Annotated in this window: 96 protein-coding genes and 2 tRNA genes (1 of these 98 running past the window's edge); 67 read left to right on the plus strand and 31 right to left on the minus strand. The window is 63.8% G+C overall.

Features of this window, described 5'->3' with window-relative positions; translation table 11 throughout:
• From ACI48I_RS00005 to rpoC, 10 genes are all read left to right on the plus strand, one after another.
• Positions 1-118, plus strand: a 118-nt coding sequence (locus ACI48I_RS00005; RefSeq protein WP_446033001.1) for an EF-Tu C-terminal domain-related protein, incomplete at its 5' end; no start/stop codon positions are given.
• 110 nt (positions 119-228) lie between these two features.
• A tRNA-Trp gene (locus tag ACI48I_RS00010) sits at positions 229-304 on the plus strand.
• A gap of 36 nt (positions 305-340) precedes the next feature.
• Positions 341-730, plus strand: coding sequence for a preprotein translocase subunit SecE (secE, locus tag ACI48I_RS00015; RefSeq protein ID WP_193688060.1), 390 nt, complete (start codon positions 341-343; stop codon positions 728-730).
• Complete coding sequence (gene nusG, locus ACI48I_RS00020) at positions 730-1,356, plus strand: transcription termination/antitermination protein NusG (RefSeq protein WP_498572976.1); 627 nt, start codon at positions 730-732, stop codon at positions 1,354-1,356. The genes secE and nusG overlap by 1 nt, the downstream gene beginning before the upstream one ends.
• A gap of 110 nt (positions 1,357-1,466) precedes the next feature.
• Positions 1,467-1,898 (plus strand): 50S ribosomal protein L11, encoded by a 432-nt coding sequence (rplK, locus tag ACI48I_RS00025; protein ID WP_193688062.1) that lies wholly within the window; start codon positions 1,467-1,469, stop codon positions 1,896-1,898.
• Positions 1,898-2,593, plus strand: coding sequence for a 50S ribosomal protein L1 (rplA, locus tag ACI48I_RS00030; RefSeq protein ID WP_193688063.1), 696 nt, complete (start codon positions 1,898-1,900; stop codon positions 2,591-2,593). The genes rplK and rplA overlap by 1 nt, the downstream gene beginning before the upstream one ends.
• A 274-nt stretch (positions 2,594-2,867) precedes the next feature.
• Complete coding sequence (gene rplJ, locus ACI48I_RS00035) at positions 2,868-3,398, plus strand: 50S ribosomal protein L10 (protein ID WP_193688064.1); 531 nt, start codon at positions 2,868-2,870, stop codon at positions 3,396-3,398.
• A 63-nt stretch (positions 3,399-3,461) separates the two neighbouring features.
• The gene (gene rplL / locus ACI48I_RS00040) at positions 3,462-3,836 is read left to right on the plus strand and encodes a 50S ribosomal protein L7/L12 (RefSeq protein ID WP_193688065.1); all 375 of its coding nucleotides are present in this window, start codon (positions 3,462-3,464) and stop codon (positions 3,834-3,836) included.
• Between the two features lie 274 nt (positions 3,837-4,110).
• Positions 4,111-8,220 (plus strand): DNA-directed RNA polymerase subunit beta, encoded by a 4,110-nt coding sequence (rpoB, locus tag ACI48I_RS00045; RefSeq protein WP_498572977.1) that lies wholly within the window; start codon positions 4,111-4,113, stop codon positions 8,218-8,220.
• Between the two features lie 100 nt (positions 8,221-8,320).
• The gene (rpoC, locus tag ACI48I_RS00050; RefSeq protein WP_193688067.1) at positions 8,321-12,571 is read left to right on the plus strand and encodes a DNA-directed RNA polymerase subunit beta'; all 4,251 of its coding nucleotides are present in this window, start codon (positions 8,321-8,323) and stop codon (positions 12,569-12,571) included.
• A gap of 128 nt (positions 12,572-12,699) precedes the next feature.
• Here the strand turns inward: rpoC and ACI48I_RS00055 are convergent, their stop codons facing one another.
• Together ACI48I_RS00055 and ACI48I_RS00060 are read right to left on the minus strand one after the other, a co-directional pair.
• Complete coding sequence (locus ACI48I_RS00055; protein ID WP_498572978.1) at positions 12,700-14,658, minus strand: AAA family ATPase; 1,959 nt, start codon at positions 14,656-14,658, stop codon at positions 12,700-12,702.
• A 467-nt stretch (positions 14,659-15,125) separates the two neighbouring features.
• Positions 15,126-16,325 carry an ABC-three component system protein gene (locus ACI48I_RS00060; protein WP_498572979.1) on the minus strand — a complete coding sequence of 400 codons (1,200 nt, stop codon included), beginning with the start codon at positions 16,323-16,325 and terminating at the stop codon, positions 15,126-15,128.
• Between the two features lie 309 nt (positions 16,326-16,634).
• On the opposite strand from ACI48I_RS00060, the gene ACI48I_RS00065 reads away from it, so the two are divergent.
• The 4 genes from ACI48I_RS00065 to sodC all read left to right on the plus strand — a co-directional run bounded on the left by ACI48I_RS00065 (position 16,635) and on the right by sodC (position 19,110).
• On the plus strand, positions 16,635-17,138 hold the full coding sequence (locus ACI48I_RS00065) for an arsinothricin resistance N-acetyltransferase ArsN1 family B (protein ID WP_498572980.1): 504 nt from the start codon (positions 16,635-16,637) through the stop codon (positions 17,136-17,138).
• 19 nt (positions 17,139-17,157) lie between these two features.
• Positions 17,158-17,724: a cysteine hydrolase family protein gene (locus ACI48I_RS00070; RefSeq protein ID WP_498572981.1), complete on the plus strand. Its 567-nt coding sequence runs from the start codon at positions 17,158-17,160 to the stop codon at positions 17,722-17,724.
• Positions 17,725-17,790: 66 nt separating this feature from the next.
• Positions 17,791-18,483, plus strand: a complete 693-nt coding sequence (locus ACI48I_RS00075; protein ID WP_498572982.1) for an alpha/beta hydrolase — start codon at positions 17,791-17,793, stop codon at positions 18,481-18,483.
• 99 nt (positions 18,484-18,582) lie between these two features.
• Positions 18,583-19,110 (plus strand): superoxide dismutase [Cu-Zn] SodC, encoded by a 528-nt coding sequence (gene sodC / locus ACI48I_RS00080; RefSeq protein ID WP_498572983.1) that lies wholly within the window; start codon positions 18,583-18,585, stop codon positions 19,108-19,110.
• Positions 19,111-19,186: 76 nt separating this feature from the next.
• Here sodC and ACI48I_RS00085 read toward each other — a convergent pair whose 3' ends face one another.
• The 3 genes from ACI48I_RS00085 to ACI48I_RS00095 all read right to left on the minus strand — a co-directional run bounded on the left by ACI48I_RS00085 (position 19,187) and on the right by ACI48I_RS00095 (position 23,982).
• The gene (locus tag ACI48I_RS00085) at positions 19,187-20,824 is read right to left on the minus strand and encodes a M28 family peptidase (RefSeq protein WP_498572984.1); all 1,638 of its coding nucleotides are present in this window, start codon (positions 20,822-20,824) and stop codon (positions 19,187-19,189) included.
• 80 nt (positions 20,825-20,904) lie between these two features.
• A complete protein-coding gene (locus tag ACI48I_RS00090; protein ID WP_498572985.1) occupies positions 20,905-23,211 on the minus strand; it encodes a M28 family peptidase in 2,307 nt (768 codons plus the stop codon).
• A 105-nt stretch (positions 23,212-23,316) separates the two neighbouring features.
• A complete protein-coding gene (locus ACI48I_RS00095) occupies positions 23,317-23,982 on the minus strand; it encodes an energy transducer TonB (protein ID WP_498572986.1) in 666 nt (221 codons plus the stop codon).
• A gap of 307 nt (positions 23,983-24,289) precedes the next feature.
• On the opposite strand from ACI48I_RS00095, the gene ACI48I_RS00100 reads away from it, so the two are divergent.
• The 6 genes from ACI48I_RS00100 to ACI48I_RS00125 all read left to right on the plus strand — a co-directional run bounded on the left by ACI48I_RS00100 (position 24,290) and on the right by ACI48I_RS00125 (position 31,636).
• A complete protein-coding gene (locus ACI48I_RS00100) occupies positions 24,290-24,937 on the plus strand; it encodes a response regulator (protein WP_227496650.1) in 648 nt (215 codons plus the stop codon).
• Between the two features lie 16 nt (positions 24,938-24,953).
• Complete coding sequence (locus tag ACI48I_RS00105) at positions 24,954-25,829, plus strand: hypothetical protein (RefSeq protein WP_498572987.1); 876 nt, start codon at positions 24,954-24,956, stop codon at positions 25,827-25,829.
• Positions 25,826-27,316, plus strand: a complete 1,491-nt coding sequence (locus ACI48I_RS00110) for a sensor histidine kinase (protein WP_498572988.1) — start codon at positions 25,826-25,828, stop codon at positions 27,314-27,316. The genes ACI48I_RS00105 and ACI48I_RS00110 overlap by 4 nt, the downstream gene beginning before the upstream one ends.
• A 50-nt stretch (positions 27,317-27,366) precedes the next feature.
• Entirely contained in the window at positions 27,367-29,055 is a 1,689-nt protein-coding gene (locus ACI48I_RS00115; RefSeq protein WP_498572989.1) for a M14 family zinc carboxypeptidase, read from the plus strand.
• Between the two features lie 18 nt (positions 29,056-29,073).
• A complete protein-coding gene (locus ACI48I_RS00120; protein WP_193688077.1) occupies positions 29,074-30,750 on the plus strand; it encodes a PQQ-dependent sugar dehydrogenase in 1,677 nt (558 codons plus the stop codon).
• Positions 30,751-30,847: 97 nt separating this feature from the next.
• A complete protein-coding gene (locus tag ACI48I_RS00125; protein ID WP_498572990.1) occupies positions 30,848-31,636 on the plus strand; it encodes a prohibitin family protein in 789 nt (262 codons plus the stop codon).
• Between the two features lie 52 nt (positions 31,637-31,688).
• Here ACI48I_RS00125 and ACI48I_RS00130 read toward each other — a convergent pair whose 3' ends face one another.
• The 4 genes from ACI48I_RS00130 to ACI48I_RS00145 all read right to left on the minus strand — a co-directional run bounded on the left by ACI48I_RS00130 (position 31,689) and on the right by ACI48I_RS00145 (position 35,862).
• Positions 31,689-32,165, minus strand: a complete 477-nt coding sequence (locus ACI48I_RS00130) for a fasciclin domain-containing protein (RefSeq protein ID WP_227496736.1) — start codon at positions 32,163-32,165, stop codon at positions 31,689-31,691.
• A 190-nt stretch (positions 32,166-32,355) separates the two neighbouring features.
• Positions 32,356-34,164, minus strand: a complete 1,809-nt coding sequence (locus ACI48I_RS00135) for a DUF885 domain-containing protein (protein WP_193688080.1) — start codon at positions 34,162-34,164, stop codon at positions 32,356-32,358.
• A 9-nt stretch (positions 34,165-34,173) separates the two neighbouring features.
• A complete protein-coding gene (locus ACI48I_RS00140) occupies positions 34,174-35,307 on the minus strand; it encodes a branched-chain amino acid ABC transporter substrate-binding protein (protein WP_193688081.1) in 1,134 nt (377 codons plus the stop codon).
• 69 nt (positions 35,308-35,376) lie between these two features.
• On the minus strand, positions 35,377-35,862 hold the full coding sequence (locus tag ACI48I_RS00145; protein ID WP_192055808.1) for an Lrp/AsnC family transcriptional regulator: 486 nt from the start codon (positions 35,860-35,862) through the stop codon (positions 35,377-35,379).
• A gap of 147 nt (positions 35,863-36,009) precedes the next feature.
• On the opposite strand from ACI48I_RS00145, the gene ACI48I_RS00150 reads away from it, so the two are divergent.
• From ACI48I_RS00150 to ACI48I_RS00165, 4 genes are all read left to right on the plus strand, one after another.
• Positions 36,010-37,584, plus strand: coding sequence for an aminotransferase class V-fold PLP-dependent enzyme (locus ACI48I_RS00150; protein WP_498572991.1), 1,575 nt, complete (start codon positions 36,010-36,012; stop codon positions 37,582-37,584).
• A gap of 170 nt (positions 37,585-37,754) precedes the next feature.
• Complete coding sequence (locus ACI48I_RS00155; protein WP_498572992.1) at positions 37,755-46,430, plus strand: glycoside hydrolase family 94 protein; 8,676 nt, start codon at positions 37,755-37,757, stop codon at positions 46,428-46,430.
• Entirely contained in the window at positions 46,427-47,284 is an 858-nt protein-coding gene (locus ACI48I_RS00160; protein ID WP_193688083.1) for an outer envelope protein, read from the plus strand. The genes ACI48I_RS00155 and ACI48I_RS00160 overlap by 4 nt, the downstream gene beginning before the upstream one ends.
• Before the next feature lie 159 nt (positions 47,285-47,443).
• Positions 47,444-49,120 carry a CehA/McbA family metallohydrolase gene (locus ACI48I_RS00165; RefSeq protein WP_498572993.1) on the plus strand — a complete coding sequence of 559 codons (1,677 nt, stop codon included), beginning with the start codon at positions 47,444-47,446 and terminating at the stop codon, positions 49,118-49,120.
• An 11-nt stretch (positions 49,121-49,131) separates the two neighbouring features.
• Here the strand turns inward: ACI48I_RS00165 and bfr are convergent, their stop codons facing one another.
• Both bfr and ACI48I_RS00175 read right to left on the minus strand, forming a co-directional pair.
• Positions 49,132-49,602, minus strand: a complete 471-nt coding sequence (bfr, locus tag ACI48I_RS00170) for a bacterioferritin (protein ID WP_193688085.1) — start codon at positions 49,600-49,602, stop codon at positions 49,132-49,134.
• Between the two features lie 90 nt (positions 49,603-49,692).
• Positions 49,693-49,905, minus strand: a complete 213-nt coding sequence (locus tag ACI48I_RS00175; protein WP_193688086.1) for a (2Fe-2S)-binding protein — start codon at positions 49,903-49,905, stop codon at positions 49,693-49,695.
• 199 nt (positions 49,906-50,104) lie between these two features.
• Here ACI48I_RS00175 and ACI48I_RS00180 point away from each other — a divergent pair, with 199 nt between their 5' ends.
• Genes ACI48I_RS00180 through ACI48I_RS00190 form a run of 3 tightly spaced genes read left to right on the plus strand, consistent with a single transcriptional unit; the run spans position 50,105 to position 52,505 of the window.
• The gene (locus tag ACI48I_RS00180) at positions 50,105-50,362 is read left to right on the plus strand and encodes a FeoA family protein (protein WP_136221979.1); all 258 of its coding nucleotides are present in this window, start codon (positions 50,105-50,107) and stop codon (positions 50,360-50,362) included.
• Positions 50,363-50,365: 3 nt separating this feature from the next.
• Positions 50,366-52,243 (plus strand): ferrous iron transporter B, encoded by a 1,878-nt coding sequence (gene feoB / locus ACI48I_RS00185; protein ID WP_498572994.1) that lies wholly within the window; start codon positions 50,366-50,368, stop codon positions 52,241-52,243.
• Position 52,244: 1 nt separating this feature from the next.
• Positions 52,245-52,505 (plus strand): DUF6587 family protein, encoded by a 261-nt coding sequence (locus ACI48I_RS00190; RefSeq protein ID WP_498572995.1) that lies wholly within the window; start codon positions 52,245-52,247, stop codon positions 52,503-52,505.
• A gap of 252 nt (positions 52,506-52,757) precedes the next feature.
• On the opposite strand, the gene ACI48I_RS00195 is transcribed toward ACI48I_RS00190, so the two are convergent.
• Complete coding sequence (locus ACI48I_RS00195) at positions 52,758-53,570, minus strand: DUF72 domain-containing protein (RefSeq protein ID WP_498573337.1); 813 nt, start codon at positions 53,568-53,570, stop codon at positions 52,758-52,760.
• A gap of 124 nt (positions 53,571-53,694) precedes the next feature.
• On the opposite strand from ACI48I_RS00195, the gene ACI48I_RS00200 reads away from it, so the two are divergent.
• From ACI48I_RS00200 to ACI48I_RS00210, 3 genes are read left to right on the plus strand one after another with little or no spacing between them, the layout of a single operon-like run.
• The gene (locus ACI48I_RS00200; RefSeq protein ID WP_498572996.1) at positions 53,695-54,366 is read left to right on the plus strand and encodes a glutathione S-transferase family protein; all 672 of its coding nucleotides are present in this window, start codon (positions 53,695-53,697) and stop codon (positions 54,364-54,366) included.
• A gap of 5 nt (positions 54,367-54,371) precedes the next feature.
• Entirely contained in the window at positions 54,372-55,148 is a 777-nt protein-coding gene (locus ACI48I_RS00205) for a 5'-3' exonuclease (protein WP_193688090.1), read from the plus strand.
• Between the two features lie 16 nt (positions 55,149-55,164).
• Complete coding sequence (locus ACI48I_RS00210) at positions 55,165-55,563, plus strand: ANTAR domain-containing response regulator (RefSeq protein WP_498572997.1); 399 nt, start codon at positions 55,165-55,167, stop codon at positions 55,561-55,563.
• On the opposite strand, the gene ACI48I_RS00215 is transcribed toward ACI48I_RS00210, so the two are convergent.
• Positions 55,560-56,285: a GAF domain-containing protein gene (locus ACI48I_RS00215; RefSeq protein WP_498572998.1), complete on the minus strand. Its 726-nt coding sequence runs from the start codon at positions 56,283-56,285 to the stop codon at positions 55,560-55,562. The genes ACI48I_RS00210 and ACI48I_RS00215 overlap by 4 nt on opposite strands.
• 203 nt (positions 56,286-56,488) lie before the next feature.
• On the opposite strand from ACI48I_RS00215, the gene ACI48I_RS00220 reads away from it, so the two are divergent.
• The gene (locus ACI48I_RS00220) at positions 56,489-58,303 is read left to right on the plus strand and encodes a putative bifunctional diguanylate cyclase/phosphodiesterase (protein ID WP_498572999.1); all 1,815 of its coding nucleotides are present in this window, start codon (positions 56,489-56,491) and stop codon (positions 58,301-58,303) included.
• A gap of 67 nt (positions 58,304-58,370) precedes the next feature.
• On the opposite strand, the gene mnmA is transcribed toward ACI48I_RS00220, so the two are convergent.
• Both mnmA and ACI48I_RS00230 read right to left on the minus strand, forming a co-directional pair.
• The gene (gene mnmA, locus ACI48I_RS00225) at positions 58,371-59,483 is read right to left on the minus strand and encodes a tRNA 2-thiouridine(34) synthase MnmA (protein ID WP_498573000.1); all 1,113 of its coding nucleotides are present in this window, start codon (positions 59,481-59,483) and stop codon (positions 58,371-58,373) included.
• A 15-nt stretch (positions 59,484-59,498) separates the two neighbouring features.
• Positions 59,499-59,996, minus strand: coding sequence for an NUDIX hydrolase (locus ACI48I_RS00230; RefSeq protein ID WP_498573001.1), 498 nt, complete (start codon positions 59,994-59,996; stop codon positions 59,499-59,501).
• A 247-nt stretch (positions 59,997-60,243) separates the two neighbouring features.
• Here ACI48I_RS00230 and ACI48I_RS00235 point away from each other — a divergent pair, with 247 nt between their 5' ends.
• Genes ACI48I_RS00235 through ACI48I_RS00245 form a run of 3 tightly spaced genes read left to right on the plus strand, consistent with a single transcriptional unit; the run spans position 60,244 to position 63,189 of the window.
• Positions 60,244-61,368: a Re/Si-specific NAD(P)(+) transhydrogenase subunit alpha gene (locus ACI48I_RS00235; RefSeq protein ID WP_498573002.1), complete on the plus strand. Its 1,125-nt coding sequence runs from the start codon at positions 60,244-60,246 to the stop codon at positions 61,366-61,368.
• A 10-nt stretch (positions 61,369-61,378) separates the two neighbouring features.
• Positions 61,379-61,720 carry an NAD(P) transhydrogenase subunit alpha part 2 gene (locus ACI48I_RS00240; RefSeq protein WP_193688097.1) on the plus strand — a complete coding sequence of 114 codons (342 nt, stop codon included), beginning with the start codon at positions 61,379-61,381 and terminating at the stop codon, positions 61,718-61,720.
• Positions 61,717-63,189: an NAD(P)(+) transhydrogenase (Re/Si-specific) subunit beta gene (locus ACI48I_RS00245; protein ID WP_193688098.1), complete on the plus strand. Its 1,473-nt coding sequence runs from the start codon at positions 61,717-61,719 to the stop codon at positions 63,187-63,189. Before ACI48I_RS00240 ends, ACI48I_RS00245 begins: the two co-directional genes overlap by 4 nt.
• Positions 63,190-63,338: 149 nt before the next feature.
• On the opposite strand, the gene ACI48I_RS00250 is transcribed toward ACI48I_RS00245, so the two are convergent.
• From ACI48I_RS00250 to ACI48I_RS00265, 4 genes are read right to left on the minus strand one after another with little or no spacing between them, the layout of a single operon-like run.
• Complete coding sequence (locus ACI48I_RS00250; protein ID WP_498573003.1) at positions 63,339-64,532, minus strand: FAD-dependent monooxygenase; 1,194 nt, start codon at positions 64,530-64,532, stop codon at positions 63,339-63,341.
• Complete coding sequence (gene pepP / locus ACI48I_RS00255) at positions 64,532-65,863, minus strand: Xaa-Pro aminopeptidase (protein ID WP_498573004.1); 1,332 nt, start codon at positions 65,861-65,863, stop codon at positions 64,532-64,534. The genes ACI48I_RS00250 and pepP overlap by 1 nt, the downstream gene beginning before the upstream one ends.
• Entirely contained in the window at positions 65,860-66,579 is a 720-nt protein-coding gene (gene murU / locus ACI48I_RS00260; protein ID WP_193688102.1) for an N-acetylmuramate alpha-1-phosphate uridylyltransferase MurU, read from the minus strand. The genes pepP and murU overlap by 4 nt, the downstream gene beginning before the upstream one ends.
• Positions 66,580-66,608: 29 nt before the next feature.
• Positions 66,609-67,667: an aminoglycoside phosphotransferase family protein gene (locus tag ACI48I_RS00265; protein ID WP_498573005.1), complete on the minus strand. Its 1,059-nt coding sequence runs from the start codon at positions 67,665-67,667 to the stop codon at positions 66,609-66,611.
• A gap of 95 nt (positions 67,668-67,762) precedes the next feature.
• On the opposite strand from ACI48I_RS00265, the gene ACI48I_RS00270 reads away from it, so the two are divergent.
• From ACI48I_RS00270 to ACI48I_RS00290, 5 genes are all read left to right on the plus strand, one after another.
• Positions 67,763-69,988, plus strand: coding sequence for an LPS-assembly protein LptD (locus ACI48I_RS00270; RefSeq protein WP_498573006.1), 2,226 nt, complete (start codon positions 67,763-67,765; stop codon positions 69,986-69,988).
• A 104-nt stretch (positions 69,989-70,092) separates the two neighbouring features.
• Positions 70,093-71,484, plus strand: a complete 1,392-nt coding sequence (locus ACI48I_RS00275; RefSeq protein ID WP_193688105.1) for a peptidylprolyl isomerase — start codon at positions 70,093-70,095, stop codon at positions 71,482-71,484.
• A gap of 4 nt (positions 71,485-71,488) precedes the next feature.
• The gene (pdxA, locus tag ACI48I_RS00280) at positions 71,489-72,547 is read left to right on the plus strand and encodes a 4-hydroxythreonine-4-phosphate dehydrogenase PdxA (RefSeq protein ID WP_498573007.1); all 1,059 of its coding nucleotides are present in this window, start codon (positions 71,489-71,491) and stop codon (positions 72,545-72,547) included.
• Positions 72,548-72,564: 17 nt separating this feature from the next.
• Positions 72,565-73,341 (plus strand): 16S rRNA (adenine(1518)-N(6)/adenine(1519)-N(6))-dimethyltransferase RsmA, encoded by a 777-nt coding sequence (gene rsmA / locus ACI48I_RS00285; RefSeq protein ID WP_193688106.1) that lies wholly within the window; start codon positions 72,565-72,567, stop codon positions 73,339-73,341.
• A gap of 282 nt (positions 73,342-73,623) precedes the next feature.
• The gene (locus ACI48I_RS00290) at positions 73,624-73,815 is read left to right on the plus strand and encodes a hypothetical protein (RefSeq protein ID WP_193688107.1); all 192 of its coding nucleotides are present in this window, start codon (positions 73,624-73,626) and stop codon (positions 73,813-73,815) included.
• A gap of 177 nt (positions 73,816-73,992) precedes the next feature.
• Here the strand turns inward: ACI48I_RS00290 and ACI48I_RS00295 are convergent, their stop codons facing one another.
• Positions 73,993-74,628, minus strand: a complete 636-nt coding sequence (locus tag ACI48I_RS00295) for a hypothetical protein (RefSeq protein WP_193688108.1) — start codon at positions 74,626-74,628, stop codon at positions 73,993-73,995.
• A 21-nt stretch (positions 74,629-74,649) separates the two neighbouring features.
• Complete coding sequence (locus ACI48I_RS00300; protein WP_498573008.1) at positions 74,650-75,252, minus strand: hypothetical protein; 603 nt, start codon at positions 75,250-75,252, stop codon at positions 74,650-74,652.
• Between the two features lie 218 nt (positions 75,253-75,470).
• Here ACI48I_RS00300 and ACI48I_RS00305 point away from each other — a divergent pair, with 218 nt between their 5' ends.
• Together ACI48I_RS00305 and hrcA are read left to right on the plus strand one after the other, a co-directional pair.
• Positions 75,471-76,187 (plus strand): HAD family hydrolase, encoded by a 717-nt coding sequence (locus ACI48I_RS00305; RefSeq protein WP_193688110.1) that lies wholly within the window; start codon positions 75,471-75,473, stop codon positions 76,185-76,187.
• 84 nt (positions 76,188-76,271) lie between these two features.
• On the plus strand, positions 76,272-77,294 hold the full coding sequence (hrcA, locus tag ACI48I_RS00310; RefSeq protein WP_193688111.1) for a heat-inducible transcriptional repressor HrcA: 1,023 nt from the start codon (positions 76,272-76,274) through the stop codon (positions 77,292-77,294).
• 45 nt (positions 77,295-77,339) lie between these two features.
• On the opposite strand, the gene fur is transcribed toward hrcA, so the two are convergent.
• Positions 77,340-77,774, minus strand: a complete 435-nt coding sequence (gene fur, locus ACI48I_RS00315; RefSeq protein WP_193688112.1) for a ferric iron uptake transcriptional regulator — start codon at positions 77,772-77,774, stop codon at positions 77,340-77,342.
• Positions 77,775-77,851: 77 nt separating this feature from the next.
• Here fur and ACI48I_RS00320 point away from each other — a divergent pair, with 77 nt between their 5' ends.
• The 18 genes from ACI48I_RS00320 (at position 77,852) to ACI48I_RS00405 (ending at position 100,120) form a co-directional block, all read left to right on the plus strand.
• Positions 77,852-78,499, plus strand: coding sequence for an outer membrane protein assembly factor BamE (locus ACI48I_RS00320; RefSeq protein WP_193688113.1), 648 nt, complete (start codon positions 77,852-77,854; stop codon positions 78,497-78,499).
• A gap of 7 nt (positions 78,500-78,506) precedes the next feature.
• Positions 78,507-79,316, plus strand: coding sequence for a 4-hydroxy-tetrahydrodipicolinate reductase (gene dapB, locus ACI48I_RS00325; RefSeq protein WP_193688114.1), 810 nt, complete (start codon positions 78,507-78,509; stop codon positions 79,314-79,316).
• A 3-nt stretch (positions 79,317-79,319) separates the two neighbouring features.
• Entirely contained in the window at positions 79,320-79,646 is a 327-nt protein-coding gene (locus tag ACI48I_RS00330; RefSeq protein ID WP_498573009.1) for a barstar family protein, read from the plus strand.
• A gap of 14 nt (positions 79,647-79,660) precedes the next feature.
• Positions 79,661-80,278 carry a YdcF family protein gene (locus ACI48I_RS00335; protein WP_498573010.1) on the plus strand — a complete coding sequence of 206 codons (618 nt, stop codon included), beginning with the start codon at positions 79,661-79,663 and terminating at the stop codon, positions 80,276-80,278.
• The gene (locus tag ACI48I_RS00340) at positions 80,275-80,958 is read left to right on the plus strand and encodes a transglycosylase domain-containing protein (protein WP_498573011.1); all 684 of its coding nucleotides are present in this window, start codon (positions 80,275-80,277) and stop codon (positions 80,956-80,958) included. The genes ACI48I_RS00335 and ACI48I_RS00340 overlap by 4 nt, the downstream gene beginning before the upstream one ends.
• Before the next feature lie 136 nt (positions 80,959-81,094).
• Positions 81,095-81,865 carry a hypothetical protein gene (locus ACI48I_RS00345; protein ID WP_498573012.1) on the plus strand — a complete coding sequence of 257 codons (771 nt, stop codon included), beginning with the start codon at positions 81,095-81,097 and terminating at the stop codon, positions 81,863-81,865.
• 295 nt (positions 81,866-82,160) lie between these two features.
• The gene (gene leuS / locus ACI48I_RS00350; protein WP_193688118.1) at positions 82,161-84,806 is read left to right on the plus strand and encodes a leucine--tRNA ligase; all 2,646 of its coding nucleotides are present in this window, start codon (positions 82,161-82,163) and stop codon (positions 84,804-84,806) included.
• A gap of 3 nt (positions 84,807-84,809) precedes the next feature.
• Positions 84,810-85,325, plus strand: a complete 516-nt coding sequence (locus tag ACI48I_RS00355; RefSeq protein WP_498573013.1) for an LPS-assembly lipoprotein LptE — start codon at positions 84,810-84,812, stop codon at positions 85,323-85,325.
• A 7-nt stretch (positions 85,326-85,332) separates the two neighbouring features.
• Positions 85,333-86,346, plus strand: a complete 1,014-nt coding sequence (gene holA / locus ACI48I_RS00360; protein ID WP_193688120.1) for a DNA polymerase III subunit delta — start codon at positions 85,333-85,335, stop codon at positions 86,344-86,346.
• Between the two features lie 112 nt (positions 86,347-86,458).
• Positions 86,459-87,724: a glutamate-5-semialdehyde dehydrogenase gene (locus tag ACI48I_RS00365; protein ID WP_498573014.1), complete on the plus strand. Its 1,266-nt coding sequence runs from the start codon at positions 86,459-86,461 to the stop codon at positions 87,722-87,724.
• Positions 87,725-87,749: 25 nt separating this feature from the next.
• Complete coding sequence (locus ACI48I_RS00370) at positions 87,750-88,163, plus strand: CopD family protein (RefSeq protein WP_193688122.1); 414 nt, start codon at positions 87,750-87,752, stop codon at positions 88,161-88,163.
• Positions 88,164-88,360: 197 nt separating this feature from the next.
• Positions 88,361-89,575 (plus strand): THUMP domain-containing class I SAM-dependent RNA methyltransferase, encoded by a 1,215-nt coding sequence (locus tag ACI48I_RS00375; protein ID WP_498573015.1) that lies wholly within the window; start codon positions 88,361-88,363, stop codon positions 89,573-89,575.
• Positions 89,576-89,578: 3 nt separating this feature from the next.
• Positions 89,579-90,859: a multidrug effflux MFS transporter gene (locus tag ACI48I_RS00380; protein ID WP_498573016.1), complete on the plus strand. Its 1,281-nt coding sequence runs from the start codon at positions 89,579-89,581 to the stop codon at positions 90,857-90,859.
• A 251-nt stretch (positions 90,860-91,110) separates the two neighbouring features.
• Positions 91,111-93,264 carry an HDOD domain-containing protein gene (locus ACI48I_RS00385; RefSeq protein ID WP_498573017.1) on the plus strand — a complete coding sequence of 718 codons (2,154 nt, stop codon included), beginning with the start codon at positions 91,111-91,113 and terminating at the stop codon, positions 93,262-93,264.
• Positions 93,265-93,271: 7 nt separating this feature from the next.
• Entirely contained in the window at positions 93,272-95,506 is a 2,235-nt protein-coding gene (locus ACI48I_RS00390; RefSeq protein ID WP_193688891.1) for an EAL domain-containing response regulator, read from the plus strand.
• A gap of 9 nt (positions 95,507-95,515) precedes the next feature.
• Positions 95,516-97,111 carry a tetratricopeptide repeat protein gene (locus ACI48I_RS00395; RefSeq protein ID WP_498573018.1) on the plus strand — a complete coding sequence of 532 codons (1,596 nt, stop codon included), beginning with the start codon at positions 95,516-95,518 and terminating at the stop codon, positions 97,109-97,111.
• Between the two features lie 274 nt (positions 97,112-97,385).
• Positions 97,386-98,618, plus strand: a complete 1,233-nt coding sequence (locus ACI48I_RS00400; RefSeq protein ID WP_498573019.1) for a putative DNA modification/repair radical SAM protein — start codon at positions 97,386-97,388, stop codon at positions 98,616-98,618.
• Complete coding sequence (locus ACI48I_RS00405) at positions 98,615-100,120, plus strand: UdgX family uracil-DNA binding protein (RefSeq protein ID WP_498573020.1); 1,506 nt, start codon at positions 98,615-98,617, stop codon at positions 100,118-100,120. Before ACI48I_RS00400 ends, ACI48I_RS00405 begins: the two co-directional genes overlap by 4 nt.
• Positions 100,121-100,126: 6 nt before the next feature.
• Here the strand turns inward: ACI48I_RS00405 and ACI48I_RS00410 are convergent, their stop codons facing one another.
• From ACI48I_RS00410 to ACI48I_RS00420, 3 genes are all read right to left on the minus strand, one after another.
• Entirely contained in the window at positions 100,127-101,311 is a 1,185-nt protein-coding gene (locus tag ACI48I_RS00410; RefSeq protein ID WP_498573021.1) for a flagella assembly protein FlgT middle domain-containing protein, read from the minus strand.
• Positions 101,301-101,840, minus strand: coding sequence for an LPP20 family lipoprotein (locus ACI48I_RS00415; protein WP_498573022.1), 540 nt, complete (start codon positions 101,838-101,840; stop codon positions 101,301-101,303). The genes ACI48I_RS00410 and ACI48I_RS00415 overlap by 11 nt, the downstream gene beginning before the upstream one ends.
• Positions 101,841-102,007: 167 nt before the next feature.
• Positions 102,008-102,370, minus strand: a complete 363-nt coding sequence (locus ACI48I_RS00420; RefSeq protein WP_193688129.1) for a VOC family protein — start codon at positions 102,368-102,370, stop codon at positions 102,008-102,010.
• 75 nt (positions 102,371-102,445) lie between these two features.
• Between ACI48I_RS00420 and ACI48I_RS00425 the strand changes: the two genes are divergently transcribed.
• The 4 genes from ACI48I_RS00425 to ltrA all read left to right on the plus strand — a co-directional run bounded on the left by ACI48I_RS00425 (position 102,446) and on the right by ltrA (position 106,548).
• The gene (locus ACI48I_RS00425; protein WP_498573023.1) at positions 102,446-102,760 is read left to right on the plus strand and encodes a hypothetical protein; all 315 of its coding nucleotides are present in this window, start codon (positions 102,446-102,448) and stop codon (positions 102,758-102,760) included.
• A 108-nt stretch (positions 102,761-102,868) separates the two neighbouring features.
• Complete coding sequence (locus ACI48I_RS00430; protein WP_498573024.1) at positions 102,869-103,921, plus strand: TraB/GumN family protein; 1,053 nt, start codon at positions 102,869-102,871, stop codon at positions 103,919-103,921.
• 868 nt (positions 103,922-104,789) lie between these two features.
• Positions 104,790-104,863: transfer RNA gene (locus ACI48I_RS00435), tRNA-Gly, on the plus strand.
• A gap of 17 nt (positions 104,864-104,880) precedes the next feature.
• Positions 104,881-106,548 carry a group II intron reverse transcriptase/maturase gene (ltrA, locus tag ACI48I_RS00440; RefSeq protein WP_498573025.1) on the plus strand — a complete coding sequence of 556 codons (1,668 nt, stop codon included), beginning with the start codon at positions 104,881-104,883 and terminating at the stop codon, positions 106,546-106,548.
• A gap of 621 nt (positions 106,549-107,169) precedes the next feature.
• Here ltrA and ACI48I_RS00445 read toward each other — a convergent pair.
• The 3 genes from ACI48I_RS00445 to ACI48I_RS00455 form a co-directional block, all read right to left on the minus strand.
• Positions 107,170-108,261, minus strand: a complete 1,092-nt coding sequence (locus tag ACI48I_RS00445; RefSeq protein ID WP_498573026.1) for an acyltransferase family protein — start codon at positions 108,259-108,261, stop codon at positions 107,170-107,172.
• Between the two features lie 239 nt (positions 108,262-108,500).
• Positions 108,501-108,791, minus strand: coding sequence for a hypothetical protein (locus ACI48I_RS00450; protein ID WP_498573027.1), 291 nt, complete (start codon positions 108,789-108,791; stop codon positions 108,501-108,503).
• The gene (locus ACI48I_RS00455; RefSeq protein ID WP_498573028.1) at positions 108,791-109,513 is read right to left on the minus strand and encodes a S24 family peptidase; all 723 of its coding nucleotides are present in this window, start codon (positions 109,511-109,513) and stop codon (positions 108,791-108,793) included. The genes ACI48I_RS00450 and ACI48I_RS00455 overlap by 1 nt, the downstream gene beginning before the upstream one ends.
• A 115-nt stretch (positions 109,514-109,628) precedes the next feature.
• Between ACI48I_RS00455 and ACI48I_RS00460 the strand changes: the two genes are divergently transcribed.
• From ACI48I_RS00460 to ACI48I_RS00470, 3 genes are read left to right on the plus strand one after another with little or no spacing between them, the layout of a single operon-like run.
• The gene (locus tag ACI48I_RS00460; protein ID WP_498573029.1) at positions 109,629-109,859 is read left to right on the plus strand and encodes a hypothetical protein; all 231 of its coding nucleotides are present in this window, start codon (positions 109,629-109,631) and stop codon (positions 109,857-109,859) included.
• 2 nt (positions 109,860-109,861) lie between these two features.
• Positions 109,862-110,806, plus strand: a complete 945-nt coding sequence (locus ACI48I_RS00465) for an aldo/keto reductase (RefSeq protein WP_498573030.1) — start codon at positions 109,862-109,864, stop codon at positions 110,804-110,806.
• Positions 110,803-111,471 carry a DUF6064 family protein gene (locus ACI48I_RS00470; protein WP_498573031.1) on the plus strand — a complete coding sequence of 223 codons (669 nt, stop codon included), beginning with the start codon at positions 110,803-110,805 and terminating at the stop codon, positions 111,469-111,471. The genes ACI48I_RS00465 and ACI48I_RS00470 overlap by 4 nt, the downstream gene beginning before the upstream one ends.
• 2 nt (positions 111,472-111,473) lie before the next feature.
• Here the strand turns inward: ACI48I_RS00470 and ACI48I_RS00475 are convergent, their stop codons facing one another.
• Positions 111,474-112,592: a succinylglutamate desuccinylase/aspartoacylase family protein gene (locus tag ACI48I_RS00475; RefSeq protein WP_498573032.1), complete on the minus strand. Its 1,119-nt coding sequence runs from the start codon at positions 112,590-112,592 to the stop codon at positions 111,474-111,476.
• A 163-nt stretch (positions 112,593-112,755) separates the two neighbouring features.
• Between ACI48I_RS00475 and trmB the strand changes: the two genes are divergently transcribed.
• Positions 112,756-113,436 (plus strand): tRNA (guanosine(46)-N7)-methyltransferase TrmB, encoded by a 681-nt coding sequence (trmB, locus tag ACI48I_RS00480; RefSeq protein WP_498573033.1) that lies wholly within the window; start codon positions 112,756-112,758, stop codon positions 113,434-113,436.
• Positions 113,437-113,498: 62 nt separating this feature from the next.
• Here the strand turns inward: trmB and ACI48I_RS00485 are convergent, their stop codons facing one another.
• Both ACI48I_RS00485 and recQ read right to left on the minus strand, forming a co-directional pair.
• Positions 113,499-114,776, minus strand: a complete 1,278-nt coding sequence (locus ACI48I_RS00485; protein ID WP_498573034.1) for a sugar MFS transporter — start codon at positions 114,774-114,776, stop codon at positions 113,499-113,501.
• 31 nt (positions 114,777-114,807) lie between these two features.
• Positions 114,808-115,343, minus strand: the final stretch of a protein-coding gene (gene recQ / locus ACI48I_RS00490) for a DNA helicase RecQ (protein WP_193688141.1). Its footprint extends 1,288 nt past the window's final position; 536 of the gene's 1,824 nt are visible here — the last part of the coding sequence; the start codon falls outside the window, past its right edge — the gene reads right to left on this strand; its stop codon occupies positions 114,808-114,810.

Here is a 115,343-nt window from a genome sequence, read left to right on the forward strand (position 1 = left end):
CGTGTCGATCACCGTCAAGCTGATCAACCCGATCGCGATGGAAGAAGGCCTGCGCTTCGCAATCCGCGAAGGCGGCCGTACCGTCGGCGCCGGCGTCGTTGCCAAGATCATTGCCTAAGCAATAAAGAAGTTGTAGGGCCGAAGAGGTGGTGCCAACCACCTCTTCAAAAACATTCTGCACTGTGCGTTCGTATAGTGTAGAATGCGCGATTCAGCTGAAGTCTTCGTAGGGGTGTAGCTCAATTGGCAGAGCGTCGGTCTCCAAAACCGAAGGTCGCGGGTTCGATTCCCTCCGCCCCTGCCACCGAATTCTGGTGCGCAGCACCGAAAGTAAAGAAGAATGTCTAATCAATCCGTGCAAACCGTTAGCACCTCGAATGACAAGTTTAAGGTGGTCCTGGCGGTGGTTGCCGCGATTGCAGGCGTAATCGGGTTCTTTTACCTGAAAGGCCAGAACAAACCAGCCTTGGTCGCCGGCGGCGCCCTCTTGGCTGGTTTAGTTTTTGCTGTCCTGCTTTTGTGGTCCTCCACTTCCGGTCGCGAGTTCCTGAACTTCGCCAAAGAGTCCGTTCGCGAAACCAAGAAAGTCGTCTGGCCGAGCCACAAGGAAGCGCGCATGATCACCCTGATCGTGTTTGCCTTCGTGGTCGTGATGGCGATCTTCCTGTGGGGCACGGATAAGCTGTTGGAATTCCTGCTGTACGACCTGATCCTGGGGTGGAAACAATAATGAACGAAAATGTGCAAGACAATACGCCGGACGAAGTTCCGGCGTCTGACGCTGGCGCACCGGCTCAGGACGCTCCGCTGAGCGTCCCGGTCAGCAACAAGCGCTGGTATGTCGTTCATGTCTACTCGGGTATGGAAAAGAGCGTCATGCGCGCCCTGACCGAGCGCATCGAGCGCGCCGGCATGAGCGAGCAGTTCGGCCAGATCCTGGTCCCGACCGAAGAAGTCGTGGAAGTCAAGAACGGCAGCAAATCGGTTACCGAGCGCCGCTTCTTCCCTGGCTACGTGCTGGTCGAGATGGAAATGACCGACGAGACCTGGCACCTGGTGAAAAACACCAGCAAGGTGACCGGCTTCATCGGCGGCAAATCGAACAAGCCAACCCCGATTCCGGCGCGCGAGATCGACAAGATCATGCAGCAGGTCCAGGAAGGCGTCGAGAAGCCTCGGCCGAAAGTGCTGTACGAAGTGGGCGAGCAGGTCCGGATCAAGGAAGGCCCGTTCACCGACTTCAACGGCAACGTCGAGGAAGTGAACTACGAAAAATCGAAGGTGCGTGTGACGGTGACCATCTTCGGCCGCGCAACTCCGGTAGAACTCGAGTTCGGGCAGGTAGAAAAAGTTTAAACGCAGTAATCGGAGCGTCGCAGCAGCAAGGCGGAATCCGGTAAGAGGAGCCCCGCCGAAGCGAGTAGTCGCGGTGGGGCGCTACTACTCAAAGCCAATTAGGAGCCATCATGGCAAAGAAGATCATTGGTTTTATCAAGCTGCAAGTGCCAGCTGGTAAAGCAAACCCATCCCCACCGATCGGCCCAGCGCTGGGTCAGCGCGGCCTGAACATCATGGAATTCTGCAAGGCGTTCAACGCCCAGACCCAGGGTGTCGAGCCAGGCATGCCGATCCCGGTCGTGATCACCGCGTTCGCCGACAAGTCCTTCACCTTCGTGATGAAGACCCCACCGGCAACCTACCTGATCAAGAAAGCCGCCGGCATCACCAAAGGTTCGCCGAAGCCACATACCGACAAGGTTGGCACGCTGAGCCGCGCCCAGGCCGAAGAGATCGCAAAAACCAAGCAGCCGGACCTGACCGCCGCCGACATGGACGCCGCAGTGCGTATCATCGCCGGCTCGGCACGTTCGATGGGCATCACGGTGGAGGGTGTGTAATGGCTAAGATTTCCAAGCGCGTCAAAGAAATGAAAGCGAAAGTCGACCGTAACAAGGTCTACGCCTTCGACAACGCAGTGTCGCTGGTCAAGGAATTCGCCACCGCCAAGTTCAACGAGTCGATCGACGTGTCGATCCAGCTGGGCGTGGATCCGAAGAAGTCGGACCAGGTCGTTCGTGGTTCGGTCGTCCTGCCAGCAGGCACCGGCAAGACCGTGCGCGTCGCTGTCTTCGCTTCGGGCGACAAGGCTGAGGCTGCACGTGCAGCCGGCGCCGACATCGTCGGTATGGAAGACCTGGCCGAGCGCGTCAAAGCCGGCGACATGCCTTTCGACATCGTCATCGCTTCGCCTGACACCATGCGTATCGTCGGTACCCTGGGCCAGATCCTGGGTCCACGCGGCCTGATGCCTAACCCGAAGGTCGGCACCGTCACCCCTGACGTCGCCACCGCGGTGAAGAACGCCAAAGCCGGTCAGGTCCAGTACCGTACCGACAAGGCAGGTATCATCCACGCCACGATCGGCCGCAAGTCGTTCGCTGACGCCGACCTGCAAGCCAACCTGGCTGCACTGATCGACGCACTGAACAAGGCCAAGCCGGCCACCTCGAAGGGCGTGTACCTGCGCAAGGTCGCGATCTCGTCGACGATGGGCGCAGGCGTCCGTGTCGACCACGCTTCGCTGGCTGCTTAAGTTTTATAAAGAATCAAGTCCCCGCAAAACATCAGCGGGGCGCATCTTTGGGCTGTTGCAGCAGACATGCTGCGGCAGGCAATCAAAGACCGTTGGGCCGGGCGCAGTGGTTGGGCAACTGGTTAATACATCACCCAACGCAGATGGTGTACCCGAACAAGTTTTGTAGTCCATGCTGCGTGAATTCATCCGCGTTAGTTTGACTTCTTAACTTCGGACGCCGTGTTCGAACCGATGCAAACGCTTTTGTTTGCATTAATTAAGGAGATTGACCGTGGGTCTTAATCTGAATGACAAAAAGGCCGTCGTCGAAGAAGTGAGCGCGAAAGTAGCATCCGCGCAAACGATCGTCGTGGCCGAGTACCGTGGCATCCAGGTTAGTCACTTGACGAAACTCCGTGCAACCGCACGTGCCCAGGGTGTGTACCTGCGTGTTCTGAAGAACACGCTGGCGCGCCGCTCTGTCGAAGGCACGCAGTTTGCCCCGCTGGCTGACGCCATGACCGGTCCGCTGATCTATTCGATCTCGGACGACGCCGTTGCTGCCGCTAAAGTCATCGCTGACTTTGCGAAAACCAACGACAAGCTGGTCGTGAAAGCCGGTAACTACGCAGGTAAGCAGCTCGACGTAGCTGGTGTTACCGCGTTGGCAAGCATTCCGTCGCGTGAAGTCCTCATCTCGCAGCTGTTGGGCGTGATGCTGGCTCCGGTGTCGGGCTTTGCACGTGGCTTGGCTGCCCTGGCAGCGAAAAAAGGCGAAGGTTCGGAAGCTGCTCCTGCAGCCGAAGAAACCGCTGCAGCGTAAGCGCAGCCCTTTTTCTCAAGTAACTGATCTGTACTACAAACACACACAAATCTGGAGTTTCAAATGGCAATTAGCAAAGACGATATCCTGAACGCAGTGAGCGAAATGTCCGTCATGGACCTGAACGAACTGGTCAAGGCATTCGAAGAGAAGTTCGGCGTGTCGGCAGCTGCAATGGCAGCACCGGCAGCTGGCGGCGGCGCTGCTGCTGCTGCTGTCGAAGAGCAGACCGAGTTCAACGTTGTTCTGACCGAAGTCGGCGCGAACAAGGTCGGCGTCATCAAAGCCGTCCGTGAAATCACCGGCCTGGGCCTGAAGGAAGCCAAAGACGTCGTCGACGGCGCTCCGAAGACCGTGAAAGAAGCCCTGCCGAAAGCTGACGCTGAAGCCGCCAAGAAAAAGCTGGAAGATGCTGGCGCCAAGGCCGAACTGAAGTAATCAAAAGCAATGGGCATCGCAAGGTGCCCAAAGCCGGAGTCAAAGCTTGCAAGCCCCGCCGGAAGGCGGTGCTGCGGCTTTGGCTCTTTTGTCGTCCCTGCGGCAAACGTAATACCCGGCAGTACGCGGCACGCAGCACCGAACAAATCGTAGCACAGCAGTCGCTTGTCCTTTTCATCTGACGGAACAGCAAGAGAATTGAGGCCTTGTATGTGGTCGCTCCACCACTGGCAATCTCTGAATTCTCATCCTTTCTGTCACTCACGGAGTGTCCATGCACTACTCATTTACTGAGAAGAAACGCATTCGCAAGTCGTTCGCGAAGCGCGCCAACGTTCACAACGTTCCATATCTTCTGGCTACCCAGCTTGAATCCTACGAGAATTTCCTGCAGGCGGACGCTGGTCCTACCGTCCGCAAGAACGAAGGCCTGCAGTCGGCTTTCAGCTCGATCTTCCCGATCGTGTCGCACAACGGCTTCGCGCGTCTCGAATTCCTGTCCTACGTGCTGGGCGATCCTGCCTTCGACGTCAAGGAATGCCAACAGCGTGGCCTGACCTTCGCTTCTCCACTCCGTGCCAAGGTGCGTCTGGTGATCCTGGACAAGGAATCGCCAACCAAGCCGGTCGTCAAGGAAATGAAAGAGCAGGAAGTGTACATGGGCGAATTGCCGCTCATGACCGCCAACGGTTCGTTCGTCATCAACGGTACCGAGCGTGTGATCGTCTCGCAGCTGCACCGTTCCCCGGGCGTGTTCTTCGAGCACGACCGCGGCAAGACGCACTCGTCCGGTAAGCTGCTGTTCTCGGCACGTATCATTCCTTACCGCGGCTCGTGGCTGGACTTCGAGTTCGACCCGAAAGACATCCTGTTCTTCCGCGTCGACCGCCGCCGCAAGATGCCGGTGACGATCCTGCTGAAGGCCATTGGCATGACGCCGGAACAGATCCTGGCGAACTTCTTCGTGTTCGACAACTTCAACCTGCGCTCCGAAGGCGGCGAACTCGAGTTCGTCTCCGAACGCCTGCGCGGCGAAGTTGCGCGCTTCGACATCGTCGATCCGAAGACGGGTAAAACCATCGTCACCAAGGACAAGCGCATCAATGCCAAGCATGTGCGCGACATCGACGCGGCCGGCATCAAGGCCATCTCGGTTCCTGAAGACTACCTGATCGGCCGTATCCTGGCCCGCAACATCGTCGACGCCGACACCGGCGAAATCATCGCGTCCGCCAACGACGAGCTGACCGACGAGCTGCTGGGTAAGCTGCGCGACGCCAACGTCGACGCAATCCAGACCCTGTACACGAACGACCTGGACCAAGGCGGCTACATCTCGCAAACCCTGCGCACCGACGACACCGCCGACCAGATGGCCGCGCGCGTGGCGATCTACCGCATGATGCGTCCTGGCGAACCGCCAACCGAAGAATCGGTCGAAGCCCTGTTCAACGGCCTGTTCTACAGCCCTGAGCGCTACGACCTGTCGGCCGTCGGCCGCATGAAGTTCAACCGCCGCATCGGTCGCGACGAGCTGACCGGCGCGATGACCCTGTCGAACGACGACATCCTGGCCGTGATCAAGATCCTGGTCGAGCTGCGCAATGGCCGCGGCGAAGTCGACGATATCGATCACCTGGGTAACCGCCGCGTGCGTTGCGTGGGCGAACTGGCCGAAAACCAGTTCCGCGCCGGCCTCGTGCGCGTTGAGCGCGCCGTCAAGGAACGCCTCGGCCAGGCCGAAGCGGACAACCTGATGCCGCACGACCTGATCAACAGCAAGCCGATCTCGGCCGCGATCCGCGAATTCTTCGGTTCGTCGCAGCTGTCGCAGTTCATGGACCAGACCAACCCGCTGTCGGAAATCACGCACAAGCGTCGTGTTTCCGCCCTCGGACCTGGCGGCCTGACCCGCGAACGCGCCGGCTTCGAGGTGCGCGACGTGCACCCGACCCACTACGGCCGCGTCTGCCCGATCGAAACGCCTGAAGGCCCGAACATCGGCCTGATCAACTCGCTGGCTCTGTACGCCCGCCTGAACGAATACGGCTTCCTGGAAACCCCGTACCGCAAGGTCGAAGGCTCAAAAGTAACCGACAAGATCGACTACCTGTCCGCCATCGAAGAAGGCCGCTACATCATCGCCCAGGCGAATGCAGCGATCAACGAAGAAGGCCAACTGGTCGACGAACTGGTCTCGGCACGTGAAGCCGGCGAAACCATCCTGGTGTCGCCTGAGCGCATCCAGTACATGGACGTCGCGCCTGGCCAGATCGTCTCGGTCGCCGCTTCGCTGATTCCGTTCCTCGAGCACGATGACGCGAACCGTGCACTGATGGGCGCGAACATGCAGCGTCAGGCCGTTCCCTGCCTGCGTCCTGAAAAGGCGCTGGTCGGTACCGGTATCGAGCGCACCGTGGCAGTCGACTCGGGCACCACCGTGCAGGCTGTGCGTGGCGGCGTCGTCGATTACATCGACGCGGGCCGTGTGGTTATTCGTGTCAACGACGACGAGGCGCAAGCCGGTGAAGTCGGTGTCGACATCTATAACCTGATCAAGTACACCCGTTCGAACCAGAACACCAACATCAACCAGCGTCCGATCGTGCAGGTTGGGGACCGCGTTGCCCGTGGCGACGTGATTGCCGACGGCGCATCGACCGACCTGGGCGAACTGGCCCTGGGCCAGAACATGCTGGTCGCGTTCATGCCGTGGAACGGCCTGAACTTCGAGGACTCGATCCTGATCTCGGAAAACGTCGTCAAGGACGACCGTTACACCTCGATCCACATCGAAGAGCTGTCGGTTGTCGCGCGCGACACCAAGCTGGGCGCGGAAGAAATCACCCGCGACATCTCGAACCTGGCTGAAAACCAGCTGGCGCGCCTGGATGAATCGGGCATCGTCTACATCGGCGCCGAAGTCACCGCCGGCGACGTGCTGGTCGGTAAAGTCACGCCGAAGGGCGAGACGCAACTGACGCCTGAAGAGAAGCTGCTGCGCGCGATCTTCGGCGAAAAAGCGTCGGACGTGAAAGACACCTCGCTGCGCGTGCCTTCGGGCATGGTCGGCACCGTGATCGACGTGCAGGTGTTCACCCGCGAAGGCATCACCCGCGACAAGCGTGCACAGCAGATCATCGACGATGAGCTGAAGCGTTTCCGCCTGGACCTGAACGACCAGATGCGTATCGTGGAGGGCGACGCCTTCCAGCGTCTGGAGCGTATGCTGGTGGGTAAGGTCGTCAACGGCGGCCCGAAGAAGCTGGCGAAAGGTGCGGTTATTACGTCGGAATACCTGGCTGACCTGGACAAGTTCCACTGGTTCGACATCCGTCCAGCCGACGACGAAAGCGCCAACGCACTGGAAGCGATCAAGGAATCGATCAACGAGAAGCGCCACCAGTACGACCTGGCCTTCGAAGAGAAGCGCAAGAAGCTGACGCAAGGCGACGAGCTGCAGCCTGGCGTGCAGAAGATGGTCAAGGTCTACCTGGCCGTCAAGCGCCGCCTGCAGTCGGGCGACAAGATGGCAGGTCGTCACGGTAACAAGGGTGTAGTCTCGCGTATCGTGCCGGTGGAAGACATGCCGTTCATGGCGGACGGCACCCCGGCCGACGTCGTGCTGAACCCGCTGGGCGTTCCGTCGCGTATGAACGTCGGCCAGATCCTCGAAACCCACCTCGGTTGGGCGGCGAAGGGCCTGGGCCTGCGTATCGGCGAAATGCTGCAGAAGCAGGCAGCCGTCGAAGAAGTCCGTGGCTTCCTGGGCCAGGTCTATAACGAGACCGGCAAGAAGGAAGACCTGGACGGCTTCAGCGACGAAGAAATCATGGGCCTGGCCGGCAACCTGAAGAAGGGTGTGCCGTTCGCAACGCCGGTCTTCGACGGCGCGCACGAGACCGAGATTCACCGCATGCTGGACCTGGCTTACCCGGACCACATCGCAGCGCACCTCGGCATGACGCCATCGAAGAACCAGGTCACGATGTACGACGGCCGCACCGGCGAAGCGTTCGAGCGCAAGGTCACCGTCGGCTACATGCACATGCTGAAGCTGCACCACCTGGTCGACGACAAGATGCACGCGCGTTCGACCGGTCCGTACTCGCTGGTGACGCAGCAGCCGCTGGGCGGTAAAGCCCAGTTCGGTGGCCAGCGCTTCGGTGAGATGGAGGTGTGGGCACTGGAAGCGTACGGCGCATCGTACGTGCTGCAGGAAATGCTGACTGTGAAGTCGGATGACGTGAACGGCCGTACCAAGGTGTACGAGAACCTGGTCAAGGGTGACCACGTGATCGACGCCGGCATGCCTGAATCGTTCAACGTGCTGGTCAAGGAAATCCGCTCGCTGGGTATCGATATCGACCTCGAGCGTAACTAAGAAGGTAGGGAAGGGGAGCCTTTCCCTTCCCGATTACCCGATTGGTTTGGGGTGCACGATGCACCCCGAAATAGAAATTTAGTCACCTCTGGAGTGATACATGAAAGCACTGCTCGATCTATTCAAGCAAGTACAGCAAAATGAAAGCTTCGACGCCATCAAGATTGGCCTGGCGTCGCCCGAAAAAATTCGTTCGTGGTCGTTCGGTGAAGTCAAGAAGCCCGAGACCATCAACTACCGTACGTTCAAGCCTGAGCGTGACGGCTTGTTCTGCGCCAAGATCTTTGGCCCGATCAAGGATTACGAATGCCTGTGCGGCAAGTACAAGCGCCTGAAGCACCGCGGCGTCATCTGCGAAAAGTGCGGCGTCGAAGTCACGCTCGCCAAAGTGCGCCGTGAGCGCATGGGCCACATCGAACTGGCATCGCCAACCGCGCACATCTGGTTCCTGAAGTCGCTGCCGTCGCGCCTGGGCATGGTCCTGGACATGACGCTGCGCGACATCGAACGCGTGTTGTACTTCGAAGCATATGTCGTGACCGATCCTGGCATGACCCCGCTGAAGAAGTGCCAGATCATGTCGGAAGACGATTACGCCGCCAAGTACGAAGAGTACGGCGACGACTTCACCGCCTACATGGGCGCCGAAGGTATCCGTGAACTGCTGCGCTCGATCGACATCCACCGCGATGCCGAAGCCCTGCGCGTGGAACTGAAGGAATCGAAATCCGAAGCCAAGATCAAGAAATACGCCAAGCGCCTGAAAGTGCTCGAGGCATTCCAGCGTTCGGGCATCAAGCCTGACTGGATGATCATGGAAGTGCTCCCGGTCCTGCCGCCGGAGCTGCGTCCGCTCGTCCCGCTGGATGGCGGCCGTTTCGCGACCTCCGACCTGAACGACCTGTATCGCCGCGTCATCAACCGTAATAACCGCCTGAAGCGCCTGATGGAACTGCGCGCGCCGGAAATCATTACGCGTAACGAAAAGCGCATGCTGCAGGAAGCAGTCGACTCGCTGCTGGACAACGGCCGTCGCGGCAAAGCGATGACCGGCGCCAACAAGCGTCCGCTGAAGTCGCTGGCCGAGATGATCAAGGGTAAGGGCGGCCGTTTCCGTCAGAACCTGCTGGGCAAGCGCGTCGACTACTCGGGCCGTTCGGTCATCGTGGTCGGTCCGCAGCTGAAACTGCACCAGTGCGGCCTGCCGAAGCTGATGGCCCTGGAACTGTTCAAGCCGTTCATCTTCAACAAGCTCGAACTGATGGGTCTGGCGACGACCATCAAGGCGGCGAAGAAGCTGGTCGAAATCCAGGAACCGGTGGTCTGGGACATCCTGGAAGACGTCATCAAAGAACACCCGGTCATGCTGAACCGTGCACCAACCCTGCACCGTCTCGGTATCCAGGCGTTCGAGCCGGTCCTGATCGAAGGTAAAGCCATCCAGCTGCACCCGCTGGTCTGCGCGGCGTTCAACGCCGACTTCGACGGTGACCAGATGGCAGTCCACGTGCCGCTGTCGATCGAAGCGCAGATGGAAGCGCGTACCCTGATGCTGGCGTCGAACAACATCCTGTTCCCGTCGAACGGCGAGCCGTCGATCGTGCCGTCGCAGGATATCGTGCTGGGTCTGTACTACGCGACGCGCGAGGCGATCAACGCCAAGGGCGAGGGCATGCTGTTCCCGGACGTGTCGGAAGTCATCCGCGCCTACGACAACAAGGAAGTCGAACTGGCGACCCGCATCACCGTGCGTATCGTCGAGTACCCACGTGTTGCCGGCAGCGACGAGTTCGAGCGCACCGTCACGCGTTACGAAACGACCGTCGGCCGTGCCATCCTGTCCGAGATCCTGCCGAAGGGCCTGCCATTCTCGGTGCTGAACCGCGCCCTGAAGAAGAAGGAAATCTCGAAGCTGATCAACACGTCGTTCCGCAAGTGCGGCCTGCGTGCGACCGTCGTGTTTGCCGACAAGCTGATGCAGTCGGGCTTCCGCCTGGCGACGCGCGCCGGTATCTCGATCGCCGTCGACGACATGATGATCCCGGACGTCAAGAAGGGCATGATCGCGACCGCCGAAGCGGAAGTGAAGCAGATCGAGCAGCAGTACAGCTCGGGTCTGGTCACGGCCGGCGAGCGTTACAACAAGGTCGTCGACATCTGGGGCAAGACCTCCGATGAAGTCGGCAAGGCGATGATGGACCAGCTGAAAGTCGAGCCGGTCACCCGTCGTGACGGTACCGAAGGCACCCAGGAATCGTTCAACGCGATTTACATGATGGCCGACTCGGGCGCCCGTGGTTCGGCAGCCCAGATTCGCCAGCTGGCCGGTATGCGCGGCCTGATGGCGAAACCGGACGGTTCGATTATCGAAACGCCGATTACCGCGAACTTCCGCGAAGGCCTGAACGTGTTGCAGTACTTCATCTCGACGCACGGCGCCCGTAAGGGTCTGGCCGACACCGCGCTGAAGACCGCAAACTCGGGTTACCTGACCCGCCGCCTGGTCGACGTGACCCAGGATCTGGTGGTGATCGAGGACGATTGCGGCACCACCAACGGCACGCACATGAAGGCGATGGTCGAAGGCGGTGAAGTCATCGAAGCGCTGCGCGACCGTATCCTCGGCCGCGTGACGGGCACCGATGTCGTCAATCCTGAAACCCAGGAAACCGTGTACCCGGCCGGCACGCTGCTGGACGAAGACATGGTCGAAGAGATCGAGCGCCTCGGCATCGATGAGGTGAAAGTCCGTACGCCGCTGAACTGCGACACCCGTTATGGCCTGTGCGCACATTGCTACGGCCGTGACCTCGGCCGCGGTTCGATGGTGAACAGTGGCGAAGCAGTCGGCGTCGTGGCAGCCCAGTCGATCGGTGAGCCGGGTACCCAGCTGACCATGCGTACCTTCCACATCGGTGGTGCGGCATCGCGTGCGGCAGTGGCCTCGTCGGTCGAAGCCAAGTCGAACGGCACGATCCGCTTCACGGCGACGATGCGTTACGTCACCAACGGCAAGGGTTCGCAGATCGTCATCTCGCGTTCGGGCGAAGTCCTGATCACGGACGACCATGGCCGCGAGCGCGAGCGCCACAAGGTGCCGTACGGTGCGACCCTGATCGTCAAGGATGGCCAGCAAGTCAAGGCCGGTACGGCCCTGGCAACCTGGGATCCGCTGACCCGTCCGATCATTACCGAGTACGCCGGTACGATCCGCTTCGAGAACGTGGAAGAGGGCGTCACCGTCGCGCGCCAGGTCGACGAAGTGACCGGTCTGTCGACCCTGGTCGCGATCGATCCGAAGCGTCGTGGCTCGGCCGGTAAAGTGCTGCGTCCGCAGGTCAAACTGCTGAACGAACAGAACCAGGAAGTCAAGATCGCCGGCACCGAACACGCCGTGACGATCGGTTTCCAGGTCGGCTCGCTGATCATGGTGAAAGACGGACAAGCTGTCTCGGTGGGTGAAGTGCTGGCACGTATCCCGACCGAATCGCAGAAGACCCGCGACATTACCGGTGGTCTGCCGCGCGTTGCCGAACTGTTCGAAGCACGTTCGCCGAAAGACGCGGGCATGCTGGCGGAAGTCACCGGTACGGTGGCCTTCGGTAAGGAAACGAAGGGCAAGCAGCGTCTGGAAATCACGGACATGGACGGCAACAAGCACGAGTTCCTGATCACCAAGGACAAGCAAGTGCTGGTCCACGACGGTCAAGTCGTGAACAAGGGCGAGATGATCGTCGATGGTCCGGCCGATCCGCAGGATATCCTGCGCCTGCTGGGTATCGAAGCGCTGGCCCGTTACATCGTCGACGAAGTGCAGGACGTTTATCGACTGCAGGGCGTTAAGATTAACGACAAGCACATCGAAGTCATCGTCCGTCAGATGCTGCGCCGTGTGGCGATCGTCGAAGCCGGCGACACCGACTACATCGTCGGCGAGCAGGTGGAGCGTTCGGAGCTGCTGGAAGAGAACGACCGCATGGAAGCCGCGGGCAAGCTGCCGGCAACCTACGAAAACGTGCTGCTGGGTATTACCAAGGCATCGCTGTCGACCGATTCGTTCATCTCGGCCGCATCGTTCCAGGAAACCACCCGCGTGCTGACCGAAGCGGCGATCATGGGCAAGCGCGACGGCCTGCGCGGCCTGAAGGAAAACGTCATCGTCGGCCGCCTGATTCCTGGCGGTACCGGTCTGGCATTCCACCGCGCCCGCAAGGAGAAGGAAGTGTGGGAGGCGGAAGAGCGCCAGGCACTGCTACAGCAGGAGAAGGCGAACATGGCTGCCGAACTGCAGGCGATGGAAGACCAGCAGAATGCGGCGGCTCCGGCTGAGCATCATGGTGACGCGGAGTGATCGGTTCGATTGCTGAGTAGTTGCTAGCTAGTTAAACGGCACCCTGAGGGGTGCCGTTTTTTTTTGCGCGACGGATTAGCGAACTATAACGCGACCATTTCGAAATGCGTCCAAACAGCGAAAATTAGTTATTGCGGACCGTTCTGACTAGAATCAGCGTCCCAAAAAAGACCTTTTTCAGCGGTGCCGCGTTTGCTAAACTGCTTTACCACTGTTAGCTCGGATTCGTCTGCAAACGCTTCAGGGAAGTCATTATCTACAATAATAATCTGGCAGAAATTGTTGTTCGATTTGGCGAGCTTGGAAAGAGAAATAAGCTGCGAGAAAATGTTTTCGTATAATTTCGGGTCGGAGACCTCCGACGCGTCGTCCGTATCGCGATGCCTCCCGATATTCTGTCCAGGGGTGTCGATCATCAAGAACGAAGGAAGATTTGTATGCTCGGCAAGCGTATATCGAAGTCGAATAAAATATGAGCCAATCGACGTAATTGTACGAACGCCTCCTGAGGACGTATTGTAGTAACTGATGTCTCGGAACCAAGGGGTAAATCTCCGGTCGATATCAACTCCAAAGACGTTTTGAAGCCCACTCTTCCGTAAGTAATCATGAAAGAACGACGTCAATTTCTCAACTACTTCCGCCAGCCCGATTAGTTTCTCCTGAATAATTTTAATGGAGGTTTTGATTCGCTCGATGAGTAGGACCTGACTTTCAATCTGAGTTCCGACCTCACCATACTTGTTCGCGATACGTGCGTTTTTTCGAAGTTCGTTAAGTTCGTTAGCTGCAGTGGCCTTGGCCGACTCAAGTGCTTGTATAGAAGAGACTAAGGGCGAAATCGATGTAATATTGTTCTCATCAAAGCTTCGTTTCGCCTCTTTCAGCTGATATTGCAGATCACGTTCTTCTGAATCTAGCACGGCCTGCTTATCCCGAAGTTGTACTAACATCTCGTCGACACCAGCAAATCTGTTGCTTAAAGATTTCGAAAGGAGTGCGAGTTCTTCACCCTCAATAACGTCAGCATCTGACACCGACACAGCTTGAGCGCAAAGGGGACAAGGTACCTTATGGTCGGCACTATATTCGCCCAAGTACTCCCGGGCTACTTCCGATGTCCGAAGCGTTTCCAAATCAAATGAGTAAGTATTTCGCAACCGAGCAAAGCTATCATATTCCCGGTCGGAGTTCCGTCTTTCGACGGAAACCGCATTGATTCTCGCAGTCATTTCTCTGATTGCATTTCCAATTTCAGCACTTATTTCGTTAGTGAAAGAAAAATCGTTTTTCAAGCTTTCTATTTGCATATTGAACTCTTCGACAGAGCTCTCGATCGTATCGCATTTTTGCTCCAAGTCCTCGAATGACTGCGGGTCTATCTGAATCTCTTTTAAGAAACGCCGGATCGACGATTCATTATTTCTCAGTTCATTGAGCTGTGCGCTTGCCAGTCCTAAATCTTTATGCAGCTGGGTTAACTGCTCATCATAAACATTGTAGACAAACTTTTGCACCTCGACGTTCTTATTGAATACTGCACCGTTACCGTTATCGAGGAGCGATTCCGATCCAATTTTTGTTTGTTTAAGATACATCAATTTCATTAAATCCCGAAAGCTAAGCCGATCGGAATCTGAATCGTCACGAAGGCGGGACTCCTTAATGCTTACCTGAGGAATTCCTAAGGTCGCGAGAAGAAAGTCGGAAATCCAGCCATCCGGCGCCGTCTTGTCTTGAGGCGATGCCGACATTAATTTTGGAAATGTTTTTCGAATACTCTCGTAGTTTTGAAGATAGGCCCGGATAGGGCTTGAAGGCGAATGAATCTCCCTCTCAAAAGTGCATACTGTCCCGTTCAGATTAATTTCGAGGCACGCAAGCCTGCCATGATGCTTCATTTCCGCGAAAAGCAACCGCTCGTTTTTTCCACCAAGGCAGTAATCGATCAGGTTGAGAATGCTAGACTTTCCACAATCCATATCGCCCCAAATTAAATTTACGCCTTCGGAAAACTCGAAAGTGTAAATGTTCGTTGGACCTTTTACTATGAGCTGTTGGACAATGAGGTATGGACTTTTGTTCATTTATCTAATTCCTAATATTTTCTTATAGAGGACATTTTCTGAACGCGACGCCAGAAGCGAGCCTATTTCTGATAGATTGTATTCCCACTCTTCCATAAGTGGGGTTGGGATTCGAGGGGATTTCCACGCGGACGTTAGCGTAATCTCACCCTCAAGTCGCTTAACAGCTACTAGTCCTAACCTATTTAAAAATGCGATAGTTCGCCCAAAATCGCCATCATCGTCTACCGCGCCGTTTGCGATATTGTCTGGATATAGGAGTTCGTTTATTCGGAGAGATTGTTGGGGCTTGCCGAAGCTCTCTAGAAAGCTTTGTAGCGCTCGTGGGTTGCATAGCAAAAAGTCGGCAATTATCGCGACGCGCTTCGGCACGCCTTCGTTAAATTTTTTTCTCGATGATAGTGTTGAGATGATTATGAGTCGCCTTAGCGACTTACTGTAAAATTCGTCGCGGAAGTCAATGGTGTTCATTGCGTTAACGTAGCTTTAATCTTTTCGAAATCGGTATCGTCCGCCCAGATGACATCGTCGCCCAAATCATTGGCGACTTGGTGGAGCAAGCCTTTTTTATGCAAGAAGTTAAAATATTCAACGCTTGACTTCAATGCAGCACTGTCTTGGTGAACAATCTCAGAATGAACGGCCGCGAATATCTGATTTGGGCTCATTTCAGATTCACTGCATTCGTTGTATTTTTGCTGATAGAGACTTAGAACTTTGGCCTGTAACAGCTTGATTTCCTGCAAGTCGATCTTGTTGGCGCTCTTGGAAATTATTTCTGCGTTAAAGAAACAATTTTTGGCATCTTTTACGCCGTGAGTTTTGATGCCGGTTGTCATCATTTTTAGTACGAAGATTTCTTTCTCATACGAGGGGGTTTTCATTGACGCGACTGTAGAAGCAAGAGACTTCATCTGGCGTTGATAGGCTAAATCAGTTAGAAAACGTTTGACCGCTAAATAGGCGAGATCCTTTTCGTTCTGAGGCTTAGCGATCGATGTATGATCGTGCGGTACCGTCGCTTTTTGTTTTTGAGGTACAGGGAATGGTAAGGCGCTAACGGGAGAAACAAACTCGTCGTGTTGTGCTATCAGATATAAGCTCGGAGGGAGCTTGTCTTTCATTTGTGCCCAACTTTCGTTCAGTGCGTCGTTGTATTCAGATAGTGGAGATAGTTCGTTAGCATTGACGTTCAGTCCGCCGAAAAGAAGTGCCCCAAGAGCGCCTTTGTGTGGAACTGCAACCGAGACAAAACCTATTGGGGCGGGTCCGTAACCATGTTCGCGATTGAGGATCGTGCCTTTCGCAATCAAGCCACCCATACTGTGCGCGACTAAAATAACTTCCTCGTAGTCACCCAAGCTTATTGCCAGATAACTAGACAGTTCCTCGCTCAGTTTGGCCAAGGGCCGGTTAGAGCGTACCTTTCCTTGGATTCCAAATATTTTTTGAACAAAAGGTATTTTAGTAAGGAGTTTTTGGACAGGTAGCGACTGAAAGATGTCTACCGCTTTTGTAAAGTAATCGAACGTAAAGAAATCAAAATCATTCGCCAACTTTGGGTCCAGGGCAAGCATCTCGGAGAACAAGGTTCCTGTTGGATTTTTCCAAGTGTCGGATCCCCCGGTGAACCCATGGACAAAGACAACTGCGACGTTCTTAACCATTATCGTTCCTAGAAAAAACAAGCGTTCATTTTTACGCTATAGCAAGGCTTGGTCAACAACTGAATTGTTACTAAAGTGTGCCCAATAGGTATTATTCGGTTTACAATTCTGCCTGGGTTATGCGATATGACTAACGCCATTTGCATGGTGTAACGTCTTATCTCAAGCATCGGTCATGCGAGGGACTTCTTTTCGTCGATTTCTGGCTGGACAATAAGTTACCCAGATTGAATGGCTACTTAACGTGAATGCACGTTATTATTGGAGGATAGTTGTCTGATGTGCACTTAACGCCGAGCCCGTCCCGCCATGACCTCGACCCGAACCATCTGTCTCGCCACTCTCGCCGATGCCGAGCGCATCTGCACCATCTATAACCACTACATCGCGACCACGACGATCTCCTTTGAAGAGCAGCCGGTAGCGCCGGCCGACATGGCCAAGCGCATCGCGGACGTCGGCGAGGCGAACCTGCCCTGGCTGGTCATGCTCGATGGCGACAAGCTGATCGGCTACGCCTACGCCATTAAATGGCGCGTGCGCGCTGCCTACCGCTTTGCCGTCGAAAGCTCGGTGTATCTCGACCCGGACTACGCCGGCAAGGGATCTGGCACGGCGCTGTACGAAGCCCTGCTGGCCGAACTGCGCCGGCGAAAGTTGCACCTCGTCATCGGCGGCATCGCCCAGCCGAACGAAGCGAGCGTGCGCCTGCACGAGCGGCTGGGTTTTACGAAGGTTGCGCACTTCAGCGAAGTGGGACTGAAATTCGGGCGCTGGGTCGATGTCGGCTACTGGCAGCTGAAACTCAACTGACTCGCCAGGGACCCGACCCATGAACAAGCCTTGCCTCATCATCATCGACATGCAAAAGGGCATGGCCGATCCCGCGGCGGGCAGCCGCAACAACCCGCAGGCGGAAGACAACATCGCCCGGCTTTTGCAGGCCTGGCGCAAGGCCGGAGCGCCGGTCGTCCACGTGCGCCACATCTCGCGCTCGTCGACTTCCCTGTTCGCGCCCGGCCAATCCGGCGCCGAGTTCCAGGAAGCGTTGACACCACTGGCGCATGAACACGTGGTCGAGAAGAACGTCCCGGACGCGTTTATCAACAGCGCGCTCGAGCGCTGGCTGCGCGTGCGCGGGCTGAACGAGCTCGTGCTGGCCGGCGTCAGCACGAATAACTCCGTGGAAGCGAGCGCCCGCACGGCCGGCAACCTGGGTTTCAACACCGTCGTCGTCTCCGACGCAACCTTCGCGTACGCGCTGCGCGATTACGCGGGCGTGCAGCGCAGCGCGGATGAGGTGCACGCGATGGCACTCGCCAACCTGATGAGCGATTACGCGACGATCAGGGACACCGACAGTGTGCTCGACGAACTCGCGAGGGCGCTGCACCAGTAAACCTCGCGCCGCGCGTGGGCGCCCCGTCCTACACTGCTCCTGCCGACGCGACGAAGGAGGGCGGCAATGAACGACCGAGGCCATCTCAGCACGACTTATACGACGCGCAACGCCCACCCGCCGCCGTTCGAACCCGGCCTGCAAAAGCTCGGACTGGGCAGCCGGCGCGACAGTTATATCTATGTGCCGCCGCATTACCGCCCCGAACAGCCGCTGCCCCTGGTGCTGCTGCTGCACGGCGCCGGCGGCCATGCCCACGACGGCTTGCGCATCCTGCTGCACCTGGCCGACAAAGCCAATTTGATCCTGGTGGCGCCGGCCTCGCACGCCTCCACCTGGGACATCATCGCCCGCCGCGCCTACGGAGCCGACCTCGCCCTGGCCGACCGCTCGCTCGACTACGTGTTCAGGCATTATGCGATCGACCCGGCGCATATCGGCATCGGCGGCTTTTCGGACGGCGCCTCGTATGCGCTGACGCTGGGGCTGGCCAATGGCGACTTGTTCACCCATGTGCTGGCGTTCTCGCCCGGCTTCATCGGCCCCATCGACGAGCGGGGCCGGCCGCAGATTTTCGTGTCCCACGGCGCCGGCGACACCGTGCTGCCGATCGACCCCTGCGGGCGCCGGATCGCGCAGCAGTTGCAGGCTGCGGGGTATGGCTTGACCTACCGCGAGTTCGAAGGCGGCCACGTGATTCCGCCGGAGGTGGCGCTGGAAGCGGTCGCCTGGTTCACCGGAGTGCGTCCCGATCGCTGAGCCGGTGCCGTGAGCCGGACTCCCTCATCGGTTCGAATGCACTACACTGATCCGGTTGGCCCGTTTCGTTCAATAACCGGATGACTGAAAGGGAGTGACATGAAAGCTCAATGGATCTGCGCATTGGTACTCTGCTCGAGCTACGCGGCGGCGGCCGTGCACGCGGCCGAGATGCGCGCGACGATGAATGCGGTGTCGGAGGCCGGCGTCGGCAAGTCGAGCGGCACCGTGACGATCAGCGAATCGAAATTCGGCCTGGTGTTCACGCCGGCCCTGACCGGCCTGCCGCCGGGTATTCACGGCTTCCACGTGCACGAGAACGGCAGCTGCGCCACCAACCAGAAGGATGGCAAGCCGGTGCCGGCAGGGGCGGCGGGCGCGCACCTGGACACGACGGGCAGCAAGAAGCATGGCCTGCCATGGGGAGATGGACACATCGGCGATCTGCCGGCGCTGTATGTCGAAAGCTCGGGGGCGGCGAACAATCCGGTGCTGGCGCCGCGCCTCAAACTCGCGGATGTGCGCGGCAAGGCGCTGATGGTGCACGCGGGTGGGGATAATCATGCGGATCATCCCGCGCCGCTCGGCGGGGGCGGGGCGCGGATTGTGTGCGGGATTATCGAGTGAGATAAGTAATCCGCACGGCGCAAACAACAACGCCCGGTCAGCGATGACCGGGCGTTTTTAATTCAAACGTGCGGAATTACTTCGCCGCCGCGCGCACCCTGCCGAAGGCGTCGCCCGCTTTCCAGGTCGGCATCTTCGGCGAGTCGGCGACCATGCGGCCCAGGTTCAGCGTGAACTGCGCCTGCTGCACCATGCCGCTCAAATCCCAGCTCGGATCGTATTCGTCGTTGACCTGGTGGTAGCGTGCCCGATAGGCCTTGGCCTTGGCGTTGTTCGCCTCGACATCCTTGACCCAGGCGCTGCCGCCGCCCACCGAGAAGGCCGGGATGCCGGCTTTGGCAAAACTGAAGTGGTCGCTGCGGAAGTAGCCGCCGGCCAGGTCCGGCTTGGCCGGCGCCACCGTCAGGCCCATCGCTTTTGCGGTCGCTGCCGCCATCGCTCCCAGCTCGGTGCGCTCGCTGCCGGAAACGCCGATGTCCTTGGCCGCTCCGACGAAATTCAGGCTGTCCAGGTTCAGGTTGGCGGCGGTTTTTTCGGCCGGCCACAGCGGACGGGCGGCGTAGGCCGCGCTGCCCAGCAGGCCTTGTTCTTCGGCCGCGACCCACAGGAACATCTGCGAGCGCTTGCCGGGATGGCGCGCCGCTTCCTGCGCCATCGCCAGCAGGCCGGCCGTGCCCGAGGCATTGTCGACGGCGCCGTTGAAGATGGTGTCGCCTTCAGTTCCCTGCTTGCCCATGTGGTCCCAGTGGGCGCTGTAGATGACGACTTCGTCCTTCAGCTTCGGGTCGGTGCCCGGCACGACGCCGGCCACGTTGTATTCGTTCAGCGTGCGCACCGCGGCGCGGGTCTCGCCTTTTACGCGCGCATTCAGGGACACCGGTTTGAACGATTTGTCTTCGGCGGCGGCGCGCAGTTTGTCGAGGTCCTGGCCGGCAGCTGCAAATAATTTACGGGCGGCGGCGTCGGTCATCCAGCCCTGCATGCCGGTGCCGAGGTCGGCGTCGGCGAGTTGAAAGCGCTCGGCGGCGGCCCAGCTGTTCTGCACCACGCTCCAGCCGTAGGAGGCCGATGCATCCGTGTGGATCAGCAGGACGCCGGCCGCGCCCTGGCGCGCCGCTTCCTGCAGTTTATAGGTCCAGCGGCCGTAATAAGTCAGGCCGGCGCCGTTGAAACGCTTCGGTTCCGCTGCGGTGGGCGCCGGATCGTTGACCATCATGACCAGGACCTTGCCTTTCGCGTCCAGGCCTTTGTAGTCGTCCCAGCCTTCTTCCGGCGCCGTGATGCCGTAGCCGACGAAGACCAGTTCCGCGTCCATGCTGTGCTCCGCTTTCGCGTCGCCCGGCGCCCAGACCCAGTCCGCGCCGAAGCTCATCGGCAGCGCCTGGCCACCGGCAACGATCGCCACATTGCTTTGCTGCGGCAGCGGACGCACGCCTGCAATCTTGACCTCCTGGCGGTAGCTGCTGCCGTTGGCCGGCTTCAGGCCGGCGGCCATCGCCTGCGATTCCAGGTAAGTCACGGTCAATTCCCCGCCGCGCTGGCCGGTGCCGCGGCCCTCCAGGGCGTCGGACGCCAGGAAGGACAGGTGGCCGCGCAAGGGCGCTTCTTTTACCACGGCGGCTTGTGCGCTGGCGGGGGCGGCGTGGACGGGATAGGCGACTGCCAGGCTGCTGGCGAGGGCGGTGAGGGCGACGGCGGAGACGATCTTGTACATGGAATCCTGCTGCGGTGGTTGATGGGCGCGCACGGTCGGTGCGCGCTGTATTGTAGTGCAAGCGTGTAGTCCAGGCGGCCTCAGTAAAACCACAGCGTATCGGCCGCGATCGATTGCCCGCTCAGTGGCACCAGCGGCGTGGCCGCCGGTCGTGGCGGCAGCAGCCGTTCCGGCAACCCGGGCAGCACTTCCTCGATGCGCACCGCAAAAATCGGATCGGACAGCACCTCGATCCGGAAGTGCAGCAGGGTGTCCTCCATCCCGTACAGCACCATCGTCAGCGTCTTCGCTTCCTTGTCGAGCAGGGGGCGTCCGTTGACCGTCACCCGCGTCGGCCGCGCACCGGTCACCATCAAGCGCACCTGCGGTGCGCGGTTCTGCGATACCAGCGTGAAGTCGGCGTGGCGCTGCGGCGCCTTGCCGTTGCGCAGAATCCGCACGAAGGGGAACTGCAAACCGTCGCGCGGCGCCCAGGCATACCACTGGCGCGGACTGTCCCAGCCGAAGACGTTGACGAATGTGTAGGGTTCCTTCAGGTTGGCGAACAGCTGCCGCTCCCACGGGTCGAGTTCCCCCGCCGGATGCAGCCAGTAGGCGTCCCAGCTCGGCATGTCCTTGTAATAGACCAGTGCATTCGCCCGCAGCGGCGCCGGCTCCTCGATTTCATCTGCGCTGCCGGCCAGCGCCAGGCCGCCGAGGCCGCAGAGCAGCAGGGTGCGCGCCAGGTAGCGCCGCGCGCCGGACAGCAGCAGGGTCGACACGCCCAGCACCAGGGCCAGCATCGCGACCGGCACGTTCATGCGCTGCGGCGAGAGCACCAGGTAACTCTCGCGCAGCACCGGCAGCACCAGCACCACGGCCGGCAGCACGCCGCCGACCAGCACGGCCAGCCGCGCAACCCCCGGCCATGCCGCGACCCGGCGCGAATGCAGGGCGATGAACGAGGCCAGCGCCGCCAGCACCGGCCACAGGACCAGGTAGCTGGCGCCGGGCGCCAGCCAGCTCGCCAGCACCAGCACCAGCACGAGGCAGGCGAGGCCGGCCAGCATCGCCGCCGCCGTACCGGTCAGCCGCGCCAGTTGCCGCTGGGCGGCGATGAACACGGCGGCGCACAGCGCACACACGGCAGCCAGATACAGCAGGGCATGGCGTGCATGTTCGGGAGTAGCCGGATGCCAGGCGCGGTGCAGTTCCGGCACCTGCATCCACAACTGCCAGGCGCCGATGCCGAGCGCCACCGCGAGCGAGGGGACAATGAAAAAGGCCTGCAGCAGGGCCGGATAGCGCACGCCGGAGCGTTGCATCGCGATGCAGACCGCGCCCACCAGCAGCAGGCAGGTCAGGCGAGTCAAGGGCCAGACCAGCGCCCCGCTGTAATGCACGGTGCCGACGCCCGGCAGCGGGAAAACCACCTGGCCTGTCGCGGGCTGCGGATCGATGCGCCCGTGTCCATACTCGCGCGCCAGGCGCAGCATCGTTTCTCCCATCTGCTGCAGGGTTGCGCGTTCGTAGCGCTGCGGCGTGTCGAGGGCGCCGTCGCCGCCGAACGGACGGCCCGTATGCGCAAACTGCAGCACCGGTACCCCCAGCAGGCCAAGTGCGCGGATGCGCAGCGCGCCAGGTACCAGCTGGCGGACCTCGTGCATCAGGGACGAGCCCTGGACCTCGGGCGCCGCGCGCAGCCAGCCGTCGATCGCCGCGGTATTCGCGCCCAGGGTGTTATACAGCGCAATCGGCCCGCCGCTGCCGCCGCCATCGAAGCGCAGCGCCAGCCCGACTTCGCGCGCCCAGGGGTGCTGCTCGGCGAAGGCCTGCATGCCGAGGCTGCCCACGTGCTCGCCGTCGGCAAACAGCACCAATACGTCATTTTCGAGCGCGGCGCCGCTACGCAGGGCGCGCAAGGTCTCGACCAGCGCCGCCACCGGCGCCGCGCCGCTGGCGCCGAGACTGGCGGGATCGCTGTCGATGTGGGCGACCAGCAGCAGGCTGGGGCGGCGCAGGCGGTCGGGTGCGGTGCCGGGCAGGCGCGCCAGCACGTTGTGCACGATGCCCATCGTCGTCTCGTAATTGGCGTTGTAGTCGACATAGTTTTTTTGCACGAGGGCGCGCTGGACCTGCGGTTCGAGGCCGATGGCGCGCAGGCGTGCGAGCAGGTACGCGCGTGCGGCCTGGTTGGCGCTGCTGGCGATCGGCCGCGGTACGCGCGCCAGCTCGTTCAGATCCCCCACCGCGCGTGCCGCCGAAAACTGTGCCGCCGGCGCATTCGCGGGGGCGGGTGCCGGCAAGGACGGCTGCGTGGGACCGAGCGCCAGCCAGGCGAGAAAGGCAAGCAGGATGGATGCCGCAGCGAAGCCGGCGGAGGAAGGCAGGGCTGAATCGGAAAGCATGGACCGCATCCTTGTGTGATCGAGGGCCGAACAGGGGCCTGCCAGTGCAGGCACAAAAAAACCCGCCAGGCTGAGAGTTGGCGGGTAAAACGGAAACGATTTACATTATTCGAGCGACCAGACGTAGGCGATCTGCGCCCAGCCGGCTTCGGGTACGCCGTTGTTCATGCCCGGCTTGAACTGGCACAGGCTGAGGGCGTTGACGGCGGCCCGGTCGAGGTCGCGCGAACCGCTCGACTTCTGCACCCGCGAACTCGTCACACGCCCGTCGGTACCGACCAGCAGGGCCAGCGTCACCGTGCCCGTCTCGCCGTTGCGGGCGGCATTCGCCGGATAGTTCGGCTTGGCGCAGCCGTTGGCATCGGCCAGCACGGCGCTGCGCATCGTGCCCGGGTTCGACGATGGGGTGGCCGGCTGGGCCGGCGCTTCGGACTGCGCCGGCTGCGCCGGTTCCTGGACCGGCGCGACCTCGGTCCTCGCCTGCACCGGGTTCTCGACCGGCGGCGGCACCTCGACTTCGACCTTCGGCACCACGACCTCCGGCGGCGCAAGCTTCGGCTTCACGGTCGGGGGTTCGGGCGGCGGCGGCGGCGGCACGACCGGTTCCGGCGTCATGAACACGGTCAGGTCTTTCGGCAGCGAAGGCAGTGAAATGACCTTGTTGTTCATCATGTTGACGACGCCGACCGCGATCAGGGCGTGCAGACCTGCGACCACGGCGAACTTGCCGGCTTTGCTGCCGCTGTTCGGGTGCATGTGCGAGAAATGCATGGCGATCTCCTTGTTGTTATGCCCGGCGGACGGCTGACCGGGCTTTTGCTTACGGAAAGTGCTGCATATGTCTAAGGTGTAGAAATAATATATGCCATTAGATAGCAATGCGTAAAGCGTTTTCTTGGCAATCGTGTATGCCATCCTGCCAATGGGCGGAGGATTTGCGGGCGCGCTGCGGGGCAAGGGAGTCCTCGCTTCCTCCGCCGTTGTATGAAATAATCAACCCATACCTGATCCGGCTTCTGTCGGCTGGCACACATTACTGCCAGACATTGGTAAGCAGATGTAATAAACGGAGAGAAGAGTGACAAACCCAAAAGCAATTCGCGTCATGCTGGCCGACGACCACCCGATCGTGATGACGGGGTTTGCGATGTCGCTGGCGGCCGAAGGCATGGATGTCGTCGCCCAGGCGCGCACCCCGAGCGAAGCCGTGGCGCTGTACGCCGAGCAGCAGCCGGACGTCGTCGTGCTCGACATCCGCTTCGGCACGGAATTGACGGGGCTCGATGCGGCCCAGAACATCCTGCGCGCCGACCCGCAGGCGAAGGTGGTCTTCCTCAGCCAGTTCGACCAGGATAGCCTGATCAAGGAAACCTACCGCATCGGCGCCCACGCCTTCGTGACCAAGGATTGCGACCCGGCCGACCTGGCGGCGGCGGTGCGCCAGGCGAACGCCGGCAAGCTGTATTTCCCGCCGCAGATCGCCGAGCGGCTGGCCAGCATCGCGGTGCGCGGGGATGTTTCGCCGCAGTCGCAGCTGGACGAACGCGGGCTCGAGATTTTCAAGCTGATGGCCGAAGGCCTGACCAACGGAGAAATCGCCGAGAAGCTGAACCTGTCCACCAAAACCATCAGCAATACCAGCCAGTCGATCAAGGAAAAGCTGGGCGTCGAGCGCCAGGCCCACATCACGAAACTGGCCGTGAAATATGGCCTGATCCAGCCTTGACGCGATGCGCCCGGCCTTGACACGCCTGCGCTTCCTCGCAGCGGCGCTGGTGCTGGCCGCCGGCGTCGCCGTTGCCGCGCCGGTGACACCCGTATCCGGCTACCGCTTCCAGATCTTTACCGGCGACGACAGCGGCCTTACCGTGCGCATCGCCGAAGATTTATATAAACGCCTGGTGCCGACCTTCGCCGCCTTCCGCACCGAACTGGCCCAGCGGCGGCGCATGGTCTATGTGGCGATCGGCCCGGACGCGCTGCGTGAAGCCGCCGCACGCCGTTGCGACTGCGTGGTGATCTCCGCCTTTACCTCGAGCCAGGTCTGGCATGCGATTGTCGACCGCCTGCCTGCCGCCCGTGCGCGCATGATGACCGCGGTGTACGCCGAGCCGGCCCCCGTTGACCAGGTGCGCCTGGCCACGCTGCTGTACCGGCGGCCGGTGCGCGTGGCCGCCATCCTCGGACCCGATACCGCCTTCCTGCAACCGGCACTGATCGGCCAGGCCGAGGTTTTGCAGGCCGGGCGCGAGGACGACCTGGGCGACGTGCTGGCGCGTGTCAAACGCAGCGAAGTGCTGCTGGCGCTGCCCGACAGTGCGATCTACAACCCCGAAAACATCCGCAACATCCTGCTCTCGACCTACCGCCGCAAGCAGGCCGTGATCGGCTTTTCGAGCGACATGGTGAAAGTGGGCGCCCTCGCCACGACCTATTCCGAGATCGAGGACATCAACGCCCAGGTGGCCGAAATGGCGGCCAGCTTTGTCGCGACCGGGGATTTGCCGCCGCCGCAATTCCCGCGTTACTTCCGTACCGCGATCAACGAAGGCGTCGCCCGCTCGCTCGACATCGCGGTGAGCGATGAAGCGCGCCGCTTCGCGCGTGCGCGGCCATGAGTTTATATTTCTGGCGCAGCTGGAGCATCGGCCTGCGCATGGCATTCATTACCATGCTGCCGGTGGTGTTCCTGTTCGCTGCCTTCATGGGTTACTCCTGGTATGCGCACCGGGCGCAGGTGGCCGAGGAGCTGAGCGAGCGTGGCCGCATCCTGGCGCGGGCGCTGGCCGAAACCAGCGAATACAACGTCATCTCCGGTAATCTCACCGACCTGCGCCTGACCATCAACGGCCTGGTGCAGTCCGATAAAAGCATCTACCGGGTCGACGTGGTCGACGCCAGCGGCAAGCGCGCGGTGCGCGTCACCTCGGAGACGGCGCAGGACGCCGAGCCGCATTATTACGAAGCGCCGATCCGCAAGCAGGTCGTGTGGATCAACCTGTTCACGGACAACGGCACCCCGCACGTCTCGGCCTCGAGTGAGGCGCGTCCGCCCACGCTGACCACAGAGATCGTCGGCGCGGTGCGGGTGCGGATGTCGCCTTCGAACATGCTGGACAAGCAGGGCCGGCGTTTCCGGATCGAGCTGGCGATGGCTGCGCTGGCGCTGCTTGCTTCCGGCGTGCTGGCCTGGGTGCTGGCGCGCTCGTTGACGCTGCCCTTGAAAGAAGCGATCGGCGCGCTGCGCTCGATTCGCGGCGGCAGCTACCGGGTCGACCTGCCGGTGACGACCGGCGGCGAAGTAGGGGAGCTGCAGGCCTCGATCGGCGAGATGTCGGTCGCGCTCGACCAGTCGACCCAGGACCTGGAAAACAAGGTGACCGAGCGTACGCGCGACCTGGTCGCGTCGCGCAACGAGGCGCTGCGCGCCGACGCGGATAAACGAAAACTGATCCAGAAGGTGAACAGCATCATCGAGGATGAACGAAAGAGCATCGCGGTCGAGATCCACGATGAGCTCAACGCGTCGCTGATCGCGGTGCGGCTGGAGGCACAGAGCATAGTCACGCTCGCTTCGAAAGCGCCGCCGGCGCCGGAGATCGAGGACATCCGGACTAAAGCGCAAGCCATCACCAGGCTCGCGCTCGACCTGTACGCCAACGGCCGCCGCCTGGTGCGGCGCTTGCGCCCCGAGGTGCTCGACATGCTGGGCCTGCACGGCGCGGTCGAGGAGATGCTGCGCCATTACGACAGTTCCGGCTGCCGCTTCTCCTTCCACTCGGAAGGCGATTTCTCAAAGCTCGGCAACGAGCTCGCGATTTCCGCCTACCGCATCGTGCAGGAGGCGCTGTCGAACATCATGAAGCACGCGAGTGCGACGTCCGCCGAGGTGACGCTGGTGCTGGACCCCGCCAACGACATGCTGCGCATCGGGGTCGAAGACAACGGCCACGGCTTCGATCCGGCCAGCAGCTCCGAGGGCATCGGCATCATCGGCATGCGCGAACGCGTGTATGCCTTGAATGGCACGATCACCGTCCGTTCCGCGCCCGAACGGGGCACGACGCTGGCCATTGCACTGCCACTTATTGCAGCCCACCCTTAGGCGCATTTGCGGTATCGTAGCGCCTTGATTCAATCTCCCCCGTTACCGCCATGTCGAACACTTTGATGACGCCCTACGAACTGGGCAACCAGAACCAGACCACCACCTTGGGCGAATGCATCGCCTGGTACGAAGACCTCGCGCGCCGCTACCCGAGTGTGCTGCGCTTCGGCGTCGTCGGCACCTCGGATGCCGGCGTGCCGATCCACGCGGGCGTGGTGAGCAGCGACGGCGTGTTCGAAGTCGAGGCGATCAAGGCGGCCGGGCGTCCGGTCTTTTTTAATAACAACGGCATCCACCCGGGCGAGCCTGAAGGCGTCGATGCCTGCATGGCGCTGGTGCGCGATTTTTGTACCCAGCCGGAGCGGCTGGCGGCGCTGGGAAAAACCGTGTTCCTGTTCGTCCCCTTGTACAACGTCGACGGCAGCATCAATCGCGCGAACACCTCGCGCGTCAACCAGGACGGCCCCGAGCAGTTCGGCTTCCGCGGCAACAGCCGCCACCTCGACCTGAACCGCGACTTCGTCAAGTGCGACACCCTGACGGCCCAGACTTTCAATAAACTGTTCGCGACCTGGGACCCGGACGTGATGGTCGACACCCATACTTCCAACGGCGCCGACTACAGCTACACGATGACCCTGATCCACACCCAGGCGGATAAACTGGGGAGTGAGCTGGGCGGCTTCCTCACCGGGACCATGCTGCCGGCGCTGTATGCGGAGATGGAAGCGCGCGGCTGGCCGACCTGCCCTTACGTGAACCCGGTCAAGGACAGCCCGGACCACGGCATCGCCGAGTTCCTGGAGACGGCGCGCTTCTCGACGGGCTATGCGGCCTTGCATCACACGATCGGCTTCATGCCTGAGACGCACATGCTGAAACCTTTTAAAGACCGCTACGCGTCGATGCGCGCCCTGGTCGAAACGGCGCTCGATTTCACGGTCAGGCATGCGCACCAGATCCAGCAGCTGCGCCGCGCCGCGAAAGCTGCGGGCCGCACCCGCGCCGAATGGCCGATCCACTGGGTGATGGACGAGGAGAACACGTCGACCTTCCGGTTCAAGGGCTACGAGGCCAGGTACAAGCCGAGCGTGCTGGGCGACTATTCGCGCCTGTACTACGACCGTTCGAGCCCGTGGGAGCGCGACATCACCTACTACAACCGTTTCAAGGCCGACGTGACGGTCCCCGCAGCGAAGGCCTATATCGTCCCGCAGGCCTGGCGCGAGGCGATCGAACGCCTGGAACTGAACGGCGTACAGCTCGAGCGTGTGACGCAAGACCGCATGCAGGACGTGGCGTACTACCACATCGCCGCGGTCTCCTCGCGCCCGAACGCCTACGAGGGCCACATGTTCCACGACGAGGTCCAGCTGGAAAAGCGCCGCGGCACCGTGCAGCTGCGCGCCGGCGACGCGATCGTCTCCCTCGACCAGGACAAGGCGCGCTACGTCGTCGAAACCCTCGAGCCGCAGGCCCACGACAGCTTCTTCCGCTGGGGCTTCTTCAACAGCGTGCTGGAAAAGAAGGAAGCGTATTCGGACTACGTGTTCGAGGACGAAGCGGAAAAACTGCTGGCGGAAGAGCCGGCGCTGGCTGCGAAGTTCGCCGAGTGGAAAGCGGCCAATCCGGCCCTGCTGTCGAACCAGGAAGCCGTCCTCGACTTCATCTTCGCCCACTGCGACAAGTACCGCGAACCGGAATGGCGCCGCTATCCGGTCTTCATGGTCGAGTAATTTCCCGATAACACGCTTATGAAAAACTATCTCACCGCGATTGCCGCCGCCGTCACGCTCGCCGCGACGGCAAACGCCGCCCCGACGGCCGGCCAAACCTATTTCGACCAGAACTGCGCCAGCTGCCACACGGTCGACCCAGCGCAAACCTCGCGTGCCGGCCCCGGTCTGTTCAACCTCATCGGCCGCAAAGCCGCCGCCGTCCCTGGTTTCAATTACACCGACGCGCTGGCGAAGGCCGGCGCCGCCGGCAAGACCTGGACGAAAGAGGAACTCGACGTCTTCCTGCGCGACCCGAACAAGGACGTCCCCGGCACCGCAATGCCGATCGGCGTCTCCGACGCAAAACAGCGCGCCGCCCTGATCGACTTCCTCGCCACGCAAAGGGGCAAAGCTACGGCCGCGGCTGCAGGCACGAAGACCGCCGCCAGCGACAGTGCCGCCTGGACCGCCGACAAACCCGGCGACCTGCACCACATCAAGCCGGCCGACCTGGCCGCACCCTTCGCCAGCGAGAGCGCCGGCAACGGCCCGAAACTGGCGCCGCGTCCCGACGGCGCCATGCCCGCCGTCCCGAAAGGCTTTAAAGTCGGTGTTTATGCCGACAATCTCGGCAAGCCGCGCCTGCCGCTGCGCGCGCCGAACGGCGACATTTTTATTTCCGAAGCCGCCAAGGGCCAGATCACCGTACTGCGCTCGCAGGGCGGCGAGAAAGCCGAGACCAGCGGCGTGTTCGCCACCGGTCTCTCGCGTCCCTACGGCATGGCCCTGTGGCCGGCCGGCGCGCATCCGACATACCTGTACGTCGCCAACGTCAACTCGATCGTGCGCTTCCCCTACAGCGTCGGCGACCTGAAGGCCAGGGGCGAGCCGGAAGTCGTCGTGGATAAAATCAGCGACACCAGCGGCGGCCACGTCACGCGTACGCTCGCGTTCTCGAACGACGGCAAGACCCTGTTCCTGTCCGTCGGCTCGGCGACCAACTACGCCTCGAAGATCGGAGATAAACCGCCCCAGCCGCTGGCGCAATGGGAAGCCAAGTATGGCGTGGGCGCCGCCTGGGGCGAAGAGACCGAGCGCGCCGCCGTGCTGGCCTTCGACCCCGACGGCCGCAATCGCCGGCCCTACGCCAACGGCCTGCGCAACTGCGTCGGCATGCTGGTGCATCCGAAGACGGGAGACTTGTTCTGCAGCGTGAACGAGCGAGACGAACTGGGCGACAACCTGGCGCCGGACTACGTCACGCGTGTAAAAGCGGGCGGCTTCTACGGCTGGCCGTGGTATTACATCGGCGCCAACGAAGACCCGCGTCTGAAGGGTATCCGTCCCGACCTTGGAACCAGGGTGCTGGTCCCCGACACCCTGATCCAGTCGCACTCCGCGCCGCTGGGCATGGTGGTGTACCAGGCGCCGCCGGGTGCGAAGCACGCTTTCCCGAAACAGTACGAGGGCGACATCTTCCTGGCCCTGCACGGCTCCTGGAACCGCGCCACCCGCACCGGCTACAAAGTCGTGCGCGTGATGATGAAGAACGGCGTGCCGACCGGGCAGTACCAGGACTTCATGACCGGCATGGTGCTGAGCGACCGCGATGTATGGGGCCGGCCGGCGGCGGTGGAAGTGGCGGCCGATGGCGCGCTGCTGGTGGTCGATGACGGCGGTGGCGTGGTGTGGCGGATCACGCCGGAGAAATAAGACCGCGGTGGCCCTTCCGGTAATTCTCAATTCTTAAGAGTTCAGCAACGATATACTTTAATCGTTCAGCAAAACTAACTAAGTAAAAGGGGAAAACATGAAGGGACTCGCATTGAAGCTGGTCAGCGCGGTCATCGTGCTGATCCTGTTATTCGCCCTGGCGCCCTTCGGCACCGTGCCGGCGGGCCACCGTGGCGTGAAGACGACCTTCGGTAGCCCGAGCAACGAGGTACTGAGCGAGGGCATCCACTTCCGCTTCCCGCTGGCGCAGAAGATCAACCTGGTCAATGTGTCGATCCAGAAGGGAGAAGGCGAGGGCGATGCCGCCTCGCGCGACCTGCAGATCGTGCACACGCGGGTGGCGCTGAACTACCACGTCAAGCCGGAAGGGGCGGTCTCCGTGTTTCGCGACCTGGGCAACGAGCCAGGCGAACGGATGATCATCCCGTCGGTGCAGGAAGCGGTGAAAGCGGTGACGGCGCGCTTTACCGCCGAGGAGCTGATCGCCAAGCGTACCGACGTGCGCGACCAGATCGTGGCCCAGCTGCGCGAACGGCTGGCGCGCCACGCGATCGTGGTCGACGAGTTCTCGATCGTGAATTTTAATTTTTCGAAGTCCTTCAACGAAGCGATCGAGGCCAAGACCACGGCCGAACAGCTCAAGTTGAAGGCCGAACGCGACCTGCTGCGCATCGAGGTCGAAGCGCGCCAACGCGTGGCCCAGGCGCGTGCCGAAGCCGAATCGCTGGCGATCCAGCGCCAGCAGGTGACGCCCGAATTGATCCGACTGCGCGAGATGGAAAACCAGAGGCTGGCCATTGAAAAATGGGACGGCAAGCTGCCCAACGTGTCGGGCGGAGCGGTCCCCTTCATCAACGTGAAATAAGCCGGGATGCGGGGCCGCGCGCGGCCCCGCATCGATCGGTCCGGCTTTGACCTTACTTGGGCATCAACACGCTATCGACGACGTTGATGATGCCGTTCGACTGGTAGACATCGTAGGTGCTGATATTGGCCGTCTGCCCTTTTTCGTCCGCGACGGTGATGTTGTGCATCCCGTTCATCATGAACTTCAGCTTGCCGCCACTGGCCGTCGTCAGTTCCGCCGTTCCGTTCTGCTTCTTGATGGCTGCGCTGAGCGCCATGAAATCGTATTTGCCGGGGACGACGTGGTAGGTCAGGATCTTCGTCAGCGTCGCCTTGTTTTCCGGTTTGACGAGCGTATCGACGGTCCCGGCAGGCAGTTTGCCAAAGGCGGCGTTGGTCGGGGCGAACACGGTGAATGGCCCTTTGCCCTTCAGGGTGTCGACCAGGCCCGCAGCCTTGACTGCCGCGACCAGCGTCGTGTGGTCGGCCGAATTGACTGCATTGTCGACGATGTCCTTACTGGCCATCATGCTCTGGCCTCCGACCATGACGTCGGCGGCATGGGCATAGGCGCCGGCGCTGGTGGCGAAAAGTGCGGCGATGAGCAGTGTCTTCTTGAATGTACGCATGGCGATTCCTCGGTTGTTATAGGTTGTGGGTGGTCTTGCTAACCTATATACGTTGGGAATCGCCGATCGGATTCAAACTCCGCTCAAGAACACTTGCGCGCCTGATCGATCACTTCGACGCCGCGATCCAGCGATCCACCTTCTTCTCCAGCAGCGCCAGCGGCAGCGTCCCTTCACCCAGCACGATGTCGTGGAAGGCGCGCAGGTCGAACTTCGATCCCAGCGCGGCTTCCGCCCGGTGGCGCAACTCCAGGATTTTGAGGGAGCCGATTTTATAACCCAGCGCCTGGCCCGGCCACACCATGTAGCGCTCGATCTGGGCCCGCGAATCGGCCTCGCTGTAGCCCAGCGTGTCGCTGAAATATTGAATGGCCTGCTCGCGCGTCCAGCCCTTGGTGTGGATGCCGGTGTCGACGACAAGACGCGCGGCGCGCAGCATTTCGTCGTTCAGGTGGCCGAAATAATCTTCCGGCTTGTCGAACAGGCCCATGTCCTTGCCCAGGGTCTCGGCGTACAGCGCCCAGCCTTCCGTAAACGCGTTGTTGCCGCCGAATTTGCGGAAATTCGGCAGGCCCAGTTCCTGCACCAGCGCGATATGGAAGTGGTGGCCCGGTTGTCCCTCGTGCAGGAACAGCGTGACCATGCCGGTGCTGCCGTATTGGGTCGGGTCGTTCACGACCGACCAGAACACGCCCGGACGGGTGCCGTCCACCGCCGGCGGGGTGTAGTGGTCGGAGGCGGTGGCGCGGCTCAGTTCAGGCTCGAGGCGCAGGTCGAGCGGCGACTTCGGACGCAGGTTGAACATCGACGGCAGCTTGGTGCGCAGCTGGGCGTCGAGCTTGCGGTAGACGTCGATGACTTCCTGTTCCGTTTTAAATGGCTTGAACTTCGCCTGCTGCGACACCCAGGCCGGCAGGCCGGCCGCAGGGCCCGTGTAACCCATCTTCGGGCCGATGCGGCCGTATTCTCCCTGGATGCGTGCCACTTCCTTCAGGCCGATCTCGTGGATCGCTTCCGGCGTCAGGTCGGTCGTCGTCTGGCTCGCCACGCGCACCTTGTACCAGGCGGCGCCGTTCGGCAGCGCGTTCCAGCCGGTGCTGGTGCGCGCGGCCGGAATGTAGTCCTTCTCGATGAAGGTCGCCAGGCGGTTCAATGCCGGATTCAGTTTGCCGCCGATCGCATCTGCATACAGCTTGGTGAGCGCGCGCTTGTCGGCGTCCGAGAAACCGGCCGGGAAGTTTTTAATCGGCGTGTAGTAGATGCTGGCCTCCGGCGTGCTTGCCGCCAGCTGCTTGAACTGTGGCAGGGCCGACAGCATCACCGATTTCGGGTGCACGATGCCGCGCTTGATCCCTTCTTTCATGTTGGCGATCGCCTGATCGACCCACGGCCCCAGCTGCGTCAGGCGGCTGGCGTAGGCGCGGTAGTCCTGCACGGTGGAGAGCGGCTGGGCGCCCTGGCCGCTGGCGTAGTTCGCCAGCGTGACCGGCATGCTGTCCATCTGGTTCAGCGGCAGCAGGTGCTCGGGGAAGGGCTCGAAGCGCAGCGCCATGCCGAGCTCATAATCGAGGATGTCGTAGCTGGTCTGGTCGCGGCTGTTCAACTGCGCCCGCTTGATCGCATGCAGGCGCTTCTGGAAGGCCTTGTAGCGCGCGAACTGTCTGCTGCGCTCGACCGGGGAAATCGACATGCCGATCTGGTCGATGAAGCGGTTATCTCCACTCTCGCTGGCCGAGACCGGGTCGAAACGCGCCAGTGCATCGTAGTACTCGTCGGCGAGGACGTTGAGCTTCTTGCCGGCTTGCGGATGGGCGGCGACCTGTTTCGTTGGCGCTGCGGCCTGGTCGGCGCCGATGGCCGGTGCACAGGCGATGAGGGCGGCGGCAGCCAGTGCGCCGAGCTTGAAATGTTGGTTCATGTGATTGCCTTAATAACTAGCCAGTGGCGCCAGTGCGCCATTTTTAAACGTGTAGACGGTCACCGCCGTCTTTTTCAGGTTGCCCTTGTCGTCGTAGCCGTAGCTGCCGACCACACCCTGGTGGCTCGAGCTGCGCAGCTGCTGCCCGACCGCCGCCGGATCGAGGCTGTTCGCGGCCTTCATCGCCGCGGCGATGAACATGGTCTGGTCATAGAACGAAGGGGCGTAGACGTCAGGCTCGCGCTTGAAGCGCTCCTTGTATTTGGCAAGGAAGGCGGGACCGGCGGGCTGTTTCGCGATGATGGCGCCGGCCTGGGCGCAGCGCACATTTTCTCCGACGGCCGCGCCGCCGAGTTTGGCCATCTCCGGGCTGCACAGGGTATCGCCGCCGAGCAGCGGCACGTTCAGGCCGAGCGCCTTCATCTGGCGCACCATCGGCGCGGCTTGCGGCGCATAGCCGCCGAAGAAGATGGCGTCGACCTTTTTCGCGCGCAGCGCGGTGAGGATGGCCGCGAAATCGCTGGCCTTGTCGTTGGTGAACTCGTGGCCGGCGACCTTCATGCCGGCCGCTTGCGCCTGGCGCTTGAATTCGGTGGCGATGCCCGTGCCGAAGGCGGTGCGGTCGTCGATCACGCCGACGTTTTTCAGCTTTAATTCACGCGCGGCGTAATTCGCCATCGCGCCGCCGACCTGCGAATCGCTGGCGACAATGCGGAACACGCCCTTGTAGCCGCTTTGGGTGATCTTGGGATTGGTGCCGACGGTGGACATCAGGGCGCCGGCGTCGTTGTAGACGCGCGACGCCGGAATCGCGACGCCCGAGTTGTACGGTCCGAGCACGAATTTGATGCCGCCGTCGACCAGCTTCTGGGCCACCGTCACGCCTTGCTTCGGATCGCCGGCATCGTCTTCGGATTGCAGTTCGAAGCGCAGCGTTTTGCCCGCCACCTTGATCTTCTGGGCGTTGAGTTCCTCGACGGCGAGACGCACGCCGTTTTCGTTGTCCTTGCCGGCAAAGGCATTCGCGCCCGAGAGCGGGCCGGTCACGCCGATCTTGACTGCTTGTTCTTGCGCGAGCGCGGCATCCGACGCGCACAGCAGCGCGGCCAGCGCCAGCGGCGCCATAATGAATTTCGATGGCATCAGCCTGTCTCCGTTGATATACGAACGGCCTGCATCATCGCATAGAACGAAGGCCCGGTGCAGCTCAGCTCAGGCAGGCAACCCGTGCGCAATCAGCTCCAGCGGCAGGGCAGTCGTGCACTTGATCTGCTCCATCGAGAAGGCCGACGAGACCCCGCTCAACTGCGCGGTCTTGATCAGCTTCTTGTAGAAGCGGTCGTAGCCGGCGATGTCGGTGGTGGCGACCTTCAGCAGGTAGTCGACGTCGCCGCTCATGCGGTGAAATTCCAGCACTTCGGGCAGGGCGACGACGGCGGCGGCAAAGCGTTCCAGCCATTTTTCATCGTGTTCGGGGGTGCGCACGCTGACGAACACCGTGACCGGCAAGCCCACCTTCTGGCGGTTGACGATGGTGACGCGGCTTTCGATATACCCCTCTTCCTCGAGGCGCTTGACGCGCTTCCAGCAAGGCGTGCTGGAGAGGCCGACCTTGTCGCTCAGGCCCGAAATCGACAGGGTTGCATCGGCCTGAAGTGCGGCGAGAATCGCACAATCAAACTTGTCCAGTGAATTCATTTTAGTTTTTCGTCACTAATAGAACAACTATGCTAATAACCTAGTTTTTGATAGCTTATTTGGAACGTGCTTTCCATCAAACCTTTGTAACATATTGCTTAACAATAACACGATCTCCGTTCGTGTTTACGCTTTTTGCAAATTATTATGCATAGTGAAATCTACCTCGACGCGAACGCCACTTCTCCCGTCCTGCCGGCGGCAATCCAGGCCGCGCAGGGCGCACTGCTCGCGTGTTTCGGCAACCCGAGCAGCAGCCACGCTGCCGGCCTGCGCGCCCGCGCGCTGCTCGACGATGCGCGCAGCCGCGCACGCCGCGTGCTGGGCGCCCCGGATGGACGCCTGCTGTTCACCAGCGGCGCCACCGAGGGCATCCAGACTGCCGTTTTGTCGGCCCTGTGCGCAGTGCGCGAGCGGCGTGCGGCCGGACTGCCGTGCGGCGACCTGCTGCTGTATGGCGCGACCGAACACAAGGCCGTCCCGGAAAGCCTGGCGCACTGGAACGCGCTGCTCGGCACGAACCTGACCATCAAGGCGCTGCCGGTCGACGCCGGCGGCCGCCATCGCCTGGACACGCTGCGTGCGCTGGCGCCGCGCGCCGCCTTGATTTGCACGATGGCCGCGAACAACGAGACCGGCATCGTCTCCGACCTGGACGGCATCGCGGCCGTGCTGGAGGAAACCGCCAGCCCGGCGCGGTGGATGGTCGACTGCGTGCAGGCGCTCGGCAAGCTGCCGCTGGCCTTGAGCAGCACCCGCATCGATTACGCGCCGTTCTCCGGCCACAAGCTGTATGCGCCGAAAGGCATCGGCATGCTGTATGTCCGCGCCGGCGCCCCGTTCACGCCGCTGATGTGCGGCGGCGGCCAGGAAGACGGCCAGCGTTCGGGCACCGAGAACATGGCCGGCATCGCCGCCCTGGGCGCGGTACTGCGCGCGCTCGAAGAAGGGCGTACCTTCATGAGCCACGCGCAGATGGCCGCCGCGCGCGCGCGTCTCGCCGCCGCCTTATGGTCCGCCTTTCCCGGCCTCGTCTTCAATGCGCCTTTCGAACACGCGCTGCCGACCACGCTCAATTTCACGGTGCCGGGCCGCTCCGGTAAAGCTTTGCTCGACCTGTTCGACGCCGCCGGCGTGCGGGTCAGCGCCGGCTCGGCCTGTTCGGCGGCAAAGGCCGCGCCGAGTTACGTACTGCTGGCGATGGGGCTGCCGGAAGAACGCTGCGCGAACGCGGTGCGCATGTCCTTCGGCCCGCTGGCCGACGAAGCGTTCATCGACGCCGCCTGCGCCCGCATCGCGCGCTGCGGCCAGGCGCTGGGCACATTGCCGCCAGCGCCCTGTCCGGTGACGGGATCCGGGGCCGGCGCCGGCGCCGGCGCCGCGCCGCAACCGGCGCCGGCATCGACGGGCCTGATCCCGTGCGGGCTGGACGGCAACGCGCTGCTACGCTTCCTCGACCGCCATCCGGACGCGCTGCTGATCGACGTGCGCGAAGCCTGCGAGCACGCGCTCGGCACGCCGCTGCTGCATGGGCGCGCGGCCTACAGCCTCCCGCTGTCGCGCCTGCCCGATCACGCCGCCTGGCTGTGCCGGGAAACGCGCCCGCTGGTGTTCTTCTGCCGCAGCGGCAAGCGCAGCGCCGAGGCGGCGCAGATCGCCCAGCAACTCGGCCACGGCAACGTGCGCCACCTGGCCGGCGGCCTGGCCCTGCTGGCACCCTGAGCGGCCGGCGCCGGCGCGGCGCCCGGTGGCAAGCGTGCAAGCATCCGGCCGCTGCGTTCGCGCCGCTGCGTTCGCGCCGCTGCGTTCGTTAACGCACAGTCCCTCGACCGATGACGTTCTAGCATGGCATGCGACGTGTTTCGCATGCACGCTCATCATCGAGGCTCCTGTTGAACGACGAATTGCACACCAAGGCCGACGCGCCGCGCGCGGGGCATCCGCCCGTTCGCGACGCCGACGCCGCGGACGGGGCGCCGCTGCGCGCCGAGCGCTTCGATGCCGCGCGCATGGCGCAGCACGGCCGCAGCCTGGCTGGCCGCCATGGGCTGTCGGGCGCGCAGGACGATGCGCGCGCCGAGGACCTGCTGGCGCGCCTGGCGGACAACGCCGCCGCCATCGCCGCCGCCTGCACCTCGCTGACCCAGGCCGCGCGGGACGGCCGTACGGCCCCGGCCGCCGAGCGCCTGCTCGACGCCTGGCGCCTGATCGACGGCCAGGTCCGCACCGCGCGCCGCCACCTGCCGCGCGCCTACAGCCGTGCGCTGCCGCGCCTGGCCGTGCCACGAGAAGTCGCCGGCCAGCCGCGGGTCCACGCGCTGGCGCTCGAAGTCGTCATGCATGGGGACGGCCTGATCGACGAACCGAACCTGGCGCGTTTTATCAACGCCTACCAGGAAGGTGCGCCGCTCACGCTGGGCGAGCTGTGGGCGTTCCCGATCATGCTGCGCCTGGCGCTGATCGACAACCTGCGCCGGCTCGCCGTGCGCCTGCACGCCAGCCTGCAGCAGCAGGGTCTCGCCCGCGACTGGGCCGCCCGCATGCGCGAGACGGCCGAACGCCGCCCCGGCGACCTGGTCCTGCTGGTGGCCGACATGGCGCGCACCAATCAGCCCTTGCAACCCGCTTTCGTGGCCGAACTGGCGCGCCTTTTGGAAGGGCAGGGAGAAGCGCTGGCCCAGGTGCTGCACTGGGTCGGCGCCCGGCTCGCCGACGAGGGCCTGACGGTCGAGGCGCAGGCGGCGCGCGCCACCGAAGAGCAGGCCCTCGACGCGGCCTCGTTCACCAACAGCCTCGACAGCCTGCGCCGGCTCGAGCGCATCGACTGGCATGCCTTCGTCGAGACCGCGAGCGTGGTCGAGCAGGTGCTGCGGCGCGACCCGGCGGGCGTCTACGGCCGCATGGATTTCGCCACGCGCGACCATTACCGCCACACCGTCGAGCGCCTGGCGCGCCAGTGCGGCCAGCCTGAAAGCGAGGTCGCGGCGGCCGCCCTGGCGCTGGCCGAAGGCGGCCTCGATCTGCGCATGCGACATGTGGGCCACTACCTGGTCGGCGATGGCTTGCCAGTGCTGCGCGCGCAACTGCCGCCCGCACGCGGCATGCTGCTCGCACTGCGGCGCGCGGCGCGGCGCCGACCCCTGCTGGCCTACCTCGGCGCGATCGGCGGCTTTACCTTGCTGTTTACGGCGGCACTGCTGGTGCACGCCTACCGGGCCGGCGCCGGCGCCGGCTTGCTGGTCGTGCTCGGCCTGCTGGTGTCCTTCGGCGCCAGCCAGCTGGCGCTGACGCTCACCGATTTGATGGTCGCGCGCCTGGTGGCACCGAAACCCTTGCCGCGCATGGATTTCAGTAGCGGCATCCCGCCGGATGCGCGCACGCTGGTCGTCGTCCCCGCGCTGCTGGACAGCAGCGAGAACCTCAGGTCGCTGTGCGAGGGGCTGGAGCTGCGCTACCTCGCCAACCGCGACCCGCAGCTGCGCTTTTGCCTGCTCACCGATTTCACGGATGCGCCCGAGGAAACGATGTTCGGCGACGTCGAACTGCTGGCAGAAGCCCGTGCCGGCATCGCGGCCCTGAATGCGCGCCATGCCGATCAACCCTTCCTGCTGCTGCACCGGCCGCGCGTCTGGAGTACCAGCGAGCACGCCTGGACCGGGTGCGAGCGCAAGCGCGGCAAGCTGGCCGACCTGAACGCGTATTTGCGCGGCGGCGCGCGCGAACGCTTCATGCTGGTCGAGGGAAATACCGGCGAGTTGGAGGGCATCCGGTACGTCATCACGCTCGATGCCGACACCCAGCTGCCGATCGACAGCGCGCGCCGGATGGTGGCGGCGATGGCGCACCCCTTGAACCAGCCGCTGCTCGATGCGAACGGACGCCGCGTGATCGCCGGCCACGCCTTGCTGCAGCCGCGCGTGGCGACTTCGCTGCCCCTGGAGCGCGCCTCGCGCTACGAGCGCATGTATGGCGGCGCGCCGGGAATCGATCCGTACACCCGCACCGCATCGAACGTCTACCAGGACCTGTTCGGCGAAGGCTCCTTCATCGGCAAGGGCATCTACGAAGTCGACACCTATGTCCGTGTGCTGGCCGGGCGCCTGCCCGACAATGCCGTGCTGTCGCACGACCTGCTGGAAGGCTGCTACCTGCGCAGCGCTGTGCTCAGCGATACCCAGCTGGTGGAGGCTTGGCCGGCGCGCTACAGCGACGACATCGCGCGCCGCCACCGCTGGATCCGCGGCGACTGGCAACTGGCCGGCTGGCTGCGCGCGCGCGTGCCGTCCCGGGACGGGCAGCGCGAAGCCAACCCTTTGAGCGCGCTGGCACGCTGGAAGCTGTTCGACAACCTGCGCCGCAGCCTGGTGGCGCCGACCCTCGCCGCCACCCTGGTGCTGTGCTGGTCGCTGCTGCCGGGGCCTGCCTTCTGGAGCGCGGCGGGATTGTCGGTCTTCTTCCTGCCGGCCTTTTTCAGGATAGGCGTCACCCTGGTCGACAAGCCGCACGACCTGCTGTGGCGCCAGCATTTCACTCGCTGGGCCCATGGCGCGGCGGGCAGCCTCGCCCATGCCGTGACCGGCACCGCTTTCCTGCCGCACGAAGCCTGGTACAGCCTGCACGCGATCGCACGCACCGGCTGGCGCATGCTGGTCTCGCGCCGCCACCTGCTGCAATGGAAGGCGTCGAGCCTGATCCGCTCGAGCACCGACGTCGAATCGGCCTGGCGCAGCATGTGGTTCGCGCCGACGTTCTCGGTGCTCGTCGCCGTGCTGCTGACCTTCCTGCATCCCTTCGCCCTGTTCGCGGCCGCGCCCTTGCTGCTGCTGTGGTTCCTGTCTCCGCTGCTGGCCTGGTGGGTCAGCCTGCCGTTCGAGCGGCCGCCAGCGAAGCTCTCGCCCGAACAGGTGCGCTTCCTGGACAAGCTCGCGCGCCGCAGCTGGGCCTATTTCGAAGACGTGGTCGGCCCGGACAGCCACTGGTTAACGCCGGCCGGCATCCAGGAGCGCCCCGAACCGGCCATCACGCAGTCGACTTCGCCGAGCCAGATCGGCTTGTCCCTGCTGGCCAATCTGACGGCCTGGGACTTCGGCTTCGTGCCGGGTGCCACCGTGCTGGTGCGGGTGCGTGCCGCCTTCGAGAGCATGGCCCTGCTCGAGCGCCGCCGCGGCCATTTTTATGCCGGCTACGACACGCGCACGCTGGCGCCCCTGCCGCCGTTGCGGGTCGATACCGTCGCCAGCGGCAGCCTTGCGGCGCACCTGCTGACCCTGGCGACGGGCCTGGAGGGCCTGCTCGATGCGCCCATCGCCAGCGTACGCGCACTGGAGGGATTGCGCGCCACGCTGCAGGTGGTGGAAGAACATGCGCAAGGCGCACCGTCCGTCGTGCGCAAGGCGCTGGAGAGCTGCCGCGACGCGCTGGCGCCCGAGCGCTGCCGCAATGGCGAGACGCTGCCGGGCCTGGCCGACTGCCTGGGAGCGGCCCTACGCGCGGCCTCGATGCTGCTGGCGACGCTGCCGGACGAGGCGGACGCCCAGCTGCGCGACTGGGCCACGCGACTTGACGCCGACTGCCGCGCGGCGCGCGACGACCTGCTGGTGCTGGCGCCCTGGATGCGCGCGGTGCAGGAATACGTGCTCGATGCCGGCCTGACGCGGGTCCCGACCCTGCGCGAACTGGCGACAATGAGCAGGCCGGCCGCCGATGCGAGCGAGGCCGAACAGGCCCTGGCGCAAATGGTGGAGGAGGGCGCCGCCACGGCGCAGGCGCGCCTGCGCGAGATCGCGACCCTGGCCGCATGCGCGCGCGCATTCGCCGATATGGATTTCGGCTGGCTCCTGCGGCGCGACACGAATTCGCTGGCGCCGGGTTATGACCTGGCCGCGGACCGGCTCGAAGACGGCGCCTGCGATGCACTGGCCTCGACTGCGCGCCTGGCCAGCTTCGTCGGCATCGCCCAGGGAGGGCTGCCGCAGACGCACTGGACCGCCCTCGGCCGCCAGCTGTGCATCGTCGGCAGGGAACAGTTACTCCTCTCGCCGAACGGCGCCATGGCCGACTATCTGGCGCCGCAGCTGGTGATGCCGGCCTACCGCGACACCCTGCTCGACCGCAGCTGCCGCGCGGCCGTGCGCGTCCAGATCGCGTACGCGGCGCGGCGCGACATCCCCTGGGGCATGTCGGATGCGCTCTGCAACCGTTTTGACGGCAGCCTGCGTTACGAACGCCGCGCCTTCGGTGTACCGGGTATGGGCCTGGCGCGCGGCCTCGGCGACGAACTCGTGGTCGCACCCTATGCTTCGCTGCTGGCGCTGATGGTGGCGCCCGAAGCGGCCTGCGCCAACCTGGAGCGCATCGCCGCGCTGGGCTGCACCGGCCGTTACGGCATGTATGAGGCGATCGACTACACCGGCGCGCGCCTGCCGCGCGGCCAGCGTCACGCGATCGTGCGCGCCTTTGCCTCCGACCACCAGGCCATGGGCTTGCTCGCCCTGTCCTCCTTGCTGCATGGGCGTCCGATGCAGCGGCGCTTCGAGGCCGATCCGCAGTTGCGCGCGGCGCTGCTCCTGTTGCAGGAACCGGTGCCGGCGAGCGGCGCCATCCAGTCCGCCGCCTTCGAACTCGATGCGCAGCAGGGCGCGCCCGAGGCGCCTTTGCCGGTCCGTTCGGTTACGCGCGCCGGTGTGGCCCAGCCGCAGCTGCAACTGCTGTCGAACGGGCGCTACCACGTGATGGTGACGAGCGACGGCGGCGGCTACAGCCGCTTGAACGAACTGTCCCTCACGCGCTGGCGGATGGACGCAACCTGCGACGACTGGGGCTTGTTCTGCTACCTGCGCGACCTGGACAGCGGCGCGCTGTGGTCCGGCGCCTGGCAGCCGACGCTGGCCCAGCCCGAGCATTACGAGGCCGTGTTCGCGGAAGAGAAGGTGCAGTTGCGGCGGCGCGACCACGGCATCGAGCTGGTGACCGAGATCGTGGTCGCGCCCGAGGACGATGTCGAGCTGCGCCGCATGCGCATCAAGAATCTGTCCGGGCGGCCGCGCCGCATCGAGTTGACGAGCTATACGGAACCGGTGCTGTCCTTGCCGGCGCAGGACGACGCTCACCCCGCTTTCAGCAAACTCTTCGTGCAGAGCGAAATCGTCGAAGATCGCACCGCCATCCTCTGCACGCGCCGGCCGCGCGCGGAAGGGGAAGCGACGCCCTGGCTGCTGCATGCGATGGCGGTGCACGGCGTCGAGGCCGAAGCGGCCTCGTTCGAAACCAGCCGCGCCGATTTCATCGGTCGCGGCAATCGCAACGCGCTGCCCGCTGCCATGGCGACCGACAGGCCGCTCGATGGCGCGGCCGGTGCGGTGCTCGATCCGGCGCTGGTGATCCGCCGCGTGGTGACGCTCGCGCCCGACGAAGAGATCACGGTCGACCTGGTGCTCGGCGTGGCGGGCGAGCGCGACGCCGCCCTGCACCTGGCCGCCAAGTATGCGCAGCGCCACTGTGTCGAACATACCTTCGAGCTGGCCTGGGCCCAGGGCCAGGCATTGCTCCAGTCCCTGCATGCGAGCGAAGCGGACGCCCAGCTGTATGCGCGTCTGGCGGGCGCCGTGCTGTATCCGCAGCGCGGACTGCGCGCCGATCCGGCGCTCATCGCGCGCAATACCCGCGGCCAGTCCGGCCTGTGGCCATATGCGATCTCGGGCGACTTGCCGATCGTGCTGGTGCAGATCCAGGACGCGGCCCGGCTCGGGCTGGCGCGCCAGCTGCTGCAGGCCCATGCCTGGTGGCGCCATAAGGGTTTATTGGTCGACCTGGTGATCTGGTGCGGGGAGGGCGGCAGCGCGCCCCGTTCGCTGCACGCCCAGCTCCTGGAGCTCATCGCCGCCAGCAGTGCGGCCGCATTGCTCGACCGCCCGGGCGGTGTGTATCTGCAGGTGCTCGAGCAGCTGCCGCAGGAAGACCGGGTCCTGATCGCGGCGCTGGCGCGCGTGGTGCTGGTGGGCGAAGGCGGCAGCCTGGCCGAGCAGCTGCGGCGTGCGCAGGCGGCGCCCGGCACCGGCATGCCGGCGCTGCGCACGGCCGCGCCGCAGCCCGCGGCCGCTCCTGTGCCGGAAGCCGAATCGGAAACCGAAGCGCCCGCGCTCCTGCTCGACAACGGCATCGGCGGCTTCAGCCCCGACGGACGCGAATATCTCATCCGTATAAAGCCCGGGCGGCCGACGCCGGCCCCCTGGTCGAACGTGCTGGCCAGCCCGGATTTCGGCTCGGTCGTCTCTGAAAGCGGCCAGGCTTATACCTGGAGCGGGAACGCCCACAACCTGCGCCTGACGCCCTGGGAAAACGATCCGGTGGGCGACCGCGGCGGCGAAGTGTTTTATCTGCGCGACGAAGCGAGCGGCGTGTTCTGGTCGCCGACCGCATTGCCTGCGCCATCGGGCGGCGACTACCTCACGCGCCACGGCTTCGGCTACAGCGTGTTCGAGCACAGGGCGCACGGCATCCGCACCGAACTGACGCAGTTCGTGGCACACGATGCGCCGGTAAAATACAGCGTGCTGCGGGTACGCAATGACAGCGCGGTGCCGCGGCGCCTGTCGGCGACCGCTTATGTCGAATGGGTGCTGGGCGAGCTGCGTGCGGCATCCAGCATGCACGTCGTGACCGGACGCGATCCGGCCAGCGGCGCGCTGTGCGCACGCAATGCCTGGAACAGCGATGGCGCGGAGCATGCCGCCTTCTTCCACGTCGACGCGCAGGAAGCGGGCTTTACCTGCGACCGCATGGAGTTCATCGGCCGCGGCAGGCATCTGGGCGCGCCGCAGGCCCTGAGCCGCGCGGGGCTGTCCGGCAGCAGCGGCGCCGCACTCGATCCGTGCGCGGCGCTGCAGGTCGCCTTCGAGCTGGCGCCCGGAGAACAGAAGGAGCTGGTGTTCGTGCTCGGTGCCGGCGGTCCGGAGCGGGCGGCGCGCCATGGCGGCAGTACGGCGGCCCGAGCGGCAATCGAACGGGTGAACGCGTACTGGGACGAGACGCTCGGCGCGGTACGCGTCGAGTCGCCCGACCCCAGCCTCGACGTGCTCGCCAACGGCTGGCTCGTGTACCAGACCCTGGCCTGCCGCATGTGGGCGCGCAGCGCCTATTACCAGTCGGGCGGCGCCTACGGTTTCCGCGACCAGTTGCAGGACGCGATGGCACTGGTGCACACGCGTCCGCAACTGCTGCGCGAGCACCTGCTGCTGTGCGCCGGGCACCAGTTCGTCGAGGGGGATGTGCAGCACTGGTGGCATCCGCCTGCGAACGGCGGCGTACGCACGCGCTGCTCGGACGATTTATTGTGGCTGCCGCTGGCCACCTGCCGCTACATCCGCGCCACCGGCGATCTCGCGGTGCTGGGCGAGTCGGCTCCTTATCTGGAAGGGCGTGCGCTCGCATTCGGCGAGGAGTCGTATTTCGACCTGGCGCGCGAGTCCAGCCAGCGCGCCGACCTGTACGAACACTGCGTGCGCGCGATCCGCCACAGCCTGCGCTTCGGCGAACATGGATTACCCCTGATCGGCAGCGGCGACTGGAACGATGGCCTCGACCGCGTCGGCGCCAAGGGACGCGGCGAGAGCGTCTGGCTGGGCTTTTTCATGATCGAGGTGTTAAGCCGCTTCGCCGAACTGGCCGACCGCCGCGCCGACTACGGTTTTGCCACCACCTGCCGCGCCGCCGCGCAGGCGCTCGGCACCCAGCTCGAAAACCACGCCTGGGATGGCGAATGGTACCGCCGCGCCTGGTTCGACGACGGCACCCCGCTCGGCTCGAAGGATAGCGACGAATGCCGCATCGACCTGGTCTCGCAAAGCTGGAGCGTGCTGTCCGGCGCCGCCGGCCCGGAGCGCGCGGCCAGCGCCATGGCGGCGGTCGACACCCACCTGGTGTGGCCGGAATCGCGCCTGATCCGGCTGCTCGATCCGCCCTTCGAGGCCGGCAGCCTGCATCCCGGCAGCCTGCGTGGCTACGCGCCCGGCGTGCGCGAGAACGGCGGCCAGGCGACGCATGCGGCGCTCTGGGGCGCGATGGCCTTTGCGCGCATGGGGAACACCGAGCGCGCCTGGGAACTGTTCGACATGCTCAATCCCGTGCGCCTTGCGGCCACGCTGGACGACTGCGCGCGCTACCGCCTGGAGCCGTATGTTGTTGCTGGGGATGTACACGCGGCCGCTCCCCATGTTGGGCGCGGCGGCTGGAGCTGGTACACTGGCTCAGCCGGATGGATGTACCGGCTGGTCGTCGAATCGCTGCTCGGCATCGAGCGCGTCGGCGAGCGGCTGGTGCTGGCGCCGCAGCTGCCTTGCGGCTGGCCGGGCTTCCGCCTGCAGTACCGCTATCGCGCCACCACGTATGCGATCGAGGTGCGCGTGCTGGATGCCGCCGCGCTGCGGGTCGATGGCGTCGATGTCGGCGGCGACACGCTGCAACTGGTCGACGACGGCCAGGTGCACCGCGTCGAGCTGCATGTCGCGCGCCGGCAGGAGCCGTCCAATCAGGCAAAACGCGAGCAACCTCAGTCCAAGACCATTACATGACCAATAAAATCCTGTGCGCCGCCGGCGCCTCCCTGCTGCTCACCTGTGCCGCCGCCGGCGCTGCCGACTGGAGCGACACCTCGATCAGCTGGCGCTACGGCACCCGCTTCGCCGAGCCGTTCAATCCGGAGCCCATCAAGAAGCACATCTTCGCGCTGACCCACGCCAGCGGCTACAAGTACGGCAGCAACTTCTTCAACGTCGACCTGCTGCAGTCGGATAAAGCCGATCCGGCCTCGCTGACGCAAAGCGAAGGCGCCCAGGAAGCCTATATCGTCTACCGCCACACGCTCGACATCGGCGCCCTGCGCGGCACCGAAATGCGCTATGGCCCGGTAAAGGGTGTCGGCGCCACCTTCGGCTTCGACTGGAACACCAAGAACGACGTCGGCTACAACTCGAGGAAGCGCATGCTGGTCGCCGGCCCGACCCTGATGTGGGACGTGCCCGGTTTCCTGAACACGAGCGTGCTGCTGCTGCGCGAATCGAACGCGCCGAGCGGCGCCTTCCCGCCGATCTCGAACGTCAACGGCCGCTACACCTACGACACCCACGCCGCGCTGTCGGTCAACTGGGCGATTCCCGTGGTCGAGCGCGTCTCGTTCGAGGGTTTTGGCCTGTTCATCGCTGCCAAGGGCCAGGATGAAGTGGGCAACGGCACCGGCGCCGAGACCAACATCGACATGGCGCTGATGTACGACCTCAGCTCCCACTTCGGCCAGGCGAAGAACCGCCTGCGGGTCGGCCTCGAGTACCAGTTCTGGAACAACAAGTTCGGCAACACGCGCGCCACTACCGGCGGGCGCGGCCAGCGCGCCAGCACGCCGATGGTGCGCGCCGAATACCATTTCTGACGAGATGAGGTATCGGCGCAGGTGCCGCCTTCGCGCCGGCACCTGCGCCGGCATCGGGCTGCACCCGGCTGTCCTTTTGTCAAAAAAGATATAGTTAAAGGCAACTAACGCCCGGCCTGGCGCAAGGGCTGATCATGATGCAATTGCAACAATTGCATCATGAAAACCTTTATCTCTACTCCCTCCTGCTTCGCCCTGTTTCTGCTGTGCTGCTGCGCTCCCGGCGCCTTTGCAGCCATCGACGAACACAGCGAATTTGAAGCCACCTTGTTCGCCCCGTATCGGGCGCTTGACCCCGGCAAGGGCGACGCGCGTACGTTTACCCTCGCCTTCGATTATCCGAATGCGCGCCAGGCGCAAGTCGTCGACTGGCAGCTCGAGCTGATCGGTCCGCGCGAGCTCGTCGTGCGCCGCTGGCAGGGCAGCACGCCGCTGGCAGACCAGCCGGTGTCGGTGCGGGTGGAATGGTCCGGCCAGGATGCCGGCAAGCTGGCCGCCGGCGTGTACCAGGTGCGCCTGCGCGCCGCCAGCCGCGCTGCGCTCTCGCATGCACCCTCGGCCGACGTCCACGAGCAGACCTGGCAGATCGAGCTCGGGCCGCCGCGCCTGGCTACCCTGCCGGCCTTTGCGCCGCTGCCGGTCGGCAGGCCGGGCCTGCGCCAGCCGGGCGCACAAGCCTCCACGGCGGCGCTGCCCTACACGGTCTACTTCGGTAACCTGCACAGCCAGACCAACCACAGCGACGGCGGCGCCGAACTGAGCGACTGCAAGGGCGCCCAGGATCCTTTAACGGCGAAATACGGGCCGGACGCCGCCTTTGCCTACGCCAGGAACCACGGCCTCGACATCCTTGTCGCGTCCGAGCACAACCACATGTACGACGGTTCGGACGGCACCGAACCGAATGCCGACCCGGCCGCGGCCAAGGCCCTGTACCGCAAGGGGCTCGACATCGCCGCCGGCTTCAACGCCGCGCACCCGGATTTCCTGGCCGTCTACGGCATGGAGTGGGGCGTCATCAACAAGGGCGGCCACGTCAACATTTTTAACAGCGAGCAGCTGCTGGGCTGGGAAAAGAATGGGCAAGGCGAGCTGCTGGCCGATGTCGCCACGCCGCGCAGCGATTACGCGTTTCTATACACGCTGATGCGCGAGCGCGGCTGGGTCGGCCAGTTCAACCATCCGTCAGCCAGCGGCCAGTTCACGGTGAATGGCACCGCCCTCGGCTACACCGCGGACGGCGACGCGGCCATGGCCCTGTGCGAGGTAGTCAACAGCACGGCCTTTTCAAGCAACGACAAGGAAGCGGAAACCCGGAGAAGCAATTTCGAGGTGGCCTGCAACAAGGTGCTGGAGGCGGGGTATCACGTTGCCTTCAGTACCAACCAGGACAACCACTGCGCCAACTGGGGCACGGCCTATACGAACCGCACCGGCGTGCTGATCCCGGACGGCGAGCCTTTGAGCCAGGCCAGCTTCATCGACGCATTGAAGGCGCGGCGCGTGTTCGCGACGATGGATAAAAGTTCGCAGCTGGTGCTGACCGCCAACGGCCGCATGATGGGCGAGCGGTTGACGAATAGCGGTCCCTTGAACCTGGTGGCGCATTTCGCCAGCACGGCGGGCAAGCAGGTGGCGTCGGTGGCGATCATGGAAGGGGTGCCGGGACGGAACGGGGCCGTCACGCAAATGGCGAGCGAGGCGAACGTCAGTTTTACGCCGTCGGTGGGCGCGCATTTTTATTATGCGAAGCTGACCCAGGCCGATGGCAACATCCTGTGGTCGGCGCCGGTGTGGGTGATGCAGGAGGCGGACGGCACAGCCGCCCGCCGGTGAAACTGAAATCCTTACTCGGCCATCTGGCTCTGCAGGTAATTCTGGATCCCGACCTTCACGATCAGGTCGAGCTGGGTCTCGAGCCATTCGATATGCTCTTCGGTGTCCTCGAGGATCTCGAGCAGCAGGTCGCGCGAGACGTAGTCGGCCGCAAGCTCGGCGGCGGCGATGCCTTCCTTGACCGTGATCTGGGCGCTGCGCTCGAGTTTCAAATCGGCGGCCAGCATCTCTTCGGTGTTTTCGCCGATCAGGAGTTTATGCAGGGCTTGCAGGTTCGGCAGGCCGTCGAGCATCAGGATGCGGTCGATCAGCTTGTCGGCATGTTTCATTTCGCCGATCGATTCGTCGTATTCCTTCTTGCCGAGCTTGAAGAAACCCCAGTGCCGGTACATCCGCGCGTGCAGGAAGTACTGGTTGACCGCGGTGAGCTCGTTGGTCAGCTGCGCGTTGAGCAGCCGGATGACGTTGGGATCGCCCTTCATGATGTGCCTTATTGTTGGTGTGCGTTGCCACCATCATAGCAAAAGGGCAGCAGCGCGCGGCCGGAACCGCGGCGCAAGCAACAGGTGGGATCAGGCCAGCTGGGAGGAGCGGAAGCTCAGTTCGGTAACCACGGTCTTGCTGTCGAGGGCTTCGTGCAGCACTTCGCGTGCATAGCTGATGCATTTGCCGCAATCGGTGCCCAGGCCCAGTTCCGCGCGCAGTGCGGCGATCGAGGTGATGCCGAGGTCGACGGCCTGGCGGATTTCACGGTCGGAGATGTTGTTGCAGACACAGACGATCATCGAAGCAGTCCCTGAAGTTTTACCTGAGTTGTCACTCGAATAATGAGAATCGTTCTCATTCGTGTTCTATTCTGCGTAAAATTTTCGACGAACGCAAGCGGTTTTGTCGTGTGATCAAAGCTGCAAATAGAAATAATTCGCATTTAGGTTTATGATGCTAGTATCTGTCTCATCAGCGCTACACCACCGGAACGCCGCCATGACCCTAGTCCCCACTTTGACCACACTCGACGCCCTCAAGGCCGGACAGAGTGCGACCGTGATCCACCTTGCGCCGCACGCACTGGGCGGTCAGGACGTGGCGCGCCGCCTGATGGAACTCGGCTTCGTGCCGGGCGAACGCATCCGCATGCTGAAACGCGGGCTGCCGGGCGGCCCGGTTGCCGTCAAAGTCGGCGAATCGACCTTCGCCCTGCGCAAGTTCGAGGCCGCACTCGTCTCAATCCAGCCGGAATAATCGATGGGCGTCATGGAACAACAGGTGGCGGCGCGCTCGCCCCTGATCGCTTTACTCGGCAATCCGAACTGCGGCAAGACGGCGCTGTTCAACCGCCTCACCGGCGCGCGCCAGAAGGTCGCGAACTACGCCGGCGTCACCATCGAACGCAAGGAGGGCAGTTTTACTTCGCCCGCCGGACGCGCGCTGCGCGTGCTCGACCTGCCCGGCGCCTACAGCCTGTCCGCGCAAACCCCGGATGAAGCGATCACGCGCGACGTGGTGGCCGGCCTGCGCGAAGGCGAAGCGGCGCCGGACGCCGTCGTCTGTGTCGTCAACGCCACAAACCTGCGCCTGAATTTGCGCCTGGTGCTGGAAATCCAGCGCCTCGGGCTGCCGATGCTGCTGGCCCTGAACATGGTCGACGTCGCAAAAAAACGCGGCATCGAGATCGATACGGCGAAACTGTCGCAGGAACTGGGCATGCCGGTGGTCGAGACGGTCGCGATCCAGGCCGGCGGCGAACAGGCCTTGTTGGAAGCGCTCGACCGCATGCCGCTCGAACCGGCCACGCCGCAGCCTTTGTCCAGTATCGACGCCGTTCCGGTCGAGCAGACCCAGCGCGAAGTGCGGCGCATTCTCGCCGCCACCACCAACTACGCGCACGACAAGGGCAACCTGTCCGAGAAGATCGACCACGTGGTCCTGCATCCGGTGGTCGGCCCGATCCTGCTGGCTGCGCTGATGTTCATCATCTTCCAGGCCGTGTTCAGCTGGGCCGAAGCGCCGATGGATTTCATCACCAGCACCGTCGAGGGCATCGGCAAGTGGATCGGCGGCACCATGTCCGAGGGACCGCTGCGCAGCCTGATCGTGGACGGCATCATCGCCGGCGTCGGCGGCGTGCTCGTGTTCCTGCCGCAGATCCTGATCCTGTTCTTCTTCATCCTGATCCTCGAGGATTGCGGCTACCTGCCGCGCGCCGCTTTTCTCCTCGACCGCATGATGGGCGGCGTCGGGCTGTCGGGGCGCGCCTTCATTCCCTTGTTGTCCTCGTTCGCCTGCGCGATTCCCGGCGTGATGGCCGCGCGCACGATCCAGAACCCGCGCGACCGCCTGGTGACGATCATGATCGCGCCGCTGATGACCTGTTCCGCGCGCCTGCCGGTGTACGCCCTGATCATTGCCGCCTTCATCCCCGACCGTAAAATCGGCATCGTCAACTTGCAGGGCCTGGTGCTGTTCGTGCTGTACGCGCTCGGTATCGTCAGCGCCATGCTGGTGGCCTGGTACATGAAACGCCGCAGCGGCAGCGGCCAGCATCCGCTGATGCTGGAACTGCCCGCTTACCACTGGCCGCACCTGCAGACCCTGGCCCTTGGCCTGTGGGAACGCGCCAGGATCTTCCTGATGCGGGTCGGTACCATCATCCTGACGCTGATGGTGCTGGTCTGGTTCCTCTCGAGTTTCCCGGGGGCGCCCGAAGGTGCAACCCAGCCGCCGATTTATTACAGCGTGGCCGGCATGCTGGGGCGCGCCTTGTCGGTCATTTTCGAGCCGATCGGTTTCGGCTGGCAGATCTGCATTGCCCTCGTGCCCGGCATGGCCGCGCGCGAAGTGGCCGTCGGCGCGCTCGGCACCGTGTATGCGCTGGCCGGCTCCGGCGACGACGTAGCGAACACCCTCGGCCCGCTGATCGCCGGCTCGTGGTCGCTGGCGACGGCCTTGTCTCTGCTGGCCTGGTACGTCTACGCGCCGCAATGCCTGTCGACCCTGTCGGTGGTGCGCCGCGAAACCGGCAGCGCCAAGTATGCCTGGATGATGGCGGGCTACATGTTCGCGCTGGCCTACATCGCTTCCTTCATCACCTACCGCGTCGCGCTGGCGCTCGGCGGAGGCTGAGATGTGGCAGGAACTCGTCGTCGCGCTGGTCGTGGTGGGTGCCGCCGTCTACGTCGGCGCGAAATACCTGCCGGCCGCGTGGCGCATCCGCATCGTCAACCGCCTCTCGCGCGGCGGCACGGATTCGAAGCTGGTGCGCTGGCTGGATACGGCCGACAGCTGCGGGGGCGGGTGCAAGAGCTGTAATACCTGCGAGACGCCGGAAGAGTTGACGCCGCCCGTGGGCAACAGCCATCGCGTCATCAAGCTCCATAAAAAGTAGGGTGGGCACTTGTGCCCACGCCGTCTAAGCTTGCGCACACGGCGCTGCCATCGGAACGCCGATGCCGATGCGTCCCGATTGATTTAACCATCCTCACCTACATGGCGCCGCATTACGATGCCGCACCATGTCACTGTGCGTCAAGCAGTGTATCCAGAGGATTGGGGCGGGACACCGGAGATCATCGACATGTTGATCGAGTAGGCAGTGGTGGTATGCCGGAGTAGGACCGCGTGGGCACAAGTGCCCACCCTACAACCCCAGCGCCCTTATCAGGCGCTGCGCGTCATAGGGCGCATGCACCTTGATATCGTTATCGAAGTAGCAGTACACATCCCCATGTTTGCTCCAGCCGCGGATGCGTTTGGCCCAGCGCTCGGTCGCTTCGTCGTCGTAGCCACTGGCGTATAACTCCTTGTCGCCGTGCAGGCGGATGTAGACGAAGTCGGCCGTCACATCGTCGAGGTAGGGGAATTTGCCGGCCGTGTCGGCGACGACGAGGGCGACCTTGTATTTCCGGAGCAGGGCGAGGAAGCGCTCGTCCCGAAAACTCTCGTGGCGGACCTCGACGGCGTGGCGCATCGGGCGTTTGGCATCCATCGCCAATGACACTTTCCCTTCCATGCGCGACTGGTGGTGGCGCGCCAGTTCCAAAGCGGCTTGCGTATCCTGCGGCAGGATGCCGAGGAAGTGTTCGAAGCGCTCGGGATCGAATTTGACCATCGGCGGGAATTGCCAGAGGAAGGGGCCGAGCTTTTCGCGCAGCTCGAACACGCCCGAGGCGAGCACGTTGGCCAGCGGCGCGTCGATGTCCTTCAATTTGAGCATGTGCGTGATGAAACGGTTGCCCTTCACCGCGAAGACAAAGCCGGGCGGCGTCGCCGCATACCAGGCGGCGTAACTCTCGGGGCGCTGCAGCGAATAGAAGGAGCCGTTGATTTCGATCGTCGGCAGCTGGCGCGAGGCGTAGTCGAGCTCGCGCGCCTGCGCCAGGCCGGGAGGATAGAATTTTCCGCGCCAGGGTGCGTAGCGCCAGCCGGAGATGCCGATGTGGATCTTGCCCATGCAGCCCATCATAGTGGGCGGGCGCGCCCGGCTCGGTGCGGTGCCGAACCCTGCCGCCAGGCCTGCCTTTTTGGAAAGCTTCAACAATGCTAAGCTAACGGTCTTATCCTACCGGCATGCGCCCATGATCACCGTCCATCACCTGAACAATTCGCGCTCGCAGCGCATCCTGTGGCTGCTCGAAGAACTGGGCCTGCCTTATGAAATCAAGAAGTACCAGCGCGACCCGAAGACGATGCTGGCGCCGCCGGAACTGAAGGCCGTGCACCCGCTCGGCAAATCGCCGGTGATCACGGATGGCGACACGGTCGTGGCCGAGTCGGGCGCGATCGTCGAATACCTGGTCGAACGCTACGGCAACGGGCGCCTCATTCCGGCCGCCGGTACGCCGGAAAAACTGAAGTACACGTTTTTGCTGCACTTCGCGGAAGGCTCGGCCATGTCGCCGCTGCTGATGAAACTGGTGTTCGACCGCATCGAGAACGGCCCGATGCCCTTCTTTGCGAAACCGATCGCACGCACCATCGCGCGCAAGGTCAAGGGCGCCCTGGTCGAGCCGAACATCAAGAGCCAGCTCGACTATCTGGAATCGGAACTGGCCACGCGCGACTGGTTCGCCGGGAGTGACATGACGGCCGCCGACATCCAGATGAGCTTTCCATTGGAAGCGGCCGCCTCGCGCGCCGGACTGGGCGCAAACTATCCACGCCTGAGCGCCTTCCTGGCCCGCATCCATGCCCGTCCGGCCTATGCGCGCGCACTGGAACGCGGCGGCAAGTACGACTACGCAAGGTAAATCGCATGGCCAAGCTGCTCGCGATCGACGGACTGAACATCGTGCGCCGGGTCTACGAAGCCAGCCCGGAGCCCGACTCCGATCTCAAGGCCGGCATCGCCCTGCGCCACGCGTTCTCGTCGTTTCGCATCCTGCTCGAGACGCATGCGCCGACCCACGTGCTGGCCGCTTTCGACTACGGCGGCCAGACCTGGCGCCATGCGCTGTACCCGCGCTACCGCGAACACCGCGCGCCGATGCCGTCGGTGTTGCGGGAGGCCTTGCCGGAATTCCAGGAGCGCCTGCGAACGGCCGGGGTGCCGGTGGCGATGCTGCCGGAAGTCGAAGCGGACGATGTCGTCGCCACCTGCGTCATGCGCTGGCTGAACGAGAACCGGGGGGAAGCCATCGTCGCCACCACCGACAAGGATCTGCACGTCCTGATCGCACAGGGCGCCCTCGTGTGGGATCATTTTAAAAACGAGTGGCACGACGACGCCTGGGTACGCAACAAGTTCGGCGTGGCGCCGGAACTGCTGCACGATCTGCTGGCGCTGATGGGCGACGCCACCGACGGCGTGCCGGGCGTCTCGAAGATCGGCATGAAGACGGCGGCGCGCCTGCTGAATGCCTATGGCAGCCTGGACGCCGTCATGGCCGGCGCCGGCATCCTCAAAACGCCGCTGGGCGAGCGCCTGCGCGCCGAGCGCGACATCCTGTACCTGTCGCGCCAGCTGGTGCAGCTGAAGACCGACGTGCGCCTTGGGGTCACGTGGAAGATGCTGGCCTACGAATCGCATTGAACGAGAAGGATCCGGAATGCTCAAAGCAGTGATAGTCGATTCGAACGCGATTTCGCGCGGCTTGTTGAATACGGTATTGATGGACGGCGGCTACGAGGTCGTCGCCCAGGCGCACACCGGCCACAGCGCGCTGGTGCAGGCGGCGAAATACCGCCCGCAGATCATGTGCATCGCGCGCGAGCAGGTCGAGGACGGCAGCAATGTCGTCGAGCAGCTGCGCGCGAACCTGCCGAAAACCCTGGTCTTCATGGTCTCGGGCACGCTCGACGCACCCACCATCGAAGCCGCGCTGGCGCGCGGTGTGCACGGCTTCATCGTGAAACCGTTCAAGGCCGACGCCGTACTAAAAACCATCCGCAATACCGTCATCGCCGTGGTGCGCAAGCAGCAGGCGGGCGGTAGCTCGTCTACCTAGCGCCGCCTGATCTCCTCGGCGGCGATGGCCGTCAATTCGCCCAGCGCGCGCATTTCCCGCTCGCGCAGGCGGCGCGGCTCGCGGTCCATGACGCACAGGGCGCCAAGCCGGAAACCCCGCGCGTCAAGCAGCGGAAAACCCGCATAAAAGCGCAGGTGCGGCGCGCCGACCACCAGCGGGTTGTGCCGGAAGCGCTCGTCGAGCAAGGTGTCGGGCACGACCAGCGGCCCGTCCTGGGCGATCGTATGGCTGCAAAAGGCGTCCTCGCGTGCGGTCTGCGGCAGGTGGATGCCGATCCGCGACTTGAACCACTGGCGGCGCGCCGTGACCAGCGACAGCAGCGCGATCGGGCACTCCGTGATCTGCGCGGCGAGCCAGGTCAGGCGGTCGAAGACGGCTTCCGCTTCGCTGTCGAGCAGGCCGGTGGCGCGCAAGGCGTCCAGCCGCGCGTGCTCCTGGCCGGGCAGGGCGCAGCCGGCGCCGGGGACGAAGTCTTCAGGATCGGCGCTGCCTGCCGACGGCTCCAGGCCGGCACGTGCGCGCAGCAAGGCGCTGACGTCGGACAGGCGCACGCGCCGGTGCCCGCCCGGCGTCTTCCAGGCCGGCAGCACGCCGTTTTCGATCCATTGCTGCGCCGTGCTGACGGCAATCCCGAGCAGTTGGCCTGCTTCGCGCGTGGTGAGGATCGGATCGTCCCCCTGGTCGGCGCTGGATACATCCATAATCAAAGTTCCACTCAAGCAATAATTGATGAACATTCTACTTCAGGAATCTGACAAAATGCCGGAATTGATGATTGCAAGACCGTTTTAATTGCGTTTCGCCCACAATATGGTGTATTCACGTGTCGGTTCAGAATAATTTAGTTGACTGATGGAAATTTGACGATCAGAATGGGTCAATTCATCATTTTCGTCATATCCTCATGAGCCAACCTCCGCCGGTCCTGCTGGAAGCAGCCCGCCTCGACGCACTGCGCAAGCTCGACCTGCTCGACACGCCTCCCAACGAAGCGTTCGACCGCATCACGCGGATGGCTGCCCAGCTGTTCGGCCTGCCGATTGCGGCGGTGTCGCTCACCGATGTCGACCGCCAGTGGTTCAAGTCGCGCGTCGGCGTCGCGCATGGTTCGATCCCGCGCGACATGGCGCCCTGCGGCGAAGTGGCGAACACGGCACGCATGCTGGTCATCCCCGACCTCCTGGTCGAGGCCTGCTATCGCGACAGCCCCCTGGCCGCGAGCGGCGTGCGTTTCTATGCCGGCGCGCCGCTGGTCACGCGCGACGGTTATAGCCTCGGTGCGCTGTGCGTCCTCGGCACCGAGCCGCGCACGATCAGCGAGACCGAGCGCATCGGACTTGCCGACCTGGCCTCGATGGTGATGGCGCAGATCGAGCTGCAGCACGCGATCGGGCGCATCGATCCGGTCAGCGGCATCCCGAACCGCAACCAGTTCGTCGACGACCTGCTCGACCTCGCGCTCGAGCGCCCGGCGGGCGAGGCGCGCCTGGCGGCGCTGGTGAACCTGGCCACGCCCGAGCAGATGAGCAGCGCGGTGCGCGCGATGGGCGCCGGCTTTTACGAGGACATTGTCGGCGACGCGGTGCGTACGCTGCGTTCGGCGCTGGGACCGGCGCGCAGGCTGTACCACGTCGGTCCGACCCAGTTCGCTTTCCTGGCCGAACCAGGCGCGGACCTGGCGCGCTTTTGCGACTGGCTCAGCGCCTGGGTCGCGCTGCGCGCCGACAGCCCGACTGCCCGTTTCGTCACCACCGCCACCGTCGGTGTGTCTCCGTTCACGACCGGTCAGGCGGCCCCCCTGGACCTGCTGCGCGACATGTACAGTGCCGCCCACGATGCGATCGAGGGCTCGCACCGGGTGCGCGTTTTCTCGGCCGAGCAGAATGCCGTGTTCATGCGGCGCTTCCGGATCGCCAACGAATTCGGCGCCGCCTTGAACGACGACAGCCAGCTGCGCCTCGTGTTCCAGCCGAAGATCGAACTGGCGACCGGCCGCTGCATCGGCGCCGAGGCGCTGCTGCGCTGGCGCCATCCGGCGCTGGGTGAGGTCTCGCCGGGCGAATTCATTCCCGTGATCGAGCAGACCTCGCTGGCCCGTGCAGCCACGCGCTGGGTGCTCGAGCGCGCGCTGCGCCAGCTCGCAAGCTGGCGCCGCGCCGGGCTGGCGCTGCAGGTGGCGGTCAACGTGTCGGCCGTGAACCTGCTCGAAGCCGACTTCTGCGAGCACGTGCTGTCACGCCTGCGCGCCCACGACCTCGCCCCCGGCGCACTGGCGATCGAAATCACGGAGAGTGCCTTGATGAGCAAGCGCGCGCTGGCCGCCGCGACCCTCGAGGGCCTGGCCGCGGGCGGCGTGCAGCTGGCGATCGACGACTTCGGCACCGGCTACAGCAGCCTGGCCTACCTGCAGAGCGTGCCGGCGAAAGTGGTCAAGATCGACCAGAGTTTTATCCGCGACCTCGACCAGGATGAACGCAAGCGCGCTTTGGTGGCGACCATGATCAAGCTGTCGCACGACCTCGGCCAGCTGGTCGTGGCCGAGGGTGTGGAGACGGCGCCGGTGGCGCAGTTCCTGGCAGGCGCCGGCTGCGACCAGGTGCAGGGATATTTGTACGCGCGTCCGCAGGCGCCGGAACAGTTCGAAGACTGGATTTGCGCCGAGTGGACGCTGGCGCGCCCGCGCGGGACCAGGCAGGCAGCAGCGCTGGCCTGCGCCTGACGGGCAGAGGACAAAAAAGAAGGGTCGGCAATGCCGACCCTTCTTTTTACTGCACGCGCTAGCGGCGCTACCCGTTCACGGCGCTGGCGCCGTCGATGATGCCGCCGCCCAGGCAAATATCGCCGTCATACAGCACGGCCGACTGGCCCGGCGTCACCGCCCATTGCGGTTCAAGGAAATCGAGCGCGAAGCGATCCAGGCCATCGGCCGCAACCGTGCAGGCAACGTCGGCCTGGCGGTAGCGTGTCTTGGCCGACAGCGGGCCGGGGGCAGGGGCTTCGCCCGCGACCCAGCTGGCCTGGCCCGCTTCCAGGCGAGCGGACAATAACCACGGATGGTCATGGCCCTGCACGATGTACAGGGTGTTGTTGGCGATGTCCTTGCGCGCGACAAACCACGGCTCGCTGGTGCCGTCGGCATTCCTGTGCGATTTTAAACCGCCGATGCCGATGCCCTTGCGCTGGCCCAGCGTGTAAAACGACAGGCCGATGTGTTCGCCCACGACCTGCCCGTTGTCGAGCTTCATCGGCCCAGGCTTGTGCGACAGGTAGCGATTCAAAAAGTCGCGGAACGGGCGCTCGCCGATGAAGCAGATGCCGGTCGAATCCTTCTTCGCCGCGTTCGGCAGCTTCAATTTTTCCGCGATCTTGCGCACTTCGGTTTTCGGGATTTCGCCGAGCGGGAAGAGCGACTTCGACAACTGCGCCTGGTTCAGCCGGTGCAGGAAATAGCTTTGATCCTTGGTGTGATCGAAGGCTTTCAGCAGCTCGAACTTGCCCATCGAATTTTCGCGCACGCGCGCATAGTGGCCGGTGGCGATCAGGTCGGCACCGAGCTTCATCGCGTGGTCCAGGAAAGCCTTGAACTTGATCTCGGCATTGCACAGCACGTCCGGATTCGGCGTGCGGCCGGCCTGGTATTCGCGCAGGAATTCGGCGAACACACGGTCCTTGTATTCGGCGGCGAAATTCACGGCCTCGATGTCGACGCCGACCACGTCGGCCACGCTGGCCGCGTCGATCCAGTCCTGGCGCGTCGAACAGTATTCGGAATCGTCGTCGTCTTCCCAGTTCTTCATGAACAGGCCGACCACGTCGTAGCCTTGCTCCTTCAGCATCCAGGCCGCGACCGAGGAGTCGACTCCGCCCGACATTCCGATCACGACTTTTTTCTTGCTCATATCAATTCCGCTTGTTTAGGTCTGATTACTTGTCAGGCCTTCTTCAAATACCGACGGGTGGGTGTACAGCAGCGCCAGGTCGGTGCGCCGGCCGGCCAGGTAATCGTCCACGCATTGCAGGACGATCGGGCTGCGGTGGCGCTCGCTACTGGCGGCGATCTCGTCGCGCGTCATCCACAGCGTGCGCAGGATGCCGTCGTCGAGCGGCTGGTCGTACTGCTTGCCGGCGGTGCCGCAGAAGGTGAAGCGCAGATAGGTGATGTCGGCCTGGCGCGACTTCGAGTAATAGCGCGACATGTACATCCCGACCAGGCCGGTGGGGATGAATTCGTGCGCCGCCTCTTCCATGGCTTCACGCACGACCGCCTGCTCGAGCGACTCGCTCGGGTCCAGGTGCCCGGCCGGCTGGTTCAGCTTGATGCCTTCGCTCGTCTCTTCCTCGATCAGGAGGAAACGGCCATCCCGTTCGATGATGGCGGCAACAGTGACTGACGGTCTGAAGGTATGGGTCATGCGCGTCCTCGACAAATGAGCCGATATTCTACAGCGGTGCGCAAAGGGTTGCTTGCAAGTACCTGTGCAGTGCAACAAAAAAGCGGTAATTGCAGCGATTTGCTACAAAAACCGTCATCTTTGTGGCGCCGGTGTCTCGGATTGACCCCTGAAGCATACGGCTGGGGTAGCCGCAGGCATGTAATGACAAAAGGGCCATGTTTACGTGTTAGATTGTGAACAGAACACCAACATGAAGGAGGAATGCATGAGAATCGGCATTCCGGCCGAAACACGGCCGGGCGAGACCCGCGTAGCGGCAACTCCGGAAACTGTCAAGAAACTGGCGGCTAAACACCAGGTCGTGGTGCAGTCCGGCGCCGGCCTGCATGCGGCGGTAACGGATGAGGCCTATGCCGCCGCCGGCGCCACGGTCGGCAGCGCAGACGATGCGTTTGCGGCCGACATGGTCCTGAAAGTACGCGCCCCCAACGAATCCGAGCGTGCCCGCATGCGGCCCGGCACGGTCGTGGTCGGCATGTTGAACCCGTTCGACAGCGAGAACACCGCCGCCATGGCGGCCAGCCGCCTCACCGCCTTCGCGCTGGAAGCGGCGCCGCGCATCACGCGCGCACAGTCGCTGGACGTGCTGTCCTCACAGGCGAACATCGCCGGCTACAAGGCCGTGATGCTCGCCGCCAACACGTATCAACGCTTCATGCCGATGCTGATGACCGCCGCCGGCACCGTCAAAGCGGCGCGCGTGCTGATCATGGGCGTCGGCGTGGCCGGACTGCAGGCGATTGCCACTGCCAAACGCCTGGGCGCCGTGATCGAAGCCTCCGACGTACGCCCGCCCGTGAAAGAACAGGTCGAGTCCCTCGGCGCCAAGTTCATCGACGTGCCTTTTATTACCGACGAGGAGCGCGAGATCGCGCAGGGCGTGGGCGGCTATGCGCGTCCGATGCCGGCCGACTGGATGCGCAGGCAAGCGGAACTGGTGCATGAACGGGCCAAACTGGCCGACATCATCATCACCACCGCCCTGATCCCGGGGCGGGCGGCGCCTGTACTCATCAAGGAAGAAACGGTCGCCGCCATGAAGCCCGGCTCCGTGATCGTCGACATGGCGATCGAGCAGGGCGGGAATTGCCCGCTCACGGAACTGGGCAAGACCGTGGTCAAGCATGGCGTCTACATCATTGGCGAGCCGAACCTGGCCGCGCTGGTCGCAGCCGACGCGTCGGCCCTGTACGCGCGCAACGTGCTCGATTTTCTGAAACTCGTCTTCGACAAGGAGGACAAGTTCTTCATCGACCACGAGGACGAGATCGTGCGCGCGACGCTGCTCTGCCACGAGGGTGCGAATCTTCGTGAATCGCTGCGCAAATAAGGAGACGGACATGGACATCAGCCACACCATCATCAACCTGATCATCTTCGTGCTGGCGATCTACGTCGGCTACCACGTCGTCTGGACCGTCACGCCGGCCCTGCACACGCCGCTGATGGCGGTCACCAACGCCATTTCCGCCATCATCATCGTCGGCGCCATGCTCGCTGCCGGCCTGACCGAAGGGGTACTCGGACAGAGCATGGGCACGGTCGCCGTGGCGCTGGCGGCCGTCAACGTCTTCGGCGGCTTCCTCGTCACCCAGCGCATGCTGGAGATGTTCAAGAAGAAGGAACCGAAACGCTCCGCCGATGCGGCCGCGCCGAAGACGGCAACGAAGGAGGCGGCATGAACTACATCAGCATGAATGTGGTCACGCTGCTCTATCTGGTGGCCTCGGTCTGCTTCATCCAGGCCTTGAAAGGGCTGTCCTCGCCTTCGTCGGCGCGCATGGGGAATACCTTCGGCATGGCCGGCATGGCCATCGCCGCGGTCACGACGGTTGCCCTGATTTTTAAATTGCAGGCGGAGTTCGCGGCCTCGGCCAACGGCGCGCGCGGCGGCATGGGGTTTACGCTGGTGCTGCTGGGCGTAGTGGTGGGCGGCGCGATCGGCGCCTATGCCGCAAAAAAGGTCGAGATGACCAAGATGCCGGAACTGGTCGCGGCCATGCACTCGCTGATCGGCCTTGCTGCCGTGTGCATCGCGATCGCCGCCGTGTCGGAGCCCTGGGCGTTCAATATTGCCACGCGCGGTAGCGCGCTGCCCTTCGGGAACCGGCTCGAACTGTTCATCGGCACCTTCGTCGGCGCCGTCACCTTCTCGGGTTCCGTGATCGCCTTCGGCAAACTGTCGGGCAAGTATAAATTCCGCCTGTTCCAGGGCGCGCCGGTACGCTTCGGCGGACAGCACATCCTGAACCTCGTCATCGCGATCGCCATCATCGCGCTGGGCTTGCTGTTCTGCTTCTCCGACGCGGTGGAACCGGCCTGGACGCCGTTCGCCATCATGGCGGCATTGTCGTTCGTGCTGGGCGTGTTGATCATCATCCCGATCGGCGGCGCCGACATGCCGGTGGTGGTGTCGATGCTGAACTCGTACTCGGGCTGGGCGGCGGCCGGCATCGGCTTCTCGCTGAACAACTCGATGCTGATCATCGCCGGCTCGCTGGTGGGTTCGTCGGGCGCCATCCTCTCGTACATCATGTGCAAGGCGATGAACCGCTCCTTCTTCAACGTGATCCTGGGCGGCTTCGGCGGAGAAGCGACGACGGCTGCGGCCGGCGCGCAGGAGCAGCGCCCGGTGAAGTCGGGTTCGGCCGAAGATGCGGCGTTCATCCTGCAAAACGCCGAATCGGTGATCATCGTTCCCGGCTACGGCCTGGCCGTGGCACGCGCCCAGCATTCGGTGAAAGAGCTGGTCGATAAACTGACGGAGCACGGCGTGAACGTGCGCTACGCGATCCACCCGGTGGCCGGGCGCATGCCGGGCCACATGAACGTGCTGCTGGCCGAAGCCGAGGTGCCCTACGACCAGGTAGCCGAGATGGAAGACATCAACGGCGAATTCGGCCAGACCGACGTCGTGCTGGTGCTGGGTGCGAACGACGTGGTGAACCCGGCGGCCAAGGATCCGAAGTCGCCGATTGCCGGCATGCCGATCCTGGAAGCGTATAAGGCGAAAAGCATCATCGTCAATAAACGCTCGATGGCCTCGGGGTATGCGGGGCTGGACAACGACCTGTTCTACATGCCGAACACGATGATGGTCTTCGGGGACGCGAAGAAGGTGATCGAGTCGATGGTGAAGGCGGTGGAGTAGGGAAGATTCACCACCGGCCGTTGCGTAACGTAGGGTGGGCACTCGTGCCCACGCGGTGCAATGCCTCCCGATCGAAATGCGGTTTCGACGGTCACATGCCGCACCGCGTGGGCTCAAGAGCCCACCCTACCTTACGCTGCGGCCGCGGGTCAGGTTTGCCGATGCGGCAGCAGCGCCGACCCGCCGCGCCGGCCGTACATCATCAATTCCCCCAGCAGCGTGCGCGCCGGCTGCACCACATCCAGCGCCGCCAATCCCAGCCCGAGCACCGATTGCAGCGGCCCGCTGCCGACAAAGGCGCGCGCCATCGCGTCGGTCAAGGCAATCGTCAGCTTGCGGTCCTGGGCGCGCTCGTCGAGGAAGCGCCCGATCCCTTCCGGCCCCGGGCAGCGCGCCAGCAGTCTCGCCAGCACGGCCGCATCGCGCAAGCCCAGGTTCAGCCCCTGGCCTGCCACCGGGTGCAGGGTCTGCGCCGCGTTACCGATGGCGACCGTGCGCGTGGTGGCGCGGGCGTCGGCGTTCAGGCCGAGCGGGTAGGAAAAGCGTGGAGACACTTTGGTAAAGCGCCCCAGGCGGCCGCCGAAGGCTTCGCCCAGTTCGTGTAAAAACCGTTCTTCTTCCATCGCCTGCAGCGCTTCGGCGCGTTCGGGCTGCACGCACCAGACCAGCGCATACTGAAAGCCGTCGGCGCCTTCCTGCGGCAGCAACGCCAGCGGGCCTGCATCGGTAAAACGCTCGAAAGCGCGGTGCGCGATCGGACTGCTCGCCGACACGCGTGCGATCACGGCGCTCTGGCCGTAGTCGCGCGTTTGTCCCTTGTCCTCCTGCTGGCCGAACACGCCGCCTTCGGCGCCGACCACGACCTGTGCGGTGACGGTGCGGCCGTCGTCCAGCGACAGGGCGACGTGCTCCGCCGTTTCGTCGAGCGCGGCCACGCGCGCCGGGCGGATCACCTGCACGCCGGCGCGGTCGACCGCGCGCGCCAGCGCATCGACGACCTCGCCGTAGCGCGTGACATAACCGAGCGCCTCCAGTTTGTGCTCGCTGCGGTCGAGCAGGCTGCGGCCCAGCTGGCCGCGGCGCGAGACGTGGATGGTATGGATCGGCGTGGACGGGAAGGGCCAGGCCTTGACTTCCTCGAGCAGCTGGCGGCTGCCCCAGGCCAGCGCGATCGAGCGCGGGTCCGAGATCGCCTGGCCCAGCGCGCGCGCGTCGATCAGGGCGATCCGCGATCCCGCGACGCCGCGCTGCACCAGCAAGGCCGCAAGCGCCAGTCCCACCGGACCGGCGCCGCAGATCGCGACGTCGACATTGTCGATGTGCTGCTCATTGCGCTCTTCCATTATCGCTCCGCCATCAGGGTTTCGATCTCGCGTACCGTCTTCGGCGCCGAACCGGACAGCACCCGCGCACCGGCTTCGCCGACGATGACGTCGTCCTCGATCCGGATGCCGATGTTCCAGAAGTGTTCCGGCACGCCCGGCGCCGGACGCACGTAGATGCCCGGTTCCACGGTCAGCGCCATGCCCGGCACCAGGGGCCGCGAAGGCTTGCCCTCGATGCCCAGGTCGCGGTAGCTGCCGGTGTCGTGCACGTCCAGTCCGAGCCAGTGGCCGGTGCCGTGCATGTAGAAAGGAGTATAGGCGCGCTCGGCCAGCACGTTGTCGACGCTGCCGTATTTCGCCTTGTCGAGCAGGCCGACGTCGAGCATGCCTTCTGCCAGCACCTTCAATGCCGCCTCGTGCACGTCGCTGTAGGGACGGCCCGGCACGATGGCACGCAGCGCTGCACCCTGGGCCCGCAGCACCAGTTCATATAATACTTTTTGCGCGTCGCTGAAGCGGCCGTTCACCGGGAAGGTGCGCGTGATGTCGGCCGCATAGCTGTCGAATTCGCAGCCGGCGTCGATCAGGACCAGGTCGCCGTCCAGCATCTGCGCATTGTTGGCGCTGTAGTGCAGGACGCAGGCCTTATCTCCGCTGGCGACGATCGGCGTATAGGCCGGGAACTGGGCGCCATTCCTGCGAAATTCGTAGAGCAGTTCGGCCTCGAGCTCGTATTCGAACATGCCGGGGCGTGCCGCGCGCATGGCGCGCAGGTGGGCGGCGCCGGAAATCGTGGCCGCGCGCAGCATCAGCGCCTGCTCGCTCTCGTCTTTTACAAGACGCATCTCGTCGAGCAGCGCCAGCAGGTGGTGGGTGCGTGCCGGCGCGGCCACGCCCGCGCGCGACTGGGCGCGCACCGCCTTCAGCCATCCCGCCACCTGGGCATCCAGGGAGGGATTGTGGGCGAGGGCGTAGTACAGGGCCGGAACGTCGGCCAGCAGGCGCGCCATCTGCGCATCGAGTTCGCCGATCGGGTAGGCCTCGTCGAAGCCGAAGGTTTCACGCGCGGCGGACGGGCCATATCTGAAACCGTCCCAGATCTCGCGCTCGACGTTTTTCTCGCGGCAGAACAGGATCGAACGTGCCGGCGTAGCGCCCGAAGCGGCCACCATGACCAATACGCTTTCCGGTTCCGTAAAACCGGTCAGATAATAAAAATAGCTGTCGTGGCGGTAGGGGTAGTCGCTGTCGCTGTTTCTCGCCACCTCGGGCGCGGTGGCCAGCACCGCCAGCGCGCCCGGTTCCATGCTCGCCGCCAGGCGTGCGCGGCGGGCGGCAAACGGGCTCACGCGCCGGCCCTCTTCGCCATCGGCGCGTTCAGTTCCTCCAGCTGTTCGACGGTCCCGACATTGACCCAGGGACCGTGATAGATCTCGCCGCCCACGCGTTTCTGTTCGATGAACTTGCGCATCAGGGGACCGAATTTCAGGAATTCGCCAGCCTTGATACCGTCGAACATGTCAGGGCGGTAGACCCCGATGCCCGCAAAATTCCACTTCGGGTCGCCGTCATTGGCCAGCGTGTACATGTCGAGAGCAAAGTCGCCGGTCGGGTTGTGCCACGGGTTCGGCGTCAGGTACAGCCAGGCGATATCGCGTTGGTCGAACGGGATCGGTTGGCCGACCGCGTCGTTGTCGGGCAGGGCCTCGAGCGCCTGCGAAAAATCGAAGTAGGGCGCGTAGATGTCGCCCGACACGGCGAGGAAAGGTTCGTCGCCCAGCAGGTGCAGGGCGTTGGCGATGCCGCCCGCCGTTTCCAGCGGCGTCGGCTCGTGCGAATAGACGATGCGCGCGCCATATCGGCTGCCGTCGCCGAGTTCTTCCTCGATCATGTGGCCGAGATGCGAATGGTTGATGACAATGTCGACCAGGCCTGCGCGCACCAGATTCAGCACGTGCCAGGTGATGAGGGGACGGCCGCGCACTTTCAACAGCGGTTTGGGGCAGGTGTCCGTCAATGGACGCATGCGCTCGCCGCGGCCGGCGGCGAAAATCATGGCTTTCATGGGCTTCCCGGAAAATAAACTGAGTGAGCTCAGAAGGTGTAGCCGACCTGCGGCGCCTTGTCCTCGAACGCGTCGAGCAGACGGATCAGCGGCTTGAGTTCGGTGTAGCGGTTGGCGGTCTTGCGCACGTAGTCCATCACGGTCGGCAAGTCGCCCATGTAGATCGCCTTGCCGTCGCGGTAGTTCAGGCGGCAGAAGATGCCGAGGATTTTCAGGTGGCGCTGCAGGGCCATGAATTCGAAGTCGCGGTAGAAGGCGTCGATGTCCGGATTGACCGGCAGGCCGACCTGCTTGGCGCTTTGCCAGTAGCGCACGACCCAGTCCAGCACGATTTCTTCGTCCCACTGGATGTAGGCATCGCGCAGCAGCGAGCCGAGGTCGTAGGTGACCGGGCCGTAGACGGCGTCCTGGAAGTCGAGCACGCCCGGGTTGCCCTGGTCCAGGAACATCAGGTTACGCGAGTGGAAATCGCGGTGCATGAACACCTGTTGCTGGGCCAGCACGTTGGCGGTAATCGCCTCGAACACTTTATCCAATTGGGCCTGCTGGGCCTCGGTGAGGGTCACGCCCAGGTGGCGGCCCAGGTACCACTCCGGGAACAGGTTCATCTCGCGCAGCACGAAGGCGCGGTCGAACTCGGGCAGCACGCCCGGCTGGCTGTGCAACTGGAACTTGATCAGGGCGTCGACCGCGTCCGAATACATGAAGGCGGCGTTGTCGGAATCGAGGCGGGCCAGGTAGGTGGTGGTGCCGAGGTCGGACAGCAGCAGGAAGCCGCGCTCGACGTCGCGCGCGACGATGGCCGGCACCGTGACGCCGGCCTCGGCCAGCAGTCCCTGCACATGGATGAAGGCGGGCACGTTTTCGCGCTCGGGCGGCGCGTCCATCGCGATCAGGGTGTCGCCGAGTTTGCCGCGTAGCGCCGGCGCCACATCGAGGCGGAAATAGCGGCGAAAGCTGGCGTCCGACGAGGCCGGGCGGCGCGAACCGACTTCCACCAGGTCAAGCGAGCTCAGCCATTCGGTAAGGAGCGCGAGGCGCGCGTCCTGCTCGGCGGAAGTGGGGGAGTTTTGATACAAAGAAGACATGGAACGTCCAGCGGAAACCGGTTGAGGGGGACAATTCCCATATAATAAGGGATTCAATCCAAAAAATCGCCCTTTATGGTGCTGCCACAGATTCCATGAGCTGGTTTACGGCCCTACCATTCCCGCGGCGGCGGGCAGTTGCCCTGTCCGCCCTCGTCACCGTGGCCTCGGGGCCCTTGCACGCGCAAGTCGCGCCGCCCGCGCCCCATCCCGACGAACAAGACCTTCCCGTTACCGTTCAGGCCGAGGAAATCGGCGGCCGTCCGGACCGCGAAATCAACCTCAATCGCAACGTCGAGATCACGCGCGGCCAGACCAGACTGACGGCCGACACTGCCTGCTATCGGCTGGTCGAGGACGAAGTCACGGCCGAAGGTAAAGTCAACATGTGGCGTTTCGGCGACCGCTACCAGGGCGACGCCCTGCAGCTGAATATGTCGACCGGGCGCGGCTGGGTGCTCCATCCCCAGTACAAGCTGCAGGTGAACAATGCGCAAGGTCACGCCGACCGCATCGACTTCCTGGGCGAAGACCAGGCCCTGGTCGCGGACGGCACCTACAGCACCTGCGAAGGACCCGATCCGGACTGGTACCTGAAGGCGAGCACGCTGCGCCTCGATTCGGGGCGCGACGTCGGCACCGCGGGCAAGACCATCATCTATTTCAAGGACGTGCCGATCCTGGGCACGCCGGCGATGTCGTTCTCGCTCTCGGGCGCGCGCCGTTCGGGCTGGTTGCCGCCTTCGGTCGGCTTCGGCTCGAAGGGCAAGTTCGAGTTCATGGTGCCGTATTACTTCAATATCGCGCCGAACCGCGATTTGACGGTGTTCCCGCGCGTCATGTCCGACCGCGGCCTGCAGCTGGGCGCCACCGCCCGCTACCTCGGCCAGACGGAGCGCGGGCCGTACGCCGGCGAGACCCATGTCGAAGGCCTGCTCAACGACCGGATCACGAAGACCAACCGCTGGCTGGTCAACTCGACCCATAACCAGACGCTGGCGCCGGGCTGGACCTACGGCTGGAACCTGCACGGTGCGTCGGACGACGAATACCCGAGCGATTTCTCGCGCAACGTCGCGGCCAGCGCCGAACGCCAGCTGGTGCGCGAGCTGTACACCGGCTACGGCACCCAGTACTGGAGCCTGACCGCACGCGCCCAGAACGTACAAGTGCTGCAGGAGCCGGCGGCGGTGGCCAATCCGGCGCTGGCGATCCCGCGTCCGTATGACCGCCTGCCGCAGATTAATTTTCACACCGGCCGTTACGATGTGAAAGGTTTCGACTGGGCGATCGACGCCGAAGCGACGCGCTTTTCGCATCCCACCTTCGACACCGGCAACCGCCTGCTGGCGGTGTCCCAGGTCAGCTATCCGTTTATCCGCCCGGGCTACTACATCACGCCGAAGGTGATGCTGCACGCGACCAAGTACAGCATGGAAACCAATGCCCGGGGCGCGACCAGCCTGTCGCGCGCGCTGCCGATCTTCTCGGTCGACAGCGGCATGGTGTTCGAGCGCGATGCCAAGCTGTTCGGCAGCGCCGTGACCCAGACCCTGGAGCCGCGCCTGTTCTATGTGCGCACCCCGTACAAGAACCAGGACGAGTTCCCGATCTTCGACACCAACGAGGCCGGCTTCAGCTACGCCCAGCTGTTCAGCGAGAACCGCTTTGTCGGCGGCGACCGCGTTTCGGATGCGAACCAGCTCACGGCCGCCGTGGTGTCGCGCTTCATCGAGGCCGACGGCGCCGAGCGCCTGCGCATGGCGGTGGGCCAGCGGTTTTACTTTACCGAGCCGCGCGTGCAGATGCCGGGCCGCACCCAGGACCGGCAAGGCCGCTCCGACCTGCTGCTGGCGGCGTCGGGCCGCATTGTCAATAACTGGAACTTCGACAGCAGCGTACAATACGATGCGACCAGCACCAGCCTGTATAGCCAGAACCATGGCGTGCGCTGGACGCCGGGTCCGATGAAGGTGCTCAATGCCGAATACCGCTACGTGCGCGACAGCTTCCGCAATGCCGACGTGTCGGCCCAGTGGCCGCTCTCGAAGCGCTGGTATGGCGTCGGCCGCGTCAGCTATTCGCTGCGCGACCGCAAGGTGATCGAGAGCCTGGTCGGACTCGAGTACAAGGCCGATTGCTGGATCTTCCGCATGGGCGCGCAGCGCTTCGTGACGGCAGCCCAGGCGACCTCGACGCCGATTTTCTTCCAGCTCGAGCTCAGCGGCCTGTCGCGACTCGGTTTTGGTACCCCGCTCGAGTCGTTTACGAGGAGTATTCCCGGCTATACGCGGCTGAACAGCAACGTCGGCCGACCATAATAGGGTATCCCAATGAGGTATCCTTCTTGGTGGCGCCCCCGCAGGCGCGCCTCCAAGATCCGAACCACGGATGATTTTTGACCTGAATGAGTGCTTCCCAGACTATGCGTACTACCCGTTTGCATCACCTTAAGCTCGCAGCAACGCTGCTGTGCGCGCTCACGGCCAACGCCGCCCTGGCACAGGGTGCCAAGCCCGCGCCTGCAGCGGCGCAAACCACTGCCCCCGGCAGCGGTTTCCTGCCGCCCGCATCGAGCAGCGCCAATGTCATCGATTCGATCCGGGTCGTCGTCAACGACGAGGTCATCACCCGCAACGAAGTGCGCGACCGCGTCGGCCAGATCGTGCAGCGCCTGCGTTCCCAGAATGCCCAGCTCCCGCCGCAGGCCGACCTCGAGCGCCAGGTGATCGAAGCGATGGTCGTCGAGCGCGCCCAGCTGCAGCTGGCCAAGGAGATGGGCGTGCGCGTCGACGACCGCACGCTCGACGCCGCGATCGGCCGCATCGCCGAAGGCCAGAAGATGACAGTGCAGCAGATGCGCAACCAGATGGAAAAGGAAGGCCTGACCTTCGCTGCCTTCCGCGAAGAAATCCGCGGCGAGATCATGCTGCAGCGCCTGCGCGAGCACGAAGTCGACAGCAAGATCCAGGTCTCCGATGCCGAGGTCGACACCTACCTCGCCGCCGAAAAAGCCGCCGCCGCCGACCGTGTCGAAATGGACATCGCCCAGATCCTGGTCGGCATCCCGGCCAACGCCACGCCCGAGCAGATCGCCGCCCGCCGCGCCCGCGCCGACGAAGTCATGCGCCAGCTGCGTACCGGTGCCGACTTCGCCAAGATGGCCGCCACCTATTCGGACGCGCCGGACGCATTGAAGGGCGGCGCCATCGGCTGGCGCGACCCGGACCGCCTGCCGGAACTGATTTCCGAGCCGCTGCGCAAGCTGAGCCCGGGCCAGGTCACGCCTGTCATCAAGAGCAATACCGGTTTCCACATCATCAAGCTGATCGACAAGCGCAACCAGCAAACGGCGCCGGAACAGGCCGCCGTGGTCCAGCAGACCCGCGCGCGCCATATCCTGATCAAGGCCACGCCGGCCATGCCGGCCGCGCAGGTGAAAGCCAAGCTGGCCGAGCTGCGCGCCAAAATCGTCAACAAGAGCGCCACCTTCGAGGACCTGGCGCGCCAGAACGGCCAGGACGGTTCGGCCGCCAAGGGCGGCGACCTGGGCTGGCTGCAGCCGGGCGACGTGGTACCGGAATTCGAGACCGCGATGAATGCGCTGAAGCCGGGCGAACTGTCCGACGTGGTCGAGACGCCGTTCGGCTTCCACCTGATCGAGGTCCTCGAGCGCAAGAGCGAAGACCAGGGCAAGGAACGCGAGCGCCTGCGCGCACGCCAGGTGATCCGCGAGCGCAAACTCGGTGAAGCCGCCGAGGACTGGGCGCGCGAAGTGCGCGACCGTGCCTACGTCGAGTACCGCGAAGAGGCATAAGGCCGTGGGTAACACCGTGGCCGCGCCGCAGGCAGTGCGCCCGACCCTGGCAATCACCGTCGGCGAGCCGGCCGGCATCGGGCCCGAGATCGCGATCCGGGCCGCCTGGGCGCTACGCGACCAGGCCAATTGCGTGCTGGTGGGCGATGCCGCCTTCCTCGCGCTCACCGCCAGCCTGATCGACCCGGCCATTCGCCTCGCCGCGCTGTCGACCCAGGCCTTGCGCAACGGCGGCCTGCCGCATTTCGGCCGTGATCGCATCGCCGTGGTCGACGTACCGCTGGCGGCCCATGTCGTGCCGGGCGTGCTGGACGCGGAAAACGGCCGCGCCGTGCTCGCCACGCTGGACCTCGCGCTCGAGGGAATACAAGCCGGCTGGTTCGAGGCCATCGTCACCGCGCCGCTACAGAAAAGCACCATCAACCAGGTCGGCGTCGCCTTTTCCGGGCATACCGAATACCTGGCCGAAAAAACGAACACGCCGCAGGTCGTCATGATGCTGGCCGGGCAGCCGGCCGGCAGTGAACCCTATCTGCGCGTGGCGCTGGCCACTACCCACCTGCCGCTGCGTGCCGTGGCGGACGCGATCACGCAGGACGGCCTGGGCCGCGTCCTCGACATCCTGCACGCCGACCTGCGCGCCAAATTCGGCATCGCTTCCCCCCGCATCCTGGTCACCGGCCTGAATCCCCACGCCGGAGAAAACGGCTACCTGGGGCGCGAGGAAATCGAGGTCATCGAACCCGCGCTGGCGCAGGCGCAGGCGCGGGGCATCGATGCGCGCGGACCGTATCCGGCCGATACCCTGTTCCAGCCGAAATACCTGAGCGAGGCCGACTGCGTGCTCGCCATGTACCACGACCAGGGTTTACCCGTGCTCAAGCACGCCACCTTCGGGCGCGGCATCAACGTCACGCTCGGCCTGCCCCTGATCCGCACCTCGGTCGACCACGGCACCGCGCTCGACCTGGCCGCCCAGGGCCTGGGCCTGGCCGACTGCGGCAGCATGGAAGAGGCGATCCGCGCCGCCATGGCGATGGTAATCGCAAGCCGCGCACATTAAATCAAACGAAAGCACGAATGAAACACGTAGCACGCAAGCGCTTCGGCCAGAATTTTTTGACCGACAAGCTGGTCCTGAACAGCATCATCGAAGCCATCGATCCGCGCCGCGGCGAGGCGATGGTCGAGATCGGGCCGGGCCTGGCGGCGATGACGGCGCTGCTGATCAAGCAACTCGACCACATGCATGTGGTCGAGCTCGACCGCGACCTGGTGGCGCGCCTGGAAAAGGCGTTTCCGCCCGAGAAGCTGACCATCCACTCGGGCGACGCCCTGAAATTCGATTACGCGTCCATTCCCGTGCCGGAAGGGCAGAAGCTGCGCATCGTCGGCAACCTGCCATACAACATCTCGAGCCCGCTGCTGTTCCACCTGGCCGAGTTCGCGCACCTGGTCGAGGACCAGCACTTCATGCTGCAAAAGGAAGTGGTCGAGCGCATGGTGGCCGAGCCCGGCACCAAGGCATATGGCCGGCTGTCGGTGATGCTGCAGTGGAGATATGACATGTCGCTGCTGTTCATCGTCCCGCCGACCGCCTTCGATCCGCCGCCGCAGGTCGAGTCGGCCATCGTGCGCATGGTGCCGACCCGTCGCAAGCTCGCCGTCGACGGCCCGACTCTGGAGGCGGTGGTGCAGAAGGCCTTCTCGCAGCGTCGCAAGGTGATTCGCAACTGCGTGGCCGGCATGTTCACCGAAGCGCAACTGGTGGAAGCCGGGATCGATCCGGGCGTGCGGCCGGAAAACGTCAGCCTGGAGCAGTACGTGGCGCTGGCGAATATCTTAAAGCCGGTGTAGGGTGGGCATGCCCACGCGGTGATACGTGGCGGCAAGATCGCCGAGCACGATAACGGAGCCCGCTCGTATCACCGCGTGGGCTCGAGAGCCCACCCTACGGTGCACCGCCGTCTCGACCTCATCCTTCTGCACCGCACAATCGGCTTTTTGCGCGCTTCATCGCGCGCTTTCCGCGTTTCGTCGCACGCCGATGGAAGCGCAAAGGGCCGCTTGCTAATCTACTCCCATCGAAAGCCCGAACGCAGACGCAAACGGGCCACCAACCACCGAAGGGAGCCTGAAATGAACGTCCTCAAACACATGGAATCGCTGTTCCTGGTCGCCGCACTCGCCGTCGTCGGCACCACCTACGCCAGCGCCCAAAGCTACAAGGCGCAAGTGCGCGCCGACTCGATGGTCTCGGTCGGCAGCGAGAAAGTGGCCGTCGTCAAGGTCAGCGGCAAGCGCCTGCCGGCTGCCACCAAGTTCGGCTGAGCCGGCCCCACGAAAACGCGGGCAAAAAAAAGCCCGCCGTTGCGGGCGGGCTAAATCCAATTCTTTTCTGAGGAGAGTTGGAGGAGACAGGTGCAATTATGCTGCACCACAACATATACGTCTAATTTTCTTTCAGAATGATCGACATAGGTGTTGTGAATGTCTCCTTCAGCTTGCTCAGCTCGGGTTGTTGACGCAATTGACCGTAATCGTGTCGACTGCGTTGTCACCCATGGTGCCGGCGCCGTTGGTGACGGTGCAGGTCTGGGTAGCAGGCTGCTTGTACACGGTGACGCCATAGGTCTGGCCAAAGGTCACGACGGCTGGAAACACGAACTTCGTCGGATACGTTCCGTCGGTACCCTTGGCTATCGTCACCGAACCGCCGGTGCTGCCGTTAATCAATTGCAAGCCATCGCTCGCCAGGCCGGTGATCGTTCCGCCGATCGTATTCGCCACCAGCGAGCAGCTGATCACGGCGTTGATCGTCGTCAGGCGACCGGCCGTATCGGCGGTGCCGCCGGCCGGCGTGCAGGTCTGGTGCGCGGGGTTCGTTTTCACGGTGACGCTGTACGCTTTGCCGTAGTCGACCTCGCCCGGGAAGCTGTAGTTGACGTTCTTGACGTTATTGCCGGCATCCAGGCCCGCCGGCTTGACCGCCAGGTCGTTCGTCAGGTTGTTCTGAAGGACGAGACCGTCGTACTGCAGGCCGATGACCGTTCCATCTATCGTATAGCTCGAGGTGCCGCCGCCGCAGGCCGCAAGGCCGGCTGCCAGTGTCAGCGCGCACAGCGCCAGGATCGATTTCTTCAAAATACTCTCCACAGGATGTGATTAAGGCGCGGTGCAGGTGACGTCGACGGTCGCGCCGGCGGTGGTCATCGTGCCGGAGCCGTTCGCGATGGTGCAGGTCTGGCCTTCCGATTTCAGCACGGCCAGGCCGTACACGGCGTCTTCGGCAATCTCCGTCATCTGGACGGTCGCATCGGTCGGCGCAACCACCTTGCGGTCCGCGCCATTGACGAGTTCCAGGGTGCCCGGGTGCGGGCCGGTGATGCGGGCCGTCAGCGGATAGGTCTGCAGGGTGCAGACGATGCGCACGGTCGAGACGTTGAAGACCGCCTTGCCGGTACCGGTCCCCTGGACCACCTTGCAGCCATCGGTGCCGCCCGGCGTCGACGGCTTCGTATTCGGGGGCGAGGCGACGACCTTCACGTTGTACGTGGAATCGGTTTCGACCAGCTCCTTGAACACGAAACTGGTCGCGCCGGCAGGAACTTCCAGGCGCGGACCGTCGTTGTTCGTCAGAAGCAGACCCGCCTTGGTGTTGCCAACGACGCTGCCGCCGACATACAGATTGCCGCTGCTGCCACCGCAGGCGGACAGGCTCAGCGCGCAGGCCAGCGCAAGGCCGGCACGCAGGGGGGAACGAATCATAATTTCTCCAAAAAAGGGGAGGGACAAGGCGCGCAACCCGAGGCACCCAGTCGCATGGCAGAAGTTTGCCCATCATTTTAGTGCATTTGACAAGCCTCGGGCTCATTCGGCTTCGTATCAAGCTGTAACAGCACGCTGCAAGGGTGGGCGCACCGGCGGCGCGTTTGCATTTCGCCGCTGGCCTCGCTATGCTTGGCCTCCATACACGACCGCCGCCGATGAAGCCTTCCTACCGCCGCCCCTGGCCCAAAGCCATCCTGTTCGACCTCGACGATACGCTGTGGCCGATCGCCCCCGTCATCGTGCAGGCCGAGCAGACCCTGTTCGCGTGGCTGGCCAGCAACGCGCCGCGCGTGGCCGAACGGTTTACCATCGACAGCCTGCGCCAGGCCCGGCTCGAACTGCTGGCGCGCCGCCCCGAATTCCAGCTCGACCTGGGCGCGCTGCGGCGCGCCGGCCTGATTGCCGCCTTCGAACAGGCCGGCGAGGATGCCGACAAGGTCGAGCTGGCGATGACCGAATTCTTCGCTGCCCGCAACGCCGTGATTCCCTACGACGACGTGCTGCCCGGCCTGCTGCGCCTGAAGGGGCGCGTCCTGATCGGGTCGGTCACGAACGGCAATGCCGACCTGCAGACGATCGGCTTGAGCCACCATTTCCACGCCTCGGTCTCGGCGCCCGGTTTCGGCCGCGCCAAGCCCGATGCGGCGATCTTCCATGCCGCCTGCGAAGCGCTCGGGGTGGCGCCGCAGGACGCCGTGCACGTCGGCGACGATTTGTTACTCGACGTGCAGGGCGCGCAGCGCGCCGGGCTGCGCGCGGTCTGGATGAACCGCACCGCCAGCCGCAGGCACCTGGAAGAGGGCGTGCAGCCCGATGCCATCGTGTCGAACATGGATGGCCTCATCGACTGGCTGAAACGCGAGCACAGTTAGCGCCAGGCGGCGCGCTGAGTTCCCACACCGCAGGCTGCAAGGTGCATAATAGCCGTGCAACCATTCTGCGCGCCACCACTCCCCATGCAACTTGAACCCCGAGCCCAAACCCTGCTGAAAGCCCTCGTCGAGCGCTACATTGCCGACGGCCAGCCGGTCGGGTCGCGTGCGCTCTCGAAAATTTCCGGCCTCGACCTGTCGCCGGCCACGATCCGCAACATCATGGCCGACCTCGAGGAGATGGGCTATGTCGCCAGCCCCCACACCTCGGCCGGCCGGGTGCCGACGCCGCGCGGCTACCGCCTGTTCGTCGACACCCTGCTGACGGTGCAGCACCTGGACGGCCAGCACGGCGTCGACGCCGAGCGCATGCGCTTGTCCGTCCAGCAGCCGCAAAAGATCATCGCCAACGCGGCGCAGATGCTGTCCTCGCTGACGCAGTTCGCCGGCGTCGTCCAGAGCCCGCGCCGCGAGTCGGTGTTCCAGCAGATCGAATTTTTGCGCCTGTCCGAAAAGCGCATCCTGCTCGTGATCGTCGATCCGCGCGGCGACGTCCAGAACCGCCTGCTGCTCACCGAAGTCGACTACACGCCGGCGCAGCTGATCCAGTCGGCCAATTACCTGAACCAGAACTTCGCCGGCCTCACCTTCGACGAAGTACGCCTGCGCCTGACGGGCGAATTGCGCCGGCTGCAGGAAGACATCGGCGGCCTGATGCAGACGGCAGTGGAGGCGGGCAGCGAGGCGATGGCCGAGGGCAGCGAAGAGATGGTGATCTCGGGCGAGCGCAATTTGCTGTCGGTCTCCGACCTCTCTTCGAACATGAGCTCCCTGCGCCAGATGTTCGAGATGTTCGAGCAGAAGACCGGCCTGATGCAATTGCTCGACATGTCGAGCAAGGCGGGCGGCGTGCAGATTTTTATCGGCGGCGAATCGAAGCTGGTGCCGATGGACGAGATGAGCGTGGTCACCGCGCCGTATGAGGTGAACGGCAAGATCGTCGGCACGCTCGGCGTCATCGGCCCGACGCGGATGGCGTATGAGCGCGTGATTCCGATTGTCGACATCACGGCGAAACTGCTGTCGAATGCCTTGAGCAGCTCATGAAAAACGGCGCCATCGGCGCCGTTGTTCATTGCGGTTCGGCCGCGCTCAGCTGCCGCCGCGGTGCGGGCAGGCCGGCTTGATGCAATTGCCGTAGATCGCCAGCGCGTGCTCGGCGATTTTGAAACCGCGCTCGCTGGCGATCTTGTTCTGGCGCGATTCGATTTCTTCGTCGAAGAATTCCTCCACATGGCCGCAATCGAGGCAGACCAGGTGGTCGTGGTGCGAACCGGCATTCAGTTCGTAGATCGCCTTGCCGGTTTCGAAGTGATTGCGGTTGAGCAGGCCGGCCTGCTCGAACTGGGTCAGCACGCGGTAGACGGTTGCCAGGCCCACGTCCATGTTCTCGGCCAGCAGGATTTTATAGACGTCTTCCGCCGTCAGGTGCCGCACTTCACTGTTCTGGAAAATTTCCAGGATTTTCAGGCGCGGCAAAGTGGCCTTCAGGCCGCTCGCCTTCAGGTCGGTGGGACTGTTACTCATGTTTGTTACTCGTAGATAGGCGGAGTGCTTTATGATATAGCGTTTTGGAAGCTCCCGCTTACGTTTTGAGGTTACTTATGCGCGTCTTTGATGCCGTTGTTTATCGTGTAGTGCATCGTTCCCATGCCCGGGCTGCGCTTGCCGCCGGCCTTGCCTGTACGCTGGTCCTGTCCGGCTGCGCCTCGTGGCGCAACCAGACCAAGCCGGCCGCGCCGGTGAACACCTCCCCGGCTGCCATGGCCTCCGATGCCGGCAAATCGGCTTCGCTGGCGAATGCCGGTGCGCAAACGACCGAAGGCACGCGGCTGCAGAAATTCCTGTGGATCTTCTCGCCTTACCGCCCGGACATCCAGCAAGGCAACTTCGTCTCGCAGGAAATGCTGGACCAGCTGAAAGTGGGCCAGACCCGCGAGCAGGTGCGCTTCCTGCTCGGCACGCCCCTGTTGATGGACATGTTCCATGCCGACCGCTGGGACTATCCGTTTTATCTCGCACGCGGCAACGGCGAGCTGACCACCAGCCGCGTCACCGTGTATTTCAAGGGTGACGTGGTCGAACGTTTCGAGGGCGGCAACCTGCCGACCGAGCGCGAATACATCGACCGCATCGCCGGCCCGGCCAAGAACGTCGTCAAGGAAGCGAAAAAAGCGGAAAATGCCGCCGCCTCCCGTCCGGTCGCGCCAGCAACGAACGCCACGCCCGCCACTTCCACGACCACACCGTAAGACAGCCATGACGCAACTGAAAATCGCGGTCGCCGGCGCCAGTGGGCGCATGGGCCGCATGCTGATCGAGGCGATCGCCGCCGCTCCCGACACCGTCCTCGCCGGCGCCCTCGACGTCGCGGGTTCTCCCTTCATCGGCCATGACGCCGGCGCCTTCTCGGGCCAGCTGACCGGCGTCGTGATCGAGTCCGACCTGGCGCGCGCGCTGGCCGATGCGGACTGCCTGATCGATTTCACGCGTCCCGAAGGCACGCTCGGGCACCTGGCCTTCTGCGCCGCGAACAATGTAAAAATCGTGATCGGCACCACCGGCTTCGACGAGGCCGGGAAGGCCGCGATCGCCGCCGCCGCCGAAAAAATCGCCGTCGTCTTCGCGCCGAACATGAGCGTGGGCGTGAACGTGACCCTGAAACTGCTGGAGCTGGCCGCCAAAAGTTTTAACGAAGGCTACGACATCGAGATCATCGAGGCGCACCACCGCCACAAGGTCGACGCGCCGTCCGGCACCGCCCTGAAAATGGGAGAAGTGATCGCCGATGCCCTCGGGCGTGACCTGAAGGAATGCGCGGTGTACGGGCGCGAAGGCGTGACCGGCGAGCGCGATCCGTCGACGATCGGCTTTGCCACCGTGCGCGGCGGCGACATTGTCGGCGACCATACGGTGTTGTTCGCGGGCACCGGCGAGCGCATCGAGATCACCCATAAATCGAGCAGCCGCGTGACCTATGCCCATGGCGCCCTGCGCGGCGCGCGCTTCATCGCCGACAAGGCGAACGGGCTGTACGACATGCAGGACGTCTTGTCCCTGAAAGGGTAAGCCATGGCAGTGGCAGAACTGAACGGCGCCGCAATCGTCAACGAAGCGACTTTCCTGGCCGAGAGCCGGCGCGCGTTCGACTTTCATACGGCGACCGGCGACACCATCGACACCTGGGTCGATTGCCTGAGCTACCTGCGCGACGACGAGAACATGACCAAGTTCCGCCTGCAGCCGGACGAGGTGCTCGAAATCGTCATCACCGACAGCGGCGCCCTGCGTTCGCGCCTGCCGGACCTGATCGACGAGATCGTGTTCTGCGTCGGCGGCATCAACGAGCGCTACGAGGACTACGGCGAGAAGCCGGCGCTCGAACTGGTACTTCGTTAGCAGTCCGCCCCGGCGTGGCGTCTCCCTCCGACCTGACCGCGGCCGACCTGCAGTCGATCGCCCGCTATGTCATGCCGATCCTGCCGCTGCGGCCGGCGAAGCTCGGCTTCCTGTTCGGCACGCGCCACGGCGTCGAGGCCTTCTGCCGCGAGACCTACCTACTCTGGCAGCGCGGGATGTTCGAGCGGCTGCTGGTCTCGGGCGGCGCCACGGCGGGACAGGAAACGCCGGAAGCGCTGGTCATCGGCGCACGGCTGGTCGAACTGGGCATGCCGGCCTCGATCCTGATCCTCGAATGCGCAGCGACCAACACCGGCGAGAACGTGATCCTCGGCCGGCGCAAGGCCGCTGAAACGATCGACCTGGCACGGGTCGACAGCCTGCTCGTGATCGGCAAGGTGTGCGCGATGCGGCGCTACCTGATGACGCTGGCGCGCCACTGGCCGGGCGTATCCGTCTCCGCCTGCGCCATCAATTATTTTGGCCTGCCGGCCGAACGCTGGCACGAGCACGCCGAATTCCGCGCCCGCGTGCTGGCCGAATTCCACAAGATCCCGGCTTACCTCGAGCAGGATTTTTTGCGCGAACTGGACGGGCATCCGCCTTACCCCGTGCTGGGCGCCGGCGCATGAGGCGCCTCGCCAGGGCGCTGCTGGCGCTCGCCGCACTGCTGCTGGTCTACCTTGCCATCGTCGCCTGGTGGGCGGCGGCCTCGGTCGACACGCTGCTGGCGCATCAATCCGCCAACACGGCGCCGCAGCTGTCGCAAAGCCAGCTCGCCATCCTGCTGCGGATCGAGGACCCGACCTTCTTTTCCCACCGCGGCCTGAGCCTGGCCGACGGCCAGGGCGTGGCGACCATCTCGTCCGCCGTCGCACGCGACCTGTTTTTATATGGCCCACCGCTCGACGGTCCGAAAGGCGTGCTGCAACGCGTCTACCGCGCCGTGTTCGACTGTTGCCGCAAGGTCGACCTCGGCCGCGACACGATGGCGCTGGTGCTCGACGCCAGCGCCTCCAAAGCGCGCCAGCTCGACCTGTATGCCGGCGGCGTCTACATGGGGCGGCATGAGGGGCGCCAGCTGCGCGGCCTGGAGCAGGGCGCGCAAGCGTATATCGGCAAGCCGCTGGCCGCGCTCGACGACGACGAGATGGCGCGCCTGGTTGCCCTGATCAAGGCGCCGAACGAACTCCATCCGCTGCGCAACCGCCAGGCCTACGAACGCCGCCTGGCGCGGGTAAAAGCAGTGCTGGCAGGGCGCTGCAAGCCGGACGGCTGGCTCGACACCAACTACGCGCATTGCGCCCCCTGAGCGGCGCCATTGCGGCATCCAAGCAACAGCTATATATTTCTTTGTAGAAATAATAATTGGCCTGTGAGAAACTCTCGATCATCAGGCCGCATCGTCTTTTCCGGGTAGCGGCACCGTCCATTTTCGGGAGGGCAGCATGTTCATCGTCTGGGGAAAGAAACCCGTTTATCGCAGGCTCGGCTATGTTGCCCACTTCTGTCCGATCTGCCGCGGACCGAAGCCGTTCGAGATCCGGCGCGTCGGCTCGGCCGGCCACCTGTATTACGTCAGCTTCGGTTCCGGCGAACTGGTCGGTTACGAGCGCACCTGCCAGGAATGCGGCACGGCGCTGCAGGCGGAACCAGCCGACCACGCGGCGATCGCGCAGCGCCTGGCGCCGCTGCCCGAGCTGATCCGCGCAACCTTCCCCCAGCTCGAGCAGGTGTTCGCGGCCAGGCTGGCGCTCGAGGAGCAGGTGCGCTTCAACCCGGCAGCGCTGTCGGCGGACGACCGCCAGGCGCTGATCCGCGGCCCCTTCCTCCTGATGTCCGCCAAGGTGGACCAGCGCTTCGCCCGCACCCATATGGACATCGGCATCGGCCTGGCCATTGCGGGCGCCATCGCCCTGACGCTTTTCGGGCCGGGGCTGGTCCAGCTGATCGCGCCGTCGACGGACGGCGGCAACCTGGCCCTGTCCTGCCTCGCCGTCGGCCTGGCTGCCATCGTCTGGCAGGCGGTCGCCTCGCGCCCGCGCTTCGTGCGCCGCGCCGTGCTGCCGGTACTGGCCCGGGCCCTGCGGCCCCTGAAACCGACGCAGCACGAGCTCGAAGCCATCGTCGCCGAGCTTGGCCAGCTCAAGCACAAGATGGCCAAGCGCATCGATGTCGCGGAGCTGCAGGCGCAGCTCGGGCCCAGGGCAGGGGCTTGACGAACATTGGTCCGCTGCCTCGTCCGTAGGGTGGGCACCCCGTGCCCACGCGGATTCGACATGCCGGCAACAGGCAGGCAACAGCCCGATGGGTGCGTGCATGCGATTTCAGGCGCACAGGGGCTATTGCCTGTGCTTCAAGCGGTTGACGTGATCCGCGTGGGCACGGAGTGCCCACCCTACGAATGAGGCCGCAGACGCGCTCATCGCGCCATCCCGCGCTGCTTCGCCGCAGTGCAAGATGAAACAGTATAATGTTCTGCTCCACCCTCTCCAATTCCGTCCGCAGAACATCATGCAAGATAAATATAGTCCCGCCGAAGTTGAACAGGCCGCGCAGGCGTACTGGAAGTCGATCGATGCCTATAAGGCCGTCGAGAACGACCCACGTTTCCCGAAAGGCAAGTACTACGCCTGTTCGATGCTGCCTTACCCATCCGGCAAGCTGCACATGGGCCATGTGCGCAACTATACGATCAACGACGTGATGTACCGCTACCTGCGGATGAACGGCTACAACGTGCTGATGCCGATGGGTTGGGATGCCTTCGGCATGCCGGCCGAGAACGCGGCGATGGCGAACAATGTGCCGCCGGCCGAGTGGACCTATTCGAACATCGCGCACATGCGCGGGCAGATGGAATCGATGGGCCTGGCCATCGACTGGTCGCGCGAGATGACCGCCTGCAAACCCGAGTACTACAAGTGGAACCAGTGGATGTTCCTCAAAATGCTCGAAAAGGGGATCATCTACCAGAAGACCGGTACCGTGAACTGGGACCCGGTCGACCAGACCGTGCTCGCCAACGAGCAGGTCGTCGACGGCAAGGGCTGGCGTTCGGGCGCGCCGATCGAAAAGCGCGAAATCCCGATGTACTACGTGCGCATCACCGATTACGCCGACGAGCTGCTCGACTTCGTCGACAACAAGCTGCCGGGCTGGCCGGAGCGCGTGCGCACCATGCAGACCAACTGGATCGGCAAGTCGGTCGGCGTGCGCTTCGCCTTCCCGCACGTGATCATGGACGACGCCGGCGAACTGATCAACGAAGGTAAACTCTACGTCTTCACGACCCGCGCCGACACCATCATGGGCGTGACCTTCTGCGCCGTGGCGCCGGAGCACGCACTGGCCCAGCACGCGGCAAGGAACAATCCGGAGCTGGCCGCCTTCATCGCCGAATGCAAGCTCGGTTCCGTGATCGAAGCCGACATGGCGACGATGGAAAAGAAGGGCATGCCGACGGGTCTCTTCGTCACCCACCCGGTCTCGGGCGAGCAGGTGCCGGTCTGGGTCGGCAACTACGTCCTGATCACCTACGGCGACGGCGCCGTGATGGGCGTGCCGGGCCACGACGAGCGCGATTTCGAATTCGCCAAAAAATACGATTTACCGATCAAGCAGGTGGTCGAAGTCGAAGGCCAGGAATATTCGCTGGATGCATGGCAGGAGTGGTACGGCGACAAGGAACACGGCCGTACCATCAACTCGGGCAAATATGACGGCCTCGATTACACGGCGGCCGTGAATGCGGTGTCGGGCGACCTCGCCGCCCAGGGGCTGGGCGACAAGAAGGTCACCTTCCGCCTGCGCGACTGGGGCATCTCGCGCCAGCGCTACTGGGGCACGCCGATCCCGATGATCCACTGCCTTGAGTGCGGCACGGTGCCGGTGCCGGAAGCCGACCTGCCGGTCGTGCTGCCCGAGCACCTGGTCCCGGACGGCACCGGCAACCCGCTGAACAAGGACGAAGCCTTCCTCGCCTGCTCCTGCCCGAAATGCGGCAAGCCGGCGCGCCGCGAGACCGACACGATGGACACCTTCATCGATTCGTCCTGGTACTACATGCGCTATACCTCGCCGGGCTCGAACGATGCCATGGTCGACGCCCGCAACGATTACTGGATGCCGATGGACCAGTACATCGGCGGCATCGAGCACGCCGTCATGCACCTGCTGTACGCGCGCTTCTGGACCAAGGTCATGCGCGACTTCGGCCTGGTGAAATTCGACGAACCCTTCGTCAACCTGCTCACCCAGGGCATGGTCCTGAACGAGACCTATTATCGCGAAGACGCCTCGGGCAAGAAGACCTGGTACAACCCGGCCGACGTCGAACTGACCTTTGACGACAAGGGCCGTCCGCAGAACGCGGTGCTGAAGGCCGACGGCCAGCCGGTCACCATCGGCGGCACCGAGAAGATGTCGAAGTCGAAGAACAACGGCATCGACCCGCAGGCGCAGATCGAGCAGTACGGCGCCGACACCGCGCGCCTGTTCACGATGTTCGCCTCGCCGCCTGAGCAGACCCTGGAGTGGTCGAACAGCGGCGTCGAAGGCGCCAGCCGCTTCCTGCGCCGCGTCTGGGCCTATGGCTACGCACAGCGCGAGCGCATTGCCGCCGCGCTGGCCGCGGGCGAATCGACTGCGGGCTTCGACGATGCCCAGAAGACCCTGCGCCGCGAAGTGCACAAGGTCCTGCAGCAGGCCGACTACGATTTGAAGCGCATCCAGTACAACACGGTCGTCTCGGCCTGCATGAAGATGCTCAACACCCTGGAGTCGGCAAAGCTGGCCGACGGTGCGGCATCCGACGCGGTCATTGCCGAAGGCTTCTCGATCTTCCTGCGTTTGCTGAACCCGGTCGCGCCGCATATCACCCACGCGCTGTGGCAGGACCTGGGTTATGCCGGCGTCCATGGCGACATCCTGAACGTGCAGTGGCCGCAAGTCGACGCGCAAGCGCTCGAGCAATCCGAGATCGAGATGATGATCCAGGTGAACGGCAAGCTGCGCGGCTCGGTGAAGGTGGCCAAGGACGCCGACAAGGCGGCGATCGAAGCGGCGGCACTCAGCTCCGAGGCGGTCCAGAAGTTCATCGAAGGCACGCCGAAGAAGGTCATCGTCGTGCCCGGCAAACTCGTCAACATCGTGGTCTAAGACATGCGCGCTCACACCTCCTACTTTGCGCGCGCCTGTGCGGCGCTGCTGCTGGTCACGACGCTGTCCGCCTGCGGCTTCCACCTGCGCGGTTCGGACGGCGCGTACAACATGCCGTTTTCGAGCATCTACCTGGCCTTCGGCGAGACTTCGCCGCTGGGCAATGAGCTCAAGCGCAACCTGCGCGCGATCGACAAGGTCATCATCGCGACCACGCCGAAGGATGCGCAGGCGCGCTTCGAAGTGATTTCCGAAGCGCGCAACAAGGCGGTCCTGTCGCTGAACAACCTGGGCCGCGTGCGCGAATACCTGCTGACCTACACGCTCGTATTCCAGGTGCGCGACGCGACCGGCAACCTGCTGCTGGGGCCGACCGAGATCACGCTGCGCCGCAATCTCGCCTTCAGCGAGGAAGCCCTGCTGGCCAAGGAAGGCGAAGAAGCGCTGCTGTACCGCGACATGCAGTCCGACCTGGTGCAGCAGATCATGCGCCGCCTGGCCGCGCTGAAGCCACAGTGAGAGCGTAATGCAATTGAGGCCCGAGGCGCTCGAGCCCCATCTCGCGAAGGGGCTCGCGCCGCTGTATGTGATCACCAGCGACGAACACCTGCTGGCGCTGGAAGCGGCCGATAAGATCCGCCGCGCCGCGCGTGCGGCCGGCCATACCGAACGCGACGTGCTCACCGTCGAGCGCACCTTCAAATGGGGAGAATTGCTGGCGGCGAACCAGGCTTTATCGCTGTTCGGCGACAAGAAGCTGATCGAGCTGCGCATCCCGAGCGGCAAGCCAGGCAAGGACGGCAGCGCCGCCCTGCAGGCCTATGCGAAAGACCTCAGTCCCGACAACCTGACACTGATCACGCTGCCCAAGCTCGACTGGCAGACAGCCAAGGCCTCGTGGGTGGCCTCGCTGCAGCAGGCGGCGGTCTACATCGAGATCCCGAACGTGGAACGCGCGCAGCTGCCGGGCTGGATCGGCCAGCGCTTGAGTGCCCAGGGCCAGAGCGCGGACCGCACGGCGCTCGACTTCATCGCCGACCGGGTCGAAGGCAACCTGCTGGCCGCGCACCAGGAAATCCAGAAGCTGGGCCTGCTGCACGAGCCGGGCAAGCTGAGTTTCGAGCAGGTGCAGGACGCGGTGCTGAACGTGGCGCGCTATGACGTGTTCAAATTGTCGGAAGCGATGCTGATGGGCGACCCCTCCCGTCTGGCGCGCATGCTCGAGGGTTTGAAAGGGGAGGGCGAAGCCTTGCCGCTGGTGTTGTGGGCCGTCTCCGAAGAAATCCGCACGCTGTTAAAATTGAAGGCCGGGATGGCGCAGGGGCGGCCGCTCGGCGCGATGCTGAAGGAATACCGCATCTGGGGACCGCGCGAACGGATGATGGATCCGGCCCTGCGGCGCATCTCCCTGAGTACGCTGGAGGCGGCGCTGCAGGAGGCGGCGCAGGTCGACAAGATGGTCAAGGGTTTACGGGCCAGAGCCTTTGCGGGCGATGCCTGGGATGCGATGTTGCAGCTGGCCTTGAAGGTGGCCAGGTAGGGTGGGTATTCATGCCCACGCGGTACGACGTCGGCATACTGCATCATCTGTTTCATACTTTGCGCTGCATCCTCCCGCTAACCCAACGCTCAACGCAACTGGAATCGACACGATGGACATCACCGACTACATGCACACGCTGGGCCGCCAGGCCCGCGCCGCTTCGCGTGCGATGGCGCGCGCCGACGGCGCCACCCGCAACCGCGCGCTGATCCTGATCGCCGAGGCCATCGAACGCGAGGCCGCGCAGCTGTCCGCCGCCAACGGGCTCGACCTCGACGCCGCGCGCGCCGCCGGCCTGGCGCCGGCGCTGCTCGACCGCCTGGCCCTGTCGCCGTCCGCGATTGCGACCATGGTCGAAGGCCTGCGCCAGATCGCTACCTTGCCGGACCCGATCGGCGAGATCTCGAACATGAAGTCGCGCCCGAGCGGCATCCAGGTCGGCCAGATGCGCGTGCCGCTGGGCGTGATCGGCATCATCTACGAAGCGCGCCCCAACGTGACGGTCGATGCGGCCGGCCTGTGCATCAAGAGCGGCAACGCGGCGATCTTGCGCGGCGGCTCGGAAGCGATCCACTGCAACCGCGCGCTGGCGAAACTCGTCACCGAAGGTCTGAGCAAGGCCGGCCTGCCGCTGGAAGCGGTGCAGGTGGTCGACACGACCGACCGCGCCGCCGTCGGCACCCTGATCACGATGCCGCAGTATGTCGACGTCATCGTGCCGCGCGGCGGCAAGGGCCTGATCGCGCGCCTGATCGAAGAGGCCACGGTCCCGATGATCAAGCACCTTGACGGCATCTGCCACGTCTACATCGACGACAAGGCCGACATCGCGAAAGCGCTGCCGATCGCCTTCAACGCCAAATGCCACCGCTACGGCACGTGTAATACGATGGAAACGCTGCTGGTCGCCCGTTCGGTGGCGCCGACAGTCCTGCCGCAGCTCGCTGAGCTCTACAAGACGAAGGAAGTCGAGTTGCGCGCCGATGACGAGGCGCGCGCGATCCTGGCCGGCTACCCGCACCTGACTGCCGCCGTCGAGGAAGACTGGAGCACCGAATACCTGGCCCCGATCCTTGCCGTGAAGGTCGTCGCTGGCATCGAGGAGGCGATGGACCACATCGACCGCTACTCGTCGAAGCACACCGAAGCCATCGTCACCGAAGACTACAGCGCGGCCTTGCGTTTCCTGCGCGAAGTCGACTCGGCTTCGGTGATGGTGAACGCCTCGACCCGCTTTGCCGACGGTTTTGAATATGGCCTGGGCGCCGAGATCGGGATCTCGAACGACAAGCTGCATGCGCGCGGTCCGGTCGGGCTGGAAGGGCTGACTTCCCTGAAATACGTGGTGTTCGGCCACGGCGAAGTACGCAACTAAGCATAAGAACAACTACAGGAACCCCATGTACCTCTGGATCAAGGCCTTCCACATCGTCTTCATCGCCTCCTGGTTCGCCGGCCTGTTCTACCTGCCGCGCATCTACGTCAACCTGGCGCAGGAAACCGACGCCGCCGCGAGCACCCGCCTGCTCGGCATGGCGCGCCGCCTGTACCGTTTTACGTCGATGCTGGCGCTTCCGGCGCTGCTGCTGGGCCTCTGGTTATGGCTGGGCTTTGACATCAAGGGCGGCTGGCTGCATGCGAAACTGGCGCTGGTGCTACTCGCGATCGGCTACCATCATGCCTGCGGCTCGATCTTGAAGAAATTCGAGGCCGGCGTGAACCAGCGCAGTCATAAATGGTTCCGCTGGTTTAACGAGGTGCCGGTGGTGTTGCTGACGCTGATCGTGATCCTGGTGGTCGTCAAGCCGTTTTAATGTTCGACCGAGAGGTCATCCGCGAGACGCATCCGTGCGTTGGCCGCCGCGTAACGTAGGGTGGGCTCCGCCCACGCGGTTCACCGCATGACCACCGTCGGCTCGTCCGCAAGAACGCACCGCACAAGAACCAACCGGCCGGCAGCGCAGGCGCTCCCGGCTTTTACTTTTTTAATCAACGGACAAAGGGTACCCCCATGACCTCCTATTTTTGCCCCTGCCCCCGCGGCATGGAAGCGGCACTCGCCGAAGAACTCACTGAAATCGCGGCCGCCCACAGCCCCACCCTGAAAGTCCACAACCAGGTCCCTGGCGGCGTGCACTGCTCCGGTACCCTGGTCGACGCCTACCGCGTCAACCTGCACTCGCGCATCGCCTCAAGGGTGTTGATGCGCATGGGCCAGCGCAGCTACAACAACGAAAACGACATCTACGACCTGGTGCTCGAGCAGCCCTGGGAAGACTGGTTCGGCGTCGAGCACACGATCCGCGTCGACGTCACCGCCGTGAAGTCGCCGTTGAAAAGCCTCGAGTTCACGACCCTGAAAATCAAGGACGCGATCTGCGACCGCTTCCGCGACATGTTCAACAAGCGGCCGTCGGTCGACACGCGCGAGCCGGACATGCGCATCGTCGGCTTCCTCGACCAGCGCAATTTCATCATCTACCTCGACACCTCGGGCGAGGCGCTCTTCAAGCGCGGCTGGCGCGAAGAGACGGGCGACGCGCCGCTGCGCGAGAACCTGGCCGCCGGCATGCTGCGCGTCTCGGGCTGGAAGCCGGGCGTTCCCCTGTTCGACCCGATGTGCGGTTCGGGCACGATCCTGATCGAGGCGGCGCAAATGGTGCAGGGCATCCCGGCCGGCGCCCGCCGCCGCTTCGCCTTCGAAAAATTCCATGACTTCGAGCGCGCAGCCTGGCAAGAGATGAAGGCCGCCATCAAAGCCAATCCGCTGCCGGGCGAGCCGACCATCTTCGGCTCCGACATCTCGGGCGACATGGTGGAAATGACCCGCCACAACCTGAAAATTGCCGGCATCCAGTTCGACGTGCCCTTGAAGCAGATCGAAGCGCAGCACGTCAGTCCACCGGTCGACGGTCCCGGCATCCTGCTGACCAATCCGCCCTATGGCGAGCGGATCGGCGTGCGCGGCGACTCGACGATGGCGCCGGACGAGATGGCGGTGTCCTTCTATTCCGCGCTCGGCACCACGCTCAAGCAGCGCTTCGCCGGCTGGACCGTGTTCCTGTTCACGGCCGACCTGTCGCTGCCCAAACTGCTGCGCCTGAAGGAGGCGCGCAAGACGCCGTTCTTCAACGGCGCCCTGGAATGCCGCCTGTTCCGCTTTGATATGGTGGCCGGCTACAACCGCCGCGAGGAGGCCAAGCCGAAACAGAGCCCGCAGGAATAAGCGATGCTGCCGCCGACCGATCCCGACCAGCTGCCGAAAGACCCCGTGGTCCCGGTGCCGCTGCCGGCGCCGCACAAGATCGTCATGCTGTCGGCCGGCGGCCTGGCGACCCTGCTGGCGGGATTGTCGATGCTCGGCCCGTTTTCCATCGACGCCTACCTGCCGGCCTTCCCGCAGATCATGGCGAACCTGCACGCGTCGAGCATCGAGGTGCAGCAGACGCTGACGGCCTACATGCTCGCCTTTTCCGGCATGGTGCTGTGGCATGGCGCGCTGTCGGACGCCTTCGGACGACGCAACGTGATCCTGGTGGCGCTGGTCGTGTTCGCGATCGGCACCTTCGGCTGCGCGGCGGCATCGACCGTCCACTACCTGTGGGTGTTCCGGATCATGCAGGGGGTGTCGGCGGGGGCGGGCGTCGTGGTCGGGCGCGCCATCATCCGCGACCTCTATTCGGGCGCGGGCGCGGCGCGGCTGCTGTCGATGGTGACGATGATCTTCTCGATCGCGCCGGCCATCGCGCCGGTGCTGGGCGGCTGGATCGTCACCTGGTTCGACTGGCGCGCCATCTTCCTCGCGCTGTGCGCCTATACGCTGGTGCTGGGCTGGGTGTGCTGGCAGCACCTGCCGGAAACGGTACCGCAAGCGAAGCGCCAGCCCTTCAATCCGCGCTTCCTGGCGCAGAGCTATGGCGCGATCTTCAGTTCCTTCCTGTTCCACATGAAGGCGGGCGTCACCGCCCTGAATTTCGCCGGCCTGTTCCTCTACATTACGGCCTCGCCCGTGCTGCTGCCGGTGCACCTGCATCTGGGGCCCTCGCAATTCGCCTGGCTGTTCGTGCCCACCGTGAGCGGCATCTTCCTCGGCTCGATGGCGGCCAACCGCATGGCCGGCAAATACACCTTCGCGCGTCAGATCGGGATCGGGTTTGCCTTCATGCTCAGCGCCGTCACCTTCAACGTCGTCTACCACCTGCTCCTGCCGCCGGCGCTCCCGTGGACCGTGCTGCCGATGTTCTTCTTCACCTTCGGCAGCTCGCTGATCGCGCCGGGCGCGACCCTGCTCGCGCTCGACCTGTTCCCGCACATCCGCGGCACGGTCGCGTCCTGCCAGTCCTTCGTCTCGACCCTGCTGGGCGCGGTAGTCGCCGGGGTGATTGCGCCGGCGCTGTCGCATTCGGTGCTGGCGCTGGCGCTCGGCCAGGCCGGCTTTGCCCTGGCGGCGCTGGCTTGCTGGCTGACCTCGCGCCAGTACCGCCGGGTGCTGGCACGCAGGGCCAGATAAACAAGGGCGATCCTTGTTGGCATCTGGGCAATAAAATGTTTCTTGCGTACATCAATCATCTAGCAAAAGTACATACTTTTTACAGAAAGTATTGTTCCTGATCAGAAATGTATATATGCTAAGACGGCTTTTTGATCTGGATCAACATTAGAAATTGGCTTCTGTTCCAGAGATGCATGATTGTCATGAAGTGGTAGCCCAGTCCGGGAATGCCACCCCGAAACCTTCGTACCGTGGCGTCGCTTGAGACAATGCACCAACCAGACCAGGATATTCGCAATCGCCTGCTGATTGCCCGGCTGCCGGCCATGCCGCAGATACTCGTCAAACTGATTGAGCATCTGCAGGCCGACGACCTGGGCATGCCGGAATTGGCCGCCCTGATCGCGAACGACGCGGGCATGACGGGCAAGATGCTTGCCGTCGCCAGCAGCTCGGCCTACCACCGCACCGGCCGCGGCGTGAACCTCGAGCAGTCGCTGATGGCGCTCGGCACCGACATGATCAAGACGCTGGTGATCAGCGACTCCGTCTTCCAGACATTTAACAGTTTTCCGCACTCGGGCAGCACCGACCTGCGCGGTTTCTGGAAGAAGTCGCTGGCCGCGGCCGTGATCGCGCGCGACATCGCGCGCCGCATGGATTATCCGCACCTGGAAGAAACCTATCTTGCAGGCTTGCTGCACAATGTCGGCCGCCTGGCCCTGCTGGCCACCGCGCCGAAAGAATACGCCTTTAACTTCACCGCGCTCGACGACGAGGACCTGTGCGCTGTCGAGCAGCGCACGCTGCAGATCACCCACGCCGAAGCCGGCGCCTGGCTGGTCGAGCGCTGGCAGCTCGATTCCTTCCTGGCCGATGCCGTGCTGTATCACCACGAGTCGAGCGAGCGCCTGGAATCGGCGCATCCCCTGATCCGCATCGTACGCCTGGCGCACCTGATGTCGAGCCACCCGGACGACGCCGCCGCGCTGGCCGACGGCGCCGCCCTGTGCGGGCTGGATGCCGCAGAACTCGACGCCATGCTGGTGTCCGCCGCGCGCCAGGTCGACAAGGCCGCCGTCCACCTCGGCATCGACCTGGCCGGCGCCGACGACATCCCGACGCCGCCCGCCTATGCCGCGCCCGTGCTCGACCCGGTCCAGCAACGCCTGCAGGAAGAGGTGCGCAACCTGGTGCTGGTGTCGGAAGTGGGGCAGACCTTCGCCCGCCAGCAGGGAGAATCGGACCTGCTCGAATCGATGACGCGTTCGGCGCGCATCCTGTTCGACTTCGATAACACCGTGATCCTGCTCGAGAACCCGACCGGGCAGACGCTGGTCGGCGCCCCGGGCGCCACCACCCAGCGCATGGCCGAATTCGCGATCCCGCTGAACAAGGGCGGCCCGGTCGCCACCGCTGCCCTCGACCGGCGCCCGGCCTATATCCAGCGCGAAGGCCAGCCCCTGGGGATCGCCGAGGAGCAGCTGTTTCGCATGCTCGGCACCGACAGTCTGGTCTGCCTGCCGCTGGTGGCCGGCAGCCGCTGCCTGGGCGTGATGGTGGGCGGCGTCAAGGCCTGGCAGGTCGCGCACTGCCAGAAGCGCGAGCGCTTCCTGCAGTCCTTCGGCGCGCAGGCGGCGACGGCACTGGAAACGGCGCTCTCGGAACGCGGCAACGCGCGCCGCCAGCTCGCCAGCGTGGCCGACGAATACCGCGAAGCCTCGCGCCGCGTGGTGCACGAGGTGAACAACCCGCTGTCGATCATCAAGAACTACCTGAGTGTCCTCGACAGCAAACTGGCGCGCCAGGAACCGGTCGCCACCGAAATGTCGGTGCTGAACGAAGAAATCGACCGTGTCGGCCAGCTGATCGGCGGCCTGGCCGAACTCAAGCCCGAGACGGGCGGCCCGCGTCCGCTCGACGTGGCGAAGGTGGTCGAGGATGTCGTGCGCCTGTTCCGCGCCGGCCAGTTCGTGCCGAGCAGCGTCCAGATCGCCACCGCCATGGGCGAGGATGCGCGCCTGGTCGAAGGCGACGCCGACCTGCTCAAGCAGATCCTGGTCAACCTGGTGAAGAACGCGGTCGAGGCCCTGGCCGGCAGCGGCGGCGGACGGATCGAGATCGTCAACCGCGGCATTGTCCACCGCGAGCGCAAGCTGTACGTCGAACTGGCCGTGCTTGACACCGGGCCGGGCCTGTCGGCGGAGGTGATGGCGAACCTGTTCTCGAAAGTACGCAGCACCAAGGATGGTGCGCACCGCGGCCTCGGTCTCTCGATCGTGCACGGTTTGGTTAAAAAACTGAACGGCCAGATCGCCTGCCGCAGCGGCAGGGGCGGCACCGCATTTGAAATTCTGCTGCCGGCATGGTCCGGCGCCAGCGCAACGCCGGCCTTGACGGCGCGCGCTGTGGGTTCTGTATAAGGTCATGATGAACGAGTATCGCGCCAGTGGGGAAGCGGCCTTGCCCACCTTGCATGGAGAGAGCGTCAACCTGCCGCGCCTGTTGCTGGTGGATGACGAGCCGCGCCTGCTCGCCTCGCTCTACGAGCTGCTGCGCGACCGCGGCTTCGATCTCACCACGGCCAGCTCCGGCAGCGAGGCGATCGCCCACCTGTCGCGCAGCCGGTTCGACCTGGTCCTGCTCGATCTGCGCCTGCCCGACATCGGCGGCCACGAGATCATGGATTTCATGAACGAGCGTGCGGTCGACGCCGACGTGATCGTGATGAGCGGCGAAGTCGGCATCGACGCCGCCATCGGCGCCCTGAAACGCGGCGCCTACGACTACCTGCGCAAACCCTACAGCCGCGAAGAGCTGATGAAAACGGTGGGGAATGCGCTCGAGCAGCGCCGCCTGGCCTCGGCCAACACCCGTATCGCCCAGCAGCTGGAAAACTCCGAGAAGATGTACCGCTACCTGGTCGACAGCTCGCCGGACATCATCTATACGCTGAACCATGAAGGCCGTTTTACGTTCGTGAACGACCGCGCCTATCAATTGCTCGGTTTCTCGCGCGATGAACTGATCGGCAAGCATTACTCGATCCTGGTGCACGACGAAGACCTGGAGCGCGCGCGCTATGTCTTCAACGAGAGGAGGGTCGACGAACGCGCCTCGCGCAACGTCGAACTGCGCCTGAAGTGCCGCGGCGCCAGGAGTAACAGCGGCGACCGCACCTTCAACAACACCCTGATGACGATCTCGCTGAACTCGATCGGCATGCACGTGCCCGACAGCGAAGTGCAGAAGCTCGAGTTCTTCGGCACCTATGGCGTGGCGCGCGACATCACCGACCGCAAGCGCGCCGAAGAAGTCATCTCCTACCAGGCCTACCACGACATCCTGACGGACCTGCCGAACCGGATCCTGTTCAAGGACCGCCTCGGCCTGGCCGTCATCCAGGCCAAGCGCAAGCTGACCGAACTGGCCGTGATGTTCATCGACCTCGATCGCTTCAAACTGGTGAACGACACGCTCGGCCATGTCAAAGGCGACGAGCTGCTGCAGCAGGTCGCGGTCAGACTGAAAGACTGCCTGCGCAAGGGCGACACGCTGGCGCGCCAGGGCGGCGACGAATTCACGATCGTGCTGCCGGAACTGCGCGACCGCGACGACGCGCGCATCATCGCCGACAAATTCCTGGAAAGCCTGCACCGCCCCTTCGACCTCGATGGCCACGAGGTGCACATCTCGGCCTCGATCGGCATCGCGATCTACCCGGGCGACGGCGAGTCGATCGACGAGCTGCTGCGCCACGCGGACATCGCGATGTACCAGGTCAAAGCGCTGGGCAAGAACGGCCACAGTTTTTATCACGACTCGATGCTCGACGTGTCGCATCAGAAGATCGCGCTGGAACAGGCGCTGCGCCGCGCGCTCGAGCACAACGAGCTGGAGATGTACTACCAGCCGCAGATCGATTCGACCAGCGGCCGGATCGTCGGCGCCGAGGCCCTGATGCGCTGGAACCATCCGACGCGCGGCCTGCTGTCGGCCGGCGAATTCTTGCCCTTCGCCGAAGAGAACGGCCTGATGCTGCCGATCTCGGACTGGATGATCGGCGCCCTGTGCCGCGACATGCTGCAATGGAACCTGGCCAGCGGCCAGGCGGTGCGGCTGTCTCTGAATCTCTCGCCGCAATACCTCGACCGCGGCGACTTCTTCGAGAAGATGCGCGGCGCGCTGGTGCGCTACGGGATTTCGCCGGCACAGATCGAAGTCGAGATCACCGAGAACATCTGCATTCGCAATCCGCAGTACGCGATCGAGCAGCTGAACAAACTCTGCCAGCTGGGCGTGTCGGTTGCGATCGACGACTTCGGCACCGGTTACTCGTCGCTCTCTTACCTGCACCGGTTCCCGATCCACACGATGAAGATCGACCAGTCCTTCGTCAAGGAGATCCACGATGCGGAAGGGCACTATCCGGTGATCCTGGCGATCATCTCGATCGCGCGCGGGCTGAACCTGCACCTGGTGGCCGAAGGGGTCGAGACCGAGACGCAAGCGAACTACCTGCGTTCGAATGGCTGCGAGACGATGCAGGGCTATCTGTTCCACCGCCCGATTTCGCTCTCCAACTTCATCGGCGTGCTGCGGCTGCAGGGGCCGATCGCCGGACATACGGCCGTCTTCCCCCCACCGCGCGCGCTGAGCGCCTGATCGCCCACCATGGAAAGCGCGACCGTGCCCGAACTGCGTGACGGCGAACGCCACACGGACGCGCGTCACACAGCTGAATTCCTGCGCGTGAAGGCGCAGGCCGAGCGCGGCGTCGCCAGCGCCCAGCACAGCCTCGGTTTCATGTACGTGAACGGGCAGGGCGTGCCGCGCAATTTCGAACTGGCCGTCGACTGGTACCGCAAAGCCGCCGCCGCCGGCCTGGAGCAGGCCCAGTACAACCTCGGCGTCATGTACCAGAAGGGGCAGGGCGTCCCCCAGGACCACGCGCAGGCGTTGTACTGGTACCGGCGCGCCGCCGAACAGGGGTATGCGCCGGCCCAGTACAACCTCGGCTGGTTGTACGCGAAGGGACAGGGCGCCGGCGTCGACGTGGCGCAGGCGCTGCACTGGTTCGGCCAGGCCGCCGCCCAGGGCGATCCCGGCGCCCAGCACAACTTGGGCATGATGTACGAAGGCGGCAAGGGCATTCCACAGGACCAGGCCGAGGCGCTGGCCTGGTACCGGCGCGCGGCCGAGCAGGGCTATGCGCGCTCGCAGTTCGCGCTGGCGCTGCGCTACGACAGCGGGCAGGGTGTCGCGCGCGACCCGGAGCAAGCGCTCGACTGGCTGCGCCGCGCCGCGCAGCAGGGCCACGCGCCGGCCCAGTTCAACCTCGCGCTGCGCTTCGACAAGGGGCAGGACGTCGCCCAGGACAGCGTGCAGGCGGTCGAGTGGTACCAGCGCGCCGCGCAGCAGGGCCACGCCAGTTCCCAGTTCAACCTCGCCCTGATCTTCGACAGCGGCCACGGCGTGCCGCGCGACGAAGCGGCCGCATTGACCTGGTACCGGCGCGCTGCCGAACAGGGCCACGCCGCCGCCCAGGACAACCTCGGACTGCGCTACGAACACGGCCAGGGCGTCGAGCGCGACCCGGCACAGGCGGCGCACTGGTACCGCCAGGCCGCGGACCAGGGCCTGCCGGCCGCGCAATACCACCTCGGCCAGCTGTACGACGCCGGCACCGGCGTCCCCCACGACCCTGCGCAGGCGACCCACTGGATGATGCAGGCGGCCGAGCAGGGCCATTTGCGCGCCCAGTTCGATCTCGGCCTGCGCCACGAGGCCGGCACCGGCGCGGCACGCGATGCGGCGCGCGCCCTGTACTGGTACCGGCGCGCGGCCGACCAGGAATATGCACCGGCCCAGCACATGGTCGGCGTGCTGCTCGAACGCGAGGAGACGAGCGACCCGCGCGAGGCCGCGGCCTGGTACCGCAAGGCCGCCGAGCAGGGTCATGCCCTGTCCCAGTTCGCGCTGGCGCTGCGCTACGACAGCGCCCACGGCGTCGAACGCGACTACGAGGCCGCTCACTTCTGGTACCTGTGCGCGGCGCGCCAGGGGCACGCGCGGGCGCAGTTCAACCTGGGCGTGATGAGTGCGACCGGGCAGGGGGCGCAGCGCGATCTGCTCGAGGCGCATGACTGGCTGGCGCGGGCCGCGGCGTCCGGCATTCCGGGCGCGGCGCCCTACCTGAAACGGATCACGGCGCGCATGAATGCCGAGGAGCTGGCGCTGGTGCACGCAGCCGCCGATTACGGATTGTAGTAACGTAGGGTGGACTCCTGAGTCCACGCGTTCGTGTCCCTGAACACACCACGAACACTGCAGAGCGCCAGCATATGCCTGATGTGATCCGTTTCGGTTGCTCAACCGTGCGTAACGCGTGGACTCGGGAGTCCACCCTACGGTGCGCTGCCGTTCCGGGTTCAGTCGATGCCGGGATTGATTGACCCGCCTTTGTCCCGTCCCTGCACCCTCCCGCGCGTCGTCCATACCCGGACTGGTTTATACTGTACACCCATACAGTTTCTCCACTCCGATGAAACTTTCCGACAAGCTCGAAATCCTGGCGGACGCCGCCAAATACGACGCTTCCTGTGCCAGCAGCGGGGCGCCGAAGCGTGCTTCCGACGGCAATGACGGCGGCATCGGCGCAACTACCGGCATGGGCATCTGCCACAGCTACACGCCGGACGGCCGCTGCGTATCGCTATTAAAAATCCTGCTTACCAATTTCTGCGTCTACGACTGCCAGTACTGCGTCAACCGCCGCACTTCGAATGTCCCGCGCGCACGTTTTTCGGTCGCCGAAGTCGTCAAGCTGACCCACGATTTCTACCTGCGCAATTACATCGACGGCCTGTTCCTGAGTTCCGGCATCATCCAGTCGAGCGATTACACGATGGAGCAGCTGGTCGCCGTCGCGCGCACCCTGCGCGAAGTCCATCACTTCAAGGGCTACATCCACCTGAAAACGATTCCGGACGCCGATCCGCTGCTGATCGCCGAGGCCGGCCGTTATGCCGACCGGCTGTCGGTGAACATCGAGCTGCCGACCCACGACAGCGTGACCCGCCTGGCGCCGGAAAAGAACGTCCACACCATCAAACTGGCGATGGGTTCGATCCGGCGCAAGCTCGATGAAAAGGCGGAAGAGCCGAAGGCGCCGAGTTTCGCGCCGGCCGGGCAAAGTACCCAGATGATCGTCGGCGCCGACGCCAGCGACGACCAGACCATCCTGAATACGGCCGAAACCCTGTACGGCAGCTATAAACTCAAGCGCGTGTACTACTCGGCCTTCAGCCCGATCCCGCAAAGCCCGGACAGCGTGCCCCTCGCCCCGCCGCCGCTCTTGCGCGAGCACCGCCTGTACCAGGCCGATTTCCTGCTGCGCGGCTACGGTTTTACGGCGGGCGAGCTGATGCCGGCCGCCGGCAACCTGGCGCTCGACGTTGACCCGAAGCTGGCCTGGGCGCTGGCGAATCGCGAGCACTTCCCGATGGACCTGAATCGCGCGGACGCCGAGATGATTGCGCGCGTGCCCGGCATCGGCCTGCGCAACGCCAAACGCATCGTCGACCTGCGCCGCCTGCGCCGGGTGCGCTGGGAAGATTTATCGCGACTGCGCTGCAGCATGAAGAAGATCGCGCCTTTCGTCGTCACCGCCGACTACAAGCCGGCGCAAGGTCTTGCCAGTTCCGACCTGCTGCGGCGCCACCTCGGTGCGCCGCAGGAGCAGATGAACCTCTGGCCCGAGCTGAAGGCGGCATGAACGCGGCGGCCGCGGTTGCGATGGTTGCCGCCGGCCAGCCGCTGGTGGTTTCCAGCTTTCTCGAGTGGCGCGCCGTCGCGCGCGAACTGCTGGTACATGACGTGGCGCCGGAACTGGTCACCTGGAACCAGGTCGGCGTGCTCGATGCCGACCTGTTCTCGGGTGCGCCGGACTCCGCCCCTTCTGTCGATAATGTTCCTGCCGGGTTGACCCCTTTGAAACCGGCACCGCCGCATTTACTTCGCATCCCGCGCGCGCTGATGGACATGCTGCAGTCCGCCGCCTGCTGCCGCGTGCCCGACCGCTGGGCCTTCCTGTACCGGGTGATCTGGCGCTGGCAGCACGGCGAGCACGACGTGCAGTCGCCGGCCGACGCCGACGGCGCCCGTCTGCATGCGATGGTCAAGGCGGTGCGCCGCGAGGAGCACGACATGCACGCCTATATCCGATTCCGCGAGCGGCCCATCGACGCCGGTTCGCCGCAATTTGCAGCCTGGTTCGAGCCGCGCCACGACGTGCTGCCCCAGGTCGCCGAACATTTTAAACACCGCATGGGCGGCGTCACCTGGATGATCGGCACGCCCGAGGCCAGCGTCATGTGGGACGGCGCGAGCCTGCACCACACCGGCCCCCTGATGTCGAGCGCGGCCGACCTCGACGATGCCGGCGAGGCCCTGTGGCTGACCTATTACCGCAGCATCTTCAATCCCGCGCGCGTGAATGCCCAGCTGATGCAAAGCCATATTCCGTCGCGCTTCTGGAAGAATCTGCCGGAAGGGGCGATTGTCCCGTCCATGGTCAGCAACGCCGAACTCGGCGCGCGCAGCACCGGCCAGGCCCAGGCGGTGGGCCGGAAAAGCGGCGCCACGATTCCGATCGCCCCCGCCGACGCCCAGCCCGAACGCCAGCAACCGTCGAAACTCGACGAATGCCGGCGCTGCGACCTGTGGCAGTACGCGACCCAGGCGGTAGGCGGAGAAGGACCGAAGAAGGCGCAGATCATGCTGGTCGGCGAGCAGCCGGGCGACCAGGAGGATCTGGCCGGCAAAGCCTTTATTGGGCCCGCCGGCAAGCTGCTCGACCGCGTGTTCGAGGCCGCCGGCCTGGAGCGGCGCGAGATCTATCTGACCAATGCGGTCAAACATTTCAAATGGGAGCCGCGCGGCAAGCGGCGCCTGCACAAGACGCCGGCCCAGCGCGAGGTCGAGGCCTGCCACTACTGGCTGGACAAGGAGCTGGCGTCGGTGAAGCCGAAGGTGATCGTGGCGCTCGGCGCGACGGCGCTGAAATCGGTCATCGGGAATGGCAATGCGAAGCTGGGCGAATCGCTCGGCAAGGCGATCCGCCACGAGGACCGCTGGGTCGTCACCGTCTACCACCCCTCGTACATCCTGCGCGTGCCGGACGAGGAGGCGAAGCACCAGGCGTTCAAGGTGATGGTCGATGGCCTGAAGCTGGCGCAGTCGCTGCTGGAACGGCCGCCGGAAGAACCGCCGGCGTAATGCGCCTTACCGTCCCGGCATCACCGCCACGTCGAAGCGCACCATGTCCCCGGCGCTGACCTGGCGCGCGGCGCCTGGCGGCGTCATGGTCCCGATCGCAAACCCGGGCTGCACCTGCACGATCGACACCGTCCCCACCGGCGCCTCCACGGTGCCGAGCGGCGCCAATGGATCGGCGCCGTACACTTGCTGGCGCGGGTCGAGCCGGTAGACGACGAGCTGGTCGCCCGGCGTCACCGAGGAGGTGCTGCCGGCGTCGATGACGATCCGTTCGCCCTGCACCTGCACCACCTTGGCCATGAAGGGTAATGCCGCGATATCGGCCGTGATGCCGGCGATCCCCTCGTCGAGCGCGCGCAGGATGGCGCCGCCGAAAGGCGTGGCGGCGAAGCTGGCGCTGCCGAAGGGTTTATCGCGGCCGACGCGTCTTTCTCCGACCGTTTCCACCAGCGCCGTGCGGCGTGCCAGCAGGACGCCGGTCAGCCCATCGTGGACGAAAAATTCGATTTCGATGCGGCGCGCGTCCTTGTTGATCAGGCCATAGAATGCCGGCTTGTCGAAATTGCTGGCGTCGACGATCTCGCCCGAGACCACGAACTGGCTCTCGTACATGCCGGCGATGCGGCGCACGGCCGCCGTGTCCGTGCTCGGGCCCTTGCTGCCCGGCGAGATGACATACGGACTTTCCTTGCCGAGGAACTTGCCGCCGGCCGTCATGCGGCGCAGCAGCTCCTGCGGCAGGCGGATCGCGATGTCGTCGACGTCGTCGAGCTGGGGCGAGCGGCGCACGTGGAAGGGCGTGACGACGATCTTCTTTTTATAGGCGAGATTCACGCTGCCGCGCGGACGGGCGTCTTCTTCTTTGACGGCGATGCGCACGTGCAGCACCTGGCCGGTCTGCCATTCGCGCAGCACCGTGTAGCGGTCGAAGTCAAAGGCTGGCTGGACGCGGCTGCTCTCAACCGTCTTGCCGCGGGTAGCGGTGCCGGCGGCGACATCGACGCGGGCGCCGCTGCGCAGGCCGAGCTGTTCGAGCGCATCGCGGATCGCGGCCTGGCGCGCGCCGGCGAGGTTGCCGCCGGCGATCGCGGCGACGCCTTCGGCCTCGGCCGGCGCGGCGCACACGGGAAGAGGCAAGCTGAGCAGCAGCGCCAGCAGGGCGCCGCCGAACTGCCCCAGCTTACTGGGCATGGTAGAACGAAGCGCCATAGGCAGCGCCGGGACCGGCGTTGCCCACCATGCTGCGCGCGTTCTTTGCCACTGCCTGGGCGGCACGCGGGGGCGTCTGGGAGGGGGCCGCATTGGTATCGAAATCCATCTCCACGGTCGTCTCGTAGCTGCCGTCTTCGCGCTGGGCGACGTTCGTCACGCGCGCGCCACGGATGAAGGCGTCAATATACACCTTGAAACTGTCGTCCTTGAGCGCCAGCGAGCCAACCGTGCTGCCGCCTTCGACGCGCAGGCCATACACCTGTTCGGCCATCGCGCGGTAGGCATCGAGGCGCGCGGCGCGCATGGCGAGCAGCTTGCGCTGGGCCGGCGAGACGCGGTCGCACTCGCCATTGCAGGCGGCGGTGTTGACGGCGCCGTAACCGGTGGCGTTCAGGGTGACGATGAGCGGCTGCGGCGCGGGCGCCTGGCGGGTGAAGGGCGTGTGCACGGTGCCGCAGGCGGACAGCAGCGATGCGGCGGCAAAGGCGAGGACAGCGACGAGTTTCATGACGGATCCGGTGTTGGTGGGCGCGCGCTCAAAGCGCGCTATCAGTCTGGATAACGGACGCCGGCGCCGGATCTTGATGGACGTACGGAAATATTTATGTCAAAAACCCGGCAATCCGCAAGCGAATTGGCGGGTTATCAAGCGCGCTGCTTGATTCGGCAAGCCGATCAGGACGAGGACAAGACGAACTGGTTGCCGTCCGGATCCTTCATGATGGCGTAGGTACCCCAGGGCTGCTTCTGCGGTTCCGACACGAACTCGACGCCGCGGCTCAAGAGCTGGCGATAGGTCGCCTCGACGTCGTCGCAGGCGAGCGAACCGTTGAACTGGCTACCGATGCGGTCTTCCTGGCCCGGCGGCGTGAACAGGACAAAGCGCGTATCCGAAGCGCCGACGCGCAGCTCGATCCAGCGCTGGGGGCCGAAGGGCTGGTCGGTGATGACGCGAAAGCCCAGCTTCTCGGTGTAGAAGGCGAGCGCCGCGTCCTGGTCGCGGGTCGGGATGCTGACGAATTTGATGTGGGTGATCATGCACGCTCCTGGTTGTTTGCCCGGCATTCTCGCACGGGGCGCCAGGCAGCTATAATCATCGTGACTATACTCTTCATGATGCCAGTGACCACCTTCGATCCCTATGTACTCGACGTGCTGATGCCGGACCTCGTCGGCCACGAAAAAGCGCCTTCGGCTTTCCTGATCTACGTGTATTTGTGGCACCGGATCGAGGCGGCCGGCGGGCGCGCCGTACAGCTCAGCTATGCGACGATCGCGCTCGAGGCTGGCCTGTCGCGCATCACGGCGCAACGCGCGATCGCCTTATTGCTGCGTCGGCAATTGATCAGCGCAACGAGCGCCTCGCGCACGGCGGTGCCGAGCTATCTGGTCCTGCGGCCATGGGCGGCGCGCAAGCGTCCCCAGTGAGAATCCGTGATATTCAATATACATATGGCTCTTGTAACATCTTGTTTCTTGCTTATATCGCTTTGTGGCAACACAATACCCTTCAGCTAACAACCCGAAGGATGCACCATGCTGAAACTGAAACGCCTCGTCTCCGCGCTGACCCTGTGCTTCCTGAGCTTGCCTGTCCTGGCACAGACCGAAGCCGAGCCCGCATCGCAGCCCGCCGCGCCGGCGGCTCCGGCCGCAGCGGCCGCACCGGCGCCGGGCGACGCGGAAGCTGCACCGCAAACCATCCTCGTTTCCGGCAGCCGCCCGGGGCCCGGCCTGTGGAAGGTCTCGAAGGGAGATCACGTGATGTGGGTCTTCGGCACGTATTCTCCGCTGCCCATCAAGATGGAATGGCGCTCGCGCGAAGTCGAGAAGGTGATCGCGCAATCCCAGGAATACCTGAAGCCGCCCGGCTCGGGCGTCAGCGTCGGCTGGGGCGCCGTGACGGCCCTGCCGTTCCTGATCGGAGTCAAGAAAAATCCGGACGGCGCCGAACTGAAGGATGTATTGCCGCCCGAGGTGTATGCGCGCTGGCGGACGCTGAAACAGGTGTATTTCGGCGACGACAACGGCATCGAGCGCGAACGTCCCGCGTTCGTCGCCGGCCAGCTGTCCGACCGTGCACTCAAGCAGGCCGGCCTCACGAATGCCGGCGAGGTCACCAGGACCATCGAAAAGATCGTCGACAAGCACCAGCTGAAGATTACCGACCCTTCGGTCCACGTCCAGGTCAAGAACCCGGGCCAGGCGGTACGCGACTTCAAGAAATCGCCCATGGACGACGTCCCCTGCCTGGCCAAGACCATCGAGCGCCTGGAGAGCGACCTCCTCATGATGCGCGCGCGTGCCAACGCCTGGGCCATCGGCGAGTATGAGGACATCCGCAAGCTGAACTACGGCGACCGGGCTGCCTGCATGCAAGCCGTGACCAACAGTTCGCTCTCGAAGACCCAGCCGGAATTGCTGACCTTGAACGAGCGCGCGCTGGCCTCCTGGGTCGCCGCCGCGGAGAAGGCGCTGGCGACCAACGCCAGCACGTTCTCGGTGTTGCAGATCAAGGAAATCCTGGACCCGAAAGGCGTGCTCGCCACGCTGCAGGCCAAGGGTTATACGGTCGAGCCGCCGAAGTAAGCGGACCTTTGCGGGCATTGATGCAAACTTGTCACTGCCGCGCAAACTCGCGTAGAATGCGTCGAGTCGCGGGTGTAGCTCAATGGTAGAGCAGAAGCTTCCCAAGCGTGCGACTCGAGTCGCGCTACAGGCTAGCCAAGGCCTTCACACCACGTTTAAGAGTGTGAAAATTCAGTGCACCACTCGGCAATTGGGGTGGAAAATGAGTTGTAAGTAGCGACGAAGGCTGTATAAGCAATTGTCTTGAGGTGCATCAATGGCCGACAAGACCGAGGGTTCAGCCCCTCGTAGCCTAGGGGCGGTGCGTCACTGGTAACGGTGGGGTATTAGAGCGCTCTGACAAAGTAGCCACCCTTCGGGGTACATCGAATCTCGTGAGGGATTTGCTGTGAGTTCGGTTGTTGCGACCGGACGAGGAGCGAGGCTGGGTTGGATGGTTAACGTAAAGTGAACTGCTATTAAACGCCGTCAAGCTTGACGAGTTAAACGCAACGGTAAGAGACTCGATGTGATCGGTTGTTCGCGTGCTTGGTGCGAACACGCTGACATTGGTATCACCGGCGAAAAGGCAGAACCTTCCCAATCCTGTTGCTTGTACGGAACGAGGTAAGCCTGATATGTTGTCTGGCCCGTATGGCAGACTAGGATAGGCTGTAGAGGCTGACCGAGGACATAGCAGGTAAAGGATGATGGAAAAAGCAAACGCCTCTCTGTAATGGAGTGGATAAGGGATGAAACGATTGCCCTAACGTGAAAACGTGCAGACTTCCATCAAGTGATCTGTCGCAAGACAGGTCTGTTAATCGCACCCAGTGGGGATAACGCATTCCCCGTTGGGGGCAAAGTGCGTCTATCCTTCTGGGATTATGCGGGTGTAGCTCAATGGTAGAGCCGAGGCTTCCCAAGCCTAAGACGAGGGTTCGATTCCCTTCACCCGCTCCAATCGACCGGAGGTTGATATGGACGCAAGTCAGTACGATTGTGATATTGCCTCCACAGGCTGGAAAACTTGGCACGACATTTCGTGGGTCAAGGTTTATCAGACTGTCGCGAGGACACAGGCACGCATTGCGAAGGCAGCAAAAGCAGGTGAATGGCGGAAGGTTCGCTCCCTGCAGAGACTCCTGACCAAATCCACCGGAGCGAAAGCTCTGGCTGTGAGGCGGGTAACGGAGAATCGTGGCCGGAAAACTCCTGGTGTAGATAAGCAGACCTGGAGCACCCCAGAAGAGAAATGGCAGGCGGTAGATGCTCTCGGCATCAAGAAATACAAGCCTCTGCCACTACGTCGCATCTATATCCCGAAAAGTAATGGTGAAAAACGCCCCTTGGGCATTCCAACCATGCGCGATCGGGCTATGCAAGCGCTGCATCTGTTAACGCTGGACCCTGTAGCCGAAACCATCGGCGATCCTCATTCATACGGTTTTAGACGGGAACGCTCGACGGCGGACGCCATCGGTCAGGTACGCAATGTACTGAGCCGTGACGTGTCTCCGAAGTGGGTTCTCGAAGGGGATATCAAAGGTTGTTTCGACAATATCAGTCATGACTGGTTGAGTGCCAATGTCTGTATGGACAAAGGCGTGCTCCGGAAGTGGCTGAAAGCAGGGTTCGTCGAGATGGGAAGGTTATTCCCGACGCAAGCCGGCACGCCACAGGGAGGCATCATTTCCCCTGTGCTGGCAAACCTGGCATTGGACGGCCTGCAAACCGAACTGACCTCATTGTTTCGAACGGTGAGGGAGGCACGGGCGGCAAAGGTCAATCTGGTGCGGTATGCGGATGACTTCATCATTACGGGCAGCTCGAAAGAGTTTCTGGAAAATGAGGTCAGACCTCTGGTGGAGAAATTTCTTGCCACTAGAGGCCTTGTTCTCTCGGCGAAGAAGACGAAGGTCACGCATGTGACCAAAGGGTTCGACTTCCTCGGGTGGAACGTCAGGTACTTCGACAGTGGACTGCTGGTGCAGCCTTCTAAGAAGAACCAGAAAGCGTTCCTGGACAAGATTCGGGAGTTTCTGAGAACACGACAGGCTGTAGCACAGGTTGAAGTGATAGAAAAACTCACGCCGGTCATCAGGGGCTGGGCCAACTATCATCGGAGTCAGAATTCGACCCGTACGTTTGCAAAGTGTGGTCATCGAATCTGGGAAGCGTTGTGGCGCTGGGCGTGCAGACGCCACCCCAACAAGGGGAAGAAGTGGATCAAGAAGCGCTACTTCAGGTGTGTAAAGGGACGCGATTGGTATTTCGCCGAGAAGGACAAGCTACTGCCGGCCTTGGGTGGATACACGAAGCAAGTTCATACCAAGATCAACAGTGACGCGAATCCGTATGACCCGAAGGATGATGCTTATTTTTCCAAACGGCTCGCACAGCGGATGGATAGAAGTCTGGAAGGTCGGCGCAAGCTGCGATGGTTGTGGTGGTGGCAGGAAGGTCTGTGCCCGATGTGCGAACAGAAGATTACACGCGAGACGGGGTGGCATCTGCACCATATCGTCAAGCGGTCTGAACGTGGATCGGACAAGTTGACCAACTTGGCGTTGTTACACCCGAACTGCCACATGCAGTATCACGCCAGTGAGAAGCACGGTCCTGCCGGTATCTCTATGTTCAAATAGGGGTTCTGACGGATTGCTCGAGCCGTATGCAGGGAAACTTGCCCGTACGGTTCTACGGGGAGGGGGGCGCCGCGAGGCGCTCTCCTTACCCAACTTACGACGAGGGTTCGATTCCCTTCACCCGCTCCAATGAGGATCACGTCTCTCATTGCTGTACAAAACTATTTCCGCTCTAAAAAATATTTCGCGCAAGCATAACGTCCGCTTTTCTAAAATCGGATGAAGGTACGCGCGGCTGCGGATTACACGTTGATCGTTGCCTCGACGAAATTCCAGGCAACAAAGCCAGTTCGTAGCGTGCTTCCTACGCTGCCCGGCCTTACGAGCGCTACCCTCGACACCGTGTGGATAAATTTCCTAGAAGATTACTTGCGGCTTCCTTGCCAAGTCCATCATCCGTATCGTCTGCCGCATTCCAAGTGAAAACGGCGGGATTTCCTGCAAATTCCCCAAGCTCCAAACAACGCATACGAACCAACTGAAAAGAAAAAGTCCTTGAAGTTCAAGGGCTTTCGTATTCTGGCGCTGAAAGGCGGATTCGAACCCCCGGCAGGCTATAAACCTATGTGCACGCGAACGCCACGTGCACTTTTTCATTTCCGCTAAATCTAGCGCTTCACCTCATCCTTTCACAGGGAGTGTTAGCCGGAGCATCCAATCGACCGGCTGACGAAACGAGCTTTTGCGACGCTCAGTTATCTGAGCCAATGCAACTGTTGCCAAGCCGATTGCGACGGTCAATCCTGCTGCATCAATAAGGCTCCCTGCGTCATGAGGATAAATCCGGAGCCAAACTAAGATCACTAGCATATGCGACAGATACAGCGTAAATGTGTAAGAGGCCATTGCGCGAATCGGCTTGCTGTATTTAAGCAACGCGCTTAACCCAGCATAGCGAGCGCATAGGAAATTAATGAAGACCATCAAACACACGGCGTAATCAGCCAGGAATCGTTCGGAGCTAGCAAGGGGAAACGAAGGGAACGGCCAGGAACTTGCTGCCAAATTTCTCAACACGATCTCGATGCCCGTAACATTGTACATAACCAGCAGCAAAAGTGAAACTGCGAAGCCTAAGCGCGCAGTCGACTGCGTCAATGATACTTTGTTCTGCAAATGATACAAAACCACTCCGCTAAGCCAAACTGGAAGCAGGAGCCACAACTTGAAGCCCATCACTCCAAGCACCGCTAGAACCGCTATGGCTCTTCGCCAGCCTTTTGCGTAATAAGCGACACCGAATAGAATGTAGTACCAAACTTCATAGCACAGAGACCAAAACGGCCCCAGCATAGGCGGAACTTCCGATAAATTCCAACTTTGACCAAGAAACAGTAGATGTAAAGGGATGTACACATAGGGCTTCATCAGCTGGTATAGGCCTCCATCACTAAAAGCACTGGCAAGTAGCCAGGCAAGTAGCAACGTCGGAAGAGCGACGGAATAGATGCGCCCGCATCGAGCAGCGATATACTCCCGCGCTGAAGCAGCCCTTGTCTCGGTAACGTAGGCAATCACAAAACCAGATAACACAAAGAAAATAACGACAGCTTCCCGACCCATGCTCGGGATGAATAACGTAATGCCACCTGTGATTACGTCGTGCTGAAGATAGTGAGCAAACACCACCATCAAAGCTGCTGCAAAGCGCGTCAGGTCAAGGTACAGCGAAAAGGTCTGATCGAGAGGGGAAGTTTTGTCAGTTGCGCGCATATGGCCACCGTTATTAGTTCGGCAATCATATGGGTGATAGTGATCATTTGCAATAAATGTTTCATTGCAAGGGAACGATTGCAAATTTGTAAGTCAGCAGGGAAAACGACTGTCATTTTGCCACGGGAATCTGCCCCACAAAACAAAACGTTCCCGCATAAGAGATAAGCCGGAGCCCGCATGGTTGAGTCATTTCACATACGGCTTCCCAAGCTTACGACGAGGACCCAATCCAGTCTTTAAAACGGCAGCGGCACGTCCCGTTCCGGCGCCGGTAGCGAGATGTCGATCTCCTGAAATTCGAGTGTTTCCAGCTGCAGCAATGCCAGCAGTTCCCCGGTCTGGAACGGTGCATGGGCCCGGAAACCGTTGGGTTCGAGCGATACCAGCATGACCGGTTGTGCCGGAAAATGTTCAGTGACCTTTTTCAGTACCGGCTCGGCGGCGCCGCGCACGGTGAACGGGGAGTCGACGAGCGCGACGATGATGGGCGAGCCGTGCGGCGCGAATTGCGTGACCTGTATCCGCATCAGATCCGGTCGCTTTCCTTGCGCACCACGCGCCCGATGATCAGGCAGCTGTCGCCCTCGCAGGCGCGGCGGTAATAGGTGCGCTGGTCCGGGTTGTCGGAGGCCAGCCACCAGCGGCCGCCATCCTTCTGCATGCGTTTGACGACCGGCTCGCCATTAAAATTGACGGCAAAGACTTCGCCGACTGCCGGCTTCCGGTCGGCGGTATTGATGACGACGATATCGTCCTCGTACAAGGTCGGTTCCATGCTTTCGCCCTTGACGACGATCGCGATCAGCTTCGCCGGATTCAGCCGCTTGCGCTCGATCCAGTCGCGGCGCATGCCGACCGTGCCGCCGTCGTGGTATTCAGGCTCGGTCTGGAAACCGGTGACCCCGGCGGACAGGCGCAATTTGACCATCGGCACTTGCACGAAGGTCGCGTCGTTGGCGTCTGACACGACCACGCGCATCGCGCCGGGGAAGAGGGCAGCCGGGTCCGTTCCCCGCAAGCCGTCGATGATGGCGGCCGGCAGGCTTTTACCGGTCACCTTGGCAATCGCCAGCAATTGCTGCAGGCTGGGACTGTGTTTTTCGGTCTCCCAATGCGAAATGTTCGCCTTGGTATGGCCGCGCGCCGTACCGAGCTCGAACGCGAGTTTCGTCCCCAGCGCTTCGCCCGACAGGCCGGCCTCTTGCCGTGCTTCTTTGATCCAGTTGGCGATCATCGTTTTAAGTTCCATCGTGAAATTGTATAGCAACCCGGTTCGTACAAGTATAGAAATTCTCTACTAAAAAGTATAGTATTACTATACCTAGTTGAGATATCTCAATGTACTGATGAGAAGGGGACGAGCGATGAAATGGAAAATGGTGGAAATCTCGAGCATTGCTGGCGCGCTGGCGTCGATCGGCGCGGCGGTGACGCTGGAACGGGCCGGTGTCGCCTTCGGTATCGTGACCGGCTTGACGACTTGCCTCCTGAACGTGTTCTATATGCTCAGGAAGGACGCCCGCGAACAGCGGCAAGCCGAGCTCGCCATCCGCGAGACCGAAGCCCGGCTGGCGGCACTCGAAGCGAAGGAGTGAACATGCAGCGCATTTCCAATGAACGCAGGACGCTGTTGCGCGCGGTGCTTGCCGGCAGCGCCTGCGCGGCTGTGGGCACTTCACTGGCCGCGGCGCCGAGCCCGCTTGTCACAAGCCCGATCCTCAGGCGCCCGATCCCGTCCTCCGGAGAGTTGCTCCCCGTCGTCGGCCTGGGCAGCTGGATCAGCTTCAATGTCGGCGACGACCCCGCTGCGCGCGCCACCTGCACGCAAGTCGTGCAGGCTTTCATGGCCGGGGGCGGGAGGATGATCGATTCATCGCCGATGTATGGCTCGTCCCAGGCTGTCATTGGCCATGCGCTGGCGCAGCTGAAACACCCGCCTGGGCTATTCTCGGCCGACAAGGTGTGGATCGGTTCCGGCGCCCGCGGCCCGGCCCAGATCGAAGCCTCGCGCAGCCTGTGGGGCGTGTCCCGTTTCGACTTGCTGCAAGTGCATAACCTGCTGGCCTGGGAAGAACATTTGCCCACCCTGCAGCGCATGAAGGCTGCGGGCAAGCTGCGCTATGTCGGCATCACCACCTCCGAAGGCCGGCGCCATGACGAGCTCATCAAAATCATGGAGACCCGGCCGCTCGATTTTGTCCAGGTCAGCTATAACGTGCTGGACCGTGAAGTGGAAAACCGGATCCTGCCGCTGGCGCGCGAGCGGCGCATCGGCGTCATCGTCAACCGGCCGTTTCGCCAGGGCGAGCTGACGCAGGCGCTGGCCGGCAAGCCGCTGCCGGGCTGGGCGGCGGAGATCGGCTGTACCAGCTGGGCCCAGGCGCTGCTGAAATTCATCATCGCCGAGCCGAATGTCAGCTGCGCCATTCCCGCTACCTCGAACCCTGCTCACGCGCGCGACAACATGCTGGCCGCGCGTGGGCCCTTGCCCGACGGGACGCTACGCCGGCGCATCGCCGCGGACGTGAAGCGGCTCACATGAGCGAGTGGTGGACGTACAGGCCGTCGGACCTGCTGATGTTTTCGAAGGCGACCTATTTTCGCCTGTTCGAACTGCAAAACCTGGCGCTGTGGCCAATCCACCTGCTCGCGCTCGGCGCCGGGATCGCGCTGCTGGTCTGCCTGGCGCAAGGCGGGGCCAGGGCGGGAAGGGCCACGGCGGTCCTGCTGGCGCTGGCCTGGCTGCATGTGGCCTGGCGTTATTTTGTCGAGCGCTATGCGACGATCAATACCGGCGCGCCATACTGTGCGCTCGGGTTTGCGCTGCAGGCCGTGCTGCTGTTCTGGCTGGCCAGCCGGAAAGATGCGCCGCGCCTGACGGAACCCGCCGGTTCGCTCGGCAAGCTGGCGCTCGGCATCGGATGCGTGGCGCTGGTGGTGTATCCCCTGCTGGCGCCGCTGGGCGGCCGTCGCCTGGCCGGGGCCGAGCTGTTCGGCCTCGCACCCGACCCGACGGTGGCCATGACCCTGGCGGCCTTGCTGTTGTGGCGTTCCGGCCCCTTGCTGTGGGTTGTGCCCCTGCTATGGTGCGCAGTCAGCGGCGCGACTTTGATGGAACTGCGCGCGGGCCAGGCCTGGTTGCTGCCGCTTTTAAGCGTGCTGGCGGTCCGCGCCCGGCTGCTGGCGGCCAGGCGCGCCCACGAATAGGACTAGGAGCCGAGCAGGTTGCCGGCGCGGAAAGCGGTTGTGCCGGCGATCTTGCAGACGTGCATGCCGCGCAGCAGGTGGCGGTGCGCCGTGCTTGCGAACAAAACGCCGGCGTGTTTCGCCCGCACCGGCGTCACCTGGCCGCTCACCGGGTTGACGATCTCGGCCACCGCTTCACCAGCCTCGACCTTGTCGCCCAATGTTTTCAGGAAGACGAGGACGCCGGCGTGAGGGGCTGACAGGGGCTCGACCGCCTCCAGCGGCGTCGGCGCGCAGTGCGCTGCGGGCAGCGGCGTGACTGGTATGTCGAGCACGCCATTTCTCGCCAGGTATTGCAGCAGGGCCTCGGCATCCCGCTTGGCCAGGTCGTAGCGCACGTCGTTCTCGCCGCGCAGCTCGACCGTGATAGCGACGCCGGCCGGCGGAATCGCGACCTCGGGCCCGAAGTGTTCCGCCAGGTCCCACCACAGGCGGCTGCAGGCTTCATCGAAGGGTTCTCCGCCCGATTCGCGCGCCAGCAGCAGCGCATGCGCACCCATCAGGGTCGCCAGCGGCTGCACGGCGTCGGCCAGCGGTTCGCCGGCATACATGTGCAGCACCGCTTCGTTATCGCAATGCAGGTCGAGCATGATGTCGGCGTCGATCGCCATCGACAGCAAGGTTTTTTTGAGCAGCCCGCCGCTCGTCGTCGGCGCCCATTCTTCCAGCGATTGACGCGCATGGGCGCGGATCAGGGCGACGTTCGCTTGCGCGTCCGTGCCCAGCTTTCCTTCGAGCGATTTCTTCAGGTCGCTCGCCACATGTTTATAGGCGCGGTTGAAATTCACCCCGGTGGATAAATCGTAGCGGCCGAAGGGCGTGCCGTGGATGGTTTGCGACAGCCCGATCGGGTTGGCGGCCGGCACCAGGATGATTTCTCCCTTGACGCGGCCCTCGGCATCGAGCCGGTCCAGTTCCTGGCGCAGGAAGTGGGCGACCAGCATCGCCGGCACCTCGTCCGCGTGGAGCGAGGCCTGGATATACACCTTTTTTCCATGGCCCGGCGTGCCGTAATGAAAAGAGGTCAATTGAAAGGTGGCGACGTTGTCTTCGATCGCGATCGGGTGTTTGGTCGAATGCATCGGCGGGCCTTGGGAAAGTCGGTATGAAGTCCGATTATGGCGCAGATTGCCTTTCTGATCACACGCGAATGCGTCAAGGGCGTAGGCTATAATGTCCGCCGTTCTCTCCTCACTCTCATTTCCCATGTCCGAAGACACGCCCAACAACGGCCCGGCCCGTACGATGCTTTACGACCCTACCGAACACCGCATCCGCAGTTTCGTCACCCGCGCCGGCCGCTTGTCGACGGGGCAGGCACGCGCGTTCGAGGAATTCGGGCCGCAGTTCCTGATCGAGTACAAGAAGGAGATGCTCGACTACGCCGCCGCCTTCGGACGCCAGGCGCCGACCATCCTCGAGATCGGCTTCGGCATGGGCGACACCACGGCGCACATCGCACGTCAGATGCCTGACAAAAATTTCATCGGCGTCGAAGTGCACACGCCGGGCGTGGGCAGCCTGCTGAAACAGATCGGCGAGCAGGGCATCCAGAATTTGCGCCTGATCCAGCACGATGCCTTCGAAGTGCTGCACCACATGATTGCCGACGGCTCGCTGGCCGGCGTGCACATCTATTTTCCGGACCCCTGGCACAAGGCGCGCCACAACAAGCGCCGCCTGATCCAGCCGGCGTTCGTGAAACTGCTGTGCGAGAAGCTGGTGACCGGCGGCTACATCCACCTCGCGACCGATTGGGTAGACTACGCGGTGCAGATGCTGGACGTGCTGGGCGCCGAGCCGGCCTTGGCGAACACGGCGGAAGGGTATGCGCCGCAGCCGGCGTACCGGCCGCTGACCAAGTTCGAGAACCGTGGCCTGAAGCTCGGGCACGGGGTGTGGGATCTGGTGTTTACGAAGAAGTAAGCACAACGGCCAATTGTCGGGCGGGCGGGTCTCCCGCCCACCCTACGGGTATGCCATACACGTCACCCGGCCGCGCGTGGCCGCCGCGCAAAGATTCCGAAGCACAGGATGATGGCGTAGCACAGCGCCGGCACCGTCAACGCCATTTTCAGGCCGACCGCATCGGCCGCATGTCCCGTGATCAGGGGCACGATCGCCCCGCCCACGATCGCCATGCAGATCAGTCCCGACCCCTCCGCCGCACGTTCCCCGAGCCCTTCGCAGGCCAGCGAGAAAATGGTCGGGAACATGATCGAATTGAACAAGCCCACCGCCAGCAGCGCCCAGCCCGACACGAGTCCGGACGTATTCGCCGACACCAGCAGCAGCGTGATCGTCATGCCGGCCGCGCAAGCGAGCACTTTACCCGGCGAGAACATGCGCAGCAGCGCCGCGCCGATAAACCGTCCGACCATGGCGCCGCCCCAGTACAGGGGTACGTGCTTGCCGGCGCTTTCCGCATCCAGTCCCAGCACGTTCGCTTCCATCAGGTAGTTGACGATCAGCGAACCGACTGCCACTTCGGCGCCCACATACAGAAAGATGCAGGCGGCGCCGAAGGCGAAGCGCGGCTGGCGCAGCAGTTCGAAGGCGCGCAGCATGCTGACCTTCGGCGCCTTCGCTTCGACCAGCTTCTTGCGGTTGTGCCAGACCATGGCCGCGACGATCGCCAGCGCAATGGCGAGCCCGATATAGGTTTTCACGACGACGCGCGTCTCGGCGGCGCGGTAGGCGTCGAGCGCCAGGCCCGACAAGCTGCGCGGATCGACGGTGGCGAGCGAACCGAGGATCAGGATCGCGCCCACATACGGGAACACGGTCGTGCCCAGCGAATTGAAGGCCTGGGCAAAGGTCAGGCGGCTGTGCGCCGTGCCCGGAACGCCGAGCAGGGAAATCAGGGGATTGGCCACCACCTGCACGATCGTGATGCCGGATGCGAGCACGAACAGCGCGACCAGGAAGGTGGCGAACATGCCGGATGAGGAAGCGGGAATGAACAGCAGGCAACCGGCCGTCATGGTCAGCAGGCCGACCACAGCGGTGCGCATGTAGCCGATGCGGCGCACGATGGCGGCGGCCGGAATCGAGACCAGGAAATAGGCGGCGAAGAAGGCCGACTGCACCAGCATCGCCTGGGCATAGGAAAGGGTAAATAAGTCCTTCAGCTTGGGGATGATGACATCGTTCAGGCTCGTGATGCCGCCGAAGATGAAGAACAGGGCAAAGACGAAGGTCTGCAGGCTGGCGGCATTCGCCGGCACGCCCTGGTTGGCCGCGGCCGCTGGAGAGTCGATGTGCATGATGAAGAGTAAAACGTGCCGCGGCGGGGCGCTACAGCATCTCGTTGATGATACCGACGATCTCGTCGCCGTAGGAAACCAGTTTCTTTTCGCCCACGCCGGTCACGCCGCGCAGCTGATCGAGCGAAGTCGGTTTGACTTTGGCGATCTCGCGCAGCGTCGCATCCTGGAACACGACATACGCCGGCACGCCATGCGCGCGCGCGGTCTCGACGCGCCACCAGCGCAGCTTGTCGAAGATCGCCTGTTCGGATTTCGACAGCTCCATTTCCTCGTAACCTTTGGAGGAGGAAGCGAAGGCGCGCTTCGGCTTGACCGGCTTCTGGTACTGGCGCAACTGCACCTTCTGCCCGCCTTTTAATACAGGCCGCGCGGCGTCGGTCAGTTTCAGGGAACTGTAGGCTTCGTGGTCGACCGTGATCAGCCCGAGGGCGATGGTCTGGCGCACGATCGCGCGCCACTCCTGCTCGCTGCGGTCGTTGCCGATCCCGAACACGGACAGGGCGTCATGGTGCCACTGGCCGATGCGGTCGGTCTGTACGCCGCGCAGCACGTCGATGACGTGGC

Source organism: Massilia sp. LXY-5 (assembly GCF_059801075.1).

What these genes read in the sequence shown, in the direction of transcription:
- secE (WP_193688060.1), top strand. Translation starts at nt 341, where the DNA reads ATGTCTAATCAATCCGTGCAAACCGTTAGCACCTCGAATGACAAGTTT.
- nusG (WP_498572976.1), top strand. Translation starts at nt 730, where the DNA reads ATGAACGAAAATGTGCAAGACAATACGCCGGACGAAGTTCCGGCGTCT.
- rplK (WP_193688062.1), top strand. Translation starts at nt 1,467, where the DNA reads ATGGCAAAGAAGATCATTGGTTTTATCAAGCTGCAAGTGCCAGCTGGT.
- rplA (WP_193688063.1), top strand. Translation starts at nt 1,898, where the DNA reads ATGGCTAAGATTTCCAAGCGCGTCAAAGAAATGAAAGCGAAAGTCGAC.
- rplL (WP_193688065.1), top strand. Translation starts at nt 3,462, where the DNA reads ATGGCAATTAGCAAAGACGATATCCTGAACGCAGTGAGCGAAATGTCC.
- rpoB (WP_498572977.1), top strand. Translation starts at nt 4,111, where the DNA reads ATGCACTACTCATTTACTGAGAAGAAACGCATTCGCAAGTCGTTCGCG.
- rpoC (WP_193688067.1), top strand. Translation starts at nt 8,321, where the DNA reads ATGAAAGCACTGCTCGATCTATTCAAGCAAGTACAGCAAAATGAAAGC.
- ACI48I_RS00055 (WP_498572978.1), bottom strand. Translation starts at nt 14,658, where the DNA reads ATGAACAAAAGTCCATACCTCATTGTCCAACAGCTCATAGTAAAAGGT.
- ACI48I_RS00060 (WP_498572979.1), bottom strand. Translation starts at nt 16,325, where the DNA reads ATGGTTAAGAACGTCGCAGTTGTCTTTGTCCATGGGTTCACCGGGGGA.
- ACI48I_RS00065 (WP_498572980.1), top strand. Translation starts at nt 16,635, where the DNA reads ATGACCTCGACCCGAACCATCTGTCTCGCCACTCTCGCCGATGCCGAG.
- ACI48I_RS00070 (WP_498572981.1), top strand. Translation starts at nt 17,158, where the DNA reads ATGAACAAGCCTTGCCTCATCATCATCGACATGCAAAAGGGCATGGCC.
- ACI48I_RS00075 (WP_498572982.1), top strand. Translation starts at nt 17,791, where the DNA reads ATGAACGACCGAGGCCATCTCAGCACGACTTATACGACGCGCAACGCC.
- sodC (WP_498572983.1), top strand. Translation starts at nt 18,583, where the DNA reads ATGAAAGCTCAATGGATCTGCGCATTGGTACTCTGCTCGAGCTACGCG.
- ACI48I_RS00085 (WP_498572984.1), bottom strand. Translation starts at nt 20,824, where the DNA reads ATGTACAAGATCGTCTCCGCCGTCGCCCTCACCGCCCTCGCCAGCAGC.
- ACI48I_RS00090 (WP_498572985.1), bottom strand. Translation starts at nt 23,211, where the DNA reads ATGCTTTCCGATTCAGCCCTGCCTTCCTCCGCCGGCTTCGCTGCGGCA.
- ACI48I_RS00095 (WP_498572986.1), bottom strand. Translation starts at nt 23,982, where the DNA reads ATGCATTTCTCGCACATGCACCCGAACAGCGGCAGCAAAGCCGGCAAG.
- ACI48I_RS00110 (WP_498572988.1), top strand. Translation starts at nt 25,826, where the DNA reads ATGAGTTTATATTTCTGGCGCAGCTGGAGCATCGGCCTGCGCATGGCA.
- ACI48I_RS00115 (WP_498572989.1), top strand. Translation starts at nt 27,367, where the DNA reads ATGTCGAACACTTTGATGACGCCCTACGAACTGGGCAACCAGAACCAG.
- ACI48I_RS00120 (WP_193688077.1), top strand. Translation starts at nt 29,074, where the DNA reads ATGAAAAACTATCTCACCGCGATTGCCGCCGCCGTCACGCTCGCCGCG.
- ACI48I_RS00125 (WP_498572990.1), top strand. Translation starts at nt 30,848, where the DNA reads ATGAAGGGACTCGCATTGAAGCTGGTCAGCGCGGTCATCGTGCTGATC.
- ACI48I_RS00130 (WP_227496736.1), bottom strand. Translation starts at nt 32,165, where the DNA reads ATGGTCGGAGGCCAGAGCATGATGGCCAGTAAGGACATCGTCGACAAT.
- ACI48I_RS00135 (WP_193688080.1), bottom strand. Translation starts at nt 34,164, where the DNA reads ATGAACCAACATTTCAAGCTCGGCGCACTGGCTGCCGCCGCCCTCATC.
- ACI48I_RS00140 (WP_193688081.1), bottom strand. Translation starts at nt 35,307, where the DNA reads ATGCCATCGAAATTCATTATGGCGCCGCTGGCGCTGGCCGCGCTGCTG.
- ACI48I_RS00145 (WP_192055808.1), bottom strand. Translation starts at nt 35,862, where the DNA reads ATGAATTCACTGGACAAGTTTGATTGTGCGATTCTCGCCGCACTTCAG.
- ACI48I_RS00150 (WP_498572991.1), top strand. Translation starts at nt 36,010, where the DNA reads ATGCATAGTGAAATCTACCTCGACGCGAACGCCACTTCTCCCGTCCTG.
- ACI48I_RS00160 (WP_193688083.1), top strand. Translation starts at nt 46,427, where the DNA reads ATGACCAATAAAATCCTGTGCGCCGCCGGCGCCTCCCTGCTGCTCACC.
- ACI48I_RS00165 (WP_498572993.1), top strand. Translation starts at nt 47,444, where the DNA reads ATGAAAACCTTTATCTCTACTCCCTCCTGCTTCGCCCTGTTTCTGCTG.
- bfr (WP_193688085.1), bottom strand. Translation starts at nt 49,602, where the DNA reads ATGAAGGGCGATCCCAACGTCATCCGGCTGCTCAACGCGCAGCTGACC.
- ACI48I_RS00175 (WP_193688086.1), bottom strand. Translation starts at nt 49,905, where the DNA reads ATGATCGTCTGTGTCTGCAACAACATCTCCGACCGTGAAATCCGCCAG.
- ACI48I_RS00180 (WP_136221979.1), top strand. Translation starts at nt 50,105, where the DNA reads ATGACCCTAGTCCCCACTTTGACCACACTCGACGCCCTCAAGGCCGGA.
- feoB (WP_498572994.1), top strand. Translation starts at nt 50,366, where the DNA reads ATGGGCGTCATGGAACAACAGGTGGCGGCGCGCTCGCCCCTGATCGCT.
- ACI48I_RS00190 (WP_498572995.1), top strand. Translation starts at nt 52,245, where the DNA reads ATGTGGCAGGAACTCGTCGTCGCGCTGGTCGTGGTGGGTGCCGCCGTC.
- ACI48I_RS00195 (WP_498573337.1), bottom strand. Translation starts at nt 53,570, where the DNA reads ATGGGCAAGATCCACATCGGCATCTCCGGCTGGCGCTACGCACCCTGG.
- ACI48I_RS00200 (WP_498572996.1), top strand. Translation starts at nt 53,695, where the DNA reads ATGATCACCGTCCATCACCTGAACAATTCGCGCTCGCAGCGCATCCTG.
- ACI48I_RS00205 (WP_193688090.1), top strand. Translation starts at nt 54,372, where the DNA reads ATGGCCAAGCTGCTCGCGATCGACGGACTGAACATCGTGCGCCGGGTC.
- ACI48I_RS00210 (WP_498572997.1), top strand. Translation starts at nt 55,165, where the DNA reads ATGCTCAAAGCAGTGATAGTCGATTCGAACGCGATTTCGCGCGGCTTG.
- ACI48I_RS00215 (WP_498572998.1), bottom strand. Translation starts at nt 56,285, where the DNA reads ATGGATGTATCCAGCGCCGACCAGGGGGACGATCCGATCCTCACCACG.
- ACI48I_RS00220 (WP_498572999.1), top strand. Translation starts at nt 56,489, where the DNA reads ATGAGCCAACCTCCGCCGGTCCTGCTGGAAGCAGCCCGCCTCGACGCA.
- mnmA (WP_498573000.1), bottom strand. Translation starts at nt 59,483, where the DNA reads ATGAGCAAGAAAAAAGTCGTGATCGGAATGTCGGGCGGAGTCGACTCC.
- ACI48I_RS00230 (WP_498573001.1), bottom strand. Translation starts at nt 59,996, where the DNA reads ATGACCCATACCTTCAGACCGTCAGTCACTGTTGCCGCCATCATCGAA.
- ACI48I_RS00235 (WP_498573002.1), top strand. Translation starts at nt 60,244, where the DNA reads ATGAGAATCGGCATTCCGGCCGAAACACGGCCGGGCGAGACCCGCGTA.
- ACI48I_RS00240 (WP_193688097.1), top strand. Translation starts at nt 61,379, where the DNA reads ATGGACATCAGCCACACCATCATCAACCTGATCATCTTCGTGCTGGCG.
- ACI48I_RS00245 (WP_193688098.1), top strand. Translation starts at nt 61,717, where the DNA reads ATGAACTACATCAGCATGAATGTGGTCACGCTGCTCTATCTGGTGGCC.
- ACI48I_RS00250 (WP_498573003.1), bottom strand. Translation starts at nt 64,532, where the DNA reads ATGGAAGAGCGCAATGAGCAGCACATCGACAATGTCGACGTCGCGATC.
- murU (WP_193688102.1), bottom strand. Translation starts at nt 66,579, where the DNA reads ATGAAAGCCATGATTTTCGCCGCCGGCCGCGGCGAGCGCATGCGTCCA.
- ACI48I_RS00265 (WP_498573005.1), bottom strand. Translation starts at nt 67,667, where the DNA reads ATGTCTTCTTTGTATCAAAACTCCCCCACTTCCGCCGAGCAGGACGCG.
- ACI48I_RS00270 (WP_498573006.1), top strand. Translation starts at nt 67,763, where the DNA reads ATGAGCTGGTTTACGGCCCTACCATTCCCGCGGCGGCGGGCAGTTGCC.
- ACI48I_RS00275 (WP_193688105.1), top strand. Translation starts at nt 70,093, where the DNA reads ATGCGTACTACCCGTTTGCATCACCTTAAGCTCGCAGCAACGCTGCTG.
- rsmA (WP_193688106.1), top strand. Translation starts at nt 72,565, where the DNA reads ATGAAACACGTAGCACGCAAGCGCTTCGGCCAGAATTTTTTGACCGAC.
- ACI48I_RS00290 (WP_193688107.1), top strand. Translation starts at nt 73,624, where the DNA reads ATGAACGTCCTCAAACACATGGAATCGCTGTTCCTGGTCGCCGCACTC.
- ACI48I_RS00300 (WP_498573008.1), bottom strand. Translation starts at nt 75,252, where the DNA reads ATGATTCGTTCCCCCCTGCGTGCCGGCCTTGCGCTGGCCTGCGCGCTG.
- ACI48I_RS00305 (WP_193688110.1), top strand. Translation starts at nt 75,471, where the DNA reads ATGAAGCCTTCCTACCGCCGCCCCTGGCCCAAAGCCATCCTGTTCGAC.
- hrcA (WP_193688111.1), top strand. Translation starts at nt 76,272, where the DNA reads ATGCAACTTGAACCCCGAGCCCAAACCCTGCTGAAAGCCCTCGTCGAG.
- fur (WP_193688112.1), bottom strand. Translation starts at nt 77,774, where the DNA reads ATGAGTAACAGTCCCACCGACCTGAAGGCGAGCGGCCTGAAGGCCACT.
- ACI48I_RS00320 (WP_193688113.1), top strand. Translation starts at nt 77,852, where the DNA reads ATGCGCGTCTTTGATGCCGTTGTTTATCGTGTAGTGCATCGTTCCCAT.
- dapB (WP_193688114.1), top strand. Translation starts at nt 78,507, where the DNA reads ATGACGCAACTGAAAATCGCGGTCGCCGGCGCCAGTGGGCGCATGGGC.
- ACI48I_RS00330 (WP_498573009.1), top strand. Translation starts at nt 79,320, where the DNA reads ATGGCAGTGGCAGAACTGAACGGCGCCGCAATCGTCAACGAAGCGACT.
- ACI48I_RS00340 (WP_498573011.1), top strand. Translation starts at nt 80,275, where the DNA reads ATGAGGCGCCTCGCCAGGGCGCTGCTGGCGCTCGCCGCACTGCTGCTG.
- ACI48I_RS00345 (WP_498573012.1), top strand. Translation starts at nt 81,095, where the DNA reads ATGTTCATCGTCTGGGGAAAGAAACCCGTTTATCGCAGGCTCGGCTAT.
- leuS (WP_193688118.1), top strand. Translation starts at nt 82,161, where the DNA reads ATGCAAGATAAATATAGTCCCGCCGAAGTTGAACAGGCCGCGCAGGCG.
- ACI48I_RS00355 (WP_498573013.1), top strand. Translation starts at nt 84,810, where the DNA reads ATGCGCGCTCACACCTCCTACTTTGCGCGCGCCTGTGCGGCGCTGCTG.
- holA (WP_193688120.1), top strand. Translation starts at nt 85,333, where the DNA reads ATGCAATTGAGGCCCGAGGCGCTCGAGCCCCATCTCGCGAAGGGGCTC.
- ACI48I_RS00365 (WP_498573014.1), top strand. Translation starts at nt 86,459, where the DNA reads ATGGACATCACCGACTACATGCACACGCTGGGCCGCCAGGCCCGCGCC.
- ACI48I_RS00370 (WP_193688122.1), top strand. Translation starts at nt 87,750, where the DNA reads ATGTACCTCTGGATCAAGGCCTTCCACATCGTCTTCATCGCCTCCTGG.
- ACI48I_RS00375 (WP_498573015.1), top strand. Translation starts at nt 88,361, where the DNA reads ATGACCTCCTATTTTTGCCCCTGCCCCCGCGGCATGGAAGCGGCACTC.
- ACI48I_RS00380 (WP_498573016.1), top strand. Translation starts at nt 89,579, where the DNA reads ATGCTGCCGCCGACCGATCCCGACCAGCTGCCGAAAGACCCCGTGGTC.
- ACI48I_RS00385 (WP_498573017.1), top strand. Translation starts at nt 91,111, where the DNA reads ATGCACCAACCAGACCAGGATATTCGCAATCGCCTGCTGATTGCCCGG.
- ACI48I_RS00390 (WP_193688891.1), top strand. Translation starts at nt 93,272, where the DNA reads ATGAACGAGTATCGCGCCAGTGGGGAAGCGGCCTTGCCCACCTTGCAT.
- ACI48I_RS00395 (WP_498573018.1), top strand. Translation starts at nt 95,516, where the DNA reads ATGGAAAGCGCGACCGTGCCCGAACTGCGTGACGGCGAACGCCACACG.
- ACI48I_RS00400 (WP_498573019.1), top strand. Translation starts at nt 97,386, where the DNA reads ATGAAACTTTCCGACAAGCTCGAAATCCTGGCGGACGCCGCCAAATAC.
- ACI48I_RS00405 (WP_498573020.1), top strand. Translation starts at nt 98,615, where the DNA reads ATGAACGCGGCGGCCGCGGTTGCGATGGTTGCCGCCGGCCAGCCGCTG.
- ACI48I_RS00410 (WP_498573021.1), bottom strand. Translation starts at nt 101,311, where the DNA reads ATGCCCAGTAAGCTGGGGCAGTTCGGCGGCGCCCTGCTGGCGCTGCTG.
- ACI48I_RS00415 (WP_498573022.1), bottom strand. Translation starts at nt 101,840, where the DNA reads ATGAAACTCGTCGCTGTCCTCGCCTTTGCCGCCGCATCGCTGCTGTCC.
- ACI48I_RS00420 (WP_193688129.1), bottom strand. Translation starts at nt 102,370, where the DNA reads ATGATCACCCACATCAAATTCGTCAGCATCCCGACCCGCGACCAGGAC.
- ACI48I_RS00425 (WP_498573023.1), top strand. Translation starts at nt 102,446, where the DNA reads ATGATGCCAGTGACCACCTTCGATCCCTATGTACTCGACGTGCTGATG.
- ACI48I_RS00430 (WP_498573024.1), top strand. Translation starts at nt 102,869, where the DNA reads ATGCTGAAACTGAAACGCCTCGTCTCCGCGCTGACCCTGTGCTTCCTG.
- ltrA (WP_498573025.1), top strand. Translation starts at nt 104,881, where the DNA reads ATGGACGCAAGTCAGTACGATTGTGATATTGCCTCCACAGGCTGGAAA.
- ACI48I_RS00445 (WP_498573026.1), bottom strand. Translation starts at nt 108,261, where the DNA reads ATGCGCGCAACTGACAAAACTTCCCCTCTCGATCAGACCTTTTCGCTG.
- ACI48I_RS00450 (WP_498573027.1), bottom strand. Translation starts at nt 108,791, where the DNA reads ATGCGGATACAGGTCACGCAATTCGCGCCGCACGGCTCGCCCATCATC.
- ACI48I_RS00455 (WP_498573028.1), bottom strand. Translation starts at nt 109,513, where the DNA reads ATGGAACTTAAAACGATGATCGCCAACTGGATCAAAGAAGCACGGCAA.
- ACI48I_RS00460 (WP_498573029.1), top strand. Translation starts at nt 109,629, where the DNA reads ATGAAATGGAAAATGGTGGAAATCTCGAGCATTGCTGGCGCGCTGGCG.
- ACI48I_RS00465 (WP_498573030.1), top strand. Translation starts at nt 109,862, where the DNA reads ATGCAGCGCATTTCCAATGAACGCAGGACGCTGTTGCGCGCGGTGCTT.
- ACI48I_RS00470 (WP_498573031.1), top strand. Translation starts at nt 110,803, where the DNA reads ATGAGCGAGTGGTGGACGTACAGGCCGTCGGACCTGCTGATGTTTTCG.
- ACI48I_RS00475 (WP_498573032.1), bottom strand. Translation starts at nt 112,592, where the DNA reads ATGCATTCGACCAAACACCCGATCGCGATCGAAGACAACGTCGCCACC.
- trmB (WP_498573033.1), top strand. Translation starts at nt 112,756, where the DNA reads ATGCTTTACGACCCTACCGAACACCGCATCCGCAGTTTCGTCACCCGC.
- ACI48I_RS00485 (WP_498573034.1), bottom strand. Translation starts at nt 114,776, where the DNA reads ATGCACATCGACTCTCCAGCGGCCGCGGCCAACCAGGGCGTGCCGGCG.